Consider the following 114,813-nt stretch of genomic DNA (forward strand, 5'->3'; position numbering starts at 1 on the left):
GCCGCGGGCGCGGCCGCGGGCGTCGCCGTCGAGCGGCTCACCGTGGGCCGGGGCATGCGCAAGAAGGCCCGCCTCGCACTGGACGCCTCCGGGCCGTACGGCTCGCTGCGCGGGCAGCCCGGCCGGGCGATCGCCGACGACGGCACCGAGCTGTACTACGAGGTCGACGAGATCGAGCCGGACAGCGGGACGAGCCGTGCGGCCACGCGGGCCGGCGCCCAGGCGGCTTCGGGGCCGCGCCGGCGCAGGCTCTTCGGCAGCAAGGACCCCGCGCCCCTGACCGTCGTCTTCAGCCACGGCTACTGCCTGGGCCAGGACTCCTGGCACTTCCAGCGCGCCGCGCTGCGCGGCCTGGTCCGCACCGTGCACTGGGACCAGCGCAGCCACGGCCGCTCCGAGCGGGGCCGTGCGCAGGCCGAGGGCGTACCGGTCGGCATCGACCAGCTCGGCCGCGACCTGAAGGCGGTCATCGACGCGGCGGCCCCCGAGGGCCCGCTGGTGCTGGTCGGGCACTCCATGGGCGGGATGACGATGATGGCGCTCGCCGACCGCTACCCGGAGCTGATCCGTGACCGGGTGGCCGCCGTCGCCTTCGTCGGGACGTCGAGCGGGAAGCTCGGCGAGGTGAACTTCGGGCTGCCGGTGGCGGGCGTGAACGCGGTGCGCCGGGTGCTGCCCGGGGTGCTGAAGGCGCTCGGCTCGCAGGCGGAGCTGGTGGAGCGCGGACGGCGGGCCACCGCCGACCTGTTCGCGGGGCTGATCAAGCGGTACTCGTTCGGGTCACGGGACGTGGACCCGGCGGTCGCGCGCTTCGCGGAGCGGCTCATCGAGTCCACCCCGATCGACGTGGTCGCCGAGTTCTACCCGGCCTTCACCGAGCACGACAAGAGCGGGGCCCTGCCCGCCTTCCGCGACATCCCGGTGCTGATCCTGGCCGGGGACAAGGACCTGGTGACGCCCAGTTCGCACAGCGAGGCCATCGCGGACGAACTCCCGGACGCGGAGCTGGTCATCGTGCCGGACGCCGGTCATCTGGTGATGCTGGAGCACCCCGAGACGGTCACCGACCGGCTCGCGGACCTGCTGGTGCGGATCGGAGCCGTTCCGGCCCAGGGGCGCTGATCCTCTACCGTTGGCCGGTATGGAAGCAGCGCACAACGGCCCGGCGGGCGGATCCGCCGCACCGGGCACCGTCACCCTGGACGTCGCCGTCGAGTCCCCCGAAGAGATGAAGGAGCTGGGCCGCCGGATCGCCGGTGTGCTGGCCCCCGGCGACCTGGTGATGCTCACCGGCGAGCTCGGTGCGGGCAAGACCACCCTGACCCGCGGCCTCGGTGAGGGCCTCGGGGTGCGCGGTGCCGTCACCTCGCCGACCTTCGTGATCGCCCGGGTCCATCCCCCGCTGGGCGAGGGCCCGGCCCTGGTCCACGTCGACGCGTACCGCCTGGGCGGCGGACTCGACGAGATGGAGGACCTGGACCTCGACGTCTCGCTGCCGGAGTCGGTGATCGTCGTGGAGTGGGGCGACGGCAAGGTCGAGGAGCTCTCGGAGCACCGGCTGCGCGTGGTGATCGACCGCGCGGTCGGCGACACCGACGACGAACGCCGCAGGGTGACCCTGGTGGGCATCGGCGCACGCTGGGCGGGACTGGGCGCGGAGCTGGCGGGGGCCTGACCACGGGCCGGGCCCGGCCGCGGGAAGCGGCGTCCGCACCCCCGTGCGCCGATGTTTTCCGACAGCTCGTCGGTAAAATGTTGCGCAGGGGCGGCCCCTCGTGGTCACATGGAGGCAGGGGTGTAGTTAGGTCTACCTAACCACGCCTCTCGTCGAAGCCCGAGGAGGCATCCATGCCGGCACCCGAGCGTGAAGTGCAGCCGCAGTCGCCGCAGGCGGGGACGCCGTCGGTGTCCGCGGTGTCCATGAAGGACCTGCTGGCCTCCTGTGCCGCCGCGACGGCGGTCTCGACGCCGCCCCGTGACGACCAGGCCGACGAGGACGGGTCCGAGGACACGGGACCCGCCGCGGCTGCCTGAGCCACCGGACCCGAAAGGCTCACGGGGCCACGGGGCGCCGGGGCTCACGGCCCGACGGGGACGCCGGACGCCGGGCTACGGGACGACGACGACCTTCACGCCGACCGTGGCGAAGGTCCACAGCGCGTCGCCGTCAGCCCGCTTCATCCGCACCCCGCCGGTCTTCATCGTGGGGTCCGGGGTCGGCATCGAGCCGTCCTGCGCGGCACTGAAGCCCACGGAGACGTCGCCGACGTTCGCGAAGCGCACCACGTGCTCGATCAGGACGCCGTCCGAGCCCTTGATGCTGCCGGAGCGCGAGGACACCTGGTACACGCCGGGGAGCGGGCTCACGGAGCTCGGCATCACCGTGAACGTCCGGAGCGCCTTCTCCTGGTCGTCCACGATCCACACCCGGCGGTCCTTCAGCGCGTACACGACGCGGGTCCCCGTGTCCGAGTCCTCGGGAACCGCGAGCGGCTGCTTCGTGGGCTTCGGCTTCTCGGTGGGAGCGGCCGTGGAGCCGGAGGTCTGCGCCGAGGGCGCCGCGACCGAGTCCGGCGCGTTCGCCGACGCCTGGTAGGCGAGGAAACAGACCGCGGCCAACGCCGCGGCGGTGAGCCCGGCCACGATTCCCGAGCTGCCCCTTGCCACCGTGAGGTCCCCTTTCACATGCGTCCGTCGCATGTCGTACAAGCATTTACGTCGTACACGCGTATACCCGGCGACGGTACCAGCAGCCGCAGGGGAGACCGGGACGCTCCACAGGCTGCCGTGACCGGGTCGGCGGAGCCGTAGGCTGTTCGTGTGCTGCTGCTCGCCATGGATACCGCCACCCCCGCCGTCACCGTCGCCCTCCACGACGGGACCTCCGTCGTCGCCGAGACCGGACAGGTCGACGCCCGGCGGCACGGGGAGCTGCTGCTGCCCGCCGTCGACCGGGTCCTCGCCGAGGCCGGGGTGAAGCTCGACGCCGTGACCGACCTGGCCGTCGGGGTCGGTCCCGGCCCCTACACCGGGCTGCGCGTCGGCCTCGTCACCGCCGCGACCTTCGCCTCCGCCCTCTCCGTGCCGGTGCACGGGCTGTGCACGCTCGACGCCCTCGCGTACGCCGCCGGCCTGGACGGCCTCGAAGGCCCGTTCGCCGTCGCGACGGACGCGCGCCGCAAGGAGGTCTACTGGGCGCGGTACGAGGACCCCCGCACCCGGGACGGCGACCCCGCCGTCGACCGGCCCGCCGACATCGCCGACCGGCTCGCCGGACTGCCCGTCGCCGGCGCCGGCGCGCTGCTCTACCCCGAGGCCTTCCCGGACGCCCGCGGCCCGGAGCACGTCTCGGCCGGCGCGCTCGCCTCCCTGGCCGCCGAACGGCTGGCCTCCGGCGCCGCGCTGCTGCCCCCGCAGCCGCTCTACCTGCGCAGGCCCGACGCCCAGGTCCCGAAGAACTACAAGGTGGTCACCCCCAAGTGACCACCGCGACCGCTGTGCTCCGCGAGATGCGCTGGTGGGACATCGAGCCGGTGCTGGAGCTCGAGCACGAGCTGTTTCCCGACGACGCCTGGTCGGCCGGCATGTTCTGGTCCGAGCTGGCCCGTGCGCGCGGCCCCCGCGCCACCCACCGCTACGTCGTCGCCGAGGACCCCGTCGACGGCCGGATCGTCGGCTACGCGGGCCTCGCCTCGGCCGGAGACCTCGCCGACGTCCAGACGATCGCGGTCAGCCGCGGCCAGTGGGGCGGCGGCCTCGGATCCGAGCTCCTGACCGACCTGCTCCGGCACGCCACCGCCTTCGAGTGCGCCGCCGTGCTCCTGGAGGTCCGTGTCGACAACACCCGCGCGCAGAAGCTCTACGAACGCTTCGGCTTCGAGCCCATCGGCTTCCGCCGTGGCTACTACCAGCCGGGGAACATCGACGCACTCGTCATGCGCCTGACCGTACAAGGAACAGAGACAGAGACAGATTGATGGCTGACGAACCGCTCGTACTCGGTATCGAGACCTCCTGCGACGAGACCGGCGTCGGCATCGTGCGCGGCACGACGCTCCTCGCCGACGCCGTCGCCTCCAGCGTCGAGACGCACGCCCGCTTCGGCGGGGTCGTCCCGGAGATCGCCTCGCGCGCACACCTGGAGGCGATGGTCCCCACCATCGAGCGCGCCCTGAAGGACGCCGGGATCAGCGCCCGCGACCTCGACGGCATCGCCGTCACGGCCGGCCCGGGACTCGCCGGGGCGCTGCTCGTCGGCGTGTCCGCCGCCAAGGCGTACGCGTACGCCCTGAACAAGCCGCTGTACGGGGTGAACCACCTGGCCTCGCACATCTGCGTCGACCAGCTGGAGCACGGCCCGCTGCCCGAGCCGACGATGGCGCTGCTGGTGAGCGGCGGGCACTCCTCGCTGCTGCTGGCCCCGGACATCACCAGCGACGTACGGCCGCTCGGCGCGACCATCGACGACGCGGCGGGCGAGGCCTTCGACAAGATCGCCCGGGTGCTGGACCTCGGCTTCCCCGGCGGCCCGGTCATCGACCGGCTGGCACGGGAGGGCGACCCGAAGGCGATCGCCTTCCCCCGCGGACTGACCGGCTCGCGCGACCCGGCGTACGACTTCTCGTTCTCCGGCCTCAAGACGTCCGTGGCCCGCTGGATCGAGGCGAAGCGCGCGGCCGGCGAGGACATCCCCGTACGGGACGTGGCGGCGTCCTTCCAGGAGGCCGTCGTGGACGTCCTCACCCGCAAGGCCGTCCGGGCCTGCAAGGACGAGGGCGTCGACCACCTGATGATCGGCGGCGGCGTCGCGGCCAACTCGCGGCTCCGCGCGCTCGCCGAGGAGCGGTGCGAGAAGGCCGGCATCCGGCTGCGCGTACCCAGGCCGAAGCTCTGCACGGACAACGGGGCCATGGTCGCCGCGCTGGGCGCGGAGATGGTGGCGCGCAACCGCCCGGCGTCCGACCTGGACCTCTCCGCGGACTCCTCGCTGCCGGTCACGGAGCCCCATGTGCCCGGTGCCCACGTGCACGACCACGACCATGTGCACGAGATCAGCAAGGACAACCTGTACTCATGACCGTCGCCCTGATGTGGGAGGCCCGCGCCGCCGAGGGCCGGGGCGCGGAACTGCTGGAGTGGGCCCGGGCCAGGGTGGCGGAGCTGGCCCGCGAGCCGGTCCGTGGCGAGCTGCTGCGCGCCCCGCAGGACCGGGTGCTCGTGATGACCTGGTGGGACGTGGGATACGACGAGCACGGCGAGCTTCCGGAGCTGCCCGAGCCCGAGGCGGGGCTGATCAGCCGCCCGGTGCATCGGTGGCGCTTCGAGTCCCTCGGCCCGACGGGCGGCTGACGGGCGTACGTACGGGCCCGCGCGCGTTCCGATGAGTTCCGGGCGCGGGACCGGTCTACCTTGCACAGCGAACGACGACGTTCCCCTGGGTGAGGAGAGAGACCATGCAGAAGATCAGGCCCTGTCTGTGGTTCGACGACCAGGCCCTGGAAGCCGCCGAGTTCTACGTCTCGGTCTTCGGCGGGGACTCGCGCATCGCCGACATCACCTACTGGAACGAGAGCTCCCCGAAGGCGGGCTCGGTGCTGACCGTCGACTTCGTGCTCGCCGGCCAGGAGTACCTCGGCCTCAACGGCGGCCCTGAGTTCACCTTCAGCGAGGCCGTCTCGCTCAGCGTGGACTGCGCCGACCAGGAGGAGGTCGACACCCTGTGGGCGAAGCTCACCGAGGGCGGTGAGGAGAGCATGTGCGGCTGGCTGAAGGACCGGTACGGCCTGTCCTGGCAGATCGTCCCCCGCGCGCTGCCCGAGCTGCTCGGCGACCCCGACCGGGCCAGGGCCGACCGTGTGATGAAGGCGAGGATGGGGATGCGGAAGCTGGACGTCCAGACCCTGCGGGACGCCTAGGGCGCGCCCCAGGCCGTGCGCGGGCGGGGGATCGGGCGCACCCTGGAAACAGGAGTCCCGGGAGGTGACCGACATGATGGAGACCACCGTCGGCTGGCACATCGAGCTGGAGTTCGAGGAGGACACCCACCGGACCCGCGCGGCCGCGATGGTGCGGCTGAGCGACGGGACCGAGGTGCGGGCCCACGGATACGCCAGCCGCCATCCCGCCGACGCGGAGCAGCCGAGGGTCGGCGAGGAGATCGCCGGAGCCCGCGCGCTCAACGAGCTGGCCATGAAGCTGCTCACCAAGGCGCACGACGAGATCGACGAGGCGTCCGGCCGTACGTCGTACCCGCTGACCTGACCCCCTGACCGGCGGCTGGTCAGGCCGTCGGCCCGACGGCTGGGGCCGATCCACCGTAGGGCGGCGCGGCGCGGACTCGGTAACCTCTGGGCCATGACCGGCCGTTCACCGCTTCCGCCGCCGCCTCCGCCGGCGGACATACGCTCCTGGCCCGACCGCGACGCCCTGCTGAGGGACCGGGCGGTGGTCCTCACCGAGCTGGTGAGGATGTTCATCGGGCCCGGGCGTCTCGCGCTGCTCTGGACCTGGGCGGGGGTCGCCGCGCTCGGCTGGTCCCTGATGGGATCGGCGTTCCTGATGTTCGAGGACGCCTACGACCCCCTCGGTGTGATTCCCGGGGTCATCTGCCTGGCCGTCGGCGCCGCCGTCATGGTCCCCGCGGCCGTCCTCGTCGCCGTGGGCGTGGCCAGGGACCTGCGGATCCACCGGTTGCTCATGGAGTGGGGCGGGCTGGACCGCGACCCGGAGGGTGACATGGCCCTGCGCCGGCCGCGGGCGAGCCTGGTGTGGCTGCTGATGTCGTTCGCGCTCTGCGCGACGGGCCTCTTCGCCTGCCTGGCCGTCCCGGCGAACGCCAGGGCGGGCGTGGAGACGTACGGGCTGGTGGCCTGGCTGATGGGGCTCGGGTTCCTCGCCTGGCTGACGGGGCTGGCCGGTCTCGTCAAGGCGTTCGCCCACCGCCGCTGGGTGCTGCGGGTGCTGGCCGGGGTGGAGCCGGACCCGCTGATCAGGGCCGGCGGCTGATCCGCTGTTCGCGGCCGGTGGTTGATCAGGCCCGCTTCACCGGCTGCCCGATCAGCATCGTCGGGGCCCCGGCCACCCGGGTCAGGAAGACGGTGGCCGCGTGCGGGCCCTGGAGCTTCATCTTCCGGCGCAGCTCCTCCGGTTCGACCGCCGAGCCGCGCTTCTTGACGGTCAGGACACCCACCTGACGCTCCCTCAGCAGGGTCTTCAGCTTCTTCATGTTGAACGGCAGCTGATCGGTGATCTCGTACGCGGCCGTGGCGTCGGACGCGTACGGCGTGTCGCTCGTGACGTACGCGATCGTCTCGTCGATCAGCCTGCCCTCGCACCGCTCCACGATCTCGGCCACCAGATGGGCGCGGATCACGGCGCCGTCCGGCTCGTACAGATACCGGCCGACGGGGCCGACCGGCGGGGCGGGCAGCGGGCCCTCGGAGGCGAGGGTGGTGCGGGACGGGAGCAGCGTGGCCCGGAACGTGCCGGGGGCGAAGCCCTCGCCGAACCAGAGCACGGCCTCCTTCACATCGCCGCCGTCCGAGATCCACTCGGCCTCGGCCGCCGGCTCGATGGCCTCGTGCGGGACGCCGGGAGCGATCTTCAGTGCGGCGCGGGGGGCCTTGAGGGCGGCCCCGGTCGCCCAGGAGAGCGGCGGCGAGTATGCCTCGGGGTCGAAGATCCTGCCCCGCCCGCCGCGCCGCGCCGGGTCGACGAAGACCGCGTCGTACGGGGAGGTGTCGACCTCCGTGACGTCGGCGCACCGCACCTCCACCAGGTCCGTGAGACCGAGCGCGTCGGCGTTGGCGCGGGCGACCTCGGCGGTGAGCGGGTCGCGGTCCACGGCGAGGACTCGGATCCCGGCGCGGGCCAGGGCGATCGCGTCGCCGCCGATGCCGCAGCAGAGATCGGCGACGCTCCTCACCCCCTGCCCCGCGAACCGCTCGGCCCGGTAGCGCGCGACCGAGGTCCGGGTCGCCTGCTCCACGCCGTCGGGGGTGAAGAACATGCGGTACGCGTCCGCCGCCCCGAACTTCGCCACCGCGCGCTGCCGCAGCCGCGCCTGGCCGAGCGCCGCGGACACCAAGGCCGCGGGGTGCGTGCGGCGCAGCCGAGTCGCGGTCGCCAGCTCCCGGGCGGGGTCGTGGTCGCGCAGTTCGTCCAGGAGTGCCGCGCCCTCGGGGGTGCGCAGGGCTGCGAAGGCGGCGAGCGGATCGGCCTGGTCGGCAGGGGGGAGGGCGTTCACCTGTCCATTGTGAGCCAGCCGGGGGACCTGGCGGGCCGCCCGGAGGTGTCGCCGGAGGCAGCCGCCGACCCGGTGGCAGGATGCGGCGCCATGCAGCTAGTACGACAAAACGACAAAACTGTCACGAAGCGTCACAGACCGTTCTGCCTGGTCCTGGCCGCCCTGCTGGTCGGTGCCGCCGCCTCCGGGTGCGCCGGCGGCGCGGACGAGGGGGCCGGCCGGGGGAACGGGCCGGCCGCCGGGCAGCCGGGGGCGGAGGCCGCGCAGGCGGGCCCCGCCGCGGCCGAGGCGAAGGCGAGGGCCAAGGCCGAGCAGCTGAAGCGGCAGGTGGCCGCCCGCGTCGCCGTCGCGAAGAAGTGGGGCCTGGCGAAGGTCCCGCTGGCCGCCCCCGCGCCACCCGCCGAGAAGCCGCACATCACCACCCGCAAGGGCTTCGAGGTGGAGGGCGGGGAGAAGCTGCCGCCGGTCTTCACCACCGTGCCGACCAAGGAGCGGATCGTCTTCCTGACGATGGACGACGGCGCCGAGAAGGACCCCGAACTGCTGCGGATGATGTCGGAGCTGAACATCCCGTACAGCGCCTTCCTCAGCGACTACGAGGTCAGCGACGACTACGGCTACTTCAAGGACATGCAGGCCCGGGGCGTCACCCTCAACAACCACACGCTCAACCACCGCTACCTCCCCGGGCTCTCCGAGGAGGACCAGCGCCGGGAGATCTGCGGCTCGCAGGACAAGATCGAGAAGTTCCTGGGGAAGCGGCCCACCCTCTTCCGCCCGCCGTACGGCAACTACAACGGCGACACCCTGCGCATCGCCAAGTCCTGCGGCATCAAGGCCGTACCCCTGTGGGCCGCCGAGGCGTTCCCCGACCACATGGAGTGGCGCGAGTGGGACCAGGACCTGCACCCCGGCGACATCATCCTCACCCACTTCCGGGGCCGTGAGGACTGGGACGGCTCCATGGCCGACATGATCCGCAACGTCATGAAGACGGTCACCGCCAAGGGGTACGCCGTGGCCAGGCTGGAGGACTACGTCTGACGGGCCGTCGCCCGCGGAACCCCATGGAGATCTCCCGCGTTGTCCGGGCGTGCGCCGGTCCGCCGCCCGGGCGCACGCGGCCCCGCGACGCCACGCGAGGGTGGTGAATTGGCACTCCGCTTGACCGAGTGCTAATCGCGGTCATAGTCTCAGTGCTGGCACTCCCCGAGGGAGAGTGCCAGCACAACCGCGCGACAGGGCAGGTCCGGCACCCGCGACGACGGATCGACCTCGTAGCCATCCCACAGACTGTTAAACCCCGTGAGATCTCCGAAGGGGGAGACCGGATCGTGTCGACCACCAGCTCCAAGGTTGCGATCAAGCCGCTCGAGGACCGCATTGTGGTCCAGCCGCTCGACGCCGAGCAGACCACGGCTTCCGGCCTGGTCATTCCGGACACCGCCAAGGAGAAGCCCCAGGAGGGCGTCGTCCTGGCCGTGGGCCCGGGCCGCTTCGAGAACGGCGAGCGCCTTCCGCTCGACGTCAAGACCGGCGATGTCGTTCTGTACAGCAAGTACGGCGGCACCGAGGTGAAGTACAACGGCGAGGAGTACCTCGTCCTCTCGGCGCGCGACGTTCTCGCGATCGTCGAGAAGTAATTCACCCACGTTTGCTTCTGTTCTGCGCCCCTGGCCCCCTGCGAAATAACTAGCCGGGCGGCAAGGGGCGCAGTTCGTTTGAGAGGACAGCTCAGCCCATGGCGAAGATTCTGAAGTTCGACGAGGACGCCCGTCGCGCCCTTGAGCGCGGCGTCAACAAGCTTGCCGACACGGTGAAGGTGACGATCGGTCCGAAGGGCCGCAACGTCGTCATCGACAAGAAGTTCGGCGCCCCCACCATCACCAACGACGGTGTCACCATCGCGCGCGAGGTCGAGCTCGACGACCCGTACGAGAACCTCGGTGCCCAGCTGGTGAAGGAGGTGGCGACCAAGACCAACGACGTAGCGGGTGACGGCACCACCACCGCCACCGTGCTCGCCCAGGCCCTCGTCCGCGAAGGTCTGCGCAACGTCGCCGCGGGCGCGTCCCCGGCCGCCCTGAAGAAGGGCATCGACGCCGCCGTCAAGGCCGTGTCCGAGGACCTCCTCGCGACCGCCCGCCCGATCGACGACAAGGCCGACATCGCCGCCGTGGCCGCGCTCTCCGCGCAGGACCCGCAGGTCGGCGAGCTCATCGCGGACGCGATGGACAAGGTCGGCAAGGACGGTGTCATCACCGTCGAGGAGTCCAACACCTTCGGTCTGGACCTCGAGTTCACCGAGGGCATGGCCTTCGACAAGGGTTACCTGTCCCCGTACATGGTGACCGACCAGGAGCGTATGGAGGCCGTCCTCGACGACCCGTACATCCTGATCCACCAGGGCAAGATCGGCTCCATCCAGGAGCTGCTCCCGCTCCTGGAGAAGGTCATCCAGGCCGGTGGCTCCAAGCCGCTGCTGATCATCGCCGAGGACGTCGAGGGCGAGGCGCTCTCCACCCTCGTCGTCAACAAGATCCGTGGCACCTTCAACGCCGTCGCGGTGAAGGCCCCGGGCTTCGGTGACCGCCGCAAGGCCATGCTCGGCGACATCGCCACCCTCACCGGTGCGACCGTCATCGCCGAGGAGGTCGGCCTCAAGCTCGACCAGGCCGGTCTGGACGTGCTGGGCACCGCCCGCCGCGTCACCGTCTCCAAGGACGACACGACCATCGTCGACGGCGGCGGCGACTCCGCCGACGTCAAGGGCCGCGTCAACCAGATCAAGGCCGAGATCGAGTCCACGGACTCCGACTGGGACCGCGAGAAGCTCCAGGAGCGCCTCGCGAAGCTGGCCGGCGGCGTGTGCGTGATCCGCGTCGGTGCCGCCACCGAGGTCGAGCTCAAGGAGAAGAAGCACCGTCTGGAGGACGCCATCTCCGCGACCCGCGCCGCGGTCGAGGAGGGCATCGTCTCCGGTGGTGGCTCCGCCATCGTCCACGCCGTCAAGGTCCTCGAGGGCAACCTCGGCAAGACCGGCGACGAGGCCACGGGTGTCGCGGTCGTGCGCCGCGCCGCCGTCGAGCCGCTCCGCTGGATCGCGGAGAACGCGGGCCTCGAGGGCTACGTCATCACCTCGAAGGTCTCCGAGCTCGACAAGGGCCAGGGCTTCAACGCCGCGACCGGCGAGTACGGCGACCTGGTGAAGGCCGGCGTCATCGACCCGGTCAAGGTCACCCGCTCCGCCCTGGAGAACGCCGCGTCCATCGCGTCGCTGCTGCTCACGACCGAGACCCTGGTCGTCGAGAAGCCGGCCGAGGAAGAGGCCGAGGCCGGCCACAGCCACGGCGGCCACGGCCACTCCCACTAGGGGCCGTACGCGTCCGAGGCCCGGTACCCCCGTCGCGGGGGCACCGGGCCTCGGTGCTGTCGGGGGACGGCCGGCTACTGCGGGCCGTACGTCCGGCCCGCGCGGGAGGTGACTCCGCCGAGCAGGCTGCGCGGCGTCAGCTTCACCAGGCCCATCAGCGCCTTGTAGCGCGGGTCCGGGATCGACACCGTCCGGCCCCGGGCCAGGTCGTCCAGGGCCGCGGCCACCAGCTTGTCCGCGTCGAGCCACATCCAGTCCGGGATGTTGCCGGTCCCCATCCCGGCCCGCTCGTGGAACTCGGTCCGTACGAAGCCCGGGCACAGCGCCATCAGCCGCACCCCCGAACCCGCGAGGTCCTTCGCCGCGCCCTGGGTGAACTGGACGACCCAGGCCTTCGACGCCCCGTACGTCCCGCGCGGCAGGAAGGCGGCGACGGAGGCCACGTTGACCACCCCGCCGCGACCGCGTTCCCGCATCGAGCCGGCGGCGGCCGACGTCAGACGCAGCACCGCCTCGCAGTGGACCTTCAGCATCGTCAGCTCGTCGGCCGTCGAGACGTCCAGATAGCGGCCCTTGTTGCCGAAGCCCGCGTTGTTCACCAGCAGGTCGACCGGGCTCACCCGGTCCGTCAGCCGGGCGGCGACCGCGTCGATCCCGGCGTCCGTGGACAGGTCGGCCGTCAGCACCTCGGCCTCGATGCCGTGCCCGTCGTGCAGCTCCGTTGCCTGGGCCCGCAGCCGCTCCGTGTCACGGGCCACCAGCACCAGGTTGTGCCCGTCACTCGCGAGCCGCCGTGCGAAGGCGGCCCCGATCCCCGCCGTCGCGCCCGTAATCAGTGCAGTCGTCATAGCGGCACGTTAGCCGCCGTACGCGCGGGCGCCCGACCCGCGTCCGCCCCCTGGAAGCCGGGCGCATCGACGCCGCGTGCCCGGCCGGAATCCGGCGCGGCCCTCCCCGCCGTACGGGTCAGGAGGCGGCGGTCTGCTTCGCGACGTACGCCCGCGCCGCGCGCAGCGTCTCCGAGTGCAGCGCGTCACCGGCTTCGAGCAGCCGGGGCAGCAGCTCCCGCTCGGTGGTGGTCGCCCGGAACTCCAGGGCGGCGGTGATCCCGTGGTCGGGGACGTGCACCACCTCGACCTGGTCGCCCGAACGGATCGTGCCCGGCTCGATCACCCGGAGGTACGCGCCCGTCGCCCCTTCACGGGTGAACCGCTTCACCCAGCCACGCTCGCCCATGTGGCCCGCGAACGTACGGCACGGGATGCGGCCCGACGTCACCTCCAGGAGCAGCTCGCCGCCGACGCGCCAGCGCTCCCCGATCCGCGCGTGGCTCACCGTGATCCCGAGCGTCGTCAGATTCTCGCCGAACGCGCCGTTGGGCAGCGGGCGGCCCAGCTGCTTCTCCCAGGCGTCGAGCTCCTCGCGCGCGTAGGCGTACACCGCCTGGTCCGATCCGCCGTGGTGCCGCAGGTCGCACACCGTGTCACCGGCCAGGCCGCTGCCGCCGGTGCCCTTGGGGCCCGGGTCGGTGACCGGCACGGCACCGTCGGACGGCTGCTTGCCGATCCCGGTGAGCCCGTCGGCCCCGTCGCTGTGGGGGGAGGGGGTCGGACGGCCGAGATTCACGGTCAGCACCTTCATAACCGGACAGGGTAATCGGGAGGCCCTCAAAGCTGCTGGTGATTAATCGCCCGATGCTGCAAGCGTCCCTTATGGTTGAAGGGTGATCGAAGCCCGCCATCTCCGTGTCCTGCGCGCCGTGTCCACCACCGGTTCGTTCTCCGCCGCCGCGCGGGAGCTGGGCTGCACCCAGCCCGCCGTCAGCCAGCAGATGAAGGCCCTGGAGAGCTCGGCGGGCACCCCGCTGCTGATCCGTACGGGGCGCGAGACGCGCCTCACCCAGGCAGGCGAGGCGCTGGTGCGCCACGCCTCCGGCATCCTCGCGGGACTGACCGCCGCCGAGGAGGAGATCGCCGCGATCGCCGGACTGCGGGCGGGCAGGGTCCGGCTCGTGTCCTTCCCGAGCGGGAGCTCCACCCTGGTCCCCGGAGCCCTCGCCGCGCTGCGCGCCGCGCACCCCGGCACCCAGGTCTCGCTCGTCGAGGCGGAGCCGCCGCGCTCGGTGGAGATGCTGCGCGACGGGGACTGCGACATCGCGCTGGCGTTCCGCTACGGGACGGCCGGCGACGCGTGGGACGACCTGGTCGTACGCCCGCTGCTCAAGGACCGGCTGATCGGCCTGGTCCCCGAGGGGCACCGGCTGGCCGGGGCGGACGCGGTGGACATCGGTGAGCTGGCCGACGAGCCGTGGATCGCCGGCTGCCCGCGTTGCCGGCGGCAGCTGGTGGAGGTCTGCGAGGAGTCCGGCTTCACCCCCCGGATCGACTTCGCCACGGACGACTACCCGGCGGTGATCGGGCTGGTCGGCGCGGGTCTCGGGGTCGCCGTCCTGCCCCGGCTGGCCCTCGAATCCGTACGGCCCAAGGGGGCGTGCACCGTGACGGTGGAGCCGGCCGTGGAGCGGGAGATCGTCGCCCTCACCCTGCCCGACCTGGCACGGGTCCCGGCGGTGGCGGCGACCCTGGATCAGCTGTCCCGGGCTGCCGCGCGCTGACCACTCCCGGCCCGCCGCACCCGTGGTGCCGACTCCGGCGGCGGGCACGCCAAGCCGAGGAAACGTTTCTGCATTCGGTGTGTCGTGCCGGGGCTCAGGTGTGGCCGGCCTCCGGGGGCGGCCCGGAGTGGGCGGAGATCAGCCGGTTGCGGGCGCGCCCCATGAGCTCCTCGCGCTCGTCCTCGGTCAGGCCGCCCCATACGCCGTAGGGCTCACGCACCGCGAGGGCGTGAGCGGCGCACTCGGCGCGCACCGGGCAGCGCATGCAGACCTCCTTGGCCGAGGTCTCACGGGCACTCCGGGCTGCTCCGCGTTCTCCTTCGGGGTGGAAGAACAGCGAACTGTCGACCCCGCGGCAGGCGGCCAGCAGCTGCCAGTCCCACAGGTCCGCGTTGGGTCCGGGAAGGCGGGAGAAATCTGCCATTGCGTGTCCCCTCGAAACCTTGCTGGTTCGGAAACGGCTTCCTCGACCGTGGTTGCTCGTCGGTGACCGGAGTCCCGACGGTACATCTACGGTGTTAGTAGATGTAAATATGACTGATTGCGAATCTAGCCATAGACGCCCCTAAAAGGGAAGAAAACCCGCTAAATGGGGCAGGCTGTCGGGTGAGACATCGGTTCACGGGTGAACGACTCCGTGTCGCTCTCCTCCGTACACGGCCCCTCACTTAGAGTGCCGAACCGGATGCTTTGCCCCGTAACTCTTTCGAGTGACCGTCGTTGATGGGGGAGAGGCGGTTGACGCAGAACGAGCTCGGGCAGATGTCCGAGGGGGTCAACCGCACAGGTGACGACTTGTACCAGCCTGGAGGCTCAAGGTGACGCGCATCAGCTGCGGAGGACGGTCATGACATCCGTCCTCGTCTGCGACGACTCCCCGCTTGCCCGAGAAGCGCTCCGCCGCGCGGTTGCGACCGTGCCCGGTGTCGAGCGTGTGACGACGGCGGCCAACGGCGAGGAAGTCCTCCGCCGCTGGGGGGCCGATCGTTCGGATCTGATTCTGATGGACGTACGCATGCCCGGCCTGGGGGGTGTGGAGACGGTCCGGCGGCTGCTCTCGGCGGATCCCGGGGCCAGGATCATCATGCTGACCGTCGCCGAGGACCTGGACGGCGTCGCGCTCGCGGTCGCCGCCGGTGCCCGCGGCTATCTGCACAAGGACGCCTCGCGTGCCGAGCTGCGCGCGACCGTGACCCAGGCGCTCGCCGACCCGACGTGGCGGCTCGCCCCGCGCAGGCTGCGGTCCGCCGAGATGGGTGCGGCGCCGACCCTCACGGCGCGCGAGATCCAGGTGCTCGAAGGCATGAGCCACGGCCGTTCCAACGCGGAGATCGGGCGCGAGCTCTTCCTCTCCGAGGACACGGTGAAGACGCACGCGCGACGTCTGTTCAAGAAGCTCGGGGCCTCGGACCGTGCGCACGCCGTGGCGCTCGGATTCCGCTGGGGCCTGGTCCGCTGATGCCGCGGCGCGGCCCGTAGCCGTGCGATCCCGTCCGCACACCGGCGGACGGGGCGGCGGTGGCGGCGGACCTGCGGCCGGGCCCTCCCCACCAGCGCCATGTGACGCTTCCTGGCCGATGCCGCATCCTTGGGGTTGTGGAGTTCCTCCGGGAACATTCGGTCGAGCGGAAGGGGAGGGCGCAGGACATGACACCCGGCGCACCCGCTCAGAACGCTGGAGCACCCGCACAGAACGCCGGAGCGCTCGCTCGCGACGCCGGTGGCGCCGCTGCCGACGGGCCCGTCGGCCGGGCCGGCAGGCCGGGCGGCCGTGCCGACGCGTCCGCCGCACCCGCTGATAACGCTTCGGTGCACAACTCCGGACGCGATGCATCGGATCGGACGGCGCCGAGGCACCATGGTCCGATGCGCGAGGACGGGACGACGGTGATCGGTGCTCTGGTGCACCGTGCCGTCGACGGTGACGCGCAGGCCACCCATGACCTGCTGGCCCATGTCCACCCCCTCGCCCTGCGCTACTGCAGGACCCGGCTGAACCGGCTTCCCGGTGATGCCCGTCACTTCGTGGAAGACCTCGCACAGGAGGTCTGCGTGGCGGTGCTGATGGCGCTGCCGCGGTACAAGGACACCGGCAGGCCCTTCGAGGCCTTCGTCGTCGCCATCGCGGGCCACAAGGTCGCCGACCTCCAGCGGGCCGCGATGCGGCACCCCGGATCGACGGCCGTGCCCTCCGACGAGATGCCGGAGCGGCCCGACGACTCGCTCGGCCCCGAGGAACGGGCCCTGCTCAGCAGCGACGCGGCCTGGGCCAAGAAGCTCCTCGCCAACCTGCCGGAGAACCAGCGTGAGCTGCTGGTCCTCCGGGTCGCGGTCGGGCTGACCGCCGAGGAGACCGGGCAGATGCTCGGAATGTCCCCGGGTGCCGTCCGCGTCGCCCAGCACCGCGCACTGAGCAGACTGCGGGCCCTCGCGGGCCAGTAGGAACGGTCCGGGCGGGCTCCCGCGGTGTGGAGGAAGCCACAGAACCGCCAGGTGATCTTGCTCGTGGAATGAGACACCCCGTTGGGCCGTTAGCATGGACATCCGCACCGATCAAGGCCATTTGGGGAAGGTGTCATGACTGCAAACGTCGACGGAGTGCCCGAGAAATTCGCGACGCTCGGGCTGACATACGACGACGTGCTGCTGCTGCCGGGCGCATCTGACGTGCTGCCCAACGCGGTCGACACCTCGTCGCTCATCTCGCGGAACGTACGCGTGAACATCCCGCTGCTCTCCGCCGCCATGGACAAGGTGACCGAGGCCCGGATGGCCATCGCCATGGCCCGGCAGGGAGGCGTCGGCGTACTGCACCGCAACCTCTCGATCGAGGACCAGGTCAACCAGGTCGACCTGGTGAAGCGGTCCGAGTCCGGCATGGTCACCGACCCGATCACCGTGCACCCCGACGCCACGCTCGGCGAGGCGGACGCGCTGTGCGCCAAGTTCCGCATCAGCGGGGTGCCGGTCACCGACGCCGCGGGCAAGCTCCTCGGGATCGTGACCAACCGCGACATGGCCTTCGAGTCCGACCGGACGCGCCAGGTGCGCGAGGTCATGACGCCGATGCCGCTGGTCACGGGCAAGGTCGGCATCTCCGGCGTGGAGGCCATGGAGCTGCTGCGCCGCCACAAGATCGAGAAGCTCCCGCTGGTCGACGAGGCCGGCATCCTCAAGGGCCTCATCACGGTCAAGGACTTCAAGAAGGCCGAGCAGTACCCGAACGCCGCCAAGGACGCCGAAGGCCGTCTGCTGGTGGGCGCGGCCGTCGGGGCCAGCCCCGAGGCGCTGGACCGCGCCCAGGCGCTTGCTTCCGCCGGGGTCGACTTCCTGATCGTCGACACCTCGCACGGCCACAACAGCAACGCCCTCGACTGGATGGCGAAGATCAAGTCGGCCGTGGACGTGGACGTCATCGGCGGCAACGTCGCGACCCGCGACGGCGCCCAGGCCCTGATCGACGCCGGCGTGGACGGCGTCAAGGTGGGTGTCGGACCCGGTTCGATCTGTACGACCCGTGTGGTCGCCGGTATCGGCGTCCCGCAGGTCACCGCGATCTACGAGGCCGCGCTGGCCGCCCGTGCCGCGGGCGTCCCGGTCATCGGCGACGGCGGCCTGCAGTACTCCGGCGACATCGGCAAGGCCCTGGTGGCCGGCGCGGACACCGTGATGCTCGGCTCGCTGCTCGCGGGCTGCGAGGAGTCCCCGGGCGAGCTGATGTTCATCAACGGCAAGCAGTTCAAGTCGTACCGGGGCATGGGCTCGCTGGGCGCCATGCAGTCCCGTGGACAGGGCCGCTCGTACTCGAAGGACCGCTACTTCCAGGCCGAGGTCTCCTCCGACGACAAGCTCGTCCCCGAGGGCATCGAGGGCCAGGTGCCCTATCGCGGCCCGCTGGCCAACGTGCTGCACCAGCTCGTCGGCGGCCTCCGCCAGACGATGGGATACGTGGGCGCGGCCTCGGTCGACGAGATGGAGAGCAAGGGCCGCTTCGTCCGGATCACCTCGGCGGGTCTCAAGGAGAGCCACCCGCACGACATCCAGATGACGGTGGAAGCACCGAACTACAGCAGGAAGTAAGACATCAGCACGCGTGAGGGGCGGACCGGCTTCCCGGGACCGCCCCTCACGCGTGCGTCGGGGATACTGGTCAGCGCAGACGTAGAGGGAAAGGCCACACCATCGTGACTGAGATCGAGATCGGGCGCGGCAAGCGCGGTCGCCGGGCATACGCGTTCGACGACATCGCTGTCGTGCCGAGCCGCCGCACCCGCGACCCGAAGGAGGTCTCGATCGCCTGGCAGATCGACGCCTACCGCTTCGAGCTGCCCTTCCTGGCCGCGCCCATGGACTCGGTGGTCTCCCCGCAGACCGCCATCCGCATCGGCGAGCTGGGCGGCCTCGGCGTCCTCAACCTCGAAGGGCTGTGGACCCGGCACGAGGACCCGCAGGCCCTGCTCGACGAGATCGCCGAGATGCCCGTCGAGACCGCCACCCCGCGGCTCCAGGAGATCTACTCCGCCCCCATCCAGGAGGAGCTGATCGGGCGGCGCATCAAGGAGGTGCGCGACTCCGGTGTCGTCACCGCCGCCGCGCTCTCGCCGCAGCGCACCGCGCAGTTCTCCAAGGCCGTCGTCGACGCGGGTGTGGACATCTTCGTCATCCGCGGTACGACGGTCTCCGCCGAGCACGTCTCCGGCGCGGCCGAGCCGCTCAACCTGAAGCAGTTCATCTACGAGCTGGACGTCCCGGTCATCGTCGGCGGCTGCGCCACGTACACCGCCGCCCTGCACCTGATGCGCACCGGCGCGGCAGGTGTCCTCGTCGGCTTCGGCGGCGGCGCGGCGCACACCACGCGCAACGTCTTCGGCATCCAGGTCCCGATGGCGACCGCGGTCGCCGATGTGGCCGGGGCCCGCCGTGACTACATGGACGAGTCCGGAGGCCGGTACGTCCACGTCATCGCGGACGGTGGCGTCGGCTGGTCCGGCGACCTGCCCAAGGCCATCGCCTGCGGCGCCGACGCCGTGATGATGGGCTCCCCGCTGGCCCGCGCCACGGACGCGCCGGGCCGCGGCCGGCACTGGGGCATGGAGGCCGTCCACGAGGACGTGCCGCGCGGCAAGCTGGTCGACCTCGGCTCCGTCGGCACGACGGAGGAGGTCCTCACCGGCCCCTCGCACAACCCCGACGGCTCGATGAACATCTTCGGCGCCCTGCGCCGCGCGATGGCCACCACGGGCTACAGCGACCTCAAGGAGTTCCAGCGGGTCGAGGTGACGGTGGCGGACTCGCAGCACCGCCGCTGACGTCACCCGCACACACGGGAGGGCCCGGACCGCATCGGCGGTCCGGGCCCTCCCGTATACGTACGGTCAGCCGGCGCGCTTGGCGCCACCGAAGGCGGCGATCGGGCCCAGGGCGAGGAAGAGGTACGTCATGAAGTCGGCCTCGTGCTTCCAGACGTTCAGCAGGTCACCGAAGTGGTCGAAGAAGACCTCGGAGAAGCCGACGCCGAGGCCGTCCGCCAGGATCATCGACATGCCGATGAGCTGGCCCAGGAAGACCGCGCCCAGGGAGAACACGGCACTGACGACGCCGACGAGCGGGTTGGCGCCGCCGACCTTGCTCGCCGCGAAGCCCACCAGGAAGCCCACACCGACGGCCGCGTAGCCGACCTCGCGCTCGATCGAGCCGGCTATCACGCCGTAGAGGATCGCGGCGACGATCGCGGTGCCGAGAGCGGTCAGCACGCCGAGGCCGATGTTGTTGCGGGCCGGTGCCGCCGGGGCGAACGGCGCGCCGCCGCCGAACTGGCCCGGCTGCTGGCCGGCGAACGGGTTGCCCGTCGGCGCTCCCGCCTGCTGGCCCGGGTACGGGTTGCCGGGCTGCTGCCCCGCGTACGGGTTCCCGTCGGTCGGCTGGCCGCCGTAGGGCTGCTGGGGCGGGTTCGGCGGCTGAACGGGCTGGCTCATGGTGGATCTTCCCCCTGGGACGTAAACGCACTGCTGTGCGACGAGTGACGCCGCAGGCTAGCAGGCCGGACCGACAGGGGGCACCGGGAATCCCTTGCGGGACCTGGGTCCTAGAGTCGGTGGGCGGCACCCGCCGGGGTGGCTCCCCGGGTGTCCAGGAGGAGTTGGGCCTTCACGGCGAGGCCCTGGAGGTCGTACGTGCGGTGGTGCTGGAGCAGCACCGTCAGATCGGCTCCGGCGGCCGCCTCGTAGAGCGAGTCGGCTCGGGGGACGGGCAGATCGCGCACCCGCCAGTCCAGGACGTGCGGGTCGTGGTAGCCGATCTGGGCGCCCATGTCCATGAGCCGGGTCGCGATCTCGCGGGCGGGTGAGGCCTCCTGGTCGGCCAGGTCCGGCTTGTACGTGATGCCGAGCAGCAGGACCCGGGCTCCCCGGACGGACTTGCCGTGCTCGTTCAGCAGGGTCGCGCAGCGCTGGATCACATAGCTCGGCATCCGGTCGTTGATCTCCTTGGCCAGCGAGACCATGCGCAACGGGTGGCCGGGCGTACGGCTGTTGTACGGGAAGCAGCCGGGGTCCACCGGGACGCCGTGGCCTCCGACACCGGGGCCGGGGCGGAACGGCTCGAAGCCGAACGGCTTGGTCTCGGCGCATCTGATGACGTCCCAGAGGTCGACGCCGAGATCGTGGCAGAGCACCGCCATCTCGTTGACCAGGGCGATGTTGACGTGCCGGAAGTTGGTTTCGAGGACCTTCGTCATCTCCGCCTCGCGCGGGCCGCGGGCCCGGACGACCTTGTCGGTGAGCCGCCCGTAGAAGGCGGCGGCGGACTCGGTGCAGGCGGGGGTGAGGCCGCCGATGACCTTCGGGGTGTTGCCGTACACATGGGTGCGGTTGCCGGGGTCGAGGCGGCCGGGGGAGTGGGCCAGGTGGAAGTCCCGGCCGGCGCGGAGCCCCGAGCCCTCCTCCAGCAGGGCGCGGACGAGGTTCTCCGTGGTGCCCGGCGGTACGGCCGACTCCACCAGGACGGTGGTGTGCGGGCGGAGCCGGGCGGCCAGGGCCCGGGCCGCGTCGGTGACGGCGCGCAGGTCGAGCGTGCGGTCGGGCCCGAGGGGCGTGGGGGCGCAGATCGCGGCGGTGCGCACCCGGCCCAGCTCGGCCGGGTCGGCGGTGGGCCGGAAGCCGCCCGAGAGCATCCGGCGGATGTCGGAGGCGCTGAGGGATCCCTCGACCGGAGTACGGGCCGCCGAGAGTTCGGCGAAGGGGCGCGGGTCGGTGTCGAAGCCGACGGTGTGGATACCCGCACCGACGGCTGCTTGGGCGAGAGGCAGGCCGAGGTGACCTAGTCCGATGACGGCGAGGTCTGCGGGCATGCGGGCCGTCCTTTCCCTAAGACCAAGAGACGGAAAGTGCAACTGCTGGGGACAGCGCTATGTCAGACTAGGCGTAAATATGACCTATATGTCGCATTCTGTGGCTCGTGTGGGGCGGGTGTTGTCCACAGGCGGTGGCTGAAGTCGTGGAGCGCGGACAGAATCGAGGGGTGGGCACGGGGCGCCCGGCCCTCCGGCCGGTCTCCGCCCCCGTGCCGTACCCGATGCACCGGGATCACCGGGAGGCAGCAGTGAGGACAGCGACACTGGGACCCGCGGAGCGCGCCGAGGCGCTGACCGCGATGGCCGAGCGCGAACTGGACGTGCTGGTCGTGGGCGCGGGCGTGGTCGGCGCCGGCACCGCGCTGGACGCCGTCACCAGAGGGCTCTCGACCGGGCTGGTCGAGGCACGGGACTGGGCGTGCGGCACGTCGAGCAGGTCGAGCAAGCTGATCCATGGCGGGCTGCGCTATCTGGAGATGCTGGACTTCGCGCTCGTACGGGAGGCGCTGAAGGAGCGCGGGCTGCTGCTGGAGCGGCTCGCGCCCCATCTGGTGAAGCCCGTCCCCTTCCTCTACCCCTTGCAGCACAAGGGCTGGGAGCGGCTCTACGCGGGCTCGGGCGTCGCGCTGTACGACGCGATGTCGGTCTCCTCCGGGCACGGGCGCGGGCTGCCCGTCCACCGGCACCTCTCCAGGCGCCACGCCCTGCGGGTCGCCCCCGCCCTGAAGAAGGACGCCCTGGTCGGCGCCCTGCAGTACTACGACGCCCAGATGGACGACGCGCGCTATGTGGCGACCCTGGTGCGCACGGCCGCGGGATACGGCGCGCACGTGGCCAACCGGGCGCGGGTGACCGGCTTCCTCCGCGAGGGCGAGCGGGTCGTCGGCGCGAGCGTCCTGGACGCCGAGGGCGGCACGGAGTACGAGATCAGGGCCAAGCAGGTCGTCAACGCCACCGGGGTGTGGACGGACGACACCCAGGCGCTGATCGGCGAGCGCGGCCAGTTCCACGTCCGGGCCTCGAAGGGCATCCACCTCGTGGTGCCCAAGGACCGCATCCACTCCTCGACCGGGCTCATCCTGCGGACCGAGAAGTCGGTGCTCTTCGTGATCCCGTGGGGCCGCCACTGGATCATCGGCACCACCGACACCGACTGGGACCTGGACAAGGCCCACCCGGCCGCCTCCAGCGCCGACATCGACTATCTGCTCGAACACGTGAACTCCGTGCTGAACACCCCGCTGGGCAGGGACGACGTCGAGGGCGTCTACGCCGGGCTCCGCCCCCTGCTGGCCGGCGAGTCCGACGCCACCAGCAAGCTCTCCCGCGAGCACACGGTGGCGCACCCCGCCCCCGGGCTCGTCGTCGTCGCCGGCGGCAAGTACACGACGTACCGGGTGATGGCGAAGGACGCCGTCGACGAGGCCGTGCACGGGCTGGACCAGCGGGTCGCCGACTGCGTCACCGAGGACATCCCGCTGCTGGGCGCCGAGGGGTACCGCGCCCTGTGGAACGCCCGGGCCAGGATGGCGGCCCGCACGGGGCTGCACGTCGTCCGGGTGGAGCACCTGCTCAATCGCTACGGCTCGATGACCGAGGAGCTCCTGGAGCTCATCAAGGCCGACCCGTCGCTGGGCGAGCCCCTGGCCGGCGCCGAGGACTACCTCCGCGCCGAGATCGTCTACGCCGCCTCGCACGAGGGCGCCCGGCATCTCGACGACGTCCTGACCCGGCGCACCCGGATCTCCATCGAGACCTTCGACCGGGGCACCCGATGCGCCCGGGAGTGCGCGGATCTGATGGCGCCCGTGCTCGGCTGGGACACGAGCCAGGTCGAGCGGGAGGTGGAGCACTACCGCAAGCGTGTCGAGGCCGAGCGTGAGTCCCAGCGGCAGCCCGACGACCTGACGGCGGACGCGGCACGGCTGGGGGCGCCGGACATCCTGCCTCTCTGACGGCCCGTGCGCGGGGCCCTTCTGAGGGCCCTTCAGGGGCAGGTCCTGGCGGTCGGCGGACCCGGCGGCCCCCGCGGGCACCGGGTCCGCGGTGCGCCGGAACGGCGGCCGCCGGGGCGCCGCCCTCGACGGTGGGCCGGGGGAGGGAGGACCATGCGGTCGTGAGGTGTGGTTCGCTTGGCGGGCTCGCGGTTCGCGGGGCGAGCGCAGTCAGCGACGGCGGGGCGCCGGGCAGCGCCCTGATCACCGGCACGGCAGGGGGGTTCCCCGGTCCGGCCACATCGTGGACGACCCCGGACCCGGCACCAGGACCGGTCCCGGGGTGAGGGACAATGAACGCTCTGCCAGGGCGGGTTGATCGCAGAGGGGACGCATGTCGGAGGCGGAGCAGGCGCGGGAGCCCCAACGGGACAAGGACGGACGTCTCCTCGCGGGGCGGTACCGGCTCGGGGAGGTGCTCGGCCGGGGCGGCATGGGCACGGTCTGGCGTGCTGCCGACGAGACGTTGGGGCGTACGGTCGCGGTCAAGGAACTGCGTTTCCCGTCGTCCATCGACGAGGACGAGAAGCGGCGTCTCATCACGCGAACCCTGCGTGAGGCGAAGGCGATCGCGAGGATCCGCAACACCAGCGCGGTGACGGTCTACGACGTGGTCGACGAGGACGACCGGCCGTGGATCGTCATGGAGCTGATCGAGGGCAAGTCCCTCGCCGAGGTGATCCGTGAGGACGGGACGCTGACGCCGAGGCGCGCGGCGGAGGTCGGCCTCGCCATCCTCGACGTGCTGCGTTCGGCGCACCGCGAGGGCATCCTGCACCGTGACGTGAAGCCGTCCAACGTGCTGATCTCGGAGGACGGCCGGGTCGTCCTGACCGACTTCGGGATCGCCCAGGTCGAGGGCGACCCCTCCGTCACCTCGACCGGCATGCTCGTCGGCGCCCCTTCCTACATCTCGCCCGAGCGGGCCCGCGGCCACAAGCCGGGGCCGCCCGCCGACCTGTGGTCGCTGGGCGGGCTGCTGTACGCGAGCGTCGAGGGCCGCCCGCCGTACGACAAGGGCTCGGCGATCGCCACGCTGACGGCCGTGATGACGGAACCGGTCGAACCGCCGGTGCACGCGGGCATGCTGGAGGAGGTCATCTACGGCCTGCTGGCCAGGGACCCCGACGAGCGGCTCGACGACGCCGGGGCGCGGGTCCTGCTCAATGCGGTGATCAACGCTCCCGACCAGCCCGCCGTGCCTCCGGCCGACTCCACCCAGGTCATGGCGCTGCCCACGGTCGGCGACGCCGGGAGCGACAAGGGCGGCAGGAACGGTGGCAAGAAGGCCGCGGCCGCCGCCGGTGCCCTCTCCGCCTCCGTCGGCGAGGGCGGTGCCTCCGGTGCGGGGGCCGCCGCGGCCTCCGGCAGCCCGGCCAACGCGGGCCGGGCCTCCGGTTCCGCGTCCTCCTCCGCGACCACTCCGGTCGGCGCGTCCGGGCTCGCCGAGGGCACGAAGGACCGGTTGCGCGGCGCCCTGCGTTCCGTGCGCAACGCGAAGTCCCCGTCGGCGGCTGCCGCGGCCCCGGCCGCCACGGCGTCGGGCGCGGGGCCCGCGCGCCCCGCCGTGCCCCGTGCGTCGATCACCGATGTCGTGCCGCGCCGCACGCTGGCGGTTATCGCCGGTGTCGTCGTGCTCGCCGTCCTCGGTACGGTCCTGGCGCTCACCCTCGGGGACGACGACACCGGCAACGAGAGCGGCGGGTCCAAGGGCGACTCCGTGTCGGCCGGTACGACGGCCGGCGGCGACGCCGAGCAGGCCACCGGCGGCGGTGCGGGCAAGGACGACGACAGCGCGAAGGACGGCGGCAAGGAAGGCCAGGGAGAGGGAGAGCCGAGCGGCGAGGCGTCGCCCTCGGCGGAGACCGGCGAACCGACTCCGGACCCGGACGCGCTTCCCGCCGGATTCAAGACGGTCACCAACAAGCAGTTCCACTTCTCCATGGCGATGCCCGGGACCTTCAAGTTCGACAAGATAGCGGGACAGAACTCCGGCGCGATCTACAACGCCGGCGGAGGCTTCCCCCGCGTCCAGATCGACTACAACTCCTCCCCGAAGGACGATGCGGCGGCCGCCTGGGCGGGGGCCGTCGCGGCGACCAGGAGCCTCAGCGACGGCTACAAGCACATCGGGATAAAGAAGGTCGAGTTCAACGGCTACCCGACCGTCGCGGACTGGGAGTTCACCCGCAACCAGCAGGGCATGCGGGTCCGGGTCCTCAACCGGGGCTTCAAGGCCGACGCCAGCCACGGCTACTCGATCATGATCAGCTGCAAGGCGGACGCGTGGGACGAGGACGAGTGCCGGACGCTGCGTGAAACGGCGTTCGCCACCTTCGAGCCGACCGACTGACCTGCCCCGGCGTCCGGGCCGCCCGTCCGGGCGGCCCGCGGGGAGGCCGACCGGGCGGCCGGGTTGCCGGACACGGCCGCGCGGCCGGGACTTGCCACGTATTGTGAGAGGCCGAGGACCGTACGCAGCCGGAATGGTGGGTCAATTGCACAGCAAGTGACCGCAATTGACGGAATGATGCGGTCTCGGTGACCGGGGGACAGCGCGCTCTGGGGAGGCGTCGTGGACGACTACGCGGGTCGGGTGCTTGCCGACCGCTACCGCCTTCCGCTGCCCCCGTCCGACGCCTTCGAGCTGGTCGAGACGCGGGCCTTCGACACGTACAGCGGGCAGGAAGTCCTGGTACGGCAGGTGCCGTTGCCGGAGGTCGTGGACGCGGAGGTGCTCGACGCCGACGGTCTGCCCTCGGCCAGGCGCGCCACCGGACGTACGGTGCGGCGGCCCACGGACCCGGCGGTCCGGCGGGCGATCGAGGCCGCGCAGGCGGCGGCCCAGGTGCCCGACCATCCGCGCCTGGACCAGGTCTTCGACGTGTTCGCGGAGGCGGGATCGCTCTGGATAGTGAGCGAGCTGGTCGCCGCCAGGCCGCTTGCCGCGCTCCTCGCGGAGCGGCCCCTCAACCCGTACCGGGCCGCCGAGATCGGCTCCGACGTCCTCACGGCCCTGCGGGTGCTGCACGCGCACGGCTGGACGCACCGCAACATCACGGTCCGCACGGTGCTGGTCTGCGACGACGGCCGCGTCGTGCTGACGGGGCTCGCCGCGGGCGCGGCCGAGGAGGCGCTCTGCGGCTACGTGCCGGCGCCGCACCCGGATCCGGACGAGGAGAACGTCTACGGGCCCCCGGCGGTGGAATCGGGGCCCACCGGCCCGTACGAGCCCCCGGCCGAGGACGAGGACCCGTACGCCGTTCAGGGCCCGGAGCGGGACGCGTACGCCCTCCCGGCCGGCGAGGAGAGCCCCGGCGAGCAGGACCCGTACGCGGGGGAGGACCCGTACGCCGAAGAGGGGCCGGCCGGGCAGGGCCCTTACGCCGGGCAGGACCCGTACGCCGAAGAGAGGCCGGCCGGGCAGGATCCGTACGCCGAGCAGGACCCGTACGCCGAAGAGGGGCCGGCCGGGCAGGGCCCGTACGCCGGGCAGGGCCCATATGCCGTGCCGCCCGCCGGGTACGACCCGTACGGGGCTCCGGTCGGCGGGGCCGGGACCTACGGGGCTCCGGCCGGCGTGTCCGGACCGTACGGCCCTCCGGCGCCGTCCCGGCCGGACACCGACGCCGACGCCGATGCCCACGCCGCCCTGCCCGGCCCCGAGGAGCCGGCCGCCCCGGAGGCCCTGCCCGGCCCCCGCGCGTCCAGCGACGGGGTGCCGGCCCCCGGCCCCCGTGCCGAGATCGAGGTCGCGCCGCCCGCCTCCCTGCCCGTGGTGCCGCCCGGTGCGGGAAGCGCCGCGCAGCTGCGTGCCGCCAGGGCCGGAGCCATCGCCGCCTACCGTGCGGGGGCCCGCGCCGCGGCCCGGGCCGGCGAGGAGCGGAAGCGCGCCGAGCACGACCGTGACGACACCCCCGGCGCGGAGCGGCGCGAGGACCCCGCCGCGCCCCCCGCCGCCCCTGACGCCCCCGGACGGCCGGAGCTGCCCGGTGGCTGGAGCAGGGCGGCCGACGACACGTATCCGCCGTACACCTACGCGTACGACGACGACGATGACGACGACGGCGAGGACGACGACGAGGGCCCCGGCCCCACGCCTCCCGGCCGGCGTGTCCACCTCGCCGGCACCTGGGACGACGGCCCGGCCGCCGGCCGCCCCGTGCCCGCCGGCGGCTCCGGAGGGACGGGCGGCTCCGGCGAGGACGCGCTGCGCGCCGACTCCCGGCGCCTCGGCGGCGGACCCGTGGAACGCCGGGACCGGCTGCCGCAGCCGGTGGCGGCCCGTACCCCCGCCGGAGGGTGGGACGAGGTCGTCGCGGGGCGGGGAGACACCCCCGCCTACCGTGGCCCGGCCACGCCGCTCGCCGCCGAACGCGCCCGGCAGGCCCGTATCGCCGTGGTCGGCGCCGTCACCGAGCGATGGGCCCCCGAGCAGGCCGGTCCGGTCCACGACAACTGGCAGCTCGCCCCGCCCATCGGCCCCTCCACCGACCTGTGGGCGCTCGGCGCGCTGCTCTACCGCGCCGTGCAGGGCCACGCGCCGTACCCGGAGGAGAACGCCGCCGAGCTCGTCCAGATGGTCTGCGGCGAGCCTCCCGCCTTCGCGGAGGAGTGCGGCCCGCTGCGCCCCGTCGTCGAGTCGCTGCTGCGCCAGGACCCCACGGAGCGCCCCGACTTCGAGGAGCTGCGCGGCTGGCTGCGTTCCCTCGTGCGCTCGGCCCCGGAGCCCGAGGCCGGCGCCGACGTCGTCACCCTGCCGCCCGCCGACGCCGCCCGCCTCCCCGTCGTACGCCGCCGGGGCGAGCTGGTGCGCCGCCGTCGGGGCCGCGGTGGCGCCGGCCGGCACCGCCAGGGCAAGCCGCAGCGCCGCGAGCAGCAGACGTACGAGCGGCCGCAGGCGTACGAGAAGCCGCCGCGCGCGCCCCGCGAACCCAAGGGGCCCAAGGTCCTGCGTGAGCCGCAGCCCGGTGGCCGCGCGCCGCGCCGGCTGGGACGGCTGCTGCTGGTCCTGATCCTGCTCCTGATGGCCGCCGCCATCGCGTACGCCATGCTGTTCATGCCCGAGTCGGGTACGGGGACGGGAGCGGCGCCCTCGGACTCCGCGGCGGCCACCCCCGGCCCCGGCAACAGCGCGTCCGGCGAGCCGTCGGCATCGGCTTCGTCCGGCTCCTCGGACTCCTCGGACTCCTCGGAATCCTCGGGCTCGTCCGGCTCGTCCGGTTCGGAGAAGCCGCAGACCAGCCGCTCCGCCGCGGCCCTCGCGTCGGGGTACAAGCTGCGCAAGGACGCCGAGGGCTTCGAGATCGGCGTACCGGAGAACTGGCAGCGCAGCCCCGCCGGCTCCGACCGTCAGGTCCGTTACGGCAGCGACGGGTTCACCGTGCTCGTCGTGCCCGGCAGGGACACCGTCAAGGCCAACGGGAGCGACCCGCTGGACTACCAGCGCACGGCGGAGCCGGAGCTGAAGCCGTTCCGGGACTCCAGCTGGGCCACCTCGACCGGACTGCGCCGCGTCGACGTCGGCCGACAGGCCATGGCCGAGGGGCAGTTCACCTGGCAGGAGAGCAACGGCCGCCAGGTGTACGTCCGTAACCTGGTGATGATCGTGGACGGCAGGTACCACATCGTCCAGGTCATCGGCCCGGAGAACGAGCGCGACAGGATCTCCGAGATCTACGAGCAGGCCATCTCCTCCTACCGCGTGAACTCCTGACGGCGCAACAGCGGGAGGCGACAAGCATCACAGTGCGGTCTCGTGAGCGATGCGAGGTTACGTGGCACCGCCTCGCCTCCGTACCCTGTCGTACCGAGGAACGGGGCGAGGACACACGTGGAACACGCGCAGGGCACGAACGCGGGGATCGTACTGGCCGGGCGGTACCGACTGGGTGACGTCCTGGGCAGAGGCGGCATGGGCAAGGTGTGGCGCGCCCAGGACGAGGTGCTCAACCGGACCGTCGCGGTCAAGGAGTTGACCGCCGGGCTGTACGTCGCCGAGGCCGACCGCGCCGTGCTGCACGCCCGTACGCAGAAGGAGGCGCGCGCGGCGGCCCGCATCACGCACCCGGCGGTCGTCACCGTCCACGACGTCATCGAGTACGACAACCGGCCCTGGATCGTCATGCAGTACGTCGACGGGCCCTCGCTCGCCGACGCGACGAAGGAGTCCGGCGAGGTCGAGCCGCGCGAGGCGGCCAGGATCGGCCTCCATGTGCTGGGCGCCCTGCGGGCCGCCCACGGCGCGGGTGTCCTGCACCGGGACGTGAAGCCGGCCAACGTCCTGCTCGCCCGGGACGGCCAGGTCCTGCTCACCGACTTCGGCATCGCCGCGATCGAGGGTGACTCCACCATCACCAGGACCGGTGAACTGGTGGGCTCCATCGACTACCTGGCGCCCGAGCGGGTGCGCGGTGGCGACCCGGGCCCCGCCTCCGACCTCTGGTCCCTGGGCGCCACCCTCTACACGGCCGTCGAGGGAAGCTCGCCCTTCCGCCGTACGTCCCCCATCTCCACCATGCAGGCCGTCGTCACGGAGGAACCGCCCCCGCCGGTGCACGGTGGCCCGCTGGCACCCGTGATCACCGCCCTGCTGCGCAAGGATCCCGCGGACCGGCCGACGGCCGAGGAGACCGAGCGCATGCTGCTGGACGCGATGGAGGGACGTAAGCCCCGGGCCGCTCAGGCGCACGTCCCGACGCAGCGGGTCTCCGAGGACGACCTGCGCGCCTTCTCCACCCCGGACGGTTCCACCGCACAGCTCGCCCAGCCCCTGCCGCCGCAGGCCCCGGTGCCCCCGTACACCACGGAGCGGACCACCCGCGGCGGCGGCCGGGGCCGATGGCGCACCGTGGTGCTCGTCGTGGTGCTGGCCGCCCTGATCGGCGGCGCGGCGGGCCTGATCGCGATGAAGACGGCGGACGACGACCGGGGCGCCACCGGAGGCGGGGTGGAACAGTCCGCCGACCCCGCGCCCGCCCCCTCCGCCGACGACGCGGACACGGCGGAGGACAAGGCGAAGGACAAGGCCGGGGACGAGCCGGCCGACCAGGCCGCGAAGGACGTCCCCGACGGCTGGCAGCGGGTCGTCGACCCCGAGGGCTTCAGCCTCGTGGTGCCCGAGGGCTGGGAGCGGCAGGACAACGACGGCCAGATCGACTACACCCCGGACAACGGCGCGCACCGCATCCGGATCAGCCTCGATCCGCAGCCCGACTTCACCAACTCGTACGCGCACATGCGGAGCATCGAGAAGGACCTGGCCAGGCGTCTGCCGGAGTACCAACAGCTGGCCATGGAGGAGAACGTCTTCCGCGACCGGCCCGGCTCCCTCTGGGAGTTCACCTGGGTCGAGTCCAAGGACTTCCCCGGGCCCCGCCACGGCATCGACCAGATGTACTTCGCCGAGACCGGCGGGCCCGAGTACGCGTTCTACATGACGGGCCCCGAGGAGGACTGGGCCGAGACACGGGAGCTCTTCGACACGATGCTGCGCGGCTGGGAACCGCCGGAGCAGACGGGCTGAGGAGCCGCCCCCGCGGCGGGCGCCCCCGTACGCACCACGCCGAGGCGGACGGGCGGCCGAAGATTCACCATTCCTGACGCCCGATCCCGCGAGGGACGCCGGATCGCCCCTGATCAGCGGTTATGCCGCCAGTGATCACTGGCTGTATGGCCCGGTGCGGCACACGTCCCTGGCGGGCTCTGTGAAAACCTGTTACCCACGGGTACCCAAAGTGGTCGGGCCGACATACTCTCGCCCTCATGACGGACTCGCAGGCCTCCACGACCACCCCCGCCGCCTCCGGCGCCCGCGTCGGCACCAACCCGGTGGCCGCCGCCCCGGCCGGGGCGCGCACCGCAGCCGACGTGGTCACCCCCGAGGTGATCGCCCAGCTGACCCGTGACGTCATCGGGTCCGGCCGCACGGCCAACCACAGCCCCTTCACCGGGGAGAAGCTGGCCGACCTGCCCGAGTCCACCCCCGAGGACGTCGCCACCGCCTTCGACCGCGCCCGCGCCGCCCAGCCCGCCTGGGCCGCGACACCGGTCCGCGCCAGGGCCGCCGTACTGCTCCGCTTCCACGACCTGGTCCTGCAACGCCAGTCGGAGGTCCTCGACCTCATCCAGCTGGAGACCGGCAAGGCCCGGCTGCACGCCCACGAGGAGGTGCAGGCCGTCGCCGTCGCCGCCCGGCACTACGGGCGCAAGGCCGGCTCGTACCTCAGGCCGAGGCGCCACACCGGGGTCGTCCCCACCCTCACCAAGGTCACCGAACTGCGTCAGCCGCGCGGCGTCATCGGCCAGATCGCGCCCTGGAACTACCCCCTCGAACTCTCCGTCGGCGACGCGCTGCCCGCCTTCGTCTCCGGCAACGCCGTCGTGATGAAGCCCGACACGGAGACCGCGCTGACCGCCCTGTGGGCCCGTGACCTCCTCATCGAGGCCGGACTGCCCGCCGAGGTGTTCCAGGTCGTCCTCGGCGACGGGCCCGTCGTCGGCCCCGAGGTCGTCAGCCGCGCCGACTACGTCTCCTTCACCGGCTCCACCCGCACCGGCCGCGAGGTCGCCCAGGGAGCCGCCGCCCGGCTCGTCGGCGTATCCCTCGAACTCGGCGGCAAGAACGCCATGCTGGTCCTGGAGGACGCCGACGTGGAGAAGGCCGCCGCGGGCGCCGTCCGCGCCTGCTTCTCCTCCGCGGGTCAGCTCTGCATCTCCATCGAGCGGCTGTACGTGCACGCGTCGGTCGCCGACGCCTTCGTGGAGCGCTTCGCCGCCCGTACGAAGGCGATGCGGCTCGGCAACTCCCTCGCGTACGGCGCCGACATGGGCTCCCTCGTGGGCGAACGCCAGCTGGAGACCGTCAGCAGGCACGTCGCCGAAGCCGTCGAGAAGGGCGCCACGCTCGTCGCGGGCGGTGTCGCCCGGCCCGACATCGGCCCCCTGTTCTACGAGCCGACGATCCTCGACGGCGTCGAGGCGCCCATGGCCGTCTGCGGCGAGGAGACCTTCGGCCCGGTCGTCTCGATCTACCGCTTCGGCGACGACGACGAGGCGGTGGCCCTCGCCAACGCCACCCCGTACGGCCTCAACTCCAGTGTCTGGACGAAGAACGCCGCGCGCGGCCACCGCGTCGCCGCCCGGCTGCGGACCGGCACGGTCAACATCAACGAGGGGTACGCACCCGCGTACGGCAGCGTCCAGTCACCCATGGGCGGCATGAAGGACTCCGGCCTCGGCCGGCGGCACGGCTCCGAGGGCATCCTGAAGTACACCGAGGCCCAGACGGTCGCCCAGCAGCGGCTGATGCCCCTGGCCCCGGCCTTCGGGATGGACGACGAGAAGTACGCCGCCTTCATGAGCCGCAGCCTCAAGGCGATGAAGGCCTTCCGGCTGCGCTGACCCCGCCTCCACCCCTACCTGCCCTTTTCGTACCGAGGAGAGCCATGTCCCAGGACAGCCCTGCCCAGAAACAGGCCGCCCTGTCCGCTCAGGCGGACGACGACACGTACGACGACGCGTACGACTACGACGTCCTCGTCGTCGGCTCGGGCTTCGGCGGCGCGGTCTCGGCCCTGCGGCTCAGCGAGAAGGGCTACCGGGTCGGTGTCCTGGAGGCGGGCCGGCGTTTCACCCGCGCGACGCTGCCCAAGAACTCCTGGGACGTCAAGAACTACCTGTGGGCCCCCGCGCTCGGCCTGTTCGGCATCCAGCGGGTGCATCTGCTGGGCAAGGTGATGGTGCTGGCCGGCGCTGGTGTCGGCGGCGGCTCCCTCAACTACGCCAACACCCTGTACGTACCGCCCACGCCGTTCTTCGAGGACCGTCAGTGGGCGGACATCACCGACTGGAAGGACGAGCTGGCGCCGTACTACGACCAGGCGAAGCGGATGCTCGGGGTGCGGCTCAACCCGACCGTGACCCCGGCGGACGTCCATCTCAAGGCCGTGGCCGAGTCCATGGGCGTCGGCGACACCTTCCACCTCGCCCCGGTCGGCGTCTTCTTCGGCGACGGTCAGGACGCCGACGGCACGGCCCACGCGAAGCCCGGCGGGGAGACGCCCGACCCGTACTTCGGCGGCGCGGGCCCCGCGCGCAAGGCGTGTTCCCAGTGCGGTGAGTGCATGACGGGCTGCCGTCACGGTGCGAAGAACACGCTCAACGAGAACTACCTGTACCTCGCGGAGAAGGCCGGCGCGGTCATCCACCCGATGACGTCCGTCGTCGCGGTCACGGACGACACCGAGGGCGGCTACCGCGTCTCGACCGTGCCCACCAACCGGCGGCGCAAGGCGGCACCGTCCGTGCTGCGGGCCCGGAAGGTGGTCATCGCCGCCGGCACGTACGGCACGCAGACCCTGCTGCACACCATGAAGGACGAAGGACTGCTGCCCCGGCTGTCGTCCCGGCTCGGGGAACTGACCCGTACCAACTCCGAGGGCCTCGTGGGGGCGCAGACCAGCGACCGCCGCTACCGCAAGAAGCACGGCACCGCCAAGGCCGACTTCACCCGGGGCGTCGCCATCACCTCGTCGATCCACCCGGACGAGAACACCCACATCGAGCCGGTGCGCTACGGCAAGGGCTCCAACGCGATGGGCGCGCTCACCATCCTCCAGGTGCCCTACAGCACCCACCGCGTGCTGAGCTGGTTCGGCAACGTGGCCAAGCACCCGCTGCTGCTGGTGCGCTCGCTGTCCAACCGGCGCTGGTCGGAGCGGACCATCATCGGCCTCGTCATGCAGTCGCTGGACAACTCGCTGACCGCGTACCGCAAGCCCGGCGGCGTCGGCAAGGGCCTGCTCACCGCCCGGCAGGGCCACGGCTCGCCCAACCCGACCCAGATCGCCGAGGCCACCCAGGGCGCGACCCTGCTGGCCCAGGAGATCAACGGATTCGCCGGATCGAACATCGGGGAGCTGATGGGCACCCCGCTCACCGCGCACTTCCTGGGCGGCTGCCCGATCGGGGCGAGCCCCGAACAAGGGGTCATCGACCCGTACCACCGGCTGTACGGGCACTCCGGCATCTCCGTGGTCGACGGCTCCGCGGTCTCCGCGAACCTGGGCGTCAACCCGTCGCTGACCATCACGGCGCAGGCGGAGCGCGCGATGTCCTTCTGGCCCAACAAGGGAGAGGCGGACCCGCGCCCGGCGCAGGACGCGGCGTACGAACGGCTCGCCGCGGTCGAGCCGAGGACGCCCGCCGTGCCGAAGGAGGCGTTCGGCGCGCTGAAGCTGCCGTTCCTGGGGATGCCGGCGGTGCCGCCGAAGAAGGCCGCGTCGGACGCCTGAGCCCTTCGGACGACCGGCCCGGGAAACGCCGAAGGGCTGCACCCCCCTCCGAGTGCAGCCCCTCGACGTTCCTGCAGGTGACGCGCCTTACGCGGCGGCCTCACCGTTCTTGCGGCGCCGCACGACGAACATCGCGCCGGCACCCAGCACCACGGCCGCGCCACCCGCGAGGGCGATCACCGGAGTGGTGGAGGACGAACCGGTCTCGGCGAGGCTGCCGGTGACCTTGGTGGTGCCGCCGGCCGGCTTCGTGTCGGGGACGGGGATCTTGCCGCCCTCCTGGGGCTTCGTGCCGTCGTCGTCACCGGCGTCGACGATCTGGAACTTGTAGGCGACGTCCGTGAAGCACGGCTCGGCCTCGAAGTCCTCGCCGAAGACGAGCCCGCCGCCGAGGCTGAAGCCGGCACCCACCGGGGCGCTCGCCTTCACCTTGATGCGCAGGTCGATGTCGACCTCGTAACCGGGCTTGATCTCGTCGGTCTCGCCGACGTAGCCGCTCGTGCTGCCGAACTCCTCGATGCTCTCCCAGGTGCCCTCGGCCTCGTTGAAGGCCTGGAGCTCGATCTGGTTGGTGCTGAAGAGCTTCTCGCCAGCCTTGTCGGCGGCGGCGCCCGCGAAGAACGCCACGTTCTTCACGGTCTTCGACGAGTCGTTGTAGACGTTGAAGGTGAAGCGGTCCCAGCCGCTGCCCCGCGCGATCTTGCCGGAGAGACCCTTGATGGAGAGCTCCAGCGGACGCGGCGTGCACTCGTCGAGCGGCTCGTCCCCCTCGTCCTCGTCCTCGTCCTCGGAAGCGGTGGGCGTCGGCGTCGCGGACGGCGACTGCGACTCGGTGGCGGTCGCGGTCGGGGAGGCCGTGCCGGGCTCGGTCTCCTCGGACGACTCCGTGGCCGACGGGGTGGCCGTGGCGGTCTCCGACTCGGTGGCTTCGGGGGAGGCGGTCTCCGACGGCGTCCCGCTCGGGGTCTCGGTCGGCGCGGGCGAGGTGGTCTCGGTCGTCGTGGTCTCGGGGTCCGCGAACGCGGCCGGCGCCGAGAGCAGGACGACCGGGCCTATGACGGCGGTGGCGGCAGCGAGTGCCAGGGTGCGGCGAAGCTTCATCTGGGGCCTCAGCGGGTCCGTGGTACCGCGTGCACCGCGGTACGTCTGAAAAGGATGAACGGGCCTGCCGTTGTGGGGCACGGAACGAGCCGGTGTGTTCGCCATGCATGACCTGTGAAGTGGAGAAACGGTTGTCCTGACTTTCACAGAATCTTTATGTGGCGCTCGCCACACTCGCCCCACCCGGCCCACCGTGCCCAATCCGTGATCTTGAACGGAGCAACTCTTCGTACGGCTGCGAGGTCGAACCCGTACTGCGTCACAGCAGTCACACAGCTCCGCCGATCCTCAGAGGTTCGCGATGACACGCCTTTCCCCGAGAACAGCGCTGCGCCGTGCGGCAGGCGGTCTCGCCGCCGCCGGGCTGCTGGCCGCCGGTTCGCTCGCCGTCGGCGCACCGGCGCGGGCGGACACCCCCGTCCTCACCCTCGGCGGCCCCGCCGAGACCGCCGTGCACCCCTACCCGGAGACCGGGAGCCCCCAGAAGTCCTCGTTCGGGCTCACCGTCCACAACCCGGACCCCGACGAGGAGAGCATGGGCTACGAGGGCGAGGTGACCTACACCCTCGACCTCAGCGGCATCGCGGGCATCGCCGAGCTCACCCCGGCCGAGGACACGGGAGCGGACTGCGAGATCACCGGGGCCACGGCCGTCTGCCACGACTACGGCGTCTACGCGGGCCTCAGTTCCGTCGCGGACTTCGACCTCGCCGCGGCGAAGGGCAGCGAGGACGGTGCCTCCGGCGCCATCGAGGTGACCGGCTCGGCGGACGGGGTCACCTTTACCCCGTTCACCGCGAAGGTGACCGTCGGCGGCCCCGACCTGGTCATGAAGCGGCTCCCCTTCGAGCAGCAGCTCCGGCCGGGCGACGTACAGGCCGCACCGATCACGTTCACCAACAAGGGCACCACGGCCGCCGACGGAGTCCTGCTGACCCTGAAGTACTCGCGCGGCCTCGACCTCCCGCAGCGCTACGCCAACTGCGAGTACGACGGCGAGGCCGGAGAGGATCCCTTCGCCGGCTTCGTCTGGTCCACCGCCCTCTGCTCGGTCCCCGGCACCTACGAACCGGGCGCCACGTACACGCTGGGGGAGCCGCTGCCCGTCAAGGCCACCGAGCGCGCCTTCTACGACACCTTCATCTACCGCATCGACGAGGACGGCGCGGCGCAGCGCTCCGCACAGCGGGCGGGCGCGCCCTTCACCCGGGGCACGGGCTCACCGCTGACCCTGAAGAAGGTCACGTCCTCCGCCCGCAGCGCGGACCTCGATCCCCGGGACAACCAGCAGGAGGCCGACTTCCGCACGGAGAACACCGCGAACTTCGTGGCGGTGGGCGACACGGCCCACGGCGCCGTGGGCGAGACGGTCACGGCGGACCTCGGTTTCCGTAACGACGGACCGGCCTGGATCGGCTACATCCGGTCCGGCGAGCCCGTCGCCGCCTTCGACTTCACCGTCCCCGAAGGCGCCGCGGTCACCCACAAGCCGGACTCCTGCCGGGGTGTGACGGCGGACGGCGGGTACCGCGAGGACCAGACCGGCGCGCCCCGCTACGTCTGCGAGACGTCGATGACCGTGCGCGACGGGGCGGAGATCTCGCTGCCGTTCGACCTGAGGATCACCGAGCGGGTCCCGGACGCCGAGGGCGCCGTACGGATCCGCAACACCTGGCTGAGCGACCCCGCGCTGCCCTTCGACCCGAAGCCGGCCGACAACACCGCGCGGCTGGTGCTCAACGGCTCCGACGACGGCGACGGCGACGGCGGCCCCGGCCCCGGCCCCGGCTCCGGATCCGGATCCGACGACACAGGCGGCTCCACCACAGGTGCGGGCACAGGGGGTCAGGACGCGCAGACGTCCGGCACCGCGGGTGCCTCGGCCGGCGCCGGTTCGAGCGGGAGTACGGGCGGCACGTCCGGCTCCGCGTCGACGGACACCGGGGGCTTCCTCGCCTCCACCGGCTCGGTCGCGCTCATGGCCACCGCCGCCGCGGTGATCGCCCTGGCCGCGGGCGGTGTGCTGTACGCGACGACCCGGCGCCGCGCCGAGCGGGTCTGAGGCCGCCGCTCACGACGGTCCATTCGGCGGCCGGTCCCGGGCGTCCCCGGAACCGGCCGCACATGGGTGACCGGGCTGCTGTCCCCTGCCGACCGGTCACACGCGCCGGGTCGTGGTCCCACGGCGTACCTGGGGCACGCCACACGTCCCGGCGGAGCCACGCGTGGATTCCTACCGATGCCGCCCCTGGCTGGCACGGACACCCGGACCAACGAAGCCGTCGGGCACCCGGTCACGCGCCGTACGGGTGAGACCGGTCCCGAACGCGGGTGCGGCCGTACAGCCTTCCCGGACGTCACACCCGGCTCCTCGGACGTCACACCCGGCCGCGGCACAGCTCCAGCAGCGTCATGGCGAGGGCCGTGCCCGGCTTGCCCAGGGCATCGCTGTAGTGGCTGAGGACGTCCATCTCCCGGGAGAGGTTCACCCGGCGGCCGCCGGACGTGATCCTCGCCTCCTGGATCACCGCCGAGACGGCCATCCGTTCCTGGACGAGGCCGATGATCCGGTCGTCCAGCGCGTCGATGCGCGTCCGGGCGCCCCCGATCAGGGAGGCGGCCTCGTCGGTGTGCGCGCCGGTCCGCTCGGCGGCCGTCTTCACGGGTGCGGTGCTCGTGGTGCTGGTCATCTGTGACTCCTGGTGGGCTGTGGGCCCCCGGAGCGACGGGTCCGGAACGCCAGAACGCCCCGGGCCTGTCGGCCCGGGGCGCCTGGAACGTTGCTTGTCAGTTGCTCAAGCAGCACGACCATGGCAGCCGGCGGACCGGGTGCCATAGGTAAAGACGAAGATCGTGTGCTGACGCATGGAAGCAAGTATGGACCCCGCCCGGGGCCGGGTCCACGCCGGGCCCGGATGGTGAGACGGGAGCCCGGCTGGGCGATGTTCCACGGCCGGTAGAATTGGGAGGACCGACCCCCTCTCCACCGCCGGAAGGCCGCCCCCGTGCCAGCAGCACCCCCCGCCGCCCCCGACACCACGACCGACGTCGTCCTGGTTGTCGACTTCGGCGCCCAGTACGCCCAGCTCATCGCCCGACGCGTCCGTGAGGCCCGGGTCTACAGCGAGATCGTCCCGTCCACGATGCCGGTGGCCGAGATGCTGGCCAAGAACCCCCGGGCGATCATCCTCTCCGGCGGCCCCTCGTCGGTGTACGCGGAGGGCGCGCCCAGCCTCGACCGTTCGCTGTTCGAGGCCGGGGTCCCGGTCTTCGGCATGTGCTACGGCTTCCAGCTGATGGCCACCACCCTCGGCGGCACGGTCGACGACAACGGCGCACGTGAGTACGGCCGCACCCCGCTCGCCGTCTCCAAGGCCGGCTCCACCCTCTTCGAGGGCACGCCCACCGAGCAGCCGGTCTGGATGTCGCACGGCGACGCCTGCTCCGCCGCCCCCGAGGGCTTCACCGTGACCGCGTCCACGGACGTCGTCCCCGTCGCCGCCTTCGAGAACGACGAGAAGAAGCTCTACGGCGTCCAGTACCACCCGGAGGTCATGCACTCGACCTACGGCCAGCAGGTCCTGGAGCACTTCCTGTACCGGGGCGCGGGCATCGAGCCCACCTGGACGACCACCAACGTCGTCGAGGAGCAGATCGCCCTGATCCGCGAGCAGGTCGGCGACAAGCGCGCCATCTGCGGTCTCTCCGGCGGCGTGGACTCCGCGGTCGCCGCGGCCCTCGTGCAGAAGGCCATCGGCTCCCAGCTCACCTGCGTGTACGTCGACCACGGTCTGATGCGCAAGGGCGAGACCGAGCAGGTCGAGAAGGACTTCGTCGCCGCGACCGGCGCGAAGCTGAAGGTCGTCGACGCGGAGAAGCGCTTCCTCGACGCCCTGGCCGGTGTGTCCGACCCGGAGCAGAAGCGGAAGATCATCGGCCGCGAGTTCATCCGCGTCTTCGAGCAGGCCCAGCTGGAGATCCTCCAGGAGGACGGCCCCGAGGTCGCCTTCCTCGTCCAGGGCACCCTCTACCCGGACGTCGTCGAGTCCGGCGGCGGCACCGGCACGGCCAACATCAAGTCCCACCACAACGTGGGCGGGCTTCCCGACGACATCGAGTTCCAGCTCGTCGAGCCGCTGCGCCAGCTGTTCAAGGACGAGGTCCGGATGGTCGGCCAGGAGCTCGGCCTGCCGGAGGAGATCGTCCAGCGCCAGCCGTTCCCCGGCCCCGGCCTCGGGATCCGTATCGTCGGCGACGTCACCAAGGAGCGGCTCGACCTGCTGCGCGAGGCCGACGCCATCGCCCGCGAGGAGCTGACCGCGGCCGGCCTCGACCGTGACATCTGGCAGTGCCCCGTGGTCCTGCTCGCGGACGTCCGCAGCGTCGGTGTCCAGGGCGACGGCCGCACCTACGGCCACCCGATCGTGCTGCGCCCGGTCTCCTCCGAGGACGCCATGACGGCCGACTGGTCGCGCCTGCCGTACGAGACGCTGGCGAAGATCTCCACCCGCATCACCAACGAGGTCGCCGACGTCAACCGCGTGGTGCTCGACGTGACGAGCAAGCCGCCGGGGACGATCGAGTGGGAGTGACCCCCCGGGACTCCTGAGGTCGGCACCGATGCCGTCGCCCGTTCGTCCGGGCGGCGGCATCGGCGTATCCGGGTGGGCGGGACGCAGCTCCACGGGGAGCGCGCTAATCCGGTGGCAGGACTCCGCCGCCCGTGGAATGGTGCGGCCCCATGTCCGCCGAAGAAGTACGCGCCCTCATGTCCGCCCCCGGCAACGAGCACCTCACCTGGAACACCCCGCTCTCCGAGGAACACGCCGCCCGGCTGATCGCCGCCTGCGCCCCCGCACCCGGCGCCCGGATCGCCGACTTCGGCAGCGGCTGGGGTGAGCTGCTGATGCGCCTGGTCGAAGCGGCACCCGGTTCCGGCGGGGACGGCGTCGAGACCGACCCGGACGCCGTCGCGCGGGGCCGGCGCCTGGCGCAGGAGCGGGGGCTCACCGACCGGGTGCGCTTCCACGAGGTGCCGGCCGCGGAGTACCAGGGCGAGGGCTACGACCTGGCCGTCTCCATCGGTGCCTCGCACGCCTGGCCGGGCGGCACCCCGGAGGCGCTCAAGGCCCTGCGGGCGGCCGTACGCCCCGGTGGCCGGGTGCTGTTCGGCGACGGGTTCTGGGAGCGGGAGCCCTCGCCCGCCGCCCTGGAGGGCCTCGGCGCGGAGGCCGGCGACTTCGGCCCGCTCCTGGACCTGATCCGGCAGGCGGAGGCGGCCGGGCTCCGGCCGCTCCAGGTGACCGTGGCCGACCGGCGCGAGTGGGACCTCTTCGAGTCCGCCGCCAACATCGGGCGCGGCGAACGCTGGGCACTGGCCAACCCCGGCCACCGGCTGCACGCCGCGGTGACCGAGGCCGTCGACGCGCGCCGCACCGGGTACTACGGGGGGTACCGAGGGACCCTGGGCCTCGCCTACCTCGTACTGGGCGCCTGAAAATCGCACATATCCACGACACGCGCCCACGGCCCGCCCCGATGTGGGACGAGGCCGCTCCGTACGGCACAATTCGCAGAAATCACAGGTGAGTTGGTTCTACCGGGGCAGGAAAGGGCGGCGTTCTCCGTGGCGTTGGACGAGGCGAGGGCGAAAAGTACGCACGGCGGTGGCTGTACGTGCGGTGACTGCCCGCACGGAGCACGCGAGGGTCACCGGCGGGCCGTGGCGGCCTTCCTCACCAAACGGGACGAACTCGCCGCCGGGCAGGGCCTGCCCGGCGGGGTCGCCCAGTCGGTCTCCGCGTCCCGCCAGTGGGTGTCGGACGAGCTGACCGAATCGGCCCGTACGGTCGCCGACCGCGGGCGGGAAGCGGGTGACGCCTGGCTCCACGCCCTCTGGCTGCGCACCCTGACCGTGGTCTGGGGCGGCGTCGCCCTGCTGGTCATCGGCGAGGCGGCCACCGCCATCGGGGCCGGCTGGTCGACCGCCCGTACCGCCGGCCTGTTCGCCGCACTCGTCACGGCGGGCCTGCTGACCGGCGCCGCCCGTGTCCACCGGGCCCGCGGCGGTCTCCTCGCCCCGCTGATCGGCGAGGACAACAGGCTCTCCACCTCACGCACCGTCGCCGCCTCCTGGGTGCTGCTCGCCGTCTTCGCCGTCCTCGTACTCGCGCTGCAACTGGCCTGGGCCTCCGACCACGCCGACCGCGACACCCTGATCGAGGGCCTGGACCTGGTCCGCTCGGCCGGCGTGCTGACCGTGCTCGCGCTGGTGTGCGCCGTCGCCGTCGTCGTCCGCCGCGTGGTGACCGTACGCGTCCTCGGACAGCGGCTTCAGAAGCTGCGGGCCGACCGGCCCCGGGCCGCCGACCTGCTGACGGACGACTCCGGGCGCGGCAGCTTCACCGATGTGCAGTACGTGCTGGTCAGCACCGTCGCCGTACTGTTCGCCGCGGTCCGCCTGGCCCGCCGCCCCGAGCAACTGCCGGACCTGCCGTGGGGCCTGGCGGTCCTGGTGGCCGTCTCGGCGGCGACGTACTTCGCGGGGAAGTACGCGGAGGGCGGCCGCCCGGTCGTCCTGTCGGTCGTCCGGGCCAGGGAGGCCGGGGACCTCGACGCCCCGATCCGTACCGGCGACGACATCGAGATCCGCGGCGCCGGCTTCGTACCCCCGGGCGCCGGAAGCCCCGACCGGCTGGCACGGGTGGTCGTCAGGATCGGCCGGGTGCACGTCCACGTCCCCCTGATCCCGGTCACCGGAGGCTTCGCCAACCCGGCGGACACCGTGCTCACCGTGCCGGTGCCCGTCGAGGTCGAACCGGGGGCCGTGGAGGTGCAGGTCGTGACGGCCGCGGGGGTGGAGACCAACTCCTGCCTCATCGATGTCACGGACTGAGCCCCGACTCGCCTGAAAGCCCTCTGGTCGCGCCCACGCCTCGCTACGATCGTGAACGGTCGGGCGGGGGGCCGCCCTGGTGGGGAGGGTGACGTGGTGGCACGGCAGTACGAACAGGGCGCGGTCTCCGTCACGGGCCTCGAGGTCCTCGTCGGTGTGGACGAGGACGACGAGCCGGGCGGCACGGGTACGAAGGGTCTGCGGCGGCGAGGCCGGGGGCCCGCCGATCTGCAGGTGGCGCACATCCCCGCAGAGCGGCTCCGTGACAGCCTGGAGAACACCGTGGCGACCCTGCGCGGTCTGTTCGACGGGATCGCCGCCGAGACGTCGGCCTTCCCCCTGCGTGAGGTCCAGGTCTCCTTCGAGATCTCGGCGAAGGGCGGCATCCGGCTCATCGGTACGAGCGAGGTCGAGGCGAAGGGCGGCATCACGCTGGTGTTCGGTGCCCGCGGCGGCGACACCGACGCGACGTGACGGGCGGCTCCGTCCGGTACCGGGCGCTGCTGCTGTTCGTACCGGCCTACGAGGCGGACGAGTGGCCCGATCTGGGCTACCTCCAGGGTGAGTACGAGGAGACGTGCGAGTCCCTGAAGGAGTGCGGTTACGACATCGACGGGACGAGCGGCTGCGAAAGGTTCCAGGCGCTCGAACTACGGCGCCGAATAACCGACTTCATCGAAGACGCGCGGGCCGGTGAGCACCTGCTGGTCTATCTGAGCGGCCACGGCTTCCAGTACGACGGGCACCACTGGTTCGCCGCGTACGATTCCTCGGTCGATCCGTACCGGTACGACGAGCTCCGGTCCACCAACGTCTCCCTCGACGAGGGATGGCCCAAACGGGTGGCGGACAGCCGCGCCGAGCGAGCGCTCTTCGTCGTGGACGCCTGCAGGGACCGGCTGGTACCTGACAGCGGCCACCCGCTCGAACCCCCCTACACCACACCGCCCGACAGCGAGTTCTTGAGCTACCTGTTCGCGTGCGCCCCCAGGACCACTGCCGCATTCGTGGCGGAGGAAAGGGCGGGTTACAGCCTGTTCACGCGTGCGCTGCGCGACGTACTCGCCGACGCACAGGCGCCGCTGTCCACGTTCCGGCTGCGTGGGCTGCTGGACGAGGCGATGCGTGAACTGCGGGCGCACTCCGCGGGGCCCGGTCAGGAAGCTCGCCTCAGCGGCGAGGAGGGCGGGGACCGATTCGAGTTCCTGCCCCCGGCCGCCCGGACCGCGCAGCCCACGCCGTGCGGTGCGGGCGTGTGGACATACGCGCACAAGGGTTCGGACACCACGGAGCTGCGGGAACAGGCAGATCACGTGGACCGGGAACTGACCGCCCTGCTCGACACCTATCGGCCCGAGCTGCTCGACGATCTCTGGCTGGACTGGGAATCCGGGGCCCGCGTTGCCGCACGGTTGCTGCAACTGCTGGGCCGGCTGCCCGCCGAGGTGCGCTTCACCCCCGAGGAGGCCGCCGTCCTGGCCCTGGCGCCCGCGCTGTACCACGGGTTCCGAGTCACCTGTGCCGTGGACGCCCAGCGGTTCATGAGGCCGGGCCGGGTCCAGGCGCCCCAACTGAAGGCCGCGTGGGAGCGCTACCCGCGGTTGGACCAGCAGACGGACCGGGAGACCGATCCGCGCCGCAGCGAGCGCGACAGGAGGGTGGCACAGGGCTGGGTGGTGCACCAGTCGGAGGTCCGTGACAGCAGCGGTGCCGAGGACACCAAACTGCAGTCCTTTCTGGAGACCGTGGCCGGCACCGAGCGACTGTCCGCCGTGCTCCACATCGACTTCGTGGCGTGGCTGTTTCGTTCCATGAGGGAGGGCGCGGGGGTACTGGCCGAGCCGCCCAGCACGCGCGACGGCGTCAGGATCCCGCTACGCCAGCAACTGATCGGCTACCTGCTGTCCGCTGCCCAGATCATGGCACTCGACCTGGCGGAGCTGCCTCAGGTACTGGTGGAGAACAGCGGAGGGCGCGAACGCGTCGGCCTCGCCCAGGTGCGGCGCGACATCGCCCTGGCCGGCTGGGAGATCACCGACCGCACCATGCGGCTGCGGGCCGAGTGCGGGCACCAGGCGGTGATGGTCGCCTTTCAGGAACGCGTCGCCTTTCTCGACGGTCTGATCGGCGCGCAGATGTCCGTGCCCGAGGAACTCGCCTCCCTGCCGAGCCGTGCTTCAGCGGACGAGGTGACACCGGCGAAGGTCGGCAACAAGGAGAAGTTCCTTTCCCTGGTCACCAGGTTCGGCCTCGACGGTCCCCGGGTGCGTGAGCTGCTGATCGGGGAGCAGCTCTACGGTTCGCGCACCCTCGCGGTGCGGGAGCTCTACCAGAACGCCATGGACGCGTGCGAGGTGCGGCTGGCCCGGGAGACCCTCCAGAGCCGTCCGGGGAAGCCTGACTGGGAAGGCCGGATCGAGATCACCCAGGGGAGGACCGGGCAACGCAGGTACCTGCAGTGCGTGGACAACGGTTCCGGCATGGGCCGGGAGGAACTGGTCCACGCCTTTGCGCAGGGGGGTGCCCGGCTGTCCCACCTCTCGCCGTTCATGGAGGAGAGGAGGAAGTGGGAGTCGCAGAAGATCCGGTTCCGGGAGAACAGCCGTTTTGGGATCGGAGTGCTCAGCTACTTCATGCTGGCCGACGAGGTCGAGGTCGTCACCCGCAAGTTCCTGAAGAAGGACGCGCCGGCGGGCGCGGCGCTGAGCGTGTGGATCGGCGGCCCCGACCACCTGTTCCAAGTGCGCGACCATCCGGAGGAGATCAGTTTTCTCGGTGACTCCTGCGGCACCCTGGTGCGGTGGTACCTCCGGGGCGACGTCCCCGATGACGTCAGCTGCGTGCGCGCGCTGCGCGCGGTGCTCGGCGTGACCCGGTTCCGCACCACGGCGTCGGGCATGGACGGTGCCGACCCGGAGACCTGGGAACCGGGTGACTACCGCAGCCGCCCCGACACCGTCGACGGGCTGACCATCGACGCGACGGAGCCCGTCGCCCCCGATCCGGACGGGCACGTGTACTGGTGCGCGCAGGGAGGCGCACTGCTGGTCGACGGCATCGCCACGCGCGCGAACTGGTACCAGCCGGGCGCGGAATCCGACCGGGACCGCAAGGCGGTCGGGCGCATGGAGGTGGCCGGTGCGGTGGTCAACCTTCAGGGACCGGTCAGCACGAAGTTCAACGCGCGGGGTTTCGTGCCGAGACTGAAGGTGGACCGCAGCGAGATCCTGGACGACGTCTTCGAACCGGTCCGCAGCAGGCTCAAGCAGGCCGCGCGTTCGCTGGCGGGCAGCGAAGTGCTCACGGTGGACTGGCTGCAACGGACCTCGCGCAAGGAGCCGAGGATCGCCGATGCGGTGGTCGAAGGGCTCGTCGCCTGCGACGCCCCGCTCACCGAGGAGGACGGCGGTACCTCGAGGGTCGGCCGTACCGGTTACTTCCCCGCCGACAGCGACCTGCGGGCGAACTGGGACCGCGTCCGGCCGCCGGCGATCAGGAGTACGGAGTACGACGGAGGGGAGCGGCAGCGGCAGGACCGGCTCCCGCCCCATCTGGCGCTCTGGCGCTACTACGCCCACTTTCCCGAGGACGTCGCCCGCGCGCTCGGCGAGGCGTGCCCGGCCGACCTGCTGACGACAGAACCGGCATGGGCCCTCCCGTCGGACACCGTCCTGCTGGGGGGCGCGGATTCGGATGGCAGCTGGGACCAGGGGACGTACCTCGCCGACGCGCTTCGGTACGCGGAGCAGCTCAACGAACTCCTCACCGTGGTGGTGGACCGGCTGGCGGGCTTGGGCCTCCCCGTGTCCGTTCCTCGTCGGCCGGACGTCGAGGAGATGCCGAGGGGCGAGATTCTGACCCTGCTGAGCAGGGAGGGTGACGGGGACCGGCCGTGGCTGAGTGCCGGAGAGGCGGTCACCGCAGCCACCGTCCTGAGGGCGTGCGAGCAGTCCCCCACAACTCCGTCGAAGGCGGTCAGGTTCCTCAGGGCTCGCGGATACGACATCTCCCGGTGCTCCATGCTCCTCGACCCCGATTCGGCCCCCGCCAAGCGGGCGCGCACCCTGCTCAGCGCGCGGGGGAACGAGTGGGGGCCCTATGTGAACGGGATCGCCGACACGCAGCACATCGTGGAGGCGGCGAGCCGAACAGGTTCGAGTCCCAGGGAGGTCCGAGCGGAACTCGAACGGCTCGGTGTTTACCCCGGGTTCATCTCCTTGCGCGACCGGAACGTCCTGAGCGCGATACAGCGAGATGGGCTCCAGCCGGCCGAGACACCCGGCGAGCCGCTTACCGCCACACATGTGTTCGCCGCCGCGCACGCTCTCACTGATTCGACAGGCAACGTGGCACTTCAGCTGGAAGCCCTGGGCCACACGCTGCCTGCCGAGCTGCCCCCGGACGGCCCGGCGCCGGACCATGCGGAGCTGCTGACCACCCCGCTACGCACCGGCGGACGGTGTATAGACCTGGATGCTCCGGTGCCGTTGCCCGACCTTTTCGCGCTGGCCCGGCGCAGTCGCGCGACGCCGGTCCAGACGGCACAGCGACTGCGGTCACTGGGTGTCGACGTGCCCTGTGACGACGGCGCGATGGACGTGGACCGGGACGAATTGGCCATGCTCAAGCGCATCAGGCCTTTCACCGGGGCCGGGGTTGACGACACAGCGCTCGATCCCCGGGACACGGTCCCGCTGGCACATATGGTGTACGTCGCGAGCCTGCGGGAACTGCCGCTTTCCCGGGTCGCCGCCCGGCTGGAGGAACTCGGCATGCGGTGCGCTCCGCTGCCCGACCCCCTGCCACCGCTTCCGGGTCCGGCGGAGGAACGCGCACTCATCGCACCATGGGTGCCGTACAAGCCACAGCTGACCGGGGCCGACGTACCGGTCGGATGTGTGTACACCGCCGCGCAGGATCACGGTTGGACTGTGCCGGACACGGTGGCACGGCTCCGACAGTGGGGGCTTCGAGTCACTGAACCCGATGAAACGCTCTCCTCGGGCCCGGAGGAGGAAGACCTGACCCTCCTGAGCCTGCGCACGGACGGCAGGAGCCCCTGGGTCGACCTGTCGGAGGTCGTGAGCACCGTCCACGTGGTGCGTGCCGCACGCACGCTGAAGTGGGCCACCGAAACGGCACGGGAGAGGCTGCTCCAGCTGGGCGCGCGCATCTCACGCCCCGTGGAGGAGGACGATGGTCGCGCCGGGAGATCCGAAGCCACGGCCGGTCGGGACCATGGCCTGTTCAGAACGAGGACCTGGAACGTGGGCGCCCTCTTCCGCCGCGAGCCGGTCCCGGCCGCGTATGTGATGATCACGGCGGACGAGAACGATCTGACGGCCCGGGATGTCGCGGACCGGTTGCGCGCCGCCGGATTCGTCCTCGACGACCACCCCTATCCGGACGAGCTTCCGGCCCCGGAGGACCTGCTGATCCTGTGCGAGAACGGGTTCGTGGACAACGACTGGCTCCCGCTGGAGGAACCCGTCGGCCTCGAGCACCTCCTGGTCACGGCCCACCGGCTCGCCACCGACGTCAACGATGTCGCCGACCGGATGCACGCGCTCGGCTACGTGATCCCACCCGTCGCACAGATGGTGCGGGACGCGTGGGACCGCGTCCCCAAGGCGGCCGGTCGGCCCTGACTTACCGGGGTGAGCAGAGCGTTCCCCGCGTGCGTATCGTCTGGTTGACGGGCCAACGGAAAGTGGGGCAGTGATGCACGGGTACAGGGGCGGTTCGTACGGTCTGGACGAGCCGAGGAGTCTCCGGGACCGGGCACGGGAGTACGCGCTCCTGCCCCTGCGGATCTTCCTCGGCGTCACCTTCGTCTACGCGGGGCTCGACAAGCTGACCGACAGCGCCTTCCTGTCCGCGAGCGGGTCGGGCTCGATCGGCGAGATGATGAACGCCGTACGTGACAGCGCGGCGATCCCGGGCCTCGTCGACCTGGCCCTGAAGAGCCCCGAGGGCTTCGGCTACGCCATCGCGATCGGTGAACTCCTCGTCGGCCTCGGCACCCTGGCCGGCCTCTGGGCACGCGTCGCGGCACTCGGCGGGGCGCTGATCTCACTGAGCCTGTGGCTGACGGTGAGCTGGCAGAGCACCCCGTACTACTACGGCAACGACCTCGTCTACCTCATGGCCTGGCTGCCGCTGCTGCTGGCGGGGGCGCCTTACTGGTCCCTGGACGCCATGAGGGGGCGGCGGCGCCGCAGGGGGCTCTGAGGCGCGAAAGGGCGTGCCGTCCCAGGCGGTGGATGTGCCGAACTCCGTACAGTCCGGGCCGCAGGAACCGGCCAGAAGCTGAACGTGCTGTGCGGCACGGCGCGTCAGATGCGCCCTCGGGCCCAGAGGGAGTGAGTACGGCGCTTCCGTCGTTCCGCGTCAACCCGCAGCCTCATCCCGTCCGCGGCAGCAACCTCTCGGGCCGCCAGGCAGTTGGAGGGGTACTCGCCCGGGTGTGGTCCGGGTCACGGGGAGGGGGCGCGCGTGGCGTGGGACGAATGGGAACAGCTGAAGCAGGGCGCGGGGCCGCAGCCGGGAGGTGAGGGGGCCGGGCAGTCCGGTGGCCTGAAGACCGTTCAGCGGGCCTGGAACAAGGCCGGAGCGGGTGTCGGCGGTCTGCGTGAAGGCATCGGCAAGGCCCTGGGGCAGCTGGAGGACGGGCAGGGCGGGCTCGGCCGCGGGGTGGGGTGCCTGTCCTCGGGGGCGCAGAGGGAGGTGTACGACTCCTGGATGCGCTACGTCACGGCGGTGAGCGGGCGCTGCGACAGTGTGGGAAAGCTGCTGGAGAAGGCCGGGCGCGACCTCTTCACGACCGATGAAGGTGTCAGGGCCTCGTTCGCCGCCTTGGAAGCCCAGTACGCCGACACGCCCGCTGTGGGTGGACAGCATGCGGGGCGGTGACGCAGCGGCATGGATCTCACCACGCTCAGAGCGCTGAAACCCGCCGCGTTCGAGCGAGCAGCTGACGGGTACCGGGCGACCAGCGACATGGCCGGTGCGGCCAAGGACCACGTCGACAACGTCGTGGCGGCCGGCATGCGGAAGTCCTTGAACGGCTTGGCCCTTGACGCGGCTGCCGAGGAACTTGGCCGGCTCTCGGCCGATTTCCACTACACGCAGATCGAATGCGGCCTGATCAGCACCGCGCTCAACGGCTTCGCCCACGACATGGGCGCCGCCCGGAGGAAGCTTCTGGCCGCGCTGGACGATGCGGAGGCGCTGAAGGTCACGGTGAACCCCGACGGCAGCGTCACCTATCCCGAAGCACAGCCGAAGAGCGGCGCCGGGCCGCTGCTGAAGGGCGGCACGATCGGCGGGCTGACCGACCCCACGGCTCGGGCCGTCGGGCGTCAGTCAGCCTTCATCGACCCCAACCCCCACCATGCCGAGGCCCTTGCCATCGCGGATCGCATCGCCGCCGCCCTCAAGGAGGCGGCGGAGGCCGATACGACGTGGGCGCCCAGAATCCGGGCCCTGAGGGCGGACGACGATCTCACCGTGTCCAGCCAGGACTTGCTGGACACCCAGTCGGACATGCGCGGGGTGCTGGACGCGGGCAGGGGGTATCTGGACTCCATCGGCGGGCCACCGCAAGACGGCACTCCCCAGCAGAATGCCGAGTGGTGGAAGGGACTCACCCCGGAAGAGCGTGGGGCGTACCTCTCCACCCGGCCCGAGCTCATCGGCGGCCTGGACGGCCTGCCCGCCGAGGCCAGGGACGAGGCCAACCGGATCGTGCTCGCGGAGAAGAAGGCCGAGTACGGGATCCGGCTGGGCGCGATCCCTGAACCGCCCGCCGAGGAGTGGACGTGGATCAGCGCAGGAGGCCGGGCGTCCAGGGTCCACACCGACGCATGGATGGACTGGGACCGGAAGTACGGCGACGAGTACCGGCACCTCACCGCCTCGCTCCACGGCATGGAGGCGATCGAGACCCGCTTCGCGGACACCGGGAAGGAAGGGCTGCCCGAGGCGTATCTCCTCGGCTTCAGTCCGGAGGGGAACGGCCGGGCGATCATCGCCAACGGCGATCCCGACACGTCACAGCACCAGGCCGTGTACGTGCCGGGTACGACGGCGAACCTGGGAGGAGCCGGGGGTGACATCAACCGGATGACCGAGCTGTGGCGGCAAGCGAGTTCAGAGGCTCCCGATGTTTCGGTCTCCACCATCACCTGGCTCGGTTACGACGCCCCGCAGAACATTGCCACGGACTCGCCCTTCGAGCACTACGCCTACGACGGTGCGCCCGCGTACCGGCAGTTCGTGGACGGCCTCGATATCTCGCACAGCGGACCGGGCGAGCCGCATCGGACGGCCATCGGGCATTCGTACGGCACGACTCTGATCGGGGCCGCGGCGGAGACCGGTGATCTGCGCGCGGACGACGTGATCTTTGCCGGCAGTCCTGGGGTCAAGGTCGGTTCGGCCGAGGAGATGGACGTATCCAAAGGACACGTCTGGAACGAGGAGGCGGACGGCGACGCCGTTCCGGAAATCGGCCGCTGGGGGCATGGCGGCAGCCAGTGGAAGCTCGGCGGTGGCACGTTCCTTCTGCCGAGTGACAAGGAATTTGGAGCGAACCAGATGAATACTCGCCCTGAAGGAAGCGGACCCGGCGCCACCACGGGATCCGAAGGCCACAGCGAATACTGGAACAGAGGAACGACTGCATTGAAGAATCAGGCACTGGTCGTCATCGGGAGGCACGGTAATGTTACCGCTGCCCCATAGTCGGCTGCGCCGTTGCAATCGAAGTGATGAATGCACTCCGTCGAGAAAGATTCGGACCTTGATGTCCCGTGTATTTCACCCGGCCTCTCGTTGGCGCTGCCCGAGCGGCTCCGCTTTGGCTCTCCTCTTTACCGGACTCCTTCTCGGCGGATGTGACATGGCTGACGACCGACCCATCGACGCCTCCGGCACCAAGGGCGGTATCTCCGAGAAGTCAGCCTCCGGGATCCTCTTGGGGGGTGTCGCCACCACCGACGAGGTGGTCGCTTCCGTGAAAGAGATTTCCAGCCAGATCCACGACTTTGCCGGTGTTCCCGGCAGGGCTTCGGAACCGGGGCCCGGAGTCAGGGAGTGCGAGGGTGAGGACCCGGCCACGTACTTCCAGGTCTATCACCCGTGGAACTTCAAACCGGACTCCGCGTCCGACCAGGATGTGGCCCTGTCGAACCTCAAGGAGAGGCTTTCCACGAGTGGTTGGGTGCTAAAGGACTCCTACCTGGACAACAGTCCTAACAAGAACCTCAATCTTGTTGCGGACAACGACTCCAAGAAGGCGAGTGTCTGGATCGTGGGGTACAGCAAGGATGATCCGCCAAGCCTGAGTATCCAGGTGGTAGCTGCTTGCTATCAGATTCCCGATGGGCGGACCGTCGACCATTACTGATGCGCCCACCGGCGGTGGTCAAGGCGCCGGGACCTCCCGGCCCTGCCGCCGTCGCCGCAGCCGGTAGTTCACCCAGGTCACCGTGGCCGCCAGCCAGAGGCCGCCGAGGAAGACCGGGGCGGAGAACGTCCACGGGACGTGCCACGCGCCCGCCGCGTCCGCCGCGTAGCCGGCCGCCAGGGTCAGCATGGTCAGGCCGGCCACCGCGCGGCCCGGGCGGAACTCATGACGCAGCACGGATGACCTCCAGTTGTCCGATGCCGATTCCCATGCCCAGCTCCAGGGTGCCGGCGGGCTTGCTGTTCCCGGCGGGGCCGATGGTCTGCCGGGTGTGCCGGTCGGGGGCGACGTCCACGTCCTTGCGCCGGTCGGACGGGAGTTGGATGTCGCCGAGGCCCGCCTCCGCGTCCACCTCCACCGTCACTCCCGCCGGTACGACGACGACCGCGCGTCCCGCCGCGAGCTGGACGCGGGTGCGCAGGGTCTCGCCCTCGGGCACCGTGACCCGGGAGAGGTCGAGCTTGGCGACGCCGGTGTTCAGTCTGTACTCCGGCTGGACCGCGGCCACCGACGCCGGGCGCCACTCCTTGCGGACCCAGTCGGTGCCGATGTCTCCGGGGACGGCGGAGGCGCCCGCCAGCAGCCCCGCCGTGATCATGGCCAGCAGGATCGTGCCGAAGCCGGTCCGGCCGAGGAGCGAGGCCACCAGCAGGCCGAGGCCGAACACCCCGAGGGCGGCGGCCAGCCCGATCTGCAGGCTGGTGCCCAGCGGATGGGAGCCCCAGCTCAGACCCGTGCCCAGGCCGCCCGCGAGCAGGGCGAGCAGGAAGACGAGGCCGCCGATCGAGCGGGGGCCCCGGGTGCCCGTCGGGCGGTAGGGCGGCCGGTACGGGGCGTCCGGTGCCGGGCCGCTCCTGCCGAGCCTCTCCGCCTCGGGCACCGCACTCGCGGGGCCCCACAGATAGCCCGTTCCCGTCGGGCCGGTCGTGCCGTCCTTGACGATCGGGTCGCGCCACCAGGACGGGCCGCCGGGCGTCGGCGGTGCCTTCACCTCGGGCGGCGCCCCGTGGCCGACGGTGTGCGCCGTGCTTCTCGGGGCGTGCGGCGGGGCGCCCGGGGTGTCCTCGGGCGGGGCCGTCCTGCGGTGCTGGGTCCAGACCGAGAAACCGATCACCGTCAGCGACAGCATCGCGGCGAAGGCCAGCATCCCGCCGTTGTGCAGCATCGACAGCAGCAGCCCGCACCCCACCAGGGCCAGCAGCAGCGCGACCAGCGAGGCGCCCTCGACGCGGCCCGACAGCAGCCGGCGCGCCTCGTTCTCCTCCTCGCCCTCCACCGGGAGCAGCAGCCAGGCGAAGCCGTAGAAGATGAGTCCGATGCCGCCCGTCACCGCGAGGACGCCGAGCACGATACGGAAGATCACCGGGTCCACGTCGCAGTACCGGCCGAGCCCGCCGCACACCCCGGCCACCACTTTCTGCCGCGGGCTCCGTTGCAGCCGCGGTGCCGGCTCGGGGGGTGGCGTGACGCCGGGGGAGGCGTCCTGGGGAACGGTCATGGGTCCATGGTGACGGCCCGTACGCCCTCGTGGGGCCCGTGACGACCCTGGCCGATCCCTGATATTGCGTCTCGGGGCTCCTCGGAGCCCGGCGGGTCCACCCCGCCCGGGCGTCCCCTCCTCAGGGTCGAGTCCGGGCAGACCCTGATGCCACGACCCGCCGGGACGTGTGACGATCGGTGCATGCCAGCAGCCACGAGCCGAGCCCCGAGCTCCCACGCCCCGGACCCGGAGGAGCCGGCCCCGCGCAAGCTCTACCGCAGCGCGGACGGCCGGATGCTCGGCGGTGTCGCGCGCGGGCTCGCCGGCCACCTGGGACTGCCCGTCGCCTGGGTCCGGTTCGTCTTCCTCGGGCTGTTCTTCGCGGACGGCCTGGGCGCCCTGCTGTACGCCGTGTTCTGGATCGTCGTCCCCCTCGGGGTCGGCGGGGTCGGCGGGGCAGCCGGCGGGGTGGAGAGGTCGCTCTTCGAGACCGCACCGGACGGCCGCCGCAGGCTCCGCAAACCCGACCGGGGCCAGGTGTTCGCCCTGGTCGCGCTGCTCGTCGGGGCCGTGACGTTCGTCGGCAACGTCGACATGGGCAGCGAGGCGGACCGTTACGTCTGGCCCGCGCTGCTGATAGGCGCGGGCTCGGTCCTGGTGTGGCGCCAGGCCGACAACGCGCGCCGCGCCCGCTGGATCGAGGTCGGCCGCCGCCGCCGTGTCCTGCACCTGGCCCGGGGTCTGGCCGGTGTCGCGCTCGTCGGCCTCGGCCTCGCGGCCTTCGTGGTGGTGCGGGGCTCCGCCGCGCAGCTCGGCACCGCGCTGACCGCCGCCATCGCCGTACTCGCCGGCATCGCGCTGCTCGCGGGCCCCTATCTCGTACGGATGACACAGGACCTCTCCGAGGAACGCCTGATGCGCATCCGGGCGCAGGAGCGTGCCGAGGTCGCCGCCCATGTCCACGACTCCGTCCTGCACACGCTCACGCTGATCCAGCGCAACGCGGACGACGGGGGCGAGGTCCGCAGGCTCGCCCGCGCCCAGGAGCGCGAGCTGCGGAACTGGCTGTACAACCCGGAGGGCACCGGCAAGGAGGAGGCCGAGGAGCCGACGACCCTCGCCGAGGCCGTCAAGCGGGCCGCCGCCGAGGTCGAGGACAAGCACGGGGTCCCGCTGGAGGTCGTCGTCGTGGGCGACTGCCCGCTCGACGAGAAGCTGGCGGCACAGATGCAGGCCGCACGCGAGGCGATGGTCAACGCCGCCAAGTACGGTGGCGAGGGCGGCGCCGTCCAGGTCTTCGCGGAGGTCGAGGGCCGCACGGTCTTCGTCTCCGTACGGGACCGGGGGCCGGGATTCGACCTGGACGCCGTACCGGGCGACAGGATGGGCGTACGAGAATCGATCATCGGCCGGATGCAGCGCAACGGCGGTACGGCGCGGCTGCGTTCGGTGCCCGGCGGGGGCACGGAAGTCGAGCTGGAGATGGAGAGGGCGAGCGAATGACCGAGAACACCGAAGCGACCGGGGGCCCGGAGCGCCGGGTACGGGTCGTGCTCGTCGACGACCACCGGATGTTCCGCACCGGGGTCCAGGCCGAGATCGGCCGCACCGAGGAGACCGGGGTCGAGGTGGTCGGCGAGGCCGCCGACGTCGACCAGGCGGTCACCGTGATCACCGCGACCCGTCCCGAGGTCGTCCTCCTCGACGTCCACCTCCCCGGAGGCGGCGGTGTCGAGGTGCTGCGGCGCTGCGCCCCGATGATGGGCGCCGTCGAGAACCCGGTGCGCTTCCTCGCGCTGTCGGTCTCGGACGCCGCCGAGGACGTCATCGGTGTCATCCGGGGCGGCGCCCGCGGCTATGTCACCAAGACCATCACCGGCACCGACCTCGTGGACTCGGTCTTCCGGGTCCAGGAGGGCGACGCGGTGTTCTCGCCGAGGCTCGCCGGGTTCGTCCTGGACGCGTTCGCCTCGACGGACGCCCCGCCGGTCGACGAGGACCTGGACCGGCTGACGCAGCGCGAGCGCGAGGTGCTGCGGCTGATCGCCCGGGGTTACGCGTACAAGGAGATCGCCAAGCAGCTCTTCATCTCGGTGAAGACCGTCGAGTCCCATGTCTCGGCCGTGCTGCGCAAGCTCCAGCTCTCCAACCGTCACGAGCTGACCCGGTGGGCCACCGCGCGGCGGCTGGTCTGAGCCCTGCCCGGGCTCAGGCGGGGTCGAGCGAGATGTTGAGCTTCTCGCCGGTCCTGCGGTAGCCGATGGACGCGTAGATCCGCTCGACGTCGGGACCGCCCGGCTCCAGCCAGACGGCGTGGAAGCCGCGGTCGAAGGCCGTGCGGGTCAGCCAGGCGGAGAGCGCGGCGCCGACGCCCCGGCGCCGGAAGGCGTCGGCGACGGCCAGGCCGGCCAGTTCGCCGATGCCGTCGACCGGGACGGAACAGCCGCCCGCACCGGCGGGCCGGCCGTCCACGGTGGCGAGCGCGGAGACGCCGCCGCCCGCCGTCGCCCCGCGCAGCCAGGCGATCTCGCCGTCGTCGGGGCCGCCCTCCCCGCCGAAGCCGGTGTGCTGGACGGCCGCCGCCGAGGTGAACTCCGCGTCGGTGACCGGCTCGGCGACGCGGAGGCCGTCCACCGGCTTGGGCGTGAGCAGCCCGTCGGCGGTGCAGGCCAGGACGGGGGCGCGGTTCTCCACGGTGAAACCGGCGGCCAGCAGGGCCGGTTCGACGGCGGGCGCCCAGGCGGGCAGGAACTCCAGCCTGGGCAGCCGGTCGTGCGCGCGGAACGCCGCGACCAGGTCGGCGATGTCCCGCGCGGTGGGTTCGGCGCCCTGGTCGGGGATGGCGTAGTTGGCGAACTTCAGTTCCCAGGACGGGTTGTGGCGCACGGTGAACGGGCCGACCCGGTAGTGGTCCGGGGAGCGGAGGGTCAGCGTGCGCGCGTAGTTCTGGATGGCGGTGTCCATGGGCCCGGGAGCCTATGCGACGCGGGTCGCCCCCGCGAAAGGCATTTCGCTGATCGGCGCGATCCGGACAGGTGCGCCGGGGCGCGGGGCGTGGATCATCTGGCCGCCGCCGATGTAGAGCCCGACGTGGGTGACCCCGGAGTAGAAGAACACCAGGTCGCCGGGGGCGAGTTCGGAGCGGGAGACGCGCCGGCCCGCGTTGATCTGGGTGTACGTCGTACGGGGCAGGGAGACGCCCGCCGCGCGCCAGGCCGCCTGGGTGAGGCCGGAGCAGTCGAAGGACGCCGGCCCGGTGGCGCCCCAGACGTACGGCTTGCCGAGCGCCCCGTACGCGAAGTCGACGGCCTGCGCGGCACGGGCGTTGGGGGCGGCCACGGAACCGCGCGGGACGCCCCGGTCGGCGCGTACGGCGCTGCCGCCGTGCGCGGCGTCGGCCGAGCGCTCGTAGCCGGCGCGCTGCTCGGCGGTGAGGGTGGCCAGGAGCTTCCTGGCGTCGGCGAGCTTGGTGCGGACCGCGTCCTTGTGCTTCCGCAGGTCGGCCCGGCGGGACGCGAGGACCGCGAGCTCGTCCTCGGCGCGGGCGCGGAGCTGGGCGATGTCGCTGATCTGCCGGCGTACGCCGTTGAGGGCGCCGGCCTGACGGTCGCCCGCCCGGTCCTCGTAGGAGGCGCGCTCCAGATACTGGTCGGGGTCGGAGGAGAGCGCCAGCCGGACGGCGGGGTCGATGCCCGCGCTGCGGTACTGCGCGGTGGCGTACGAGCCGAGGGTGTCGCGGGCGGCGTTGAGGCGCTCGGTCCTGCGGGCGGCCTCGTCGCGCAGGGCGTCGAGGGACTTCTCGGAGGCGGCGGCCTCCTCCTTCGCGCCGTTGTACTTCTCGGTGGCCACCTCGGCGTCGTGGTACAGCCGGTCCACCTTGGCCTCGACCTGGGCCGGGGTGAGCCGGGGGTCGGCCTGGGCGGCACCGTCGAGAGCGGTCGCGGTCGCCGCCCCGGCGAGGGCGAGGGTGGCTGCGGTGCGGGCAGCAGGTCCGGTGAACAGACGCTGCTTGGGCTTGCGGTGAGCGGCTTTCCGATCGGCGGCCACGGGGGTGGTGCGTCCTTCCGTTCGACTGCCCGTCGGTGGGTGCCGCGGGCCCGCCGGGGTCCGGCGGCGGGCCACCACAGGGGGGAGTGGCCCGCCGCCGGATTCCTGGCGGGGCGACCGGGGAACCGCCCGGTACGGGGGCGGTCGTGCAGATCCGGTCACCTGGGAGGGACGCTAAACCCGGCGCACGGGGAAGAGGTGTAATGACAGCTATTGCCCTCATATGCTGTTTCGCTTACGCAGGATGACCGGGAAAATCAACCGGAGTCCGGCAATCCGTGCAGACCCGGGTTCAACTCATCGGTAAGTCGTACCTGGCCGAAAGTGGTGATATGGCCGTGGCTAGGCTGCGGCCATGGACGTACTCATCAATGTCTTCGTGGCCCTGCACATCATCGGAATCGCCTCCCTGCTGGGCGGCTTTCTGACCCAGATGAAGGCCATGGGGGCGGGCACGGCCCGCTTCGTCCCGGCGATGCTGCACGGCGCGCTCACCATGCTCGTCACGGGTGTCGCCCTGGTCGGGCTCAACCAGGCCGACGACCAGAGCGTGAACAACATCAAGATCGGCGTGAAGCTGCTGGTCCTGATCGTGATCCTGGCGCTCGTCTATGTGAAGCGGGACGAGGAGACGGTGGACAAGGGCGCGTTCGCCGCGGTCGGCGGACTGACGGTCGCCAACATCTTCATCGCCACGCTCTGGACCTGAGCGGGACGGGCGGGCACCGGAGCCGTGGCCCCGGTGCCCGCCCGCCTGCGGTGCTCCCCGGGTGTTACGCGGGGCGCACGCTGCCGTAGATCGGCATGTAGTAGATCGACTCCTCGCGGACGTTCGCGCCCGGCTTCGGTGCGTGGATCATCATGCCGTCGCCCTTGTAGATGCCGACGTGGCTGATGTCGTCGTAGAAGAAGACGAGGTCCCCCGGCTTCAGATCGGCCGTGGCCACCCGGGTGCCGACCTCGACCTGGTCCCAGGTGGTCCGCGGCAGATCGACGCCCGCCTCCTTCCAGGCGGCCTGGGTGAGCCCCGAGCAGTCGTACGAGGACGGGCCCGTCGCCCCCCAGACGTACGGCTTGCCGATCTGGGCGCGGGCGAACGCCAGGACCTTCTCGGCCTTCGAGGCGTAGCCGCTGTCGGAGCCCGTGCCGGAGCCGGTCCCCGTGCCGGAGCCGGCCCCCTCCTTCGCGGCTTCGTCCTTCGCGGCCTGCTCGGCCTTCGCCTTCTCGGCCTGCTGCCGGGCCAGCTCCTCGGCCTTGCGCTTGGCCTCGGCCTCCTTCTTGCGCTCCAGCTCCGCGAGCCGCGCCTTCTCCTCGGCGGTCAGCTTCGACAGCAGCGAGCGCGCCTCGGTGAGCTTCGTCTGCACCTGCTGCTTGCTGGTGCGCAGCGAGGCCTGCGACTCGGTGAGCGTCTCCAGGCTCTTCGTCGCCTCGACGCGCTTCGCCGCCGCCTCCTTCTGCTGCGTACGGAAGTCGGCGACCGCCTTCTGCTGCTGGCTGGTCATCCGGGCCATCAGCTGGTCCTGGTCGAAGTACGACTGCGGGTCGTCCGCGAGGAAGAACGTCGCCGTCGGCGCGATCGCGCCGGTGCGGTACTGCGCGGCGGCGTAGCCGCCCAGCTCGCGCCGCGTCTCGTTGAGCTTGTCCGCCCGCTTCGCCGCCGCCTCCAGCAGTGCGTCGACCTTGGAGCGCTGCGCGGCCGACGCGCTCTTCGCCTTGTTGTACTGCTGCGTCGCGGTGCCGGCCTGCCGGTAGAGGGCGTCGACCTTCTTCTGTACTTCCTCGATGCTGGGCTTGGGCTCGGCGGGGGCGGCCGTGGCGCTCTGCGTGGAGAGCAGGGTGACGGAGGCGAGCGCCGCGGTCGTGAGACCGACGGCGGGGGTGGTGGTGCGCACACGGGTGCGCGGCTTGCGATGCGACGCCAAGGCCGGCATCTCCTTCCGTGGACCGCCTACCGGGTTAGCTGTCGGGTTCGGGCGGAACGGAAGGCTGCCCTACGGTCCGGTGGAGACGGACCGATTCACCCCGGTGCTGCGTGTGGGTCCCCGGTTCCGGGCGCCCTTCGTGGGCGTACGGATTCGGCGGGGGCGCCCGTGCGGCGCGGTTCGCCTCAAGGGGGTACGGGGCACCCGTCGGAGCACGCTAACCAACCCGTGGTGTGCCTGTGAAGGTTGATGTGCGATATGCCCGATACATTTTCGTGACCTTTTCCGCGCGGAGGTCCGCATGGCCGGAAGCGGCCCTGGGATCTCACGTTCCGTGGGTGGATCGTTCCGTTCCGCGCACGGTCCCGGACCGTTGTCGCCGATGCGGCCCGGGCTGTCAGTGAGGCCGCCTAGACTCGTGAGGCGATGAGCAGCCTCTTTGACGACAGTTTCCTGACCGGCCTCCAGCAAGCGGAGGACGGCCCCCCGCCGCCCCCTGAGGAGCACGCGCCCGAGGCGGTGCCGGAGGGCCTCTTCGAGGACGTCTTCGACGCGCCTCCGCCGCCGCGCGACGCCCACTACCGCGACGGCGCCCCGCGCCCCGTCATCGACTCCGCCGCGCTGCTCGACGGGCTGAACACCGAGCAGCGCGCCGCCGTCGTGCACGCCGGGTCCCCGCTGCTCATCGTCGCCGGGGCCGGTTCGGGCAAGACCCGGGTGCTCACCCACCGGATCGCCCACCTCCTGGCCGAGCGCGGGGTGCACCCCGGGCAGATCCTCGCGATCACCTTCACCAACAAGGCCGCCGGCGAGATGAAGGAGCGCGTCGAGGGCCTCGTGGGCCCGCGCGCCAACGCCATGTGGGTCATGACGTTCCACAGCGCCTGCGTGCGGATCCTGCGCCGCGAGTCGAAGCGGCTGGGCTTCACCTCGTCGTTCTCGATCTACGACGCCGCCGACTCCAAGCGGCTGATGGCGCTGGTCTGCCGTGATCTGGACCTCGACCCGAAGCGCTACCCGCCGAAGTCGTTCACGGCGAAGGTCTCGAACCTGAAGAACGAGCTGATCGACGAGGAGACGTTCGCCGGGCAGGCCGCCGACGGCTTCGAGAAGACGCTGGCCCAGGCCTACGCGCTCTACCAGGCGCGGCTGCGCGAGGCCAACGCCCTGGACTTCGACGACATCATCATGACGGCGGTGCACCTGCTCCAGGCGTTCCCCGATGTCGCCGAGCACTACCGCCGGCGCTTCCGGCACGTCCTCGTCGACGAGTACCAGGACACCAACCACGCCCAGTACACCCTGGTGCGCGAGCTGGTGGGCCCGGCCGGCGAGCAGGACGCCCCCGGTGAGCTGTGCGTCGTCGGTGACGCGGACCAGTCGATCTACGCCTTCCGCGGCGCGACCATCCGCAACATCCTCCAGTTCGAGGAGGACTATCCGGACGCGACGACGATCATGCTGGAGCAGAACTACCGCTCCACCCAGACGATCCTCTCCGCGGCCAACGCCGTCATCGAGCGCAACGAGAGCCGCCGCCCCAAGAACCTCTGGACGAACGCGGGCACGGGCACCCGGATCGCCGGGTACGTCGCGGACACCGAGCACGACGAGGCGCAGTTCGTCGCCGACGAGATCGACCGGCTGACGGACGCGGGGGACGCGAAGGCGGGCGACGTCGCCGTCTTCTACCGTACGAACGCCCAGTCCCGTGTCTTCGAAGAGATCTTCATCCGCGTCGGCCTGCCCTACAAGGTCGTCGGTGGAGTGCGCTTCTACGAGCGCAAGGAGGTCAGGGACGTCCTGGCCTACCTCCGGGTGCTGTCCAACCCCGAGGACACGGTCCCGCTGCGCCGCATCCTCAACGTGCCCAAGCGCGGCATCGGCGACCGGGCCGAGGCCATGATCGACGCCCTCTCGATGCGCGAGAAGATCTCGTTCCCGCAGGCGCTGCGCCGCGTCGACGAGGCGTACGGGATGGCGGCCCGGTCGGCGAACGCCGTGAAGCGGTTCAACACGCTGATGGAGGAGCTCCGCACGATCGTGGAGTCCGGAGCGGGGCCGGCGGTCGTGGTCGAGGCCGTCATGGAGCGGACCGGCTACCTCGCCGAGCTGCAGGCGTCCACCGATCCGCAGGACGAGACCCGTATCGAGAACCTCCAGGAGCTCGCCTCCGTCGCTCTCGAATTCGAGCAGGAGCGGGCGGAGGACGAGGGGGCCGACACGCTCGCCGAGTTCCTGGAGAAGGTCGCGCTCGTCGCCGACGCCGACCAGATCCCGGACGAGGACGAGGACGGCTCCGGTGTCGTCACGCTGATGACGCTGCACACCGCCAAGGGCCTCGAATTCCCCGTGGTGTTCCTGACCGGCATGGAGGACGGCGTCTTCCCGCACATGCGCGCGCTCGGCCAGGTGAAGGAGCTGGAGGAGGAGCGCCGGCTCGCCTACGTGGGCATCACGCGCGCCCGTGAGCGCCTGTATCTGACCAGGGCGGCGATGCGGAGTGCGTGGGGACAGCCCTCGTACAATCCGCCGTCGCGGTTCCTGGAGGAGATCCCGGACCAGCACCTGGACTGGAAGCGCAAGGGGCCCATGGCCGCCTCGGCGGGACCGACGTCCGGCATCACGTCGTCGCTGTCCTCGTCGCGCTCGAAGTCCGGGCCGTCGGGGTTCGCGACCCGGCGCACCTCGGAGAAGCCGGTGGTCACGCTGGTGGTCGGGGACCGGGTCACGCACGACCAGTTCGGCCTGGGCACGGTGACGGCGGTCGAGGGCTTCGGCGACCAGGCCAAGGCGACGGTCGACTTCGGGGACGAGCGGCCCAAGAAGCTCCTGCTGCGCTACGCGCCGGTCGAGAAGCTCTGAACCGGCCGGCCGCCACACGGGGTGTTCCCCCGGTGTGGCGGCCGGTCCGGAATCAGTTCGGGTCGATGCCGTGGCTGCGGAGCCAGGGCATGGGGTCGATCGCCGAGCCGCCGCCGGGCCGCACCTCGAAGTGCAGGTGCGGGCCGGTGGAGTTGCCGGAGCTCCCCGAGTAGGCGATGACGTCGCCGGCCTTGACGGAGCCCGAGCGGATCTTCGTGGTGCTGAGGTGGCAGTACCACGTCTCGGTGCCGTCGGCCGCAGTGACGATGGCCATGTTCCCGTAGGCGCTGTTCCACTGGGTGCGGACCGTGCCGTCGGTCGCGGCCATGACGGGGGTGCCGTAGGAGACGGGGAAGTCGATGCCCGTGTGGACGGACATCCAGTTCACCCCGGCCTGGCCGTAGGTGGCGCTGAGGCCGTGCTGCTTCACGGGCAGCATGAACTTGGGGCGCAGCGCCTCGCGGCGAGCGGCCTCCTCCTCGCGCTTCTTCTTGTCGGCGGCCTGACGCTCCTTCAGGTCGATGCGCTCCTGGGTGCGGCTGGCGCGGTCGGCGAAGTTCTCGGCGTCGGCGCTGAGGTTGGCGAGCTGGGTGTCCAGCTTGTTGTTGGCCACGGCCGGCTTGACCGTGTCGGCGGCCGCCATGGACGTGGTCTCGTCCTTCGCCTCCTCGGTCCCGCCGACGCCGCTCACCGAGGCTGCGGCGATCCCGGCGACGCTCATGACACAGGCCGAGGGCACGGCGACGGTGAGGAGCGCGGAACGCTTGGCGGGAGTACGGCGCCGGCCCCGGCCGCCACGCGGGGCGGCGGAGCGGCCCACGGGGTGTGCGGACGCCGCCAGGGAGGGGGACACGGTGGTCGTGTCGCCGAGGGGGTCGAGCACGTCCGACATCGGCTCGTTCTCGCCGTCGGCCTCATGGCTCCCGGCGTACGGGGCCGCCTGCGCGGCGCCGTCCTCGGGGATCCCGGCGTGGTCGTGGGAACCGGAGGAGTCCTGGGCGCCGACGGAGTCGTGGAGATCGGCGGAGTCGCGGAGGTCGGAGGTGTCGCGGAGGTCGGCGGAGTCGTGGAGATCGTGCGAGCCGGCTCCGTCGAGGGAGGCGAACTCGGCCGTCCCGTACGGCTCGAAGGGCGCGGACCCGTGTTCGTACGAGGTGTACGACGTCTGTTCGGGGGCGTACGCGGCGTTCTCGGGCGTGGCGCCGGTGTTCCAGGCGGTCGCGTCGTAGGTGCCGGTCTCGGGGGTCGCGTAGCTCTCGTACCCCGCGGTCTCGAAGACCGGAGCGGTGTACGTGCCGGTGGCGTAGGCCGTGCTGTCGAACGTGGCGGTGGGGAAGGCTCCCGTGTCGCCCGTCGCCCACTGGCCGGTGTGGTCCGCCTGGCCGGTGTGGTCCGTGTGGCCCGTGGTGTCCCAGCCGGTGGTGTCCCACTGGCCCGTCGCGCCCGCGGTCTGGGCGGAGTGCTGGGCCGGGGCCCCGGCCTCGGGCATCCAGCCGGCGGTCGTGTCGTAGCCCTGGGGCGCCTGCGGGTGGGCCTGGGCGCCGTAGGCGTCGTACGAGGCCTGCTGATGCGCTCCGGTGTCCCACTGGCCGCTGTCGTAACCGCTGTTGTAGCCGGTGCCGTACGCGGCGGCGTCGTAGGCGGGGGAGTAACCGCCGCCGTACGTCGTCTCGTGGCTGGTGTCGTGCTGACCCGGCAGGGTCCCGAAGAGCGGGTCGGTGTCGAAGCTGCCGGTGGACTGGCTGTCGTATCCGGCATACCCGGCGTGGGGGTGCTGGTCGTTCACCAACTTCTCTCTCGCCTCGGCAGCAGGACCTGTTCCGGGGTCCGGTGGGGGGATCCCAGGGTGAGCAGTGGCCGCGACTGTACCCGGCGGTAGGTGAGGACGACAATCTTCGGCGGGTTTCCGCCCCCCAGGAAACGGGCAATCGACCGCCTTTCGGTGGACGTCGGAAGCAGCCTTGGTCCTATGTTCGAAATACGTTCTATTCGGCGGGGGTGCGGGGTGTAGGTGTGCGGTGTTCACGGGCGCGGAGAGCGTCGCCCGCCGGTCCGGTCACCAGCCGTCCCAGTGCAGGACCTGCTCGCGGGGGATCCGCCGGGCGGGGCGGAAGTCGGTTCCCACGGTGTACGCGACGGGGATGAAGGCGGCCTGCATGACCTCCGCGTACGGAATGCCGAGCGCCTCCGCGAACTCCCGCTCCAGCGGCAGGTTCCCGGTCGTCCACACGGTGCCGAGGCCGCGCTCACGGGCGGCCAGCATGAAGCTCCACGCGGCGGGGAGGATCGACCCCCAGGTGCCGGCCTGGTGGGTGACGGAGAGTCCTTCGGTGCGTCCCTCGACGCAGGGGATGACATAGGCGGGCACCTCGTGCAGATGCCGGTGGAGGTGTCCGACGCCCGTGTACACCCGGTCCATCACGCCCGGCGCGACCTCGGCGCGGCGTACGTCCCGCGCGGGCAGCGGCTGGTGGGCCTCCGGGACACTCAGGCCCGCACGCCACAGGTCGGCGAGGACGGCCCGGCGGGCGGGGTCGGTGACGATGACGAAGTGCCAGCGCTGCCGGTTGCGGCCGGTGGGAGCCTGGACGGCGAGGTCGACGCACTCCTCCAGGAGCGCGCGGGGGACCGGCCGGGTGAGGTCGAGCCGGTGGCGTACGGCCCGGGTGGTGGAGAGCAGGGTGTCGGAAGCGAGACCGAGGTTCATGCGTTGAGCCTCGTACGGCCCGGACGGGGCCGGGAAGGCCGGGCTTCCACTGGGTGAAATCCGGCGAGTGGCATTCGGCGGAGCACAACGGAGAGACAGGGGTCGGGAGTTGGGCGAGAGTGTGGCGGGGCGGCTCTTCTCGGTGCTGGACGCCTTCGAGGGCGGCGGCCCGGCGGCGCTGCGGCTCACCGACATCGCGGCCCGCACGGGACTTCCGGCGCCGACGGCGTTGCGCATGGTGCGGGAACTGGTGGCGTGGGGCGGCCTGGAGCGGGGCGCGGACGGCAGATACCGGCTGGGGCTCCGGCTGCGGGTACTCGGAGCGGCGGCGCCCTGCCCGCGCGGACTCCTCGACGCGGCGCTCCCGGCGCTGCGGGCGCTGGGAGCCAGGACCGGTGGTCACGCCGATCTGGCGGTGCTCGCCGCCCCGTCGGCCGACGGGGTGCTGTGCCTGGTGAGCGGGGAACGGCCACCGCCGCACGCCACGGCGTACGGGAAGGTGCTGCTCGCCGTCCCGCCGGCTGAGCTGCCCCGGCACACCCGGCACACCGTGGTCTCCCCGGGGCTGCTCGCGGCCCAGCTCGCCCGGGTCCGGGAGGCCGGACTCGCGGTCTGTGCCGAGGAGTTCCGGCTGGGGGAGGTGTCGGTGGCCGCTCCGGTGCGGGGCCCGCTGGGCACGGTCGGCGCGCTGGGCGTGACCGTCCCCACCGGTGTGCCCCTGGACCGGGTGGCGGCAGCGGTGCGGGCGGCGGCCATGCGCGTACGGCCTCCTTCGCCGTCGCAGGCGGAGTCGTCGCAGGCGGAGTCGTCGCAGGCGGAGCCGTCGTAGGCCGGGCCGTCGTAGGCCGGGCCGTTGTAGGAGGAACGGGGCGTAGGGAGAACGGGGCGTAAGGGGAACGGATCGCAGGAAGAAGGGCGCGTGGGAAGTGCGGGTGCGTGGGGAGAACGGGCGGTCAGGCGACCGAGGCGGCTCCTGGGGCGCCGAGGGCCGCGCCGTCGGACTCCAGCGCCTGGCGGATCGCGGATGCGACCGCCGGGTGGACCGGCAGGGCGAGATGGCCGATTCCCGTCACCCGTACATTGACGGCGTCGAGGTCGGGATGATCGACGCAGGCCGTCTCGACGGGGAGCATCACCCGGTCCAGCTCGCTCCAGAAGCTGACGAACCGGGTCCGGCAGCCCGGGGCGGGATGACGCAACTCCTCGATCAGATCCGAGCCGCTGCGCATCTGCCGGACGATGGGGTGCGCGCCTGCCAGCGGGGCGGCGGCGGTCCCGCCGTGCGGTGTACCGAGGGTGACGAGCGTACGGACCCGGCGGTCCCCGCCGAGCCGCTGGACGTAGTACCGGGCGATCAGGCCGCCGAGGCTGTGGCCGACGATGTCGACCTCACGGCGCCCGGTGCGGGCGCAGATCTCCTCCACATGACGGTCGAGCAGCTCGGCCGCGGTGCGGATGTCGCAGGTCAGCGGCGAGTAGTTGAGCGATTCCAGATGACGCCAGCCGTGCCGGGCCAGGGAGCGGCGGAGCAGGACGAACACGGAGCGGTTGTCGATGAAGCCGTGCAGGAGCACGACGGGCGGCCGGTCATCGGCCCTGGCGGGGAGCGCGGTCGTCCCGGCCATCTGTGCGGTGTCGGTGGTGTCCGTCGTGTCTGCGGGGTTCGTGCCTGTGGCCGCTGTGGACGTCGTCACCGGGTCCGCGGCTCCGGCCGCGTCCATGTCGGCCGTATCCGTGACGCTCGTGTCCGCCGAACGGGTGAACCGGCCGGTTGCGGATCCGACGCCGGCCCCTGGCGCGGGTGCGGGGGTACGGCGCTCCGGGGTGAGGCCGGACGGGTAGATCAGCACATGCCCGGCGAGGACCACCAGCTCCAGCGCGGTGGCTCTGACCAGCGTCGACGACAGCCAGGCGGGGCGCAGACACGGCCTGCGCAGCAGTAGGGGAAGGAAGGACAGGACCTTCATGGGCCGACCTCCTGCACTGGCATGCGGGGAGGCGGCTCCCTGCCCCGTACGCCCTCACGGGGATCGCCGCGAAGGCCGTCGGCGGCGCTGATGCGCCGGGGCCGTACCACCGCGCCGTGCGGCTGACGGCACGGTGGTACGGCGACCTCGTTGCGGCTCCCCTGGCGGCGCTCCCCGCGCGACCGGTGGGCCGCCCGGTGCTGGGAACGACGCCGGCGAACATGTCCCATGTGTGATTTCCCCCTCCCGGTCCACCGCGAAACGACGCCGTGCGGGATGCTGTGGATAACGTTCGTTCACATCACCGGCCCTCCGGGCACGGGAAACGCATGTGGAGGCATTGATGGGTGTGACCGGTCCGATCCGAGTGGTGGTGGCCAAGCCGGGCCTCGACGGCCATGACCGCGGGGCCAAGGTGATCGCACGGGCGCTGCGGGACGCGGGCATGGAGGTCATCTACACGGGGCTCCACCAGACCCCCGAGCAGATCGTCGACACCGCGATCCAGGAGGACGCCGACGCCATCGGCCTCTCGATCCTCTCGGGTGCCCACAACACGCTGTTCGCCAAGGTCATCGCGCTGCTGAAGGAGCGCGACGCGGAGGACATCAAGGTGTTCGGCGGCGGCATCATCCCCGAGGCGGACATCGCTCCGCTGAAGGAGCAGGGTGTCGCGGAGATCTTCACCCCGGGCGCCACGACGGCCTCGATCGTCGACTGGGTGAACGCCCACGTCCGCCAGCCCGCGGAGGCCTGACCACGTCCTGGCCCTGTCCGCCCGGGTCCTGCCCGCCCGGGTCCTGCCCGCTCCGCCCCGTGCCTCACCGGTCACTCGGCCCCGTGGCTCCCCGGTCACTCCGCGCCGTCCTGGGCCAGCTCCGCGTCCATGGCGGCGCGCAGGCGCAGGGTGGAGACCAGGCGCTGGAACGCCTCCGACCAGTAGCCGCCCGCGCCCGGTGACGCGCCCTCCGGCTCGTCCGGCGTGGTGGTGAGCACCGCCAGCCGGTCCGCCTCGGCGGGGTTCAGACAGCGCTCGGCCAGACCCATCACCCCGCTGAAGCTCCAGGGGTAGCTCCCCGCGTCCCGGGCGATGTCCAGCGCGTCGACCACCGCCCGGCCCAGCGCACCGTCCCAGGGCACGGAGCAGACACCGAGCAGCTGGAACGCCTCGGACAGGCCGTGCGCGGCTATGAAACCGGCGACCCAGAGCGCCCGCTCGGTGGACGGCAGGGTGGCGAGGAGCTTCGACCGCTCCGCCAGCGACGCCGTCCCGGGACCGTTCGCCAGGGGAGTCGAGGGGGCCCCGAGCAGCGCCCGCGCCCAGTCCCGGTCCCCCTGACGCACGGCGGCCCGGCACCAGGCCGCGTGCAGCTCACCGGCCCAGCCATCGGCGACCGGCAGCATCACGAGCTCCTGGGCCGTCCGCCCGTCGAACCTCTCCCGCCACACCCCGAGCGGGGCCCCCTCCACCAACTGGCCGAGCCACCAGGAGCGTTCACCACGCCCCGAAGGCGGCACCGGTATCACGCCGTCGCGCTGCATCGCCGCGTCGCACTCGTGCGGCGCCTCCACGGCGACGGACACGAAGCCCCCCGTACGGTCCGGGTTCACACAGGACGTGGCACGGGCCGCCATGCGCCGGGCGAGCGCCGAACCGGGCAGGGCGGACAGCAACTCGGCGGCCGTGGCGCGTACGTTGCGGCTGCGGTCCGCCAGGGCCTCCTCCAGGAACGCCTCGTCGGCCCCGGAAAGGCCGGACCGCAGCGAATCGAGGAACATCAGCCGGTCCTCCGCCCGCTCCGCGGCCCAGGTGCCGGCGAGCAGGGCCCGCGCCGCACCGGGATCCTGCTCCCGTACGGCGTCGAGCAGCGCGACCCGTTCGGCGAAGAGGCCCTCCTCCCAGAGCCGGCGCACCGCCTCCGGATCCTCCACGCCCGGCCGCCGCGCGCCACGCGACGAAGCGCGCAGCGCGAACCTCCACTCCGGATTCAGCCCGGCCAGCCAGAGCCCGCGTGGTCCGGCGAACGCGAGGACGTGCGGACGCAGATCCGTACGCGCCCGCGCCGCGTCGAGCAGCGCGGGCAGCAGCTCCGCCGGCGCCCGGTACCCGTACGCACCGGCGGAGGCCAGCCACTGGGGGATGAGCTCGGTGAGATCGGGAGCCGCTCCCCGGCGCCCACCGCTGGGCGGTGCCGAGCGGTCGGCGAGCAACCGGGCGAGCCTGCGACGGGCCGCAGCCGGCAGCGGTGGCCGGGGATCGGCCGGTGCGGGCTCGGGCGGAGCGGCCCCGGCGGCCGGCCGCAGCGCCGCTCTGCGCCGCACGGTGTGGACGGCCGCGGTGTCCAGCAGCTCCGCCGGGCCGGCCGGGGCGCCGTCCTCCGTGCGCAGGGGGCGCCGGTCGGTGCCGAGCAGCGCGGAGGTGACGAGGTCGTCCCAGGAGGCGTTCACGGGCACGCCGGTCGTCGCGACGGTGACGGTGGTGGACATCGGGCGGGTCCCTTCAGGTGGTCCGGGAAGCGGGAGCGGGAGCGGGGCGCGCGGCAGCGCGGCCGGCCGAGGGATGGAGCGGCGGGGTGAGTTACGGGTGCGGGCCAGCCGTGGGGACGTCGGGGCGAGTTACGGACATGGGTATGGGGGGACGACACGAGAACGTGCGGGTGTCAGATGAGCGCCACCGCCGTACTCGGTTCCTCGTCGTCCGGGGCCCCCGCGCACCAGGCCGCCAGCGGGTCGAAACCCCGGTGTCCGCACTCGCCGAACACGGTCAGCGGGCCGCCGCCGGAGAGCGCCACGAGCTTCCACAGGCCCGGCCGGGACAGCGCGGCGGGTGCCACCGGCAGCGCGGCACCGTCCGCCGCGCCGACCAGTTGCCAGCCGTCCCCGGACGGCGCGGGTATGACCTCGCGCAACGTGGCGGGCCAGGCGTCGAGCCAGGGGTCGTCCCGCAGCGCACGCCCGTAGGAGGCCAGGGCATCGGCCGTCGTCCCGCCGGGCGGCGGTCCCGTCGTGGCGAGGGGCTCACCGAACTGCGGGCCCAGCTCGCCCCGTAGACCGCCGCCACCCGGATACGGCGTCACCTCGGCGTCCACCACCGTGCCCACCGGCAGCGCACGTGCGGGGGCCCGGCCGGGCGCGCCGTAGGACAGCAGCAGCGAGACGCGCCCCGACCCCCTCCCGTACAGCCAGGTCCGCCGGGTGACGATTCTGCCGTCCGGTATGTCGTACTGCGCGAGGACGAGCCAGTGGTCACGGACGGCCGGCCCCTCCGCCGCCGAGGTCAGCCCCACCCTCGTGCGGACCGTCGCCGCCAGGGGGCCGGGCAGCCGGTCGCGTCCGAGCCAGGCCGAGTCCAGCAGCCGCAGGAGCGCGCACTCCTCGAGCAGCCGCCCCGGCCAGCCGGGACCGGAGGCCGGGATCGCCCCCAACTCCCGGACCTGTCGGGCGAGTCCGGGTGCCTGAGCGTCGACCATGCGGGCGGCGGTCTCCTCCCACAGCCCGTACTCCGGCCGGTCCGCCGCCGCGAGCCCTCCGCGCAGCAGATCGACGAGCCGGTGGTCCAACTCCTGTGCGCCGCCCGTGATGCGCCCGGCCCTGCGGTCCGCTCGACGGGCCGCCGCCCGCTCCGCCTCGGCCGACGCCTCGTCAGGAGCGGTGTCCGGCACCCGCGCCACCGTCCGGCGTGCCACCGGTCCGGCGGCGCGCCACGGTTCTCCCCCATGAGATAGCACCATGGAAACGACGGTAGAGCGCCCCACTGACAATCGGCTCCGGCCCACGACGCGGCTGCCGGTGGTGGCGAGCGCCGGGGCCGATTGTCAGTGCCATGGTGCACCGTGGAAACCGCATCGGATCGACCGATCCGGAGGGGGATCCATGACCGTGTCCGTACCGACCGACGCAGCCGGCGGCGAGGCCCTGAGGCCGCACGCCGAGCACGCCTTCGCCGACGAACTCAAGGCGCTCGCCGCCGCCGACGACCGCCCCAGGCCCGCCCGTTGGAAGCTCTCACCATGGGCCGTCTCCACCTACCTGCTCGGCGGGACGCTCCCGGACGGCACCCTGATCACGCCGAAGTACGTGGGGCCGCGCCGCCTCGTCGAGGTGGCCGTCGCCACGCTCGCCACCGACCGGGCGCTGCTGCTCCTCGGTGTCCCGGGCACCGCCAAGACCTGGATGTCCGAGCATCTCGCCGCAGCCGTCAGCGGGGACTCGGCCCTGCTCGTCCAGGGCACCGCGGGCACCCCCGAGGAGGCCGTCCGCTACGGGTGGGACTACGCCCGGCTGCTGGCCCACGGCCCCAGCCGTGAGGCCCTGGTGCCGAGTCCGGTCATGCGGGCCATGGCCGAGGGGATGACCGTGCGGGTCGAGGAGCTGACCCGTATACCCGCCGATGTGCAGGACGCGCTCATCACGATCCTGTCGGAGAAGACACTCCCCGTCCCGGAGCTGGGGGAAGAGGTCCAGGCGGTCCGGGGGTTCAACCTCGTCGCCACGGCGAACGACCGCGACCGCGGGGTCAACGAGCTCTCCAGCGCCCTGCGCCGCCGGTTCAACACCGTCGTGCTGCCGCTGCCCGCGACACCCGAGACCGAGGTGGACATCGTGGCCCGGCGCGTGGCCCAGATCGGGCGCTCGCTCGACCTGCCTCCGGCGCCGGACGGCATGGCGGAGATCCGGCGCGTCGTCACGGTCTTCCGTGAACTGCGCGACGGCATCACCACCGACGGCCGCACCAAGCTCAAGTCGCCGTCCGGGACGTTGTCCACGGCCGAGGCCATCTCGGTCGTCACCGGAGGGCTCGCACTCGCCGCCCACTTCGGCGACGGTGTCCTGCGCCCCTGGGACCTGGCGGCCGGGATCATCGGGGCCGTCGTCCGTGATCCCACGGCCGACCGCATCGCCTGGCAGGAGTACATGGAGACCGTCGTCCGGGAGCGCGAGGGCTGGAAGGACTTCTACCGCGCCTGCCGTGAGGCCGCGGAATGACCCCCCGTACCCCCCGCGCCGGGAGGTCGGCCGCGCCCGGGGGGCCGCTGCTGCTGGGAGTGCGCCACCACGGCCCGGGCTCCGCACGCGCGGTCCTCGCCGCCCTGGATTCCGTGCGGCCGAGCGCGGTGCTCGTCGAAGGGCCGCCCGAGGGCGACGCGTTGCTGCCGCTCGCCGCGCACGGCCGGATGCGTCCGCCGGTCGCGCTCCTCGCGCACGCCGTGGACGACCCGGGACGTGCCGCGTTCTGGCCGCTGGCCGACTTCTCGCCCGAGTGGGTGGCGATCCGCTGGGCGGCGACGCACGGCGTCCCGGTGCGCTTCGTGGATCTGCCCGCCGCCCACTCCCTGGCGCTGACCGAACAGCGGGAGGACGGCCCGGAGGACGGCAAGGAGGACCGGGGCATCGATCCGATCGGGATCCTCGCGGGGGCAGCGGGGTACGACGACCCCGAGCGCTGGTGGGAGGACGTCGTCGAGCACCGGGCGGCAGACGGCGGACCGGCCGATCCCTGTGCCCCCTTCGCCGCGCTCGCCGAGGCGATGACCGCACTGCGCGAGGCGTACGGGGACGGGGGGCATCCGCAGGACGCCGTCCGGGAGGCCGCCATGCGCCTCCAGCTGCGGGCCGCCCGCAAGGAGTTCGGCGACGGCATCGCGGTGGTCTGCGGTGCCTGGCACGTGCCCGCGCTGGGGGCGAGGACGACGGTCGCCGCGGACCGGGCCCTCCTCAGGGGGATGCCCAAGGTCAGGACGGAGCTGACCTGGGTGCCCTGGACCCACCGCAGGCTCGCCCGGCACAGCGGGTACGGCGCGGGGATCGAGTCGCCCGGCTGGTACGCACACCTCTTCGGCGCCCCGGACCGGCCCGTCGAGCGCTGGATGACCAAGGTGGCCGGGCTGCTGCGGGACACGGACCGGCCCGTGTCCCCGGCCGGCGTCATCGAGGCCGTCCGCCTCGCCGGGACCCTGGCGGCCCTGCGCGACCGGCCGGCCGTCGGGCTGGCCGAGGCCATGGACGCGGTCAGGGCCGTCCTGTGCGAGGGGTCCGACGTGCCGCTCGCCCTGGTGCGGGACCGGCTCGTCGTCGGCGAGGTCCTGGGCGAGGTCCCGGACACCGCCCCGGCCGTCCCCCTCCAGCGCGACCTGGACCGGCAGCAGCGCACGCTGAGACTCAGGCCCGAGGCGGAGCGGCGCGAGCTGGACCTCGATCTGCGCAAGGACACCGACGCGGCACGCAGCAGACTGCTGCACCGGCTGAGGCTCCTCGGGGTGCACTGGGGGGAGCCCGTCGCGGGCCGGGGCAGCACGGGGACGTTCCGGGAGAGCTGGCGGCTGCGCTGGGAGCCCGAGCTGTACGTCCGGACCGCCGAGGCAGGCGTGTGGGGCACGACCGTGCTCGGCGCCGCGACCGCCAGGGCCGAGTCGGACGCCGTGTCCTCGCCGTCGCTCGCCGGGGTCACCGCGCTCGCCGAACAGTGCCTGCTCGCCGGACTGCCCGAGGCGCTGCCCGTGGTGATGAGGGCCCTCTCCGACCGGGCCGCCCTGGACACGGACGTCGGCCACCTCGCCGACGCACTGCCCGCCCTGGCCCGCTCCCTGCGGTACGGCGACGTGCGGTCCACCGACACCGCCGCCCTGGGAGAGGTGGCGATCGGCCTCGCCGAGCGCGTCTGCGTGGGACTGCCGCCCGCCTGCACCGGCCTCGACGCCGACGCGGCCGAGGAGGCCCGCCGCCGGGTCGACGCCGTGCACACCGCGATCAGGCTGTTGGCCGATGCCGTAGGGGCGGACGGGCCGGCCGAGCGGTGGGCCGGCGTCCTCCACAAGCTCTCCTCCCGGGACGCGGTCACCGGTGTGATCAGGGGCCGTGCCACGCGACTGCTCCTGGACGACGGGCGGTTGGCGGACACCGAGGCCGCCCGGCTGATGGGGCTGGCCCTCTCACCCGGCACCGCACCGCCGGACGCGGCCGCCTGGATCGAGGGCTTCGTCGGCGGAGCCGAGGGCGGCGGCCTGCTGCTCGTCCACGACGAGCGGCTCCTCGGGCTCGTCGACGCCTGGCTGACGGGCATACCGGCCGACACCTTCACCGGCGTACTGCCCCTGCTGCGCCGCACCTTCTCGGCCTACGAGCCGGCGGTGCGGCGCACGCTGGGCGAGCTCGTACGCCGTGGACCGGAGCCCGGGCGGGCGCGCGACGAGGCCGTGCCGGCCGCGCCGGGCTTCGGCGAGGGGCTGGACGAGGAGCGGGCGGACGCGGTGGTCCCGGTGCTCCGGCTGCTGCTCGGCCTCGACACCCCGGACCGGGAAGCGGCGGCGGCCGGATGACGGCAACCCCCACGGACACAAGGCTGAGGAAAGAGGAGGAGGAGACGGCCATGGACCCGGACGTGACCGACGTGGACGTGACCGACGTGGACGTGACTGGCGCGGACGTGACTTCTGCCGAGGACGACGGGCAGCGGGAGCGGCTGCGGCGCTGGCGCATGGTGCTCGGCGAGGACGGCGCCGAGGGCACGGGGCGCACGCTCACCGGCCGCGACGCGGCGATGGACGGGGCGCTGACCGCGTTGTACGAAGGCGGGAGGAAGCCCGGCGGCCGGGGCGGAGCCGAGCGTTCCGCGGGGCTAGGGGCCTCCGCGCCCTCGGTGGCCCGCTGGCTCGGCGACATCCGTGCGTACTTCCCGGCCCCCGTCGTCCAGGTCATGCAGCGCGACGCGATCGACCGGCTCGGGCTCTCCGCGCTGCTGCTGGAGCCCGAGATGCTGGAGGCCGTGGAGCCGGACGTCCATCTGGTCGGCACCCTTCTCTCGCTCGGCAAGGCCATACCGGAGACGACGAGGGAGACGGCCCGGGCCGTCGTGCGCAAGGTCGTCGAGGACCTGGAGCGCCGGCTGGCCACCCGTACGAGGGCGACGCTCACGGGCGCCCTGGACCGTTCGGCCCGGGCGGTCCGGCCGCGGCACCGGGACATCGACTGGGACCGTACGATCCGGGCCAACCTGAAGAACTACGTGTCCCTCCCCGGCGGCGAGGACGGTGAGGGACACCCGCGCACCGGCACGGTGATACCCGAGCGTCTCGTCGGATACGGGCGCACGGACCGGTCCGTGAAGAAGGACGTCATCCTCTGTGTCGACCAGTCCGGCTCCATGGCCGCCTCCGTGGTCCACGCCGCGGTCTTCGGCGCGGTGCTCGCCTCGATGAGGACCCTGGCGACCCGGCTCGTCGTGTTCGACACGGCCGTCGTCGATCTCACCGACCAGCTCGACGACCCGGTCGACGTCCTGTTCGGCACGCAGCTCGGCGGCGGTACGGACATCAATCGCGCGCTCGCCTACTGCCAGTCGAGAATCACCCGTCCGGCGGACACGGTGGTCGTCCTCATCAGCGATCTCCACGAAGGAGGGATCCGCGACGAGATGGTCCGGCGGGCCGCGGCGATGAAGGCGTCCGGTGTGCAGTTCGTGACCCTGCTCGCACTCTCCGACGAGGGCACCCCCTCCTACGACCGCGGGCACGCCGCCTCGCTGGCGGCGCTCGGCGCCCCGGCCTTCGCCTGCACTCCTGATCTCTTCCCCGAGGTCATGGCGGCGGCGATCGAGAAGCGGCCCCTGCCGATACCGGACGCCGGCGCGTGAGCGGAGGGTCCCGGTGGCCCCTCGGAGGTGCCGTTTTGTCCCTCGCACCCCGGCTACCAGCGCGATCTGTGACCGTTATCACCGCTCCGGTGTGATCTGCAATTTAGGGTCCGGTGCGGCGTGGGGGATAACCTGCCGGATGGACATGCCGCGTACCGGGTCACCGTGTGCGCCTCCCCAGTGACTGCGCAGTCACGTTGCCCTCGCGGCACGCCCACGCAGAAAACGAACCGCGAGACCACTAAAAGGGACGGACGCGCGTGGACCTGTTCGAGTACCAGGCGAGGGACCTCTTCGCCAAGCACGGTGTACCGGTGCTGGCCGGTGAAGTCATCGACACGCCTGAGGCAGCCCGCGAGGCGACCGAGCGGCTGGGCGGCAAGTCCGTCGTCAAGGCGCAGGTGAAGGTCGGCGGCCGAGGCAAGGCCGGCGGCGTGAAGCTGGCGGCAGACCCGGACGAGGCGGTCGCTCGCGCGACCGACATCCTCGGGATGGACATCAAGGGCCACACGGTCCACAAGGTGATGATCGCCGAGCTGTCCCCGGAGATCGAGGCGGAGTACTACGTCTCGTACCTCCTCGACCGCACCAACCGCACCTTCCTGGCCATGGCCTCGGTGCAGGGCGGCATGGACATCGAGGAGGTCGCGGAGAAGACCCCCGAGGCCCTCGCGAAGGTCCCGGTCAACGCCGTCGACGGCGTCGACATCGAGAAGGCCCGCGAGATCGTGGCCCTGGCGAAGTTCCCGGCCGACGTGGCCGAGGGTGTCGCCGAGGCCCTGGTCACCCTGTGGGACACCTTCGTCGCCGAGGACGCGCTCCTCGTCGAGGTCAACCCGCTGGTGAAGACCAAGGACGGCCGCATCCTGGCCCTGGACGGCAAGGTGTCTCTCGACGAGAACGCCGACTTCCGTCAGCCCGGCCACGAGGCGCTCGAGGACAAGGCCGCGGCCAACCCCCTCGAGGCCGCCGCCAAGGCCAAGAACCTCAACTACGTCAAGCTCGAGGGCGAGGTCGGCATCATCGGTAACGGTGCCGGTCTGGTCATGTCGACCCTGGACGTCGTCGCGTACGCCGGTGAGAAGCACGGCAACGTGAAGCCCGCCAACTTCCTCGACATCGGTGGCGGCGCCTCCGCAGAGGTCATGGCGAACGGCCTGGAGATCATCCTCGGCGACTCGGACGTCAAGTCCGTCTTCGTCAACGTCTTCGGTGGCATCACCGCCTGCGACGAGGTCGCCAACGGCATCGTCCAGGCCCTGGAGCTGCTCAAGTCCAAGGGCGAGGACGTCACCAAGCCGCTGGTCGTGCGCCTCGACGGCAACAACGCGGAGCTGGGTCGCAAGATCCTCTCCGACGCCAACCACCCGCTCGTTCAGCGTGTGGACACCATGGACGGCGCGGCCGACAAGGCCGCCGAGCTCGCCGCGGCTGCGAAGTAAGGGACGAGGGACTCCAACACCATGGCTATCTTCCTCACCAAGGACAGCAAGGTCATCGTCCAGGGGATGACCGGCGCCACGGGCATGAAGCACACCAAGCTCATGCTGGCCGACGGCACCAACATCGTCGGTGGCGTGAACCCCCGTAAGGCGGGCACCTCCGTCGACTTCGACGGCACCGAGGTACCCGTATTCGGGTCCGTCGCCGAGGCGATCGAGAAGACCGGCGCCGACGTGTCCGTCCTCTTCGTGCCGCCGGCCTTCGCGAAGGCCGCCGTCGTCGAGGCGATCGACGCCGAGATCCCGCTGGCCGTCGTGATCACCGAGGGCATCGCGGTCCACGACTCGGCCGCCTTCTGGGCGTACGCCGGTTCGAAGGGCAACAAGACCCGGATCATCGGCCCGAACTGCCCCGGCCTGATCACCCCCGGCCAGTCCAACGCCGGCATCATCCCGGGCGACATCACCAAGCCCGGCCGCATCGGTCTCGTGTCGAAGTCCGGCACGCTGACCTACCAGATGATGTACGAGCTCCGTGACATCGGCTTCTCCTCGGCCGTCGGCATCGGTGGCGACCCGGTCATCGGCACGACGCACATCGACGCGCTCGCCGCGTTCGAGGCCGACCCCGACACGGACCTCATCGTGATGATCGGCGAGATCGGCGGCGACGCCGAGGAGCGTGCCGCCGACTACATCGCGAAGAACGTCACGAAGCCGGTCGTCGGCTACGTCGCGGGCTTCACCGCCCCGGAGGGCAAGACCATGGGCCACGCGGGCGCCATCGTCTCCGGCTCCTCCGGTACGGCCGCCGCCAAGAAGGAGGCCCTCGAGGCCGCCGGCGTGAAGGTCGGCAAGACGCCGACCGAGACCGCCAAGCTTGCGCGCGAGATCCTCGGCGGCTGACGCCCACCGCGTCAGCGCTCCACCGCCTCACCGCAATGACGGCGCGGGCCCGCACCTCCTCCACGAGGGGTGCGGGCCCGCGCCGTTCTCGTTCCGGCGGCCCATCGGGGGAGCCCGGTCAGGGGATGCGGGGGACGAGCCGCTCCGGGCCGTGCGTGAGGTGGCCGCGCAGCGACTTCTGCAGCTTCAGGTCCTGCGGCGTCAGCTTCTGCGGCCCGCCCAGCGGAGGTACGCCGCCGACCCGTGCGGCGGGTGCCAGCGGCTGCTCGTACTGGGTGGGGGCGGTGTGCAGAGTGAAGGCGGTCGTGCTGACGAGCAGCACCCCGAAGCAGAGCGCCGCCCGCGTCCAGAGCTCCGCGACGCGCTCGCTGCCCGCGCGGACGGCGGGGGCCGGCGGCGGTTCCGGCACCTCCTCCGCGAGGGCGAGCGCCCCCAGCCGCTCCTGGAGCACCACGGGCCGGCCGCCGGCGTCCGCACGCTCCGCCAGCTCGGGCAGCCGCTCGGCGAGGGCGGCCCGGGCGTTCAGCAGCCTGCTCGCCGCGGCGGGCGTACTGGCCTCCGTCTCCGCGGCCGTCTCCGGCAGCCCCAGGCCCACGGCGTCGTGGAGCAGCAGGGTGCGCCGGTACGAGGGCGGCAGGCCGAGCAGCGCCTCGAACAGCGCGCGCCGCGCCGGATCCCGGGGCGGGGCGTCGGCCCGGCGGTGGGTGCGGCGCAGGCGGTGCCAGGGCGACATCGCGTACTCGTACGAGACCGCCCGCACCCAGCCCGCCGGGTCGCGGTCCCTGGCCACCTCGGGCCAGCGCTGCCAGGCGGTCCGGAAGGCGTGCTCGACGGCCTCCCGGGCGAGCCTCCGGCGGCCGGTCAGCAGATACATCTGGCGGTTCAGGCCGGGCGCGGTGAGGCTGTACAGCGCGTCGTACGCCTCCTCGGCGGTGAGGTGCGCCCGGGGCTGGGGGACGGCGGCGGCGGGACCGGGCGGCTCCGGCGCGGTCGTCGCCGGCGCGTCCGCACCCTGCGCGGGCGCTTCCGGAAGGGTGGCGGGGCCGGTGCCGGGCTCGGTCGGGGACATCGTGCTGCTCCCGGTGGCTTCGACGGAGGGGGACGGTGCGGGGTGGTGCCCGGCGCAGCCGATCAGCCTGGAGTATGCCGCGCGCCGACGGCCCCGGGGATCGGTGCGCCCCGTTTCCCAGGCGCGGACGGTGGCGGGCGTGACCCCCACGGCCGCCGCGACCTGTTCCTCACTCAGCGCCTTGGCCTCGCGCAGCCTGCGGCGCTCCTTGGGTGAGGGCAGGGGGGCGGCGGGAGCGGGGCCGGCGGTGCTCCGCGTCATGTCCGGCCTCCGTCCCCGGTGACACTGCACTGGGTGAAAAAGTACATAAACGTATATTGGGCGACACAGCGGCCATTCGTCCGTTACACGGAATAAGCGCGTGTCGTTGGCAGCATGGCCCGCGTGATCCAAGTGACCGAACGCAGCCCGATGTTGCCCGCCGAGCGGAGCAGGTCCGCCGCGCTGGCCTCCGCTTTCGTGCGCGGGACGCTGGCGGCCGGGCTCGGGCTCGGCTCGCTGGCCGTCCTGGTCATGGTGCTGTGGATCAGCTCTCCGTACCCCGACAGCGGGCCGGCCGGAGCCCTCCATGTGGCGACCGGGCTCTGGCTGCTCGGCCACGGCGCCGAACTCGTCAGGGCCGACTCCGTGGGAGGCCACCCCGCCCCCGTGGCGACGGTCCCGCTGCTGCTCGTCGTGCTGCCGGTGTGGCTGGTGCACCGGGCCGCCCGGGACTCGGCGGAGACCGAGGAGGAGGACGGGGGCGGGCATTCGGCGGTGGGGGCGTTCTGCGCGGTGAGCGCCGGTTATCTGCTGGTGGTGCTCGCCGCCGCGGCCTACGCGCGGGACGGGGCGCTGCCGGCCGACCGGGCCTCGCTCGCCTTCCCCGTCACCTTCGTGGTGGCCGGCGCGGCGGCCGCGGGGGTCTGGGCGGCCCGCGGGCGCCCCCTGACTCCGCTGCTGGTCTGGGCGCCGCTGAGGCTGCAGGAGGCCGCCGCCCGCTCCGGTTTCCGGTCCGGGGCGGGCGTGGCCCTGCGGTCGGCCGCCGCCGGGGTGCTCATGCTCCTCGGCGGCGGGGCGCTCCTGGTGGCGGTGGCACTGGTGTGGCACACGGGGGCGGCGAGGGAATCGTTCGTGGGGCTGGCGGGCGACTGGGCGGGCCGGGTCTCGGTGCTGCTGCTGGCGGCCGCGCTCGTGCCGAACGCGGCGATGTGGGGGGCCGCGTACGGCCTCGGGCCGGGTTTCGCCCTCGGTACGGCGTCCCTGGCCACCCCGCTCGCCTTCACCGGACCGCCCGCCATGCCGGACTTCCCGCTGCTCGCCGCGGTGCCGTCGCACGGCCCGGGGACGGCGGCGAACTGGGCGGCCGTCGCGGTGCCGGTCGTGGCCGCCCTGGCCGTCGCCAGATTCGTCGCCCGGGGGGCCGTTCCGGTGCGCGGGGCGCGGGAGGAGACGTGGGGTCAGGCCCGTACCGCGCTGGTGACCGGGCTGGCGTCCGTCGGCTGCGGGGCCGGGGCGGCGCTGCTGGCCGCGGCGTCGGGCGGCCCATTGGGCACCGGGGCTCTGGCGGAGTTCGGGCCCGTGTGGTGGCTGGTGGGACCCGCCGCCCTCGCGTGGACGGCCGTGATCGGCGTACCGGCGGCGCTGCTTCTCCGGGCGTGGCGACTGAGGGAGACCCGGTGGGGATGGCGGTGGGACGCGGCCAAGGGGGAGCGCGCGAAGGCGGATCGGACGAACGCGGAGCACGCGAAGACGGAGCCGGTCGAGAAGCCGGAGCAGGCCGCGGGGAAGGAGCCCGGCGGAGGGGGCGGGGACCCGGAACCGTACGACTTCCTGTCGGCCGGCCCATGGCACGAGGACGGGGCGCGGGAGGCGCGCTGGGCCGCGCTCAGGAGGAGCTCGGGCGGGCTGATGGCGGACTTCCGGGCGGACGGGGAGGCGGACGCGGCGCCCACCCCGGGCCCGGGCCCGAAGCCCGTACCCACGCCGGCGCCGACCCCCGAACGCGCTCCCGAGCCCGCCCCCGCACCTCGGCCCGAGGCTCAGCCCGCGCCTGCACCTCGACCCGAGCCCGCGCCTGCACCTCGACCCGAGCCCTCTCCCGTAGCTGCCTCTGAGTCCGCACCCGCGCCCGCCCCCGAGCCCGATACGCCGAGCGGCCGGGTTCCGGATGCCGAGGGGCACCAGGAACCCGGCCGTGAGGCCGCTCCGCCGAGCGAGCGCTGAGCCGGTGCGCGGCGGGAGCTACTCCTTCACGCCGAAGAAGGGCTCCAGCGGGTCGGGCAGCTTGTCGTTGCAGGCGAGGGCGCCGGTCTTGGTCAGCGCGTCGTTCACGCAGGTGTAGTAGTCGCGGTAGACCAGCTGGACCGTGTAGCCGGTGGCCACGATCGCCAGCGCCAGCAGCGCCGTCACCAGCCCGCTGACGGCCGCTGTGGTCTGCTGACGGCTGCTGCTCTGCGCGACGGCGGGTGCGGTTCCGGGCGCGGCCCCGGCCGACGGGGGCATGGCTGTGGCGGACCGGTCCTGACCGGTCGCGCCGGGCACCGCCGGCTGACCCTGGCCGGCCGCCTGGTTCTTCCGGGGCCCGCCGCGGAGGGCGCTGATCGACCAGTACACGGCGAGGGCGCCGAGGAGCATGGCGATCTCGGGGAAGTCGAACAGGGCGAAGAAGAACGCCCACATACCGCCCAGCACCGCGTAGCGTGCGCGCCGCTGCGCGGGGTCGGTCGGGTCCCAGCGCAGCCCGCCGGGGTTGCCCTCGGGGCCGCCGCCCTGGCCGCTCGGTCCGCCGGTCCCGCCGGGACGGCCGCCGAAGCCGCCGCTCTGACGGCCCGGCTGCTGGTCGCTCCACTGGCTGCCCCAGACAGGACGGTCGTCGGAGTTCCCCTCGCCGCCGTCACCGTTCCCGCCGTTGCCGTGGTTGCCCGGCGGGGAGGGGTGGCGCGGCTGCCAGGGCTGGTCGGGCCGGTCCTCGGGCGGTGCCGCGAACGGATTGTCGTCGGAACCCCCCGACGACCCCCGCGACGATCCGGACGAGGAACCGGAACCGGAAGAGGACGAAGAGCCGGAACCCGACGAAGAACCGGATCCCGACGACGAGCCGGAACCCGACGGAGGATTGGCTCCGGACGAGGAGTCCGGCGATGAGGACTGGCGTTCCCGCATCAGCGTGGAGGCCCGCTCGGGCAGCGGGTGGCCAAGGGCGGTGCGGAGGCGGTCCGGCATGTGGTGAACGTCTTCCCCATCTCGTCATTTCCGCCCGGGGGCGGTTCCCTGTCCCCTGACGCTACCTCCCGGCTACGCCCCCGTCCCGTGGGGGCCGCCGGGTGTGCCGGTATCGTTGCTGACGGTCGGACCGTTCGTAGAGTTCCCCGTATCCCGGGACGAGCTTCTTTCGTACGACCATACAAACGCACCTCCTGTACATCGCGTACCTGCTGCACCACGCGAGAAAGGGCCCCCACGTGGCCTCCCCGCCCTCCTCCGCCGCTCCGGCCCGTGTGGTCGTGCTCGTCTCCGGCTCAGGCACCAACCTCCAGGCACTCCTCGACGCCATCGGTGACGACCCCGACGGCTACGGCGCCCGGATCGTCGCGGTCGGCGCGGACCGTCCCGGCACCCTCGGCGTCGAGCGTGCCGAGCGCGCCGGACTTCCCACCTTCGTGTGCAGGGTCGGCGCGTACGCGAGCCGTGACGAGTGGGACGCCGCCCTGACGGCGGCCGTGGCGGAACACCGCCCGGACCTCGTGGTGTCCGCAGGGTTCATGAAGATCGTGGGCAAGGCGTTCCTGGCCGCGTTCGGCGGCCGCGTCGTCAACACCCACCCCGCCCTGCTCCCCAGCTTTCCCGGTGCTCACGGCGTCCGCGACGCACTCGCGTACGGCGTGAAGGTCACCGGGTGCACCGTCCACTTCGTCGACGACGGCGTCGACACCGGTCCGATCATCGCGCAGGGCGTGGTCGAGGTGACCGAAGAGGAAACGGTGGAGGGCGAAGCGGCCCTCCACGAACGCATCAAGGAAGTCGAGCGCAAGCTGCTCGTCGAGGCCGTGGGGCGGCTCGCCCGTGACGGCTATCGCATTGAGGGACGAAAGGTTCATCTCGGTCATGTCGGTGAATAAGCCCATCCGCCGCGCCCTGGTCAGCGTCTACGACAAGACGGGGCTCGAAGACCTCGCCCGCGGTCTGCACGAGGCAGGCGTCGAGCTGGTCTCCACCGGCTCCACCGCCGGGAAGATCGCAGCCGCCGGTGTGCCGGTCACCAAGGTCGAGGAGCTCACCGGCTTCCCCGAGTGTCTCGACGGCCGCGTCAAGACGCTGCACCCCCGCGTGCACGCCGGCATCCTCGCCGACCTGCGCCTGGACGCCCACCGCGAGCAGCTGGCCGAGCTCGGCGTGGAGCCGTTCGACCTGGTGGTCGTCAACCTCTACCCGTTCTCCGCGACCGTCGCCTCCGGCGCGTCCGACGACGACTGCGTGGAGCAGATCGACATCGGCGGCCCGTCGATGGTCCGCGCCGCCGCCAAGAACCACCCGTCCGTGGCGGTCGTGACCAGCCCCGAGCGGTACGCCGACGTCCTCGCCGCGGTGAAGGAGGGCGGCTTCGACCTGACCGCCCGCAAGCGGCTCGCCGCCGAGGCCTTCCAGCACACCGCCGCGTACGACGTGGCCGTGGCCACCTGGTTCGCCGAGGGCTACGCGGCCGCCGACGACTCCGGCTTCCCGGACTTCACCGGTGCGACGTACACGCGCAAGAACGTCCTGCGCTACGGCGAGAACCCGCACCAGCCCGCCGCGCTCTACACCTCGGGCGAGGGCGGTCTCGCCGAGGCCGAGCAGCTGCACGGCAAGGAGATGTCCTACAACAACTACACGGACACCGACGCCGCCCGCCGCGCCGCCTACGACCACGCCGAGCCGTGCGTCGCGATCATCAAGCACGCCAACCCGTGCGGCATCGCGATCGCCGACGACGTCGCCACGGCGCACCGCAACGCGCACGCCTGCGACCCGCTCTCCGCGTTCGGCGGTGTGATCGCGGTCAACCGGCCGGTGACCGTCGAGATGGCCGAGCAGGTCGCGGAGATCTTCACCGAGGTCATCGTCGCTCCGGCGTACGAGGACGGCGCGGTCGAGATCCTCGCCCGTAAGAAGAACATCCGCGTGCTGCGCTGCCCCGACGCCCCGACCGCCCCGGTCGAGGTCAAGCCGATCGACGGCGGCGCCCTGCTCCAGGTCACCGACCGGCTCCAGGCCGACGGCGACGACCCGGCCAACTGGACCCTGGCCACCGGCGAGGCGCTGTCGGCCGACGAGCTGAAGGAGCTCGCCTTCGCGTGGAAGGCCTCCAGGGCCGTGAAGTCCAACGCCATCCTGCTCGCCAAGGACGGCGCCTCGGTCGGCGTCGGCATGGGCCAGGTCAACCGCGTCGACTCCGCGAAGCTCGCCGTCGAGCGCGCGGGCGAGGAGCGGGCCCGGGGCGCGTACGCCGCGTCCGACGCCTTCTTCCCCTTCCCCGACGGGCTGGAGATCCTCACCGCCGCCGGGATCAAGGCCGTCGCCCAGCCGGGCGGCTCGGTCCGTGACGAGCTCGTCGTCGAGGCCGCGAAGAAGGCCGGCGTGACCATGTACTTCACGGGCACGCGCCACTTCTTCCACTGACGCCACCCGCAGTGACAGGCCGCAGGCCGTACCCGCTCGGGTGCGGCCTGCGGTGCGTCCCGGCGTACGGAGATCAGTCGTCCCTCTGTTCTAATGAATGGCCTTGTCGGCCGTGGCGTGACCGGCGCGGCCGGCAGTGACCAGTGAGGGATTCCGTTGCGGGGGCACCGTGCTTGACCTGAACCAGAGCGAGACCGGCGTGTCCGGGGAGCAGGCCGCGGAGCCGGCCGGGCGTACGCCGCACCCGGCGCCGCTGCGCCCGTACCTGATCGCCGCCGTGATCCTGTGCGCGCTCTACTTCCTCTACGGGGACCTGCGGTTCAGCCACTTCCAGTCGCCCTCCTGGGACCTCGGCATCTTCGAGCAGGAGGTGCGCGCGTACGCCGGTTTCGACGCCCCCGTCGTCGACATCAAGGGCCCCGGCTATCTGATACTCGGCGACCACTTCAGCCCCGTCGTGGCGCTCCTCGTCCCGCTCTACTGGATCTGGCCGTCCGCCGTCGCCCTGCTGTTCGCGCAGGCCGCCCTGTTCGCCGGCTCCGCGGTCGTCGTCGGACGTACGGTCCAGCAGATCCTGGGCGGGCGCGCGGGCCTGGCCGCCACCGTCGCGTACGGACTGTCCTGGGGGCTCCAGGAAGCGGTGAAGGCCGACTTCCACGAGATCGCGTTCGCCGTCCCGCTGCTGGCCCTGGTCTGCCGGGCGCTGCTCATGGAGCGGTGGCGGGCCGTCGTCCTGTGGTCGCTGCCGCTGGTCCTGGTCAAGGAGGACCTCGGGGCCACCGTCGCCGTCGTCGGCCTGCTCCTCGCCCTGTACGGGCGACGGCTCCAGGGCTTCCTGCTGGCGGCCTTCGGCGTGTTCGCGTTCGCGCTGACCGTGCTGGTGCTCATACCGGCGGCCAGCAGCGCGGGAACGTACGACTACTGGAAGAAGATCGAGGAGAACGGCGGGCAGGAGGTCTCCCTGCTCGACTCCGTCCTCGGCGTGTTCGACTCCTCCGTCAAGCTGGAGATGCTGGTCTTCCTCGTCGGCATCACCGCCTTCATGGCGCTGCGCTCACCCCTGGTCCTGCTCGTCCTGCCGACGCTCGGCTGGCGTCTGCTCTCCCAGGACTCCAACCACTGGGGCATGGTCTGGCACTACAGCGCGATCCTGATGCCGGTGGTCTTCCTGGCCATGGCCGACGGCATCCGGCGCAGCCAGGGCTCGAAGCGGCCCTGGCTCGTCTCCTACGCGAACGTCGCCGTCCCCGTGGCCGCGGCGGTCGCCGTCGCCCTCACCCAGCACCTTCCGCTCCGCGACCTGCTGCGCCCGGAGACGTACCGCGCCGACGCGCGCACCCACGCCGCCGAGAAGGCGCTGGACGCCATCCCGGTCGGCGCGCGGGTGGAGACGGACATCACGCTGATGGCCCACCTGACCTCGGACCGCACGGTCTACTGGGTCGGCGGGGCCCCCGGGACCGCGCCCGACGTCGTCGCGATCAACCTCGACTTCGGCTGGTCGCGGCCGATCGACGACCCGGTGAAGTACGCCCAGCAACTGCACCCGGAGGCGCGCTACCGGGTCACGCGCGTGGCGGGCTCCTTCGTCGTCATGGAGCGGACGACGAAGGAGCCCGCAAACGACTGAAGGCCGCGCACCCCGGTCGAGCGGGTGCCACGGCCTTCACGCGCACGGGTGCGAGGAGGTCAGTACTGCGGCTGCTGCTGGCGGTTGAACCAGGCACCGCCGTCGGACTTCGCCACGAAGACGACGATCAGGATGGCGAGAACCGTGTGGACGAGGCCCACCAGGATGAAGGGGTAGATGCCGAGGATCGCGGTGATCACGCCGAAGACGATGGCCGTGATGCGCAGTCCGTTGCCCCCCTTGCCGAACTTGACGGCGAGGAACACGGCGAAGACGCCCCACAGCACGGCGAAGACGACGAAGCCCCACAGCGCGCCGCCCGAGTAGTCCGCGAGCTGCTGGAACTGCACGTCGTCCTTGAGCGTCGCGTCGTTCTTGGCGGCGTTCACGGCGGCGGCGGCGAGCGCGAAGATGATCGCGCCGATGACCTGGAGGCCGGCGATCACGTAGAGCATGACGCGGGCGGCCTTCACACCGCCGGGCATCTCCGTGGGCGCGCCCGGGAAGCCGTAACCGCCCTGGACCGGCGGGGCCTGCGGGTAGCCGTAACCCTGCTGGGGAACGCCCTGCGGGGCCTGCTGGGGGTAGCCGTAGCCGGGCTGACCCTGGGACGGCTGCCCACCCTGCTGCTGGCCGTAGGGGTTGTTGGGGTCGCCGAAGCTCATGGCGAATTTCCTCCGTTTGCGATCTGTGGGGACGATGCGGTCCTGACGGAGGAAATCTGCGCTGTCCGAACGGTTGGTCCCCCCGACACTACCCGCGGTGATGCGGCACTTATCGTCGTCATGACATCCACGTTTTGTCCAGCCGATCGCCGAATGTGTTGTGCAAGTGCAATCTCGCGTCCAAGGGGCAAGCCAGGATTGGTACGCGGGCGGGGTCATCCGCGAGGATGGGTGTCATGACTGCCCAGATTCTCGATGGCAAGGCCACCGCAGCTGCGATCAAGTCCGATCTGACCGTCCGCGTGGCGGCCCTCAAGGCACAGGGCATCACACCCGGCCTGGGAACCCTCCTGGTCGGTGACGACCCGGGCAGCCGCTGGTACGTGAACGGCAAGCACCGTGACTGCGCCCAGGTCGGCATGGGCTCAATCCAGCGCGAACTCCCCGACACCGCCACCCAGGAGGAGATCGAGGAGGTCGTACGGGAGCTCAACGCCAACCCCGAGTGCACGGGTTACATCGTGCAGCTCCCCCTCCCCAAGGGCATCGACACCAACCGCATCCTGGAGCTGATGGACCCGGCGAAGGACGCGGACGGGCTGCACCCCATGAGCCTGGGCAAGCTCGTGCTGAACGAGACCGGCCCGCTGCCCTGCACCCCGCAGGGCGTCGTCACCCTGCTGCGCCGCCACGGCGTGGAGATCAACGGCGCCCATGTGGTCGTCGTCGGCCGGGGCGTCACCATCGGCCGCCCCCTCCCGCTGCTGCTGACCCGCAAGTCCGAGAACGCGACCGTCACCCAGTGCCACACCGGCACCCGTGACCTCTCGGCGCACCTCAAGCAGGCCGACATCATCGTCGCGGCAGCCGGTGTGCCCCACCTGATCAAGCCCGAGGACGTGAAGCCGGGCGCGGCCGTCCTGGACGTCGGTGTCAGCCGCGACGAGAACGGCAAGATCGTCGGCGACGTCCACCCCGGTGTGGCCGAGGTGGCCGCCTGGATCGCCCCGAACCCGGGCGGTGTCGGCCCCATGACCCGGGCCCAGCTGCTCGTCAACGTGGTCGAGGCGGCCGAGCGCGCCGCCGCCGAGGCCTCCGGCGTCTCCGCCGGCTGACCCGGGCCGGAGGAACGTCATGGGTGCTGGTACGAGTCCGGCGGGCGGTACGCACGCGGACGGACCGGCCGAACAGACAGGCACGTCCGAGCAGACAGGCACGTCCGAGGAGGCCCGGATGTCCGGGAAGGCCGGGGTGGCCGAGGAGGACGGGGTGACCGCGGAGACCGCGGAAGCCGGTGCGCCCGGAGGGGACGAGGCCCCGGCCGGGGAGAGCGGTTCGACCTGGGCGCCCTCGCGGCGCTTCTCGCTGACCCGTGACACCGCGCGCCCCGAGGGCGGCGGCCGGGCGGCACCGGGGGACGCTCCCGCGCCCGCCCGGCAGTGGCCGCTGCTCACGGTGCTCTGCACCGCGGGGCTCGGGCTTCTGATCGTGGGGACCGATCCGTTCGCGGAGGCGTTCCGGGTCGGCGCCGTGCTGATGGGTGTCGCGCTGCTCGCCGGAGCGGTGCTGCGCTGGGTGGTGCCCTCCGTCGGCATGCTCGCCGTACGGTCCCGGTTCACCGATCTGGTCACGTACGGCCTGATGGGGACGCTGATCGTGCTGCTCGCGCTGATGGCGCAGCCCAAGCCCTGGCTGGACGTCCCGTTCCTGCCGGACGTGGTCCACTTCACGATCCGCTGAGTGGTGTCCGTCCCCTCCCCCGAGAAGGGACGGACACCGGACAGGGGAACCGGTGCAAGAAGCGCCGGAACGCGGTGACTTGAGCGGCCTTGCCCTGTCCTGGATCAAGCGTCATGGACATGAGGTATCGGTTCAAGGGATGCCTGGTGCCTGTGGCACGGAGGTGACCATTCCGCCACCGTGTGATCGCCGCGCAACGGGCGGAAGGGCAGGCCGGGGACCCGGCTCGCCGACGCGCTACGGCGCGCGACGGAGCCTGTGCTCATACCGAATGCCCCCGTGCGCCCCTTTGTCCGGAACTGACATCCTGGATCCGCGCATCCTTCTGGGTAGGCCGGAGCGCGGGACCGACGTTCCGGCGGCAGGAGGAAGGGCCCGGCGCCGGGGCCGGGGGCGCGCCGGGAAACGTCCGGGGGAATCGACTGGGGGGAAGCAATGCCTCGTTGGAAGGCACTACCGGAAGAACTCGATCCGCAGGTGCGGGAGTTCGCGGGTCAGCTGCGCAGGCTGGTGGACCGCAGCGGACTGAGCCTGGCCGCGGTCGCCGACCGCACGGGCTACAGCAAGACGTCGTGGGAGCGTTATCTCAACGGCAGACTGCTCGCGCCCAAGGGCGCGATCGTCGCGCTCGCCGAGGTGACGGGCACTCAACTCCACCATCTGACGACGATGTGGGAGCTGGCCGAGCGCGCCTGGAGCCGCTCCGAGATGCGCCACGACATGACCATGGAGGCCATCAGGATCTCCCAGGCGCGTGCCGCGCTCAACGAGGCGGGTGTGGCGGCTGCCCCCGTGGCGAGCAGGCGCGCGGCCCGCACGGCCGGCGGTGGCACGAGTGCCACCAACGGCACGGATGTCGCGGGCGGTACGGGCGCCACCGGCGGTACGGGCGTCTCCACCGCCGGCGGGTTCGCCGCCGAGGGGTACGGGGCCGGGCGTCCGCCGTCCGTACCCGTCCAGCGCTCCACCGGGCCGCGGATCCCGCAGCAGCCGCAGCCCGGTTCCGTCGCGGACTCCGGAGTGGGCGGGCACCATCCGGGCGGCGCCCCGGGGGGCCGGAAGGAGGGCGGCCGTCGCAGGCTGCCCCTGTTCCTCGCGGGCGTCGTGGGCGCGCTGCTGCTGATAGCCGGCGGCGTGCTGCTCCTGGGCCCGGGCGGGGACGACGACGCCGGGACGGCGGCCGCGACACCGTCCGCCGAGCCCACCGCCGGCGCGCCGCAGCTGCCCGCCGGGGTCGAGTGCAGCGGCGCCGACTGCACCGGCCAGGACCCGGAAGCCATGGGCTGCGGCGGGGAGTTCGCCGGCACGGTCGCCAGGGAGACCGTCGGCGGCGGCCTCGTCGAGGTCCGCTACAGCGAGACCTGCGGGGCCGCGTGGGCCCGTATCACCCAGGCGTCCCCGGGCGACACCGTGAAGATCACGGACGGCTCGTCGGAGCAGGAGGGCACGGTGGACGCCGACGCCGACGCGTACACCCCGATGGTCGCCGTGAAGAAGGCCTCCGACGCCAAGGCGTGCGCGACCCTCGCCTCCGGGACGACCGGCTGCACCACGCCCGAGTGACGTAAGGGACCGCTGCGCAGTGTGACCGACTGTGCGCGGTCCCACAGGGGGGCGGGCTGTCCGGGCGGCGAGGGTCGGATAGCCTGACGGCTGGATATCTCTTCACATCAAGATTCAGGGATGTCCAGCACCAGGGGCAGGGACCCCCACCGCCAGCTGTCTAACGGAGATCGCCATGACCCGCACTCCCGTGAATGTCACCGTGACCGGCGCAGCCGGCCAGATCGGCTACGCGCTGCTCTTCCGCATCGCCTCCGGCCACCTGCTCGGCCCGGACGTGCCGGTCAACCTGCGACTCCTCGAGATCCCGCAGGGCCTCAAGGCCGCCGAGGGCACCGCCATGGAGCTCGACGACTGCGCCTTCCCGCTGCTGCGCGGCATCGAGATCACGGACGACGCCAACGTCGGCTTCGCCGGCGCGAACGTAGCCCTCCTCGTCGGCGCCCGCCCGCGCACCAAGGGCATGGAGCGCGGCGACCTGCTGTCCGCCAACGGCGGCATCTTCAAGCCGCAGGGCAAGGCCATCAACGACAACGCCGCGGACGACATCAAGGTCCTCGTCGTCGGCAACCCGGCCAACACCAACGCCCTCATCGCCCAGGCCGCCGCCCCGGACGTACCGGCGGAGCGCTTCACCGCGATGACCCGCCTGGACCACAACCGCGCGATCTCGCAGCTGGCCGCCAGGACCGGTGCCGCCGTCTCCGACATCAAGCGGCTGACGATCTGGGGCAACCACTCGGCGACCCAGTACCCCGACATCTTCCACGCGGAGATCGCCGGCAAGAACGCCGCCGAGGTCGTCAACGACGAGGCATGGCTGGCCGACACCTTCATCCCGACCGTCGCCAAGCGCGGCGCCGCGATCATCGAGGCCCGTGGCGCGTCCTCGGCCGCCTCGGCCGCCAACGCCGCCATCGACCACGTGCACACCTGGGTCAACGGCACCGCCGAGGGCGACTGGACCTCGATGGGCATCCCGTCGGACGGCTCCTACGGCGTCCCCGAGGGCATCATCTCCTCCTTCCCGGTCACCACGAAGGACGGGAAGTACGAGATCGTCCAGGGCCTGGACATCAACGAGTTCTCCCGTGCGCGCATCGACGCCTCGGTCAAGGAGCTCACCGAGGAGCGCGACGCGGTCCGCGAGCTCGGCCTGATCTGATCCGGCTCCGGCCCCGGCCGGAACGGAAGCGGTACGAGGGCGCCCCCGGCAGCAGCAGCCGCCGGGGGCGCCCTCGTCGTACGGTCAGCGGCCGAGCAGCCGTTCCGCGAGCTCCCGCACGGCGTCCGCCGCCCTGCGCTGGAGCTGGGGGCCGAAGGTGATCCGGGTCGCGCCCAGCTCACCGAGCCGGCGGACGGCCGAGGGGCCGTCGGGGGCGCCGACCGCGTTGACCGGCACCGGGACCGCGGCGGCCAGGCCGGGCAGGGTGTCCGGCGGGGCCATGATCGGGTAGACGCAGTCGGCACCGGCCTCGGCGTAGAGGAGGGCGCGGGCCACGGTGTCCGCGGCCACGTCACCGGCGCCCGGGTCCCCGTGGACGTAGGTGTCGATGCGGGCGTTGACGAAGAGGCGCCCGCCCGCGGCGGCGCGCACCTCGGCGAGCCGGTCGGCCTGCCGGCGCGGGTCGACGAGGACGCCGTCCGTCGAGTCCTCCAGGTTGCAGCCGACCGCGCCGGCCTCCAGGAGGCGGTCGACGAGCTCGCCCGGGGCCAGGCCGTAACCGGCCTCGATGTCCGCCGACACGGGAACGGACACCGCCCCGGCGATCCGGGCCACCGCCGCGAACATCTCCCCGGCGGGGGTGTGCCCGTCGGCGTGACCGAGGGAGGCGGCGACGCCCGCGCTCGGGGTGGCCAGGGCGGGGAAGCCGGCCTCCTCGAACACGCGGGCGCTCGCGGCGTCCCAGGGGCCGGGCAGCACCAGCGGGTCGCCCGGGGGCCGGCCGTGGTGCAGGGCGCGGAAGACGGACGCGGGGTCGTTCATCGGGGCTCCCGGGGCAAGAGGCGTGGGGAAGTGGGCGGCGGGGCGGGGTCCCCGGCCCGTCGCCCGGGTGCGGCGGCTCGGCGCACTCAGTGCTTGATGTCGCCGGGCGTGTAGTGCCCCGGCGCCATCCGGGTGGTCACCCCGAAGCGGTTCCAGGCGTTGATCACCGTGATCGCGGCGATCAGCTGGGCCAGTTCGGCCTCCTCGAAGTGCTTCTCGGCCTCGGCGTAGACCGCGTCCGGCACGAAGCCGTCCGTCAGGACCGTCACCGCCTCGGTGAGCTGGATCGCCGCCAGCTCCTTCTCCGTGTAGAAGTGCCGCGACTCCTCCCAGGCGTCGAGCTGGATGATCCGCTCGACGGACTCGCCCGCCGCGAGGGCGTCCTTCGAGTGCATGTCCAGGCAGAGCGCGCAGTGGTTGATCTGCGAGGCGCGGACCTTCACCAGTTCGAGCAGGGTCGGGTCCAGTCCCTGACGGGAGGCGGCGTCCAGCCGGACCATGGCCTTGTAGACGTCGGGGGCGAGCTGCGCCCACTGGAGGCGGGCGGGGTGCTCGGCGGCGTTCCCGGTGGTCGTGTGGTCGTGTGTGTGCGTGGTCATGGGTTCGACGCTATCGGCGCGATGGCGCAGCGGTATGGTCCATTTCCATGACAGATTCCTGGGCCGCTTTCGGTGCCGACCTGCACATCGAACCGGTCGGCGCCGGCCTGCGCAGCGGGCTGATGAACGCGCTGCGGGAGGCGGTGCGCACCGGGCGGCTGACGCCCGGCACCCGCCTGCCCTCCTCCCGGACGCTCGCCGTGGACCTCGGGATCGCCCGTAACACCGTGGCCGACGCCTATGCCGAGCTGGTGGCCGAGGGCTGGCTCACCGCGCGGCAGGGTTCGGGGACCAGGGTCGCGCGGCGGGCCAGTGCGCCGGGGCCGGCCGCCCGGGGTGCCCGGGGCCGGCCGGTGCGCCGCCGTCCCGTCCACAACCTGATGCCGGGCTCGCCCGACCTCTCCTCGTTCCCGCGCGCCGAATGGCTCAGGGCCGCCAGGCGCGGCCTCACCACCGCCCCCGACGCGGCCTTCGGTTACGACGATCCGCGCGGCCGGATCGAGCTGCGGAGCGCGCTGGCGGACTACCTGGCGCGGGCGCGCGGGGTGTACGCGGACCCGGAACGCATCGTGATCTGCTCCGGGTTCGTCCACGGGCTCACGCTGATGGGGAAGGTGCTGCGGCGTCACCGGGTGCGGGGGGTGGCCGTCGAGTCGTACGGGCTGGACATCCACTGGAACCTCCTGGCCGACGCGGGGCTGCGCACCCCGTGCATCCCGGTGGACGCGCTCGGGGCGGCGACCGGGGCGCTCGCGGGGACACCGGGGGCGGGCGCGGTGCTGCTGACCCCCGCCCACCAGTTCCCCACCGGCGTCCCGCTCCATCCCGACCGGCGGGCCGCCGCGGTCGACTGGGCGCGGTCCTCGGGCGGTCTGATCCTGGAGGACGACTACGACGGCGAGTTCCGCTACGACCGCCAGCCGGTGGGCGCCCTCCAGGGCCTCGACCCGGAGCGGGTCGTCTACCTGGGGACGGCCAGCAAGTCCCTGGCGCCCGGACTGCGGCTGGCCTGGATGGTGCTGCCCGCGGACCTGGTGGAGGAGGTCTGCGAGGCGAAGGGCGGCTTCGACTGGATGTCCGGCGTCCCGGACCAGCTGACCCTCGCGGAGTTCATCGTCTCGGGGGCGTACGACCGGCACGTGCGGGCCATGAGACTGCGCTACCGGCGCCGCCGGGACCAGCTCGTCGAGGCGCTCGCCGAGCGGGCACCGGACTTCCGGGTGAGCGGCATCGCGGCGGGGCTGCACGCCGTGCTCGAACTCCCCGAGGGGACCGAGCAGTCGGTCGTCCAGGCCGCCACCTGGCAGGGCCTCGCGCTGGAGCGGCTCTCGCGGTTCCGGCACCAGGACGCGGAACCGGGCCGCGAGGGGCTGGTCATCGGCTACGGCACCCCGTCGGAGAGCGGCTGGGCGGGGGCGCTGGACGCCCTCTGCCGGGTGCTTCCCTGAGCGGGGACCCCGGGATGCGCGGAGAAACGTGCAGCACCGGGTTTCAGCCGAAGGAGCCGTGCATCTAATCTGACTGGGAGTTGGCGGGTGGGTGGACACCGGCCCGTAGGGACGACGGGGGAGAAGAGAACATGGACAGGCGCAAGCTGAGGTCGGGCACCGTCGTGCTCGGCGGCATGGGCGTACTCGCGGCGACGCTCGCCGCCTGCGGTTCGGAACCGGACCGGCGGTGCGTCGACCCGGTGACCCAGGAGATCCTGCCGAACTACGAGTGCAAGGACAGCACCGGGAGCGGCTCGTACTACTACGGCGGCAAGAGCCACAACAACCGTGTCTCCGGCGGCAGTTTCAACAAGTCCGCGGTCGAGAGCGGCGGATTCGGCTCCTCCCACTCCAGCGGCGGCTGACACCCCTCATGGAACGCCGCACCATCGAGCCGCGCCCCGACTGGCAGCGGACCGTCGAGGAGCAGGGGCTGATCTACCCCCTGACCCGCTACCCGGACGGCTCCCTGCGCCCGTACTGGGACGAGAGCGCCTACTACGTCTTCTCGCTGCCCGAGGTCGAGGCGCTGGAGGAGGTCGTGGAGGAGCTCCACGCGATGTGCCTGGCCGCCGCCGCGCACATCGTCGAGCACGACCGCTTCGCCGACCTCGGCATCACCGACCCCAGGACGGCGCGCCTGGTCGCCGAGTCCTGGCGGCGCCGTGCCGAACTGCCCTCCCTGTACGGCAGGTTCGACCTGCGGTACGACGGCACCGGCCCCGCCAAGATGCTGGAGTACAACGCCGACACCCCCACCTCGCTGGTGGAGGCCGCCAGCCCCCAGTGGTTCTGGATGGAGGACCGCTTCCCCGGCGCCGACCAGTGGAACTCCCTGCACGAGCGGCTCGTCGACGCGTGGAAGCGACAGGCCCCGCTGCTCCCGCCGGGCCCGCTGCACTTCGCCCACTCCGACGGCGACGAGCTGGGCGAGGACCTGATGACGGTGGCCTATCTGCGGGAGACCGCGGCACAGGCCGGGATCGACACCGAGGCGCTGTCCGTCGAGCGGATCGGCTGGGACCGGCTGTCCGGCCGCTTCGTCGACGAGCGCCTCCGCTTCATCCGCAGCTGCTTCAAGCTGTATCCGTGGGAGTGGCTGACGACCGACCGCTTCGGCCCGCACGTGCTGGACACCCTCGACAACGGCGGAGGCACCGGCAGCACCTGCTGGATCGAGCCGGCCTGGAAGATGCTCCTCTCCAACAAGGCCCTGCTGGCGGTCCTCTGGGAGCTGTACCCGGGCCACCCCAACCTGCTCCCCGCCCACCTCGACGGCCCCCGCGGGCTGGCCGGGCCGGGCGGGGCGGGTTACGTCGCCAAGCCGCTGCTCGGCCGTGAGGGCGCCGGGGTCACCGTCCACGAACCGGGCAGCGCTCCGGTACGCCGTGACGAGGCCTGCTGCTACCAGGAGCTGGCACCGCTGCCCGACTTCGACGGCAACCGGGTGGTGCTCGGCGCCTGGGTGGTCGAGGACGAGTCCGCCGGGCTCGGCATCCGGGAATCGGCGGGGCTGATCACGGACGAGTACGCCCGCTTCCTGCCCCACGTCATCCTCTGAGCCCGGACCGGAGCGGCCGGAGCGCCGCCCGGCCGTCCCGGATCAGCCGGCCAGTACGCCCCGGAGCTGCTCCAGGCCCCAGTCCAGGTCCTCCTTGCTGATCACCAGCGGCGGGGCGATCCGGATCGTGGAGCCGTGGGTGTCCTTGACCAGCACCCCGCGGTCCATCAGCTTCTCCGAGATCTCCCGGCCGGTCCCGAGCTCCGGGGCGATGTCGACCCCCGCCCACAGCCCCCGGCCCCGCACGGCCCGCACCGCGCCGCCCCCGGCCAGCAGCCCCAGCTCGTGGTGGAGGTGGTCGCCCAGCTCCGCGGCGCGCTGCTGGAACTCACCGGTGCGCAGCATCGCGATCACCTCCAGGGCGACCGCGCAGGCCAGCGGGTTCCCGCCGAACGTCGACCCGTGCTCGCCCGGCCGGTGGACGCCGAGGACCGCCGCCGAGGACACCACGGCCGAGACGGGCACCACACCGCCGCCCAGCGCCTTGCCCAGCACGTACATGTCGGGGACGACCCCCTCGTGCTCACAGGCGAAGGTCCGGCCCGTACGGCCCAGGCCCGACTGGACCTCGTCCGCGATGAACAGCACGTTCCGCTCGCGGGTCATCCCGCGCACCCCGGCGAGATAGCCCGGCGGCGGAACGAGCACCCCGGCCTCGCCCTGGATCGGCTCGATCAGCACCGCGACCGTGTTCTCCGTCATCGCCTCGGCGAGCGCCGTCAGATCCCCGTACGGCACGATCTCGAAGCCCGGGGTGTACGGCCCGAAGTCGGCCCGTGCCTCGGGGTCCGTGGAGAAGCTGACGATCGTGGTCGTCCTGCCGTGGAAGTTGTCTGCCGCCACGATGATCTTCGCCATGCCGTCCGGGACGCCCTTGACGCGGTAGCCCCACTTGCGGGCCGTCTTCACCGCCGTCTCCACGGCCTCCGCCCCGGTGTTCATGGGGAGGACCATATCCATGCCGCAGAGCTCGGCGAGCCGCGTACAGAAGTCCGCGAACCGGTCGTGGTGGAAGGCGCGTGAGGTCAGCGTCACACGTTCGAGCTGGGCCCTGGCCGCGTCGATCAGACGCCTGTTGCCGTGCCCGAAGTTGAGCGCCGAGTAACCGGCGAGCATGTCGAGGTAACGGCGCCCCTCGACATCGGTCATCCAGGCACCGTCCGCCGTGGCGACGACGACGGGCAACGGGTGGTAGTTGTGCGCGCTGTGCGCCTCGGCGGAGGCGATGGCGGTGTCCGTGGTCGACACGGGATCTCCGTTCGTCGTGCGGCGTGGGCGGGGGTGGTACCCACTGTCTATCGTCGGTCGGATTCGGGGGACGGAAACCTTTCCCGCGCGGCGCGCCCCGCCCCGCGTCCGCACATCTTTCGCGCACCGGTTGCCGGAGATCGGTTCGACACCTGAGACAATGAGTGCATGGCCTCTGATCGACCCCGCGTGCTCTCCGGAATCCAGCCCACCGCAGGCTCGTTCCACCTCGGCAACTACCTCGGCGCGGTCCGCCAGTGGGTGGCGCTGCAGGAGTCCCACGACGCGTTCTACATGGTGGTGGACCTGCACGCGATCACCGTGCCGCAGGACCCGAAGGAGCTCCGCGCCAACACCCGGCTCGCCGCCGCGCAGTTGCTGGCGGCCGGACTCGACCCGGAGCGCTGCACGCTCTTCGTCCAGAGCCATGTCCCCGAACACGCCCAGCTCGGCTGGATCATGAACTGCCTCACCGGTTTCGGCGAGGCGTCGCGCATGACGCAGTTCAAGGACAAGTCCGCCAAGCAGGGAGCCGACCGCGCCACGGTGGGCCTCTTCACGTACCCGGTCCTCCAGGTCGCCGACATCCTGCTCTACCAGGCCGACCAGGTCCCGGTCGGTGAGGACCAGCGCCAGCACATCGAGCTGACCCGGGACCTCGCCGAGCGTTTCAACGGCCGCTTCGGCGAGACGTTCACGATCCCGGCGCCGTACATCATCAAGGAGACGGCGAAGATCTTCGACCTCCAGGACCCGGCGATCAAGATGAGCAAGTCGGCGTCCACGCCGAAGGGCCTCGTCAACCTCCTCGACGACCCGAAGGTCACCGCCAAGAAGGTCAGGAGCGCGGTGACCGACACGGACACCGTGATCCGCTTCGACGCGGAGAAGAAGCCCGGGATCAGCAACCTCCTGGGCATCTACTCCACCCTCACCGGCACCGCCGTCACGGACCTGGAGCAGAAGTACGAGGGCAAGGGGTACGGCGCGCTCAAGACCGACCTCGCCGAGGTCATGGTGGAGTTCGTCACCCCGTTCCGGGCCCGGACCCAGGAATACCTGGACGACCCGGAGACCCTGGACACCCTGCTGGCCAAGGGGGCCGAGAAGGCCAGGACCGTGGCCGCCGGGACCCTGGCCCGGACCTACGACCGGATGGGCCTTCTGCCTGCGAAGCACTGAGTCCAAGGACCCTGGCGGGACCACGGCCGGAGGGGTCACACTGGCGTCGGCACGACCGGCGCACGACCTTCGAAGATTGAGGAGAACGATGTGGGGACCGTAACGCTTGGCGTTTCGATCGCGGTCCCGGAGCCGTACGGCAGCCTGCTCCAGGAGCGGCGCGCGAGCTTCGGGGACCCTGCCGCGTACGGCATCCCCACCCACGTCACCCTTCTCCCGCCGACCGAGGCCGAGGCGGCCGACCTGCCGGCGATCGAGACCCACCTGTCCCAGATCGCCACGGCCGGCCGCCCCTTCCCGATGCGGCTGTCGGGCACGGGCACCTTCCGCCCGCTCTCCCCGGTCGTCTTCGTCCAGGTCGTCGAGGGCGCCTCGGCCTGCTCCTGGCTCCAGAAGCGGATCCGGGAGGCCTCCGGGCCCCTGGTGCGCGAGCTCCAGTTCCCGTACCACCCGCATGTGACCGTCGCGCACGGCATCGCGGAGGAGGCCATGGACCGGGCGTACGAGGAGCTCTCCTCCTACGAGGCGGCCTGGACCTGCGGTTCCTTCGCGCTGTACGAGCAGGGCGCGGACGCCGTCTGGCGCAAGATCAACGAGTTCCCGTTCGGGGGCGGCGGCAGCGCGCCCGCCGTACCGGCCCAGGGCGGCAGCTCCATGGACCTGCCGTCCCTGCGGCCCTGAGGCGCCCTGCCCCCGCCGGGCCCTGACCCCGCTCTACCGCACCGGCAGCCGGCGGAACAGCGGACGCGGCAGGTGCCGCAGGGCCGCCATCACCACCCGCAGCGCCCCCGGCACCCACACCGTCTCCGAGCGTCGCCGCAGCCCCGCCACGATCGCGTCCGCGACCGCCCCGGGGGTCGTGGCCAGCGGCGCCTCCTCGCGCCCCGCCGTCATCCGCGACCGTACGAAGCCGGGGCGTACGACCATGACGTGCACCCCCGTGCCCTGCAGGGCGTCGCCGAGCCCCTGGGCGAAGACGTCCAGGCCCGCCTTGCTGGAGCCGTAGATGAAGTCGGCGCGCCGGGCGCGTTCGCCGGCCACCGAGGAGAGCACCACCAGCGAGCCGTGGCCCTGCGCCTGGAGCGCCCCGGCGCACACCAGGCCCGCCGAGACCGCCCCCGTGTAGTTGGTCTGCGCCACCCGGACCGCGGAGAGCGGCTCCTCCTCGTCGCGCGCCTGGTCGCCCAGGACGCCGAAGGCCAGCAGCACCATGTCGATGTCGCCCTCCGTGAAGAGCTTCCCGAGCACCTCCTCGTGGGAGGCGGAGTCGAGCGCGTCGAAGGCGACGGTACGGACGTCGGCGCCCAGCTCCCGCAGCTCGGCCGCCGCCCGGTCCAGGGCCGGTGAGGGGCGCCCGGCCAGCCGGACGGTCCGGGTGCGGCGGGCGATCAGGCGCCGTGCGGTGGCCAGGCCGATCTCCGAGGTGCCACCGAGGACGAGCAGGGACTGCGGGGCACCGAAGGCGTCCTTCACGGGATAACTCCTAGCGGGGTGACAAGGCGGTGGCGGACCAGCTCCCCGCGCGGGGCAGGGGCGCGGGCATGTTCGTGACCGTATCGCCAGGGAAAACCCGTTTGAGGTATTTGTTACAGCACTCACCGAAATGGGTGATTGCTCGGACGGGCCGCGCCGAACCCCGGTTTTCCGCGCCCGGAAGGGTACGCGTAGGGCATGGACTGGCTGAAAAACCTTCCCGTCATCGGGCCGCTCGTCGCACGGCTGATGGAGACGCACGCGTGGCGCTCCTACGAGACGCTGGAACGGGTCCACTGGGCCAGGCTCGCGGCGGCGATCACGTTCCTCAGCTTCCTCGCGCTCTTCCCGCTGATCGCCGTCGGTGCGGCCGTCGGCGCCGCCCTGCTCTCCCCCCGGCAGCTCGACAAGATCGAGGACAAGCTCGCCGAGCAGGTGCCCGGGATCTCCGACCAGCTCGGCATCGACAGCCTCGTGGCCCACGCGGGCACGGTCGGGGTCGTCGCCGGTGTGCTGCTGCTCTTCACCGGCATCGGCTGGGTCGGCTCGATGCGAGACTGCCTGCGCGCCGTGTGGGAGAAGGACGACGTGGACGAGGGCAACCCCGTCGTCCGCAAGCTGAAGGACGCCGGTCTGCTGCTCGGCCTCGGCGGAGCGGCGCTCGTGACCCTCGCCGTGTCCACCGTGGCGTCCACGGCCATCGGCTGGACGGCCGACCGGCTGGGCATCCCCGAGCACGGCGTGGGCGGGGTGCTGCTCCAGGTGGCCGCCGTGGCCGTGGCGATCTGCGCCGACTTCCTGATCCTGGTCTACATGCTGACCCTGCTGCCCGGGGTCGAGCCGCCGCGCCGCCGGGTGATCGTGGCCGGGCTGGTCGGCGCGGTCGGCTTCGAGCTCCTCAAGCTGCTGCTCGGCAGCTATATGCGGGAGGTCGCGTCGAAGAGCATGTACGGCGCTTTCGGCGTGCCGATCGCCCTCCTCCTCTGGATCAACTTCAGCGCGAAGCTGCTGCTGGTGTGCGCCGCCTGGACGGCGACGCCGAGCAAGGACGAGGGCGAGGGCGAGGTCGGGGACGAGGCCGAGGGCGGGAGCACCGCGGTAGGAGCCGGGAAGGACGTCAGCGGCGCGGAAGGCGGCGCACCAGGTCCGGCAGGGGCCAGCGCCGGTTGACCAGGAAGACCCCGGCCGCGAGGACCACCAGCAGACCGCCGACGACGGACAGCGCGGTCCAGACCCCGCTGGAGCCTGCCGGACCGGCCGTGGCCGCCGCTGCCGCGTGCTGCTTCTTCGGGTCCTTGGCCGCGCCCGCGGCCGGCTCCGAGCCCTTGGCGGCCACGGCGGACCTCGGGGGCACCAGCTCACCGACCGGGGTCACCTTGCCGTCGGAGGCGAAACCCCAGTCGAGCAGGTGGGCGGCCTCCTTGTAGACGGCATGGCTCTCCTCGGACGACGGGTTCATGACGGTCACCAGGAGCACCTTCCCGTCGCGCTCGGCGATCCCCGTGAAGGTGTTGCCCGCGTGGGTGGTGTAGCCGTTCTTGACGCCGGCGATGCCCTTGTACGGCTCCACCCCGATGTCACCGGTGATCAGCCGGTTGGTGTTCTGGATCTCGAAGCTCTCCCGCTTCTTCTTCCCCTTCTTCTGCTCACCGGGGAACTCCGCCGTCGCCGTCGCGGCGTACTCCCGGAAGTCCGCCTTCTGCATCCCGCTCCGGGCGAACAGCGTCAGGTCGTACGCGCTGGAGACCTGCCGAGGGGCGTCGTAGCCGTCGGGCGAGACGACCGTCGTGTCCAGGGCCTGGAGCTCCTCGGCGTGCCGCTGCATCGCGGCGACCGTGGCGGGCACACCGCCGTACATCTCGGACAGCACGTGCACCGCGTCGTTGCCCGAGCGCAGGAACACGCCGAGCCACAGGTCGTGGACCGTGTAGGAGTGGTCCTCCTTGACGCCCACGAGGCTGCTCCCCTCGCCGACGCCGGAGAGTTCGTCCTCGGTGACCAGGTGGCTCAGGGTCTTCGGCTGGAGCGCGGGCAGGACCGTGTCGGCGAAGAGCATCTTCAGGGTGGAGGCGGGCGGCAGCCGCCAGTGCGCGTTGTGCGAGGCGAGCACCTCCCCGCTCTCCGCGTCGGCGACGATCCACGACCGCGCGGTGAGGTCCTTCGGCAGGACCGGGGCGCCCGGGCCCAGGGCGACCTGGGTGCCCACCTCGCCCAGCCGCGCGCCGCCCACGGTCGACATCTGACCGGTCGGCTTCGGCTGTGAGTCGTCGGTCTTGTCCTTGTCGGCCGCCCCTGCGGGACTGACGACAGATACGGACAGCAACGCGGCAGAGAGGACCGTCAATACGGTCTTTTTCAGAGCAGGCACGGTCGGAAACGTACATGGCCTTGCTGAGGATGGGGATATGGATGGCCTGACCCGCCGTGCATACCGCCGGGACAGCCCACCCCGGACGATCGGACGTGAGCGCGGCGGCGATACTGAACCCATGAAGCTCAGCCGCCCCGTCTCCTGGTTCCTGCTCGTGTTCGGAGCGTGGAGCTGGGTCATCTGGGTCACCTTTGTCAAGAATCTGTGGAAGGACGGCAGCGGGCTCGCGTTCGACGACGCGGGAGACCCGACCGCCTACTTCTGGGTCCATCTCCTGCTCGCCGTCACCTCGTTTCTTCTGGGGACGGCTGTGGGGGTCATCGGGTTCCGTGGCGTCAGGGCTTTGCGCCGCGAAGGCGGATGACGGCCCCCGTGTGGGCGGCCGTCCGGACAGGATCGTTTCAGCGGGGGAGCGTACGTGGTCGTGGTCTTCGTACTGGTGGCGGTCGCGGTTCTCGTGCTGCTCGCCGGGGTGCACCGGTATGTGTGGCGCCGGCTGATCGGTGACACCACGGCCAGGGGCAGCGTCGCCCGCCGGGTGGGCACCGGCGCGGCCTTCGTGCTGCCGCTGCTCACCGTCGGGGCCTTCGTCTCCAGCCGCGCCGGGGTGCCCTTCCCGGTGCAGCAGGTGCTCGCCTGGCCCGGTTACCTCTGGCTGGCCGCCCTCCTCTATCTGACGCTGGCGCTGCTGGTGGGAGAGGCCGTCAGGCCCCTCCTGGGCCGGTTCCTCGCCCGCAGGGCCGCCGCGCGGCAGGCGGCGGCGTCCGCCGACGCCCCCGCCGTCCAGGTCCCCGCCACCACGGCCGCCGAGCCCGGCCCCACGGCGGGCGGCGACGCCCCCGTGGACGCCGCGCCGGGCACCGAGGCCCCCGCCCCGCCCGTCGCCGACCCCTCGCGGCGGCTGTTCGTCGCCCGTGCCGTCGGCGGGGCGGCGGCCCTGGCCGGCCTCGGCACCGTCGGCCACGGCACCTACGGGGTGCTGCGCGGCCCCCGCACCAAGCGGATCACCGTCCGGCTCGCCGGACTGCCGCGCTCCGCCCACGGCTTCCGGATCGCCGTCGTCAGCGACATCCACCTCGGTCCCATCCTGGGGCGCGCGCACACCCGGCGCGTCGTCGACGCGATCAACGCGACCGGCCCCGACCTGGTCGCCGTCGTCGGAGACCTCGTCGACGGATCGGTCGCCGACCTCGGCCGCGCGGCGGAGCCGCTCGCCGGGCTGGAGGCCCGGCACGGCAGCTACTTCGTCACCGGCAACCACGAGTACTTCTCCGGCGCCGCCGAATGGGTCGACCACGTACGCGAGCTGGGGCTGCACCCGCTGGAGAACGCCCGTGTGGAGGTCGCCGGCTTCGACCTCGCCGGGGTCAACGACGTGGCCGGCGAGAGCGAGGGGCAGGGGCCCGACTTCGCCCGCGCGCTCGGCGACCGGGACCGGGCCCGCGCCTCCGTCCTCCTCGCGCACCAGCCCGTCGTCATCGACGACGCCGTCGCCTACGGAGTGGGCCTCCAGCTCTCCGGCCACACCCACGGGGGCCAGCTCTGGCCCGGGAACCTGGTCGCCGAGCTCGCCAACCCGACCGTGGCCGGATACGAACGCTACGGCGACACCCAGCTGTACGTCTCGCGCGGTGCGGGCGCCTGGGGGCCGCCCGTGCGGGTCGGTGCCCCCTCCGACATCACCGTGGTGGAGCTCGCTTCCCCGCAGGCCTGAACCCGAAACCTGTGAACGTTCAACCTGGTCTTCCATATGTGAATATCGTGTGATTGGGTGAGGTCGAACATGCGGCGGTGATGTGCCTCTCTGTGCACGCGGGCCGGGGTGGGGTCGGCAAGGGAGCACGGGCACATGCGGTTCATCCGTCTACGGATTGTCGCGATTCTGGCGGTACTGGTCATCGCGGGCGTCGGCGCCTGGCAACTGCTCCCCTCGGACGACGAGAACCTGTCCCCGATCACGGTCGGTACGTCCGACGAGGTCACCTCGCTGGACCCGGCCGGTGCGTACGACGCCGGTTCCTGGGCGATCTACAGCAACCTCTACCAGTCCCTGATGACGTTCAAGTCGGGTGCGGTCGTGCCGGAACCGGACGCGGCCGAGAGCTGCGGCTTCATCGGCCAGAAGCTCCAGACGTACCAGTGCAGGCTCCGGGACGACCTGACCTTCTCCAACGGCCGCAAGATCACGGCCGCGGACGTCAAGTACTCCTTCGACCGCATGCTGAAGATCAAGGCGGACGCGGGCCCCTCGGTGCTGTTCCCCAGCCTCGGCAGCATCGTGACCGAGGGCCGCACGATCACCTTCAACCTCTCGGCCCGGGACGCGACGTTCCCGCAGAAGCTGGCCACGGGCGCCGGGTCCATCGTCGACCCCGAGCAGTACCCGAAGGACAAGCTCCGTACGGACGACCAGGTCGACGGCTCCGGCCCGTACACCCTGAAGTCCTTCGAGTCCGGTGTCCGCGCCGAGCTGGTGCCCAACCCGGCGTACAAGGGCGCGATCAAGGACGCGGGCGGCCCGGTCGACATCCGCTACTTCGAGGGGTCCGAGGCGCTCAAGGCGGCCTGGACCGCCGGGGACGTCGACGTCACGCACCGTCAGCTGCCCTCCGAGCAGCTCGCCGAGCTGGACCCGAGCGCCACCGACGAGCGCGTCACCGAGGCGGACAGCGCCGAGATCCGCAACCTCGTCTTCAACGTCCGGGACGACTCGGCCCTCGCCGACAAGAAGGTCCGCCAGGCCGTCGCCTGGCTCATCGACCGCGGCCCGCTGGTCACCAAGGTCTACCGGAACACCGTCGAACCGCTCTACTCGCTGATCCCGCAGGGCTACATCGGGCACAGCACCCCCTTCTTCGACTCCTACCCGGAGCCGGACCCGAAGCGGGCCAGGGCGCTGATGGAGGAGGCCGGGGTGGACCTTCCGCTGCACATCACCTTCGCCCACCGCGACGACGACGCCAACAAGGAGGAGTCCACCGAGCTGGTCCGCCAGCTGGAGAAGGACGGACTCTTCAAGGTCACCGAGAAGGCCGTGGAGTGGCAGGCCTTCCAGAAGGGCTACGCGGCCGGAGAGTACGACGCGTACACCGTGGGCTGGCTTCCGGACTACCCGGACCCCGACACCTTCAGCCAGCCGCTGGTCGGCCGCGACAGCTCCCTCCACAACGGCTACACCAGCACGAAGATGGACGCGCTGATCGCCTCCACGCAGCAGTACAGCGACCGGGGCAGGACCTCGGCCGACTTCAAGGAGCTGCAGCAGCTCGTCGGCCAGGACGTCCCGCTGGTCCCGCTGTGGCAGAAGAAGGACTACGTCGTCAGCAAGCAGTCCGTGTCCGGATCCCAGTACCTCTCCGACGGCACCGGGATCTGGCGGCTCTGGGAACTCAGCTGGATCTGACGTCCCGCGCACCGCGCGCGGACGCCCCGGGCATGAACTCCACCAGCACGTCGTGGACCTGCCGCACGAGCGGTCGCAGCACCCGGAAACGGGAGAGCGCGATCGCCCGGGCGGCGATCGGCGCGGTGCGCTCGACGAGCCGGCGGCTGCGCTCCGCGCCCTCGGACCGGTCGTAGACCCAGAACAGCACCAGGCCCATCTGCATCAGCCACATCAACTGCGGCAGCAGCGCGGCCAGTTCCGGATCCGCCTTGACCGAGGAGCCCGACAGGCAGCGCTCGTGCACCGAGACGACCGCCTCGCGGGCCGCGGCCGAGTCCTCCGAGAAAGGGGAGAGCGGGCTGTCCGGGTCCGCGGCGTTCTTGAAGAACTGCGCGGCGAAGCGGTGGTACGGGCCGGCCACGTCCAGCCAGCCCAGCAGCACGCCCCGGATGCGTACGGCGAGATCCGCGTCCCCGGCCAGCACGGGCTGCACCGCCGCCTCGTGCTCGGCCGCGATCCGGTCGTAGAAGCCCTGGACCAGGTGCTCCTTGGACGAGAAGTAGTAGTACGCGTTGCCTACGGAGACGCCCGCCTCCTGGGCGATCGCCCGCATCGTCGTACGGTCGTAGCCCCGTTCCTCGAAGAGCCGCAGCGCCGTCTCCAGGATGAGGGTGCGGGTCTGCTCGCTCTTCGGCGCCTTGGACTTCCCGGCCGCCCCGTCGCTCCCGGCCGGCTTCGAACCGTCCGCCGCGTTCTTCTCTTGCTCCACCACGGTCCCAAGGCTAACCGGGCGAGGGGGAGCGGCCGGCCCGGGCTCAGGCGCTCATGGACCGCGCGGTGTTGACCTGCGACATGACCCACTGGAAGGTCTCGGGACCCGTCGCCGGGATCATCGTTTGGTGGTGCCGGCCGCCGCTGGTGACGGTGATCTGCACGAAGCCGGTCGTGCGCTTCTCCTTCATCAGGAGGAACAGCAGACCGATCAGGCAGAACAGCGCGAAGACGATCGCCAGCACGATGCCCACGGTCGGGATCTTCTCCTCCGTGCGCGACATGTCCGTCGCCGTCCACACCGCACCCTTGAGCGGCAGCGTGCCCGACGGGGTCACGATGGCGTCGTTCATCACCGTGATGTCACCGAGCGAGAGCACCGGCACCCCGCCGCCGCCCTGCTGGGCCGGCAGGTTGAAGCCGGGCTCGGTCGGCTGGCCGCCCGGGTAGCCGTACCCGGGGCCGGGCTGCGCGGCGCCCTCGGGCAGCGGCTGCGGATAGCCGTACGCCGGAGGGGCGCCCGGCGCCGGGTAGCCGTAGCCCTGGCCGTCCGGCATCGTGGGCGGGTTGCCCGGCGGCTGGGGCGGGCCCCACTTGTATGAGTCGTCCGCGTACGGATTCGGATCGCTCACGACGTTCCCCGTTCTCCATCAAGCCGTCTGCTCCCGCGCTGTGCTGCGGCGGGAGAGGCGAGCCGGTCACCGGCTCCGCACGACCGTACCGTCCCGGCCCGCCGGACGCACCAAGAGGCCCCGCTTCCCGCACGGTCCGTGCGGGCAACGGGGCCTCCGGGGGCGACGCGTGGGTCAGAAGCGGCGGGTGATGAGCGCGCGCTTCACTTCCTGGATCGCCTTGGTGACCTCGATGCCACGCGGGCAGGCGTCCGTGCAGTTGAACGTCGTGCGGCAACGCCACACACCGTCACGGTCGTTGAGGATCTCCAGGCGCTGCTCCCCGGCCTCGTCACGCGAGTCGAAGATGAAGCGGTGCGCGTTGACGATCGCCGCCGGGCCGAAGTACTGGCCGTCGTTCCAGAAGACCGGGCACGAGGACGTGCACGCGGCGCACAGGATGCACTTGGTGGTGTCGTCGAAGCGCTCGCGGTCCTCGGGCGACTGCAGACGCTCGCGGGTCGGCTCGTTCCCCTTGGTGACGAGGAAGGGCATGACATCGCGGTAGGCCTGGAAGAACGGGTCCATGTCGACCACGAGGTCCTTGAGGACCGTGAGGCCCTTGATGGCCTCGACCGTGATCGGCTTCTCCGGGTTGATGTCCTTGATCAGCGTCTTGCAGGCGAGCCTGTTCTTGCCGTTGATCCGCATCGCGTCGGAGCCGCAGATGCCGTGCGCGCAGGAACGCCGGAACGTCAGCGTGCCGTCCAGCTCCCACTTGATCTTGTGAAGGGCGTCGAGGACACGCTCCTTCGGGTCGATCGAGATCTGGAAGTCCTGCCACTGGACCTCGTCGGAGACCTCGGGGTTGAAGCGGCGGATCCGGAACGTGGCCGTGATGTACGGGGTGTCGGCGAAGCCGGCCTCGGCCTTGTCGGTCTTGTCCAGGGTCGGGGTAGCCATCAGTACTTACGCTCCATCGGCTGGTAGCGGGTCGTGACGACCGGCTTGTAGTCGAGCCGGATCGACTCGGTGCCGTCGTCCGCGACCTCGCGGTACGCCATGGTGTGGCGCATGAAGTTGACGTCGTCGCGGTTCGGGTAGTCCTCGCGGTAGTGACCGCCGCGGGACTCCTTGCGGGCCAGCGCGGAGGTCGCCATGACCTCGGCCAGGTCGAGCAGGTTGCCCAGCTCGATGGCCTCCAGCAGGTCGGTGTTGAACCGCTTGCCCTTGTCCTGGATGGACACGTCGAGGTAGCGCGCCCGCAGTTCGGCGATCTTGTCGACCGCCGTCTTGATGGTCTGCTCGGTGCGGAACACCATCACGTTGGCGTCCATGCACTCCTGCAGCTCCGTGCGGAGCGCGTGGACCCGCTCGGTGCCCGTGGAGTTGCGCAGCCGCTCGACCTGGTCCTGGACCAGCTGGGCCGGGTTCTCGGGAAGCTCGACGAAGTCGGTCTTCGCGGCGTACTCGGCGGCGGCGATGCCCGAGCGGCGTCCGAAGACGTTGATGTCGAGCAGCGAGTTGGTGCCCAGGCGGTTGGCGCCGTGCACGGAGACACAGGCGACCTCGCCGGCGGCGTACAGGCCCGGGACGACGGTGGTGTTGTCGGCCAGCACCTCGCCCTCGACGTTGGTCGGGATGCCGCCCATGGCGTAGTGCGCGGTCGGCTGGATCGGGATCGGGTCCGTGTAGGGCTCGATGCCGAGGTACGTACGCGCGAACTCCGTGATGTCCGGGAGCTTCGCGTCCAGCTGCTCCGGCGGGAGGTGCGTGAGGTCGAGGTAGACGTGGTCGCCCTCGGGACCGCAGCCGCGGCCCTCACGGATCTCCGTGTAGATGGAGCGGGACACGACGTCACGGGACGCGAGGTCCTTCATGACCGGCGCGTACTTCTCCATGAAGCGCTCGCCGTCCTTGTTGCGGAGGATGCCGCCCTCACCGCGGGCGCCCTCCGTCAGCAGGATGCCCATGCGCCAGATGCCGGTCGGGTGGAACTGGAAGAACTCCATGTCCTCCAGCGGCAGACCCCGGCGGTAGCAGGCGGCCTGGCCGTCACCGGTCAGGGTGTGCGCGTTCGACGTCACCTTGAAGAACTTGCCGGTGCCGCCCGAGGCGTAGATGACCGACTTCGCCTGGAAGACGTGGATCTCGCCGGTGGCCAGTTCGTAGGCGACGACGCCGGCGGACTTCTTGACGCCGTCCACCTCGACGACCAGCTGGTCCAGGACGTAGAACTCGTTGAAGAACTCCACGCCCTCCTTGACGCAGTTCTGGTACAGCGTCTGGAGGATCATGTGGCCGGTGCGGTCGCCCGAGTAGCAGGCGCGGCGGACCGGGGCCTCACCGTGGTTACGGGAGTGACCGCCGAAGCGGCGCTGGTCGATCTTGCCCTCGGCCGTACGGCCGAACGGCAGGCCCATCTTCTCCAGGTCGAGGACGGCGTCGATGGCCTCCTTCGCGAGGATCTCGGCGGCGTCCTGGTCGACCAGGTAGTCGCCGCCCTTGATCGTGTCGAAGGTGTGCCACTCCCAGTTGTCCTCCTCCACGTTGGCCAGCGCGGCGGCCATGCCGCCCTGCGCGGCGCCCGTGTGGGAGCGGGTGGGGTAGAGCTTGGTCAGCACGGCGGTGCGGCTGCGCTTGGTCGACTCGATGGCCGCGCGCATGCCGGCGCCGCCTGCGCCGACGATGACGGTGTCGTACTTGTGGATCTGCATGGTTTCCCTCTGGTCCCTCTGTCCCGGCGCCTAGCGGATGTTCGGGTCGAAGGTGAAGATCACCAGCGTGCCCAGCAGGACGGTGAACACCGTGGCGGTGTACAGGAGCATCTTCAGCCAGAACCGGGTGTTGTCCCGTTCGGCGTAGTCGTTGATGACCGTACGGAGGCCGTTGGCGCCGTGCAGCATGGCGAGCCACAGCATCGCCAGGTCCCAGATCTGCCAGAACGGCGAGGCCCAGCGGCCCGCGACGAAGGCGAAGCCGATCTTGGACACGCCGCCGTCGAGCACCAGCTGGATCAGCAGGTGGCCGATGACGAGGACGACCAGCACGATGCCCGACAGGCGCATGAAGAGCCAGGCGTACATCTCGAAATTGGTGCGCGAACCCTTGGGGGTCTTGCCCGTGCGCTGACGCGGGGGCTCGATCACCGGGGCCGGGTTGTCGACGCCGTAGGGGCTGACGCCCTCGACGTCCCCGATCGCGGAAGTAGGTGTCTCGGTGGACATCGGCCTCAGCTCCCGAAGACTTCACGTACGGCGTGACCGAGGACGGGGTACAGGGCCCCCACCATCAGCACGATCCAGATACCCATCACGGTCCAGAGCATCTGCTTCTGATAGCGCGCGCCCTTGGACCAGAAGTCCACGGCGACGATGCGGAGGCCGTTCAGCGCGTGGAAGAGGATCGCGGCCACCAGGCCGTACTCGAGCAGCGCCACGAGCGGGGTCTTGTAGGTGGCCACGACGTCGTCGTACGCCTCGGGGGAGACACGCACGAGAGCGGTGTCCAGGACGTGTACGAACAGGAAGAAGAAAATGAGGACACCGGTGACTCGATGAGCCACCCAGGACCACATGCCTTCCCGGCCGCGGTACAGCGTTCCAGCCGGCACGGAAGAACCCTCCGGGAGCGGGGATTGGGGCCGGCCGGCTTGACTGTCGGTCTGACCCGGCCGGGTACGGTCCACCGGCCCCGGCCATCGTAGCGACGCTTTGTCGGTTCCATGGCGGCGGGGCCTCTGGTGTGATCAAAGCGGCAGGCAAACAGGCACGGACGGGCTACCGGGGGTCATATGCCACCGGGGGGAACGGGCCGGGCGTCAGGCCCGCCTCCGTCACCAGCTCGATGATGCGGCCCCGGGCGAGTCGTCGCATCTCCTCCGCGGTCAGGGCACGCTCCTCGTCCGGCTCGTGGGCCAGCCGGGTGCGGATGGCGGCCAGCACCTGGTCGACGTGCTGGGAGGGCCGCAGGCCGTCCAGGCAGATCACGAACGCGTGGCCGAAGCGGCTCTCGTACGCGGCGTGGGCGGCGCGCAGCGCCAGATGGGCCGCCCGGGGCGCGGCGTGGTGCAGACAGGGGGCGCTCTCGGCGGCGAGCGCCTCGGAGAGGTCGGCGGGCGCGAGGTCGTACCCCGCCTCGTCGGAGGCGGCGAGCAGTGTGCCCAGGTCCGGGTAGGGGCGGTGGGCCGCCATCCGCTGCGCCCAGCGGGTGCTGCCGCAGCACTCCAGCAGGGCGGCCTCGGCCAGGTCCTGGGGCCAGGCGTTGAAGCGGCCCAGCCCGTTCGAGTGGGCACCTGGGGCCGGGCTCACCGACACTGGTTCCGGAACGGGGGCCTCCACCGGGGCCTCCCGAAGGGCCGGGGCGGTGCCCCGGTTCTGGACGGGAACGGCCGTCCACCCGGCCTGCTGCGGTGGTTTCGGCAGGTCGGCGTGGGGCTCGCTGGACCTGGACAGCGGGACTCCTCGAATGAATGACATCTGTGACCCTGGAGAGGGGCCGGAGAGCGACGAGGTTGCGCGGGGTGGGAGTGAGGACTGTTTCGTATGTGCTGTCACGCTAACGAGCCCGGGCGACGCGCAACCGAAGGATGCGCGAAATTCACCCGGACGGGAGAGTTTCGGAACGCTTGATGGACGAATCGGTGGGGGAAATGCCCACCTTTCTCATCTTCTTTGACCTTCTTTAACCTGTTTCTCCCCCCGATCCGGAGGTTTCTGACCGATGTCGCCCTCACGCGCACCCCTGGTGGCCGGCGCCGCCGTCGCGGTGGCCGCCGCCGTCACCCTCACCGTCGTCGTCTGGCCCGAGGACTCCGGCCCCGGTGCGGGGAACGGCGCGTCGGCCTCGTCCCGTACGTCCGCCTCACCGTCACCCACCCGGAGCTACCCGCTCTCCTCGGCGCCGCGGACCATACCGTCGGTACGGGAGCACACTGCCGCGCGCGGGCCCGGCTGGAAGCCCGCCAAGGACAGCGCGGTCGTCGCGGCCGACCCCGAGCTCGCCGACGAGGCGAAGCTGCTCGCCAAGGAGCTGAAGATCGGCTACCGGGGCGAGAAGTCCGCCCGGTCCGGTGACGTCGAGCTGGCCCTCGGGGGCAAGGGCGACCCGGAGTCGTACACCCTCAGGACCGCCGACAACCGGGTGACCATCAGCGGTCCCGGCCAGGCGGGCGTCTTCTGGGGGACCCGCACGGTCAAGCAGTCGCTGAACGCCGACGACACCGTGCCCGAGGGCGTCGTACGCGACACGCCCGACCGGCCGCAGCGCGGGCTCAACCTCGACATCGCGCGCAAGCACTACACGGTCGACTGGATCGAGGACCGGCTGCGTCAGATGGCGGACCTCAAGCTCAACCAGCTCGGCCTCCACTTCTCCGACGACCAGGCCTTCAGGATCGAGTCCGACACCCACCCCGAGGTGGTGTCCGAGGAGCACCTCACCAAGGCCGAGGTCCGCCGGATCGTGAAGCTCGCGCAGAGCCTCCACATCACGATCGTCGCCGAGATCGACTCGCCCGGACACCTGGGCGCGGTCCTCAAGGCCCACCCCGACCTCCAGCTGCGCAACACGCAGGGCGTCGCGCGGCAGGGTGCCATCGACATCTCGAAGGCCGGGTCGGCGAAGATCGTCGACGACCTGCTCACGGAGTACGCGGAGCTCTTCCCCGGCAACTGGTTCCACGTCGGCGCGGACGAGTACCAGGCGCTCACGGTGAGCGATCCGGCCGCCTCCTACCCGCAGCTGGCCGAGGCCGCCCGTAAGAAGTACGGCGCCGACGCCACCGTCCAGGACCTGACGGAGGGCTGGCTGAACGACCGCGCCGCCGTCATCACCAAGGCGAAGAAGATCCCCAAGGCGTGGAACGACGGCTTCTTCAGCGGAGGGACGGTCACCGGCGACAAGGGCATCGAGGTGGAGTACTGGACGGGCAAGGAGATCGGCGCCCGGCCGCCGCAGGACTACCTCGCCGAGGGCCGCAAGGTGGTCAACCTCAACGACGAGTACCTCTACTACGTGCTCGGCCAGCCCAACGACTTCACCTACCCGACGGGCGAGCGGATCTACGAGCAGTGGACGCCCCTGGTCCTGCGGGGCACCGAGCCGGTGGCCGCGCGCTATTCGAAGCAGATCCTGGGCGCCCGGTTCGCGGTCTGGGGCGACTTCCCCGACGCGCAGACGCAGGCGCAGGTGGCGGAGGGGATCCGGATGCCGCTCAACGCGCTCTCCCAGAAGGTGTGGGACCCGCGGGAGCCGAAGCTGACCTGGGCGCAGTTCCAGAAGCTCGCGGACGAGACCGGCTGACCCCCGCCGGGCCGTGCCGGGACCCTCTGCGGCACCCCGCCTCCGGACCGGCCGGCCCGGCTTCCGTATGAGTTGACCCGTTTTCGCGCTTCCCCGTGGTCCCGGGCGGGAAGAATGGAGGCCCGGACCGCGGGGGGAGCAGGGCGTGGGTTTCTGGGGCTGCTATCTGGTGGGCCGCAGCGGTGAGCCGCTCATCGGCCATCCCGCCCTGCGGGAGGCGCGCGGGCTGCTGACCCTGCGGGAGTACCGCGCGGACGGCTGGCAGGTCTGGTCCCACCCTACCGAGCCCTCGCTCGGCAGCATGACCGCGCTCGCCGACGCCGCGCGGGCCCCGGTCCTCCTCGGGTTCGTCATGGACGGCGCCTGTGTGGCGGTCGAGGCGGCGGCGCCGCACAGCGGTTCCTGGTACGCCTGCCTCGGCCGCGCGCCGATGGCCGCGCTCCTCGGCCGGGACGACACGACGGTCGAGGACCTCTTCCTGCCGCCCGAGGACGCAGCGGCCCGCGCCGTCGGATGGGCGGCCGAATCCGGCCGCGGCGTCCTCGAAGGCCCCCTGCTCGAACTGCTCCGGATCGAGCGGCCCGAGTGGTCGGCGGAGGAACTTTTCTTCGCTTTCCTGGACCGTCTGGGCATCGAGAGCCTGTCCGACTGAGTCCCGCTGTGATCTCCTGTGTCGCAAGAGTGACGCTTTTCAGCCATCTGGCGCTGTAGGCGGTAACGGGAAGCGGTGCGCTTCCCCGACGAGCGAGGGACCGATGAACCGATCGGGGAGGCGTCGATGAGTCTGCTGGAGCTGATCGCTCGTGCCGACGAGCGTGGTCTGGCGGCGAGCGGGGTCGGCTGTCTGGACCGCTGTCTTCCGCCTCCGCCGGACGGGGACGACCCGGAGCCGCTGCGCCCGCTCTGGGCGGGCTGCGAGAGCGGCGCGGAATGGGCCGACCGGCTCGGCGCCGCACACGCGGCGCTGGAGGGCGCCGCCGCCGGGGACGCCACGGCGGCCCGCATCCGTACGCTGCTCGACGCCGCGCCCAGGGACTTCGCCGCCGGACCGCTGCGCGCGTGGGCGGACGCCTGCTCGCTCCTCGCACTGGACGTCCACCGGGAGTCCGACGTCCCCGCCGGTGACCTGGCGCGTACGTCGGAGATCCGGCGGGACGGCGGGGCCACGGGCGGCGGTCCGCTGGTCACGGGCGAACTCCGCCGCCAGGCCGAGATCCTGGAGGG

General features: G+C 71.9%; 99 protein-coding genes and 1 riboswitch (2 of these 100 running past the window's edge). Of the genes, 65 read left to right on the plus strand and 34 right to left on the minus strand.

The features are described from left to right. The 3 genes from ACZ607_RS23490 to ACZ607_RS23500 form a co-directional block, all read left to right on the plus strand. Positions 1–1,122, plus strand: the 3' portion of a protein-coding gene (locus ACZ607_RS23490) for an alpha/beta fold hydrolase (protein ID WP_469737448.1). 99 nt of this gene lie to the left of the window's left edge; 1,122 of the gene's 1,221 nt are visible here — the last part of the coding sequence; its start codon lies off the left edge, out of view; it ends in the stop codon at positions 1,120–1,122. Between the two features lie 19 nt (positions 1,123–1,141). After that, entirely contained in the window at positions 1,142–1,675 is a 534-nt protein-coding gene (gene tsaE, locus ACZ607_RS23495; RefSeq protein WP_469737450.1) for a tRNA (adenosine(37)-N6)-threonylcarbamoyltransferase complex ATPase subunit type 1 TsaE, read from the plus strand. 173 nt (positions 1,676–1,848) lie between these two features. Beyond that, positions 1,849–2,034: a hypothetical protein gene (locus ACZ607_RS23500; RefSeq protein ID WP_469737452.1), complete on the plus strand. Its 186-nt coding sequence runs from the start codon at positions 1,849–1,851 to the stop codon at positions 2,032–2,034. Between the two features lie 75 nt (positions 2,035–2,109). On the opposite strand, the gene ACZ607_RS23505 is transcribed toward ACZ607_RS23500, so the two are convergent. Continuing rightward, on the minus strand, positions 2,110–2,700 hold the full coding sequence (locus ACZ607_RS23505; protein WP_469737454.1) for a hypothetical protein: 591 nt from the start codon (positions 2,698–2,700) through the stop codon (positions 2,110–2,112). 135 nt (positions 2,701–2,835) lie between these two features. On the opposite strand from ACZ607_RS23505, the gene tsaB reads away from it, so the two are divergent. The 7 genes from tsaB to ACZ607_RS23540 all read left to right on the plus strand — a co-directional run bounded on the left by tsaB (position 2,836) and on the right by ACZ607_RS23540 (position 7,005). Further along, complete coding sequence (gene tsaB / locus ACZ607_RS23510; protein WP_469737745.1) at positions 2,836–3,483, plus strand: tRNA (adenosine(37)-N6)-threonylcarbamoyltransferase complex dimerization subunit type 1 TsaB; 648 nt, start codon at positions 2,836–2,838, stop codon at positions 3,481–3,483. Then, on the plus strand, positions 3,480–3,977 hold the full coding sequence (gene rimI, locus ACZ607_RS23515; RefSeq protein WP_469737456.1) for a ribosomal protein S18-alanine N-acetyltransferase: 498 nt from the start codon (positions 3,480–3,482) through the stop codon (positions 3,975–3,977). The genes tsaB and rimI overlap by 4 nt, the downstream gene beginning before the upstream one ends. Further along, entirely contained in the window at positions 3,977–5,077 is a 1,101-nt protein-coding gene (gene tsaD, locus ACZ607_RS23520) for a tRNA (adenosine(37)-N6)-threonylcarbamoyltransferase complex transferase subunit TsaD (protein ID WP_469737458.1), read from the plus strand. Before rimI ends, tsaD begins: the two co-directional genes overlap by 1 nt. Continuing rightward, positions 5,074–5,349: a hypothetical protein gene (locus ACZ607_RS23525; RefSeq protein ID WP_469737459.1), complete on the plus strand. Its 276-nt coding sequence runs from the start codon at positions 5,074–5,076 to the stop codon at positions 5,347–5,349. The genes tsaD and ACZ607_RS23525 overlap by 4 nt, the downstream gene beginning before the upstream one ends. A gap of 104 nt (positions 5,350–5,453) precedes the next feature. Continuing rightward, entirely contained in the window at positions 5,454–5,915 is a 462-nt protein-coding gene (locus tag ACZ607_RS23530) for a VOC family protein (RefSeq protein ID WP_469737461.1), read from the plus strand. Between the two features lie 73 nt (positions 5,916–5,988). Then, entirely contained in the window at positions 5,989–6,261 is a 273-nt protein-coding gene (locus ACZ607_RS23535; RefSeq protein WP_099174244.1) for a DUF1876 domain-containing protein, read from the plus strand. Positions 6,262–6,354: 93 nt separating this feature from the next. Then, positions 6,355–7,005, plus strand: coding sequence for a hypothetical protein (locus ACZ607_RS23540; protein WP_469737463.1), 651 nt, complete (start codon positions 6,355–6,357; stop codon positions 7,003–7,005). Between the two features lie 25 nt (positions 7,006–7,030). Here the strand turns inward: ACZ607_RS23540 and ACZ607_RS23545 are convergent, their stop codons facing one another. Beyond that, entirely contained in the window at positions 7,031–8,245 is a 1,215-nt protein-coding gene (locus ACZ607_RS23545; RefSeq protein WP_469737465.1) for a THUMP-like domain-containing protein, read from the minus strand. Between the two features lie 90 nt (positions 8,246–8,335). On the opposite strand from ACZ607_RS23545, the gene ACZ607_RS23550 reads away from it, so the two are divergent. The 3 genes from ACZ607_RS23550 (at position 8,336) to groL (ending at position 11,618) form a co-directional block, all read left to right on the plus strand. After that, positions 8,336–9,289: a polysaccharide deacetylase family protein gene (locus ACZ607_RS23550; RefSeq protein ID WP_469737747.1), complete on the plus strand. Its 954-nt coding sequence runs from the start codon at positions 8,336–8,338 to the stop codon at positions 9,287–9,289. A gap of 290 nt (positions 9,290–9,579) precedes the next feature. Further along, positions 9,580–9,888: a co-chaperone GroES gene (gene groES / locus ACZ607_RS23555; RefSeq protein WP_003966899.1), complete on the plus strand. Its 309-nt coding sequence runs from the start codon at positions 9,580–9,582 to the stop codon at positions 9,886–9,888. 98 nt (positions 9,889–9,986) lie between these two features. Continuing rightward, a complete protein-coding gene (gene groL / locus ACZ607_RS23560; RefSeq protein WP_469737467.1) occupies positions 9,987–11,618 on the plus strand; it encodes a chaperonin GroEL in 1,632 nt (543 codons plus the stop codon). 74 nt (positions 11,619–11,692) lie between these two features. On the opposite strand, the gene ACZ607_RS23565 is transcribed toward groL, so the two are convergent. Both ACZ607_RS23565 and ACZ607_RS23570 read right to left on the minus strand, forming a co-directional pair. Next, positions 11,693–12,466: an SDR family NAD(P)-dependent oxidoreductase gene (locus ACZ607_RS23565; RefSeq protein ID WP_469737469.1), complete on the minus strand. Its 774-nt coding sequence runs from the start codon at positions 12,464–12,466 to the stop codon at positions 11,693–11,695. 118 nt (positions 12,467–12,584) lie between these two features. Beyond that, the gene (locus ACZ607_RS23570) at positions 12,585–13,259 is read right to left on the minus strand and encodes an MOSC domain-containing protein (RefSeq protein WP_469737471.1); all 675 of its coding nucleotides are present in this window, start codon (positions 13,257–13,259) and stop codon (positions 12,585–12,587) included. A gap of 82 nt (positions 13,260–13,341) precedes the next feature. Between ACZ607_RS23570 and ACZ607_RS23575 the strand changes: the two genes are divergently transcribed. After that, the gene (locus tag ACZ607_RS23575; protein WP_469737473.1) at positions 13,342–14,232 is read left to right on the plus strand and encodes a LysR family transcriptional regulator; all 891 of its coding nucleotides are present in this window, start codon (positions 13,342–13,344) and stop codon (positions 14,230–14,232) included. A gap of 94 nt (positions 14,233–14,326) precedes the next feature. Here ACZ607_RS23575 and ACZ607_RS23580 read toward each other — a convergent pair whose 3' ends face one another. Continuing rightward, positions 14,327–14,656, minus strand: coding sequence for a WhiB family transcriptional regulator (locus ACZ607_RS23580; RefSeq protein WP_469737475.1), 330 nt, complete (start codon positions 14,654–14,656; stop codon positions 14,327–14,329). Between the two features lie 423 nt (positions 14,657–15,079). On the opposite strand from ACZ607_RS23580, the gene ACZ607_RS23585 reads away from it, so the two are divergent. The 4 genes from ACZ607_RS23585 (at position 15,080) to ACZ607_RS23600 (ending at position 19,541) form a co-directional block, all read left to right on the plus strand. Continuing rightward, entirely contained in the window at positions 15,080–15,691 is a 612-nt protein-coding gene (locus ACZ607_RS23585; protein ID WP_003948568.1) for a response regulator transcription factor, read from the plus strand. 407 nt (positions 15,692–16,098) lie between these two features. Next, entirely contained in the window at positions 16,099–16,674 is a 576-nt protein-coding gene (locus tag ACZ607_RS23590) for a sigma-70 family RNA polymerase sigma factor (RefSeq protein WP_469737477.1), read from the plus strand. 135 nt (positions 16,675–16,809) lie between these two features. Next, positions 16,810–18,312, plus strand: coding sequence for an IMP dehydrogenase (gene guaB, locus ACZ607_RS23595; protein ID WP_469737479.1), 1,503 nt, complete (start codon positions 16,810–16,812; stop codon positions 18,310–18,312). 104 nt (positions 18,313–18,416) lie between these two features. Beyond that, positions 18,417–19,541, plus strand: coding sequence for a GuaB3 family IMP dehydrogenase-related protein (locus tag ACZ607_RS23600; protein ID WP_329040080.1), 1,125 nt, complete (start codon positions 18,417–18,419; stop codon positions 19,539–19,541). Positions 19,542–19,607: 66 nt separating this feature from the next. On the opposite strand, the gene ACZ607_RS23605 is transcribed toward ACZ607_RS23600, so the two are convergent. Both ACZ607_RS23605 and ACZ607_RS23610 read right to left on the minus strand, forming a co-directional pair. Next, on the minus strand, positions 19,608–20,207 hold the full coding sequence (locus ACZ607_RS23605) for a hypothetical protein (RefSeq protein WP_469737482.1): 600 nt from the start codon (positions 20,205–20,207) through the stop codon (positions 19,608–19,610). A gap of 110 nt (positions 20,208–20,317) precedes the next feature. Continuing rightward, a complete protein-coding gene (locus ACZ607_RS23610) occupies positions 20,318–21,580 on the minus strand; it encodes a nucleotide sugar dehydrogenase (protein WP_469737484.1) in 1,263 nt (420 codons plus the stop codon). 251 nt (positions 21,581–21,831) lie between these two features. Here ACZ607_RS23610 and ACZ607_RS23615 point away from each other — a divergent pair, with 251 nt between their 5' ends. From ACZ607_RS23615 to ACZ607_RS23640, 6 genes are all read left to right on the plus strand, one after another. Continuing rightward, positions 21,832–23,538: a glycerol-3-phosphate dehydrogenase/oxidase gene (locus tag ACZ607_RS23615; RefSeq protein ID WP_469737486.1), complete on the plus strand. Its 1,707-nt coding sequence runs from the start codon at positions 21,832–21,834 to the stop codon at positions 23,536–23,538. Between the two features lie 373 nt (positions 23,539–23,911). Continuing rightward, positions 23,912–25,930 carry a serine/threonine-protein kinase gene (locus ACZ607_RS23620; protein WP_469737488.1) on the plus strand — a complete coding sequence of 673 codons (2,019 nt, stop codon included), beginning with the start codon at positions 23,912–23,914 and terminating at the stop codon, positions 25,928–25,930. Between the two features lie 222 nt (positions 25,931–26,152). Further along, positions 26,153–29,293 carry a protein kinase gene (locus tag ACZ607_RS23625; protein WP_469737490.1) on the plus strand — a complete coding sequence of 1,047 codons (3,141 nt, stop codon included), beginning with the start codon at positions 26,153–26,155 and terminating at the stop codon, positions 29,291–29,293. Positions 29,294–29,410: 117 nt separating this feature from the next. Further along, on the plus strand, positions 29,411–31,102 hold the full coding sequence (locus ACZ607_RS23630) for a protein kinase domain-containing protein (RefSeq protein WP_469737492.1): 1,692 nt from the start codon (positions 29,411–29,413) through the stop codon (positions 31,100–31,102). A 239-nt stretch (positions 31,103–31,341) separates the two neighbouring features. Beyond that, positions 31,342–32,979, plus strand: coding sequence for a succinic semialdehyde dehydrogenase (locus tag ACZ607_RS23635; protein ID WP_469737494.1), 1,638 nt, complete (start codon positions 31,342–31,344; stop codon positions 32,977–32,979). Positions 32,980–33,023: 44 nt separating this feature from the next. Beyond that, positions 33,024–34,871, plus strand: coding sequence for a GMC oxidoreductase (locus ACZ607_RS23640; RefSeq protein ID WP_469737496.1), 1,848 nt, complete (start codon positions 33,024–33,026; stop codon positions 34,869–34,871). Between the two features lie 87 nt (positions 34,872–34,958). On the opposite strand, the gene ACZ607_RS23645 is transcribed toward ACZ607_RS23640, so the two are convergent. Then, the gene (locus ACZ607_RS23645) at positions 34,959–35,972 is read right to left on the minus strand and encodes an LAETG motif-containing sortase-dependent surface protein (protein WP_469737498.1); all 1,014 of its coding nucleotides are present in this window, start codon (positions 35,970–35,972) and stop codon (positions 34,959–34,961) included. Positions 35,973–36,273: 301 nt separating this feature from the next. Between ACZ607_RS23645 and ACZ607_RS23650 the strand changes: the two genes are divergently transcribed. Further along, positions 36,274–38,034, plus strand: a complete 1,761-nt coding sequence (locus tag ACZ607_RS23650) for a peptidase (protein ID WP_469737500.1) — start codon at positions 36,274–36,276, stop codon at positions 38,032–38,034. Between the two features lie 316 nt (positions 38,035–38,350). Here the strand turns inward: ACZ607_RS23650 and ACZ607_RS23655 are convergent, their stop codons facing one another. Further along, a complete protein-coding gene (locus ACZ607_RS23655; protein WP_469737502.1) occupies positions 38,351–38,662 on the minus strand; it encodes a chorismate mutase in 312 nt (103 codons plus the stop codon). Positions 38,663–38,977: 315 nt separating this feature from the next. On the opposite strand from ACZ607_RS23655, the gene guaA reads away from it, so the two are divergent. From guaA to ACZ607_RS23700, 9 genes are all read left to right on the plus strand, one after another. After that, positions 38,978–40,564 carry a glutamine-hydrolyzing GMP synthase gene (guaA, locus tag ACZ607_RS23660; RefSeq protein ID WP_399996586.1) on the plus strand — a complete coding sequence of 529 codons (1,587 nt, stop codon included), beginning with the start codon at positions 38,978–38,980 and terminating at the stop codon, positions 40,562–40,564. 149 nt (positions 40,565–40,713) lie between these two features. After that, positions 40,714–41,469 carry an SAM-dependent methyltransferase gene (locus ACZ607_RS23665; protein ID WP_469737504.1) on the plus strand — a complete coding sequence of 252 codons (756 nt, stop codon included), beginning with the start codon at positions 40,714–40,716 and terminating at the stop codon, positions 41,467–41,469. Between the two features lie 129 nt (positions 41,470–41,598). Beyond that, the gene (locus ACZ607_RS23670) at positions 41,599–42,867 is read left to right on the plus strand and encodes a hypothetical protein (RefSeq protein WP_469737506.1); all 1,269 of its coding nucleotides are present in this window, start codon (positions 41,599–41,601) and stop codon (positions 42,865–42,867) included. Positions 42,868–42,960: 93 nt separating this feature from the next. After that, positions 42,961–43,341, plus strand: a complete 381-nt coding sequence (locus ACZ607_RS23675; RefSeq protein ID WP_469737508.1) for a Pepco domain-containing protein — start codon at positions 42,961–42,963, stop codon at positions 43,339–43,341. Continuing rightward, positions 43,338–48,515, plus strand: a complete 5,178-nt coding sequence (locus ACZ607_RS23680; RefSeq protein WP_469737510.1) for a wHTH domain-containing protein — start codon at positions 43,338–43,340, stop codon at positions 48,513–48,515. The genes ACZ607_RS23675 and ACZ607_RS23680 overlap by 4 nt, the downstream gene beginning before the upstream one ends. 73 nt (positions 48,516–48,588) lie before the next feature. Further along, the gene (locus ACZ607_RS23685) at positions 48,589–49,098 is read left to right on the plus strand and encodes a DoxX family protein (RefSeq protein ID WP_469737512.1); all 510 of its coding nucleotides are present in this window, start codon (positions 48,589–48,591) and stop codon (positions 49,096–49,098) included. Positions 49,099–49,362: 264 nt separating this feature from the next. Further along, positions 49,363–49,779, plus strand: coding sequence for a hypothetical protein (locus ACZ607_RS23690; RefSeq protein WP_469737514.1), 417 nt, complete (start codon positions 49,363–49,365; stop codon positions 49,777–49,779). Positions 49,780–49,788: 9 nt separating this feature from the next. After that, positions 49,789–51,612, plus strand: a complete 1,824-nt coding sequence (locus tag ACZ607_RS23695; RefSeq protein ID WP_469737516.1) for an alpha/beta hydrolase — start codon at positions 49,789–49,791, stop codon at positions 51,610–51,612. Between the two features lie 157 nt (positions 51,613–51,769). After that, positions 51,770–52,276: a hypothetical protein gene (locus tag ACZ607_RS23700; protein WP_469737518.1), complete on the plus strand. Its 507-nt coding sequence runs from the start codon at positions 51,770–51,772 to the stop codon at positions 52,274–52,276. An 18-nt stretch (positions 52,277–52,294) separates the two neighbouring features. Here ACZ607_RS23700 and ACZ607_RS23705 read toward each other — a convergent pair whose 3' ends face one another. Beyond that, positions 52,295–52,513: a hypothetical protein gene (locus tag ACZ607_RS23705; protein WP_469737520.1), complete on the minus strand. Its 219-nt coding sequence runs from the start codon at positions 52,511–52,513 to the stop codon at positions 52,295–52,297. Then, complete coding sequence (locus ACZ607_RS23710) at positions 52,500–53,834, minus strand: PspC domain-containing protein (RefSeq protein ID WP_469737522.1); 1,335 nt, start codon at positions 53,832–53,834, stop codon at positions 52,500–52,502. Before ACZ607_RS23710 ends, ACZ607_RS23705 begins: the two co-directional genes overlap by 14 nt. Before the next feature lie 183 nt (positions 53,835–54,017). Here ACZ607_RS23710 and ACZ607_RS23715 point away from each other — a divergent pair, with 183 nt between their 5' ends. Together ACZ607_RS23715 and ACZ607_RS23720 are read left to right on the plus strand one after the other, a co-directional pair. Then, positions 54,018–55,319, plus strand: coding sequence for a PspC domain-containing protein (locus ACZ607_RS23715; protein WP_319221129.1), 1,302 nt, complete (start codon positions 54,018–54,020; stop codon positions 55,317–55,319). Then, positions 55,316–56,011, plus strand: coding sequence for a LuxR C-terminal-related transcriptional regulator (locus tag ACZ607_RS23720; protein WP_099173788.1), 696 nt, complete (start codon positions 55,316–55,318; stop codon positions 56,009–56,011). The genes ACZ607_RS23715 and ACZ607_RS23720 overlap by 4 nt, the downstream gene beginning before the upstream one ends. 13 nt (positions 56,012–56,024) lie before the next feature. Here ACZ607_RS23720 and ACZ607_RS23725 read toward each other — a convergent pair whose 3' ends face one another. Both ACZ607_RS23725 and ACZ607_RS23730 read right to left on the minus strand, forming a co-directional pair. Further along, a complete protein-coding gene (locus ACZ607_RS23725) occupies positions 56,025–56,780 on the minus strand; it encodes a GNAT family N-acetyltransferase (protein ID WP_469737525.1) in 756 nt (251 codons plus the stop codon). Between the two features lie 12 nt (positions 56,781–56,792). Further along, positions 56,793–57,863 (minus strand): C40 family peptidase, encoded by a 1,071-nt coding sequence (locus tag ACZ607_RS23730; RefSeq protein ID WP_469737526.1) that lies wholly within the window; start codon positions 57,861–57,863, stop codon positions 56,793–56,795. 355 nt (positions 57,864–58,218) lie between these two features. Here ACZ607_RS23730 and ACZ607_RS23735 point away from each other — a divergent pair, with 355 nt between their 5' ends. Next, complete coding sequence (locus ACZ607_RS23735) at positions 58,219–58,572, plus strand: hypothetical protein (protein ID WP_469737528.1); 354 nt, start codon at positions 58,219–58,221, stop codon at positions 58,570–58,572. 64 nt (positions 58,573–58,636) lie between these two features. Here ACZ607_RS23735 and ACZ607_RS23740 read toward each other — a convergent pair whose 3' ends face one another. Beyond that, the gene (locus ACZ607_RS23740; RefSeq protein ID WP_469737530.1) at positions 58,637–59,794 is read right to left on the minus strand and encodes a C40 family peptidase; all 1,158 of its coding nucleotides are present in this window, start codon (positions 59,792–59,794) and stop codon (positions 58,637–58,639) included. Then, positions 59,793–59,954, minus strand: a riboswitch (cyclic di-AMP (ydaO/yuaA leader). (Overlaps the previous gene by 2 nt.) 257 nt (positions 59,955–60,211) lie before the next feature. On the opposite strand from ACZ607_RS23740, the gene pcrA reads away from it, so the two are divergent. Continuing rightward, entirely contained in the window at positions 60,212–62,650 is a 2,439-nt protein-coding gene (pcrA, locus tag ACZ607_RS23745) for a DNA helicase PcrA (protein ID WP_469737532.1), read from the plus strand. A 52-nt stretch (positions 62,651–62,702) separates the two neighbouring features. On the opposite strand, the gene ACZ607_RS23750 is transcribed toward pcrA, so the two are convergent. Next, on the minus strand, positions 62,703–64,436 hold the full coding sequence (locus tag ACZ607_RS23750) for a M23 family metallopeptidase (protein ID WP_469737534.1): 1,734 nt from the start codon (positions 64,434–64,436) through the stop codon (positions 62,703–62,705). 270 nt (positions 64,437–64,706) lie between these two features. Then, positions 64,707–65,357: a nitroreductase family protein gene (locus tag ACZ607_RS23755; protein ID WP_469737536.1), complete on the minus strand. Its 651-nt coding sequence runs from the start codon at positions 65,355–65,357 to the stop codon at positions 64,707–64,709. A gap of 109 nt (positions 65,358–65,466) precedes the next feature. Here ACZ607_RS23755 and ACZ607_RS23760 point away from each other — a divergent pair, with 109 nt between their 5' ends. Further along, complete coding sequence (locus tag ACZ607_RS23760) at positions 65,467–66,186, plus strand: IclR family transcriptional regulator (protein WP_469737538.1); 720 nt, start codon at positions 65,467–65,469, stop codon at positions 66,184–66,186. 124 nt (positions 66,187–66,310) lie between these two features. Here ACZ607_RS23760 and ACZ607_RS23765 read toward each other — a convergent pair whose 3' ends face one another. Next, complete coding sequence (locus tag ACZ607_RS23765; protein ID WP_469737540.1) at positions 66,311–67,324, minus strand: esterase/lipase family protein; 1,014 nt, start codon at positions 67,322–67,324, stop codon at positions 66,311–66,313. A 343-nt stretch (positions 67,325–67,667) separates the two neighbouring features. Here ACZ607_RS23765 and ACZ607_RS23770 point away from each other — a divergent pair, with 343 nt between their 5' ends. Next, positions 67,668–68,081 (plus strand): cobalamin B12-binding domain-containing protein, encoded by a 414-nt coding sequence (locus ACZ607_RS23770; protein WP_099173777.1) that lies wholly within the window; start codon positions 67,668–67,670, stop codon positions 68,079–68,081. A 95-nt stretch (positions 68,082–68,176) separates the two neighbouring features. Here ACZ607_RS23770 and ACZ607_RS23775 read toward each other — a convergent pair whose 3' ends face one another. Both ACZ607_RS23775 and ACZ607_RS23780 read right to left on the minus strand, forming a co-directional pair. Then, positions 68,177–69,811, minus strand: a complete 1,635-nt coding sequence (locus ACZ607_RS23775) for a DUF5691 domain-containing protein (RefSeq protein ID WP_469737543.1) — start codon at positions 69,809–69,811, stop codon at positions 68,177–68,179. A gap of 173 nt (positions 69,812–69,984) precedes the next feature. Beyond that, positions 69,985–71,055 (minus strand): hypothetical protein, encoded by a 1,071-nt coding sequence (locus ACZ607_RS23780; RefSeq protein ID WP_469737545.1) that lies wholly within the window; start codon positions 71,053–71,055, stop codon positions 69,985–69,987. Between the two features lie 142 nt (positions 71,056–71,197). Between ACZ607_RS23780 and ACZ607_RS23785 the strand changes: the two genes are divergently transcribed. The 5 genes from ACZ607_RS23785 (at position 71,198) to sucD (ending at position 78,301) form a co-directional block, all read left to right on the plus strand. Next, the gene (locus ACZ607_RS23785) at positions 71,198–72,310 is read left to right on the plus strand and encodes an ATP-binding protein (RefSeq protein ID WP_469737547.1); all 1,113 of its coding nucleotides are present in this window, start codon (positions 71,198–71,200) and stop codon (positions 72,308–72,310) included. Continuing rightward, positions 72,307–74,640, plus strand: coding sequence for a DUF5682 family protein (locus tag ACZ607_RS23790; protein ID WP_469737549.1), 2,334 nt, complete (start codon positions 72,307–72,309; stop codon positions 74,638–74,640). The genes ACZ607_RS23785 and ACZ607_RS23790 overlap by 4 nt, the downstream gene beginning before the upstream one ends. 158 nt (positions 74,641–74,798) lie before the next feature. Further along, positions 74,799–75,953 (plus strand): VWA domain-containing protein, encoded by a 1,155-nt coding sequence (locus ACZ607_RS23795; protein ID WP_469737749.1) that lies wholly within the window; start codon positions 74,799–74,801, stop codon positions 75,951–75,953. Positions 75,954–76,213: 260 nt separating this feature from the next. Then, positions 76,214–77,395, plus strand: a complete 1,182-nt coding sequence (gene sucC / locus ACZ607_RS23800; protein WP_469737551.1) for an ADP-forming succinate--CoA ligase subunit beta — start codon at positions 76,214–76,216, stop codon at positions 77,393–77,395. A 21-nt stretch (positions 77,396–77,416) separates the two neighbouring features. Next, positions 77,417–78,301: a succinate--CoA ligase subunit alpha gene (sucD, locus tag ACZ607_RS23805; RefSeq protein ID WP_099173770.1), complete on the plus strand. Its 885-nt coding sequence runs from the start codon at positions 77,417–77,419 to the stop codon at positions 78,299–78,301. A gap of 118 nt (positions 78,302–78,419) precedes the next feature. Here sucD and ACZ607_RS23810 read toward each other — a convergent pair whose 3' ends face one another. After that, complete coding sequence (locus ACZ607_RS23810; RefSeq protein WP_469737553.1) at positions 78,420–79,631, minus strand: sigma factor-like helix-turn-helix DNA-binding protein; 1,212 nt, start codon at positions 79,629–79,631, stop codon at positions 78,420–78,422. Between the two features lie 114 nt (positions 79,632–79,745). Between ACZ607_RS23810 and ACZ607_RS23815 the strand changes: the two genes are divergently transcribed. After that, positions 79,746–81,575, plus strand: a complete 1,830-nt coding sequence (locus ACZ607_RS23815) for a cell division protein PerM (RefSeq protein WP_469737555.1) — start codon at positions 79,746–79,748, stop codon at positions 81,573–81,575. 18 nt (positions 81,576–81,593) lie between these two features. On the opposite strand, the gene ACZ607_RS23820 is transcribed toward ACZ607_RS23815, so the two are convergent. Beyond that, positions 81,594–82,574, minus strand: a complete 981-nt coding sequence (locus tag ACZ607_RS23820) for a hypothetical protein (protein WP_469737557.1) — start codon at positions 82,572–82,574, stop codon at positions 81,594–81,596. A gap of 239 nt (positions 82,575–82,813) precedes the next feature. Here ACZ607_RS23820 and purN point away from each other — a divergent pair, with 239 nt between their 5' ends. From purN to ACZ607_RS23835, 3 genes are all read left to right on the plus strand, one after another. Then, a complete protein-coding gene (gene purN, locus ACZ607_RS23825) occupies positions 82,814–83,470 on the plus strand; it encodes a phosphoribosylglycinamide formyltransferase (protein WP_469737559.1) in 657 nt (218 codons plus the stop codon). Further along, positions 83,457–85,010 carry a bifunctional phosphoribosylaminoimidazolecarboxamide formyltransferase/IMP cyclohydrolase gene (purH, locus tag ACZ607_RS23830; RefSeq protein ID WP_469737561.1) on the plus strand — a complete coding sequence of 518 codons (1,554 nt, stop codon included), beginning with the start codon at positions 83,457–83,459 and terminating at the stop codon, positions 85,008–85,010. Before purN ends, purH begins: the two co-directional genes overlap by 14 nt. 169 nt (positions 85,011–85,179) lie before the next feature. After that, positions 85,180–86,640, plus strand: a complete 1,461-nt coding sequence (locus ACZ607_RS23835) for a DUF2079 domain-containing protein (protein ID WP_469737562.1) — start codon at positions 85,180–85,182, stop codon at positions 86,638–86,640. A gap of 59 nt (positions 86,641–86,699) precedes the next feature. Here the strand turns inward: ACZ607_RS23835 and ACZ607_RS23840 are convergent, their stop codons facing one another. Next, a complete protein-coding gene (locus tag ACZ607_RS23840; RefSeq protein WP_469737563.1) occupies positions 86,700–87,305 on the minus strand; it encodes a hypothetical protein in 606 nt (201 codons plus the stop codon). Positions 87,306–87,541: 236 nt separating this feature from the next. On the opposite strand from ACZ607_RS23840, the gene ACZ607_RS23845 reads away from it, so the two are divergent. The 4 genes from ACZ607_RS23845 to ACZ607_RS23860 all read left to right on the plus strand — a co-directional run bounded on the left by ACZ607_RS23845 (position 87,542) and on the right by ACZ607_RS23860 (position 91,773). Next, positions 87,542–88,420 carry a bifunctional methylenetetrahydrofolate dehydrogenase/methenyltetrahydrofolate cyclohydrolase gene (locus ACZ607_RS23845; protein ID WP_469737564.1) on the plus strand — a complete coding sequence of 293 codons (879 nt, stop codon included), beginning with the start codon at positions 87,542–87,544 and terminating at the stop codon, positions 88,418–88,420. Between the two features lie 19 nt (positions 88,421–88,439). Continuing rightward, positions 88,440–89,045 (plus strand): DUF3017 domain-containing protein, encoded by a 606-nt coding sequence (locus tag ACZ607_RS23850; protein ID WP_469737565.1) that lies wholly within the window; start codon positions 88,440–88,442, stop codon positions 89,043–89,045. Positions 89,046–89,480: 435 nt separating this feature from the next. Further along, a complete protein-coding gene (locus tag ACZ607_RS23855) occupies positions 89,481–90,608 on the plus strand; it encodes an XRE family transcriptional regulator (protein WP_469737566.1) in 1,128 nt (375 codons plus the stop codon). A 175-nt stretch (positions 90,609–90,783) separates the two neighbouring features. Continuing rightward, complete coding sequence (locus tag ACZ607_RS23860; RefSeq protein ID WP_469737567.1) at positions 90,784–91,773, plus strand: malate dehydrogenase; 990 nt, start codon at positions 90,784–90,786, stop codon at positions 91,771–91,773. 84 nt (positions 91,774–91,857) lie between these two features. On the opposite strand, the gene ACZ607_RS23865 is transcribed toward ACZ607_RS23860, so the two are convergent. Both ACZ607_RS23865 and ACZ607_RS23870 read right to left on the minus strand, forming a co-directional pair. Beyond that, entirely contained in the window at positions 91,858–92,595 is a 738-nt protein-coding gene (locus ACZ607_RS23865) for an isocitrate lyase/PEP mutase family protein (protein ID WP_469737568.1), read from the minus strand. 86 nt (positions 92,596–92,681) lie between these two features. Then, entirely contained in the window at positions 92,682–93,194 is a 513-nt protein-coding gene (locus ACZ607_RS23870; protein ID WP_469737570.1) for a carboxymuconolactone decarboxylase family protein, read from the minus strand. Between the two features lie 47 nt (positions 93,195–93,241). On the opposite strand from ACZ607_RS23870, the gene pdxR reads away from it, so the two are divergent. The 3 genes from pdxR (at position 93,242) to ACZ607_RS23885 (ending at position 96,245) form a co-directional block, all read left to right on the plus strand. Beyond that, complete coding sequence (gene pdxR, locus ACZ607_RS23875; protein ID WP_469737572.1) at positions 93,242–94,642, plus strand: MocR-like pyridoxine biosynthesis transcription factor PdxR; 1,401 nt, start codon at positions 93,242–93,244, stop codon at positions 94,640–94,642. A gap of 131 nt (positions 94,643–94,773) precedes the next feature. Beyond that, the gene (locus tag ACZ607_RS23880; protein ID WP_469737574.1) at positions 94,774–95,049 is read left to right on the plus strand and encodes a hypothetical protein; all 276 of its coding nucleotides are present in this window, start codon (positions 94,774–94,776) and stop codon (positions 95,047–95,049) included. An 8-nt stretch (positions 95,050–95,057) separates the two neighbouring features. Then, complete coding sequence (locus tag ACZ607_RS23885; protein ID WP_469737576.1) at positions 95,058–96,245, plus strand: glutathionylspermidine synthase family protein; 1,188 nt, start codon at positions 95,058–95,060, stop codon at positions 96,243–96,245. Positions 96,246–96,287: 42 nt separating this feature from the next. On the opposite strand, the gene rocD is transcribed toward ACZ607_RS23885, so the two are convergent. After that, positions 96,288–97,493 carry an ornithine--oxo-acid transaminase gene (rocD, locus tag ACZ607_RS23890; protein ID WP_469737578.1) on the minus strand — a complete coding sequence of 402 codons (1,206 nt, stop codon included), beginning with the start codon at positions 97,491–97,493 and terminating at the stop codon, positions 96,288–96,290. A gap of 168 nt (positions 97,494–97,661) precedes the next feature. On the opposite strand from rocD, the gene trpS reads away from it, so the two are divergent. Both trpS and ACZ607_RS23900 read left to right on the plus strand, forming a co-directional pair. Further along, a complete protein-coding gene (gene trpS / locus ACZ607_RS23895) occupies positions 97,662–98,675 on the plus strand; it encodes a tryptophan--tRNA ligase (RefSeq protein WP_469737580.1) in 1,014 nt (337 codons plus the stop codon). Positions 98,676–98,765: 90 nt separating this feature from the next. Then, positions 98,766–99,356: a 2'-5' RNA ligase family protein gene (locus ACZ607_RS23900; protein ID WP_099173752.1), complete on the plus strand. Its 591-nt coding sequence runs from the start codon at positions 98,766–98,768 to the stop codon at positions 99,354–99,356. Positions 99,357–99,389: 33 nt separating this feature from the next. Here the strand turns inward: ACZ607_RS23900 and ACZ607_RS23905 are convergent, their stop codons facing one another. Beyond that, complete coding sequence (locus tag ACZ607_RS23905; RefSeq protein ID WP_469737581.1) at positions 99,390–100,148, minus strand: decaprenylphospho-beta-D-erythro-pentofuranosid-2-ulose 2-reductase; 759 nt, start codon at positions 100,146–100,148, stop codon at positions 99,390–99,392. 198 nt (positions 100,149–100,346) lie between these two features. Between ACZ607_RS23905 and ACZ607_RS23910 the strand changes: the two genes are divergently transcribed. Further along, a complete protein-coding gene (locus ACZ607_RS23910; RefSeq protein WP_469737582.1) occupies positions 100,347–101,318 on the plus strand; it encodes a YihY/virulence factor BrkB family protein in 972 nt (323 codons plus the stop codon). On the opposite strand, the gene ACZ607_RS23915 is transcribed toward ACZ607_RS23910, so the two are convergent. Continuing rightward, positions 101,266–102,516 (minus strand): D-alanyl-D-alanine carboxypeptidase family protein, encoded by a 1,251-nt coding sequence (locus tag ACZ607_RS23915; RefSeq protein ID WP_469737583.1) that lies wholly within the window; start codon positions 102,514–102,516, stop codon positions 101,266–101,268. The two genes, ACZ607_RS23910 and ACZ607_RS23915, sit on opposite strands and share 53 nt — an antisense overlap. A 121-nt stretch (positions 102,517–102,637) precedes the next feature. Here ACZ607_RS23915 and ACZ607_RS23920 point away from each other — a divergent pair, with 121 nt between their 5' ends. The 3 genes from ACZ607_RS23920 (at position 102,638) to ACZ607_RS23930 (ending at position 105,922) form a co-directional block, all read left to right on the plus strand. Further along, on the plus strand, positions 102,638–102,883 hold the full coding sequence (locus tag ACZ607_RS23920) for an SCO4848 family membrane protein (protein WP_469737584.1): 246 nt from the start codon (positions 102,638–102,640) through the stop codon (positions 102,881–102,883). Between the two features lie 54 nt (positions 102,884–102,937). Further along, positions 102,938–104,233 carry a metallophosphoesterase gene (locus tag ACZ607_RS23925; RefSeq protein WP_469737585.1) on the plus strand — a complete coding sequence of 432 codons (1,296 nt, stop codon included), beginning with the start codon at positions 102,938–102,940 and terminating at the stop codon, positions 104,231–104,233. 135 nt (positions 104,234–104,368) lie between these two features. Then, positions 104,369–105,922 carry an ABC transporter substrate-binding protein gene (locus tag ACZ607_RS23930; RefSeq protein ID WP_469737586.1) on the plus strand — a complete coding sequence of 518 codons (1,554 nt, stop codon included), beginning with the start codon at positions 104,369–104,371 and terminating at the stop codon, positions 105,920–105,922. Here ACZ607_RS23930 and ACZ607_RS23935 read toward each other — a convergent pair. The 7 genes from ACZ607_RS23935 to ACZ607_RS23965 all read right to left on the minus strand — a co-directional run bounded on the left by ACZ607_RS23935 (position 105,909) and on the right by ACZ607_RS23965 (position 111,626). Then, positions 105,909–106,676, minus strand: a complete 768-nt coding sequence (locus tag ACZ607_RS23935; RefSeq protein WP_469737587.1) for a TetR/AcrR family transcriptional regulator — start codon at positions 106,674–106,676, stop codon at positions 105,909–105,911. The genes ACZ607_RS23930 and ACZ607_RS23935 overlap by 14 nt on opposite strands. A 43-nt stretch (positions 106,677–106,719) precedes the next feature. Further along, a complete protein-coding gene (locus ACZ607_RS23940; RefSeq protein WP_469737589.1) occupies positions 106,720–107,307 on the minus strand; it encodes a hypothetical protein in 588 nt (195 codons plus the stop codon). A gap of 174 nt (positions 107,308–107,481) precedes the next feature. Next, positions 107,482–108,249 carry a succinate dehydrogenase iron-sulfur subunit gene (locus tag ACZ607_RS23945; protein WP_469737591.1) on the minus strand — a complete coding sequence of 256 codons (768 nt, stop codon included), beginning with the start codon at positions 108,247–108,249 and terminating at the stop codon, positions 107,482–107,484. After that, positions 108,249–110,003, minus strand: a complete 1,755-nt coding sequence (sdhA, locus tag ACZ607_RS23950) for a succinate dehydrogenase flavoprotein subunit (RefSeq protein WP_469737593.1) — start codon at positions 110,001–110,003, stop codon at positions 108,249–108,251. The genes ACZ607_RS23945 and sdhA overlap by 1 nt, the downstream gene beginning before the upstream one ends. A gap of 30 nt (positions 110,004–110,033) precedes the next feature. Beyond that, positions 110,034–110,513 carry a succinate dehydrogenase hydrophobic membrane anchor subunit gene (locus tag ACZ607_RS23955; protein ID WP_469737595.1) on the minus strand — a complete coding sequence of 160 codons (480 nt, stop codon included), beginning with the start codon at positions 110,511–110,513 and terminating at the stop codon, positions 110,034–110,036. 5 nt (positions 110,514–110,518) lie between these two features. Beyond that, positions 110,519–110,899, minus strand: a complete 381-nt coding sequence (gene sdhC / locus ACZ607_RS23960; RefSeq protein ID WP_469737597.1) for a succinate dehydrogenase, cytochrome b556 subunit — start codon at positions 110,897–110,899, stop codon at positions 110,519–110,521. A 166-nt stretch (positions 110,900–111,065) separates the two neighbouring features. Next, positions 111,066–111,626, minus strand: coding sequence for a 2-oxo-4-hydroxy-4-carboxy-5-ureidoimidazoline decarboxylase (locus ACZ607_RS23965; protein WP_469737751.1), 561 nt, complete (start codon positions 111,624–111,626; stop codon positions 111,066–111,068). 382 nt (positions 111,627–112,008) lie between these two features. Here ACZ607_RS23965 and ACZ607_RS23970 point away from each other — a divergent pair, with 382 nt between their 5' ends. The 3 genes from ACZ607_RS23970 to ACZ607_RS23980 all read left to right on the plus strand — a co-directional run. Then, positions 112,009–113,589: a beta-N-acetylhexosaminidase gene (locus ACZ607_RS23970; protein WP_469737599.1), complete on the plus strand. Its 1,581-nt coding sequence runs from the start codon at positions 112,009–112,011 to the stop codon at positions 113,587–113,589. 145 nt (positions 113,590–113,734) lie between these two features. Beyond that, positions 113,735–114,241 carry a hypothetical protein gene (locus tag ACZ607_RS23975; RefSeq protein ID WP_469737601.1) on the plus strand — a complete coding sequence of 169 codons (507 nt, stop codon included), beginning with the start codon at positions 113,735–113,737 and terminating at the stop codon, positions 114,239–114,241. 126 nt (positions 114,242–114,367) lie between these two features. Further along, on the plus strand, positions 114,368–114,813 hold the 5' portion of the coding sequence (locus tag ACZ607_RS23980; RefSeq protein ID WP_469737603.1) for a hypothetical protein. The gene runs 148 nt beyond the window's last position; the window shows 446 of its 594 coding nt (coding positions 1–446); it begins with the start codon at positions 114,368–114,370; the stop codon falls past the right edge of the window.

It is taken from the genome of Streptomyces sp. NPDC104381 (assembly GCF_055583745.1).

Bases quoted from the DNA above. Each gene is read 5' to 3' on its own strand.
- tsaE (WP_469737450.1), top strand. From the start codon at position 1,142: ATGGAAGCAGCGCACAACGGCCCGGCGGGCGGATCCGCCGCACCGGGC.
- ACZ607_RS23500 (WP_469737452.1), top strand. From the start codon at position 1,849: ATGCCGGCACCCGAGCGTGAAGTGCAGCCGCAGTCGCCGCAGGCGGGG.
- ACZ607_RS23505 (WP_469737454.1), bottom strand. From the start codon at position 2,700: ATGCGACGGACGCATGTGAAAGGGGACCTCACGGTGGCAAGGGGCAGC.
- tsaB (WP_469737745.1), top strand. From the start codon at position 2,836: ATGGATACCGCCACCCCCGCCGTCACCGTCGCCCTCCACGACGGGACC.
- tsaD (WP_469737458.1), top strand. From the start codon at position 3,977: ATGGCTGACGAACCGCTCGTACTCGGTATCGAGACCTCCTGCGACGAG.
- ACZ607_RS23525 (WP_469737459.1), top strand. From the start codon at position 5,074: ATGACCGTCGCCCTGATGTGGGAGGCCCGCGCCGCCGAGGGCCGGGGC.
- ACZ607_RS23530 (WP_469737461.1), top strand. From the start codon at position 5,454: ATGCAGAAGATCAGGCCCTGTCTGTGGTTCGACGACCAGGCCCTGGAA.
- ACZ607_RS23535 (WP_099174244.1), top strand. From the start codon at position 5,989: ATGATGGAGACCACCGTCGGCTGGCACATCGAGCTGGAGTTCGAGGAG.
- ACZ607_RS23540 (WP_469737463.1), top strand. From the start codon at position 6,355: ATGACCGGCCGTTCACCGCTTCCGCCGCCGCCTCCGCCGGCGGACATA.
- ACZ607_RS23550 (WP_469737747.1), top strand. From the start codon at position 8,336: ATGCAGCTAGTACGACAAAACGACAAAACTGTCACGAAGCGTCACAGA.
- groL (WP_469737467.1), top strand. From the start codon at position 9,987: ATGGCGAAGATTCTGAAGTTCGACGAGGACGCCCGTCGCGCCCTTGAG.
- ACZ607_RS23565 (WP_469737469.1), bottom strand. From the start codon at position 12,466: ATGACGACTGCACTGATTACGGGCGCGACGGCGGGGATCGGGGCCGCC.
- ACZ607_RS23570 (WP_469737471.1), bottom strand. From the start codon at position 13,259: ATGAAGGTGCTGACCGTGAATCTCGGCCGTCCGACCCCCTCCCCCCAC.
- ACZ607_RS23580 (WP_469737475.1), bottom strand. From the start codon at position 14,656: ATGGCAGATTTCTCCCGCCTTCCCGGACCCAACGCGGACCTGTGGGAC.
- ACZ607_RS23585 (WP_003948568.1), top strand. From the start codon at position 15,080: ATGACATCCGTCCTCGTCTGCGACGACTCCCCGCTTGCCCGAGAAGCG.
- ACZ607_RS23590 (WP_469737477.1), top strand. From the start codon at position 16,099: ATGCGCGAGGACGGGACGACGGTGATCGGTGCTCTGGTGCACCGTGCC.
- guaB (WP_469737479.1), top strand. From the start codon at position 16,810: ATGACTGCAAACGTCGACGGAGTGCCCGAGAAATTCGCGACGCTCGGG.
- ACZ607_RS23605 (WP_469737482.1), bottom strand. From the start codon at position 20,207: ATGAGCCAGCCCGTTCAGCCGCCGAACCCGCCCCAGCAGCCCTACGGC.
- ACZ607_RS23610 (WP_469737484.1), bottom strand. From the start codon at position 21,580: ATGCCCGCAGACCTCGCCGTCATCGGACTAGGTCACCTCGGCCTGCCT.
- ACZ607_RS23620 (WP_469737488.1), top strand. From the start codon at position 23,912: ATGTCGGAGGCGGAGCAGGCGCGGGAGCCCCAACGGGACAAGGACGGA.
- ACZ607_RS23635 (WP_469737494.1), top strand. From the start codon at position 31,342: ATGACGGACTCGCAGGCCTCCACGACCACCCCCGCCGCCTCCGGCGCC.
- ACZ607_RS23640 (WP_469737496.1), top strand. From the start codon at position 33,024: ATGTCCCAGGACAGCCCTGCCCAGAAACAGGCCGCCCTGTCCGCTCAG.
- ACZ607_RS23645 (WP_469737498.1), bottom strand. From the start codon at position 35,972: ATGAAGCTTCGCCGCACCCTGGCACTCGCTGCCGCCACCGCCGTCATA.
- ACZ607_RS23650 (WP_469737500.1), top strand. From the start codon at position 36,274: ATGACACGCCTTTCCCCGAGAACAGCGCTGCGCCGTGCGGCAGGCGGT.
- ACZ607_RS23655 (WP_469737502.1), bottom strand. From the start codon at position 38,662: ATGACCAGCACCACGAGCACCGCACCCGTGAAGACGGCCGCCGAGCGG.
- ACZ607_RS23665 (WP_469737504.1), top strand. From the start codon at position 40,714: ATGTCCGCCGAAGAAGTACGCGCCCTCATGTCCGCCCCCGGCAACGAG.
- ACZ607_RS23685 (WP_469737512.1), top strand. From the start codon at position 48,589: ATGCACGGGTACAGGGGCGGTTCGTACGGTCTGGACGAGCCGAGGAGT.
- ACZ607_RS23695 (WP_469737516.1), top strand. From the start codon at position 49,789: ATGGATCTCACCACGCTCAGAGCGCTGAAACCCGCCGCGTTCGAGCGA.
- ACZ607_RS23700 (WP_469737518.1), top strand. From the start codon at position 51,770: ATGGCTGACGACCGACCCATCGACGCCTCCGGCACCAAGGGCGGTATC.
- ACZ607_RS23710 (WP_469737522.1), bottom strand. From the start codon at position 53,834: ATGACCGTTCCCCAGGACGCCTCCCCCGGCGTCACGCCACCCCCCGAG.
- ACZ607_RS23715 (WP_319221129.1), top strand. From the start codon at position 54,018: ATGCCAGCAGCCACGAGCCGAGCCCCGAGCTCCCACGCCCCGGACCCG.
- ACZ607_RS23720 (WP_099173788.1), top strand. From the start codon at position 55,316: ATGACCGAGAACACCGAAGCGACCGGGGGCCCGGAGCGCCGGGTACGG.
- ACZ607_RS23725 (WP_469737525.1), bottom strand. From the start codon at position 56,780: ATGGACACCGCCATCCAGAACTACGCGCGCACGCTGACCCTCCGCTCC.
- ACZ607_RS23735 (WP_469737528.1), top strand. From the start codon at position 58,219: ATGGACGTACTCATCAATGTCTTCGTGGCCCTGCACATCATCGGAATC.
- ACZ607_RS23740 (WP_469737530.1), bottom strand. From the start codon at position 59,794: ATGCCGGCCTTGGCGTCGCATCGCAAGCCGCGCACCCGTGTGCGCACC.
- pcrA (WP_469737532.1), top strand. From the start codon at position 60,212: ATGAGCAGCCTCTTTGACGACAGTTTCCTGACCGGCCTCCAGCAAGCG.
- ACZ607_RS23755 (WP_469737536.1), bottom strand. From the start codon at position 65,357: ATGAACCTCGGTCTCGCTTCCGACACCCTGCTCTCCACCACCCGGGCC.
- ACZ607_RS23765 (WP_469737540.1), bottom strand. From the start codon at position 67,324: ATGAAGGTCCTGTCCTTCCTTCCCCTACTGCTGCGCAGGCCGTGTCTG.
- ACZ607_RS23770 (WP_099173777.1), top strand. From the start codon at position 67,668: ATGGGTGTGACCGGTCCGATCCGAGTGGTGGTGGCCAAGCCGGGCCTC.
- ACZ607_RS23775 (WP_469737543.1), bottom strand. From the start codon at position 69,811: ATGTCCACCACCGTCACCGTCGCGACGACCGGCGTGCCCGTGAACGCC.
- ACZ607_RS23780 (WP_469737545.1), bottom strand. From the start codon at position 71,055: ATGGTGCTATCTCATGGGGGAGAACCGTGGCGCGCCGCCGGACCGGTG.
- ACZ607_RS23785 (WP_469737547.1), top strand. From the start codon at position 71,198: ATGACCGTGTCCGTACCGACCGACGCAGCCGGCGGCGAGGCCCTGAGG.
- ACZ607_RS23790 (WP_469737549.1), top strand. From the start codon at position 72,307: ATGACCCCCCGTACCCCCCGCGCCGGGAGGTCGGCCGCGCCCGGGGGG.
- ACZ607_RS23795 (WP_469737749.1), top strand. From the start codon at position 74,799: ATGGTGCTCGGCGAGGACGGCGCCGAGGGCACGGGGCGCACGCTCACC.
- sucD (WP_099173770.1), top strand. From the start codon at position 77,417: ATGGCTATCTTCCTCACCAAGGACAGCAAGGTCATCGTCCAGGGGATG.
- ACZ607_RS23810 (WP_469737553.1), bottom strand. From the start codon at position 79,631: ATGACGCGGAGCACCGCCGGCCCCGCTCCCGCCGCCCCCCTGCCCTCA.
- ACZ607_RS23815 (WP_469737555.1), top strand. From the start codon at position 79,746: ATGGCCCGCGTGATCCAAGTGACCGAACGCAGCCCGATGTTGCCCGCC.
- ACZ607_RS23820 (WP_469737557.1), bottom strand. From the start codon at position 82,574: ATGCCGGACCGCCTCCGCACCGCCCTTGGCCACCCGCTGCCCGAGCGG.
- purH (WP_469737561.1), top strand. From the start codon at position 83,457: ATGTCGGTGAATAAGCCCATCCGCCGCGCCCTGGTCAGCGTCTACGAC.
- ACZ607_RS23840 (WP_469737563.1), bottom strand. From the start codon at position 87,305: ATGAGCTTCGGCGACCCCAACAACCCCTACGGCCAGCAGCAGGGTGGG.
- ACZ607_RS23845 (WP_469737564.1), top strand. From the start codon at position 87,542: ATGACTGCCCAGATTCTCGATGGCAAGGCCACCGCAGCTGCGATCAAG.
- ACZ607_RS23850 (WP_469737565.1), top strand. From the start codon at position 88,440: ATGGGTGCTGGTACGAGTCCGGCGGGCGGTACGCACGCGGACGGACCG.
- ACZ607_RS23855 (WP_469737566.1), top strand. From the start codon at position 89,481: ATGCCTCGTTGGAAGGCACTACCGGAAGAACTCGATCCGCAGGTGCGG.
- ACZ607_RS23860 (WP_469737567.1), top strand. From the start codon at position 90,784: ATGACCCGCACTCCCGTGAATGTCACCGTGACCGGCGCAGCCGGCCAG.
- ACZ607_RS23865 (WP_469737568.1), bottom strand. From the start codon at position 92,595: ATGAACGACCCCGCGTCCGTCTTCCGCGCCCTGCACCACGGCCGGCCC.
- ACZ607_RS23870 (WP_469737570.1), bottom strand. From the start codon at position 93,194: ATGACCACGCACACACACGACCACACGACCACCGGGAACGCCGCCGAG.
- pdxR (WP_469737572.1), top strand. From the start codon at position 93,242: ATGACAGATTCCTGGGCCGCTTTCGGTGCCGACCTGCACATCGAACCG.
- ACZ607_RS23880 (WP_469737574.1), top strand. From the start codon at position 94,774: ATGGACAGGCGCAAGCTGAGGTCGGGCACCGTCGTGCTCGGCGGCATG.
- ACZ607_RS23885 (WP_469737576.1), top strand. From the start codon at position 95,058: ATGGAACGCCGCACCATCGAGCCGCGCCCCGACTGGCAGCGGACCGTC.
- trpS (WP_469737580.1), top strand. From the start codon at position 97,662: ATGGCCTCTGATCGACCCCGCGTGCTCTCCGGAATCCAGCCCACCGCA.
- ACZ607_RS23910 (WP_469737582.1), top strand. From the start codon at position 100,347: ATGGACTGGCTGAAAAACCTTCCCGTCATCGGGCCGCTCGTCGCACGG.
- ACZ607_RS23920 (WP_469737584.1), top strand. From the start codon at position 102,638: ATGAAGCTCAGCCGCCCCGTCTCCTGGTTCCTGCTCGTGTTCGGAGCG.
- ACZ607_RS23930 (WP_469737586.1), top strand. From the start codon at position 104,369: ATGCGGTTCATCCGTCTACGGATTGTCGCGATTCTGGCGGTACTGGTC.
- ACZ607_RS23945 (WP_469737591.1), bottom strand. From the start codon at position 108,249: ATGGCTACCCCGACCCTGGACAAGACCGACAAGGCCGAGGCCGGCTTC.
- sdhA (WP_469737593.1), bottom strand. From the start codon at position 110,003: ATGCAGATCCACAAGTACGACACCGTCATCGTCGGCGCAGGCGGCGCC.
- ACZ607_RS23955 (WP_469737595.1), bottom strand. From the start codon at position 110,513: ATGTCCACCGAGACACCTACTTCCGCGATCGGGGACGTCGAGGGCGTC.
- ACZ607_RS23970 (WP_469737599.1), top strand. From the start codon at position 112,009: ATGTCGCCCTCACGCGCACCCCTGGTGGCCGGCGCCGCCGTCGCGGTG.